An 83,709-nucleotide genomic window follows, 5' to 3' on the forward strand; every position below is an offset into this window, starting at 1 on the left:
TAGCGTTGGGCGAGCGCCGACCGTTCGACCTGTGCCAGAGCGGAGATATCGCGTACGAGGCCACCCATGCGGTCGAGTTCGTCGATCGCGAGGTCGCGGGTGGCCGCGACATCGGCCGCGCTACTGGAATTCATCAGCTCGAGATGCCCGCGCACGATGGTGATCGGCGTCTTCAACTCGTGACCGACATCGTCAAGCAGCTGGCGCTGCCCGGTGAGCGCTCCCTGCAGGCGGTCGAGCATCTCATTCACGGTCGAGGTCAACGCCGATACGTCATCGTGGCCCACGACGGGGATACGTTCGCTCACATCCGACGCGGTGATGCGCGCGGTCGCTTCGCGCAGGCCACGAATCGGGCGCAGCAGGCGCCCGGCCACGACCCAGCCGACCAGCCCGACGACCATCAGGGTCGCGAGGCCCACGAAAAGATAGGTGCGGGACGCCTCGGACACCGGCCGCAGTTCGGCGTTGATATCAAAGGCGGCAATGAACGTGCCCCGCGCCGGATCGCCATCGACGGAGACCGGAACGAAGACGTAACGCAGCAGCCGGCCCGACGCAGTAACGGTGCCGAGCACGACCTCGCCCGTGGCCGTTTCCGCCACGCTGCGCGCAACAAGCACATCATCGGCCAGCCGAAAATCGACGGCACGCGGTTCCAGCGCCGCCACCCCGTCGATGACGGCGAGGGTGCTTTCGTTGGTAGCCGGACGCACTCCGGCGATGACAGCACGCAGCGCGCCGCGCACATCGACGGCTGCCGAATCTGCGGCGACGATACGCGCGTCGTCAACGGTGTCGGTGAGCACCGCGTCGATCTCGATCAATGTGCGCTCGCGCTGCACCAGGTAGGCGGTTGTTCCGGCGATCGCCAGTCCGGCCGCGGTCACGAGCAGAATCGCGGCCAGAATGCGCACGCGCACTGACAACGCGGGGCTTCGTCGCCGCGCGCGCACACCGATCCGGTCCGACATGAACTCAGTATGGCGGGTGCCGCGGTTGGTCGAGCATCCGAACGAAAGATGCACCCCATGTAGGCTGCGCCCATAAAGGGTAGATAACGCGATCACTGCCAAATACTGTATTGATACTGGCGGTAAATCCGTTCGCTGGATGTGATGGATAACTGGAGTGAAGCACATGATGCGTAGCAAAGTTAAGACCGGCGTTCTCTCGGCGCTTTTGATCGGTACGTTGGTCAGTGCTGGCGGGTTCTTGTCGACCGGCGCAGCCTCCGCTGCCAGTGTGCCGGGGGCCGTTATTACGTCTTCCTCGGTAGATGTCGACCGCTGGATCGTCCCGCAAACGCAGCAGGGCGGCGACTACTGGACATCGGAGCGCATGCAGTCCGCCATACCAGGAGAGGTCTTGGTGCAGGACAACGTCGTGGCCGGGGCGATCGGCGCCGTTACTGCCGGGGCGACCTCTCTGGTAGCCCCGCAGAAGGCCGACCCCGAGCAGTCGCCCACGGCCTCTCGAGTCTCCCCCATCTCCCACATCGGTAAAGTCTTCTTCACCCTCGGCGGTACCGACTACGTGTGTTCCGGCAACTCCGTCTCGGCTGTAAATGAGAACACGGTCGTCACCGCCGGGCACTGCATCAACGAAGGCCCCGGCGCTTTCGCGTCACGGCTCACTTTCGTGCCGGCCTATGAAAACGGCTCGGCACCGTTCGGCCAGTGGAATGCCACCGAGCTGTACGCTCCCACCCAGTGGAGCACCAGCGGTGACATCAGCTATGACGCCGGCTTCGCCATCGTGTCCTCACTCACCGGCGTGTCATTGAGCGACACCGTCGGCGCGTCGGGCGTCACGTTCAACCAGAGCCGTGGCCTCACGTACACCGCCTATGGCTACCCGGCAGCCGCGCCGTTCAACGGTGAGACCCTGCAGTCCTGCTATGGCACTGCCACCCCTGACCCCTACGGCCAGAGCCAGTCGCAAGGCATCCCCTGCAAAACATGACCGGCGGATCGTCGGGCGGCCCGTGGATGATCGGCAGCGGTTCTACTGGCCTGCAGAACTCGGTCAACAGCTTCGGCTATAACAACATCGCGGACACCATGTTCGGTCCTTACTGGGGGTCGGTCATCGAGAACACCTATGTCGCTGCATCCGCCTGACCCGAGCGACGCGAACCCGGTTGCCCGGCGGCGCCTCGATTCCGATGCCGCTGTATGGACTGAGGAACAGATGCGAGCGGCCCGGCCGCGCATAATCCGTCTGAACCCCGACGGATCGCGCGAGCTCGACGACGCAACCGCCACCCCGGAGGCCACGCGCACGGACGACGCGGATCTTCCGCCGACGGAATCCTGAATCGCGGAAAGCCCCGTCCGAGACATGGACGGGGCTTTCCGCGATTGATCTGACGACTAGACCAGAGCAGTTTCCCCGACCGTGAACGCGGCCTCGGTGGTGTCTTCGATATCCTGCAGGCTCACGCCGGGGGCGCGTTGGCGCAACACCAGGCCGGTCGGCGTCACGTCGAAGACGGCCGTGTCGCTGATGATGCGATCGACAACACGCACGCCAGTCAGGGGCAGGGTGCACTCGGTGACGATTTTCGGCGTCCCATCTTTCGCGACGTGTTCGGTCAGCACCACTACGCGCGGACTGCCCGCCACGAGATCCATCGCGCCGCCCATGCCCTTGACCATTTTACCGGGAATGGTCCAGTTGGCGAGGTCGCCCAGCTCCGAAACCTGCATGGCGCCGAGGATGGCGACCTTCACGTGACCGCCACGGATCATGCCGAACGAGGTTGCCGAGTCAAAGATCGCCGCCCCCGGCAGCATCGTGACGGTCTGTTTGCCGGCGTTGATGAGGTCGGCGTCTTCCTCGCCCTCCCACGGGAACGGCCCCATGCCGAGCAATCCGTTCTCGCTCTGCAGCGTCACGTGAATGCCTTGAGGCAGATTGTTGGCCACGAGCGTCGGGATGCCGATGCCGAGGTTCACGTAGTCACCGTCACTGAGTTCCTGCGCCGCGATGGCGGCCATTTCATCTCTGGTCCAAGCCATGGTTTTCTCCTCTACTACAAGCTGGCCAGCACGGGGCGGCTGCGCACGGTGCGCTGTTCGATGTCTTTGACCCGGGCTGAGGCCTGGATGAGGCGCTGCACGTAGACACCGGGGGTGATGACGTGGTTCGGATCGATGTCGCCGGGCTCTACGATCACCTCGGCCTCAGCGATGGTCACGATACCGGCGGTGGCGACAACCGGGTTGAAGTTGCGAGCGGTGAACCGGTATTCGAGATTGCCGAGAGTGTCAGCGCGCCAGGCCTTGACCAGCGCCACGTCGGCGACGATGCCGCGTTCCTGAAGGTAGGTTTCACCATCGAAGTCGGCAAGCGGCTTGCCCTCGGCGATCAGCGTGCCGACGCCCGTCTTGGTATAAAACGCAGGGATACCAGCGCCCCCGGCCCGCAGCCGCTCGGCGAGGGTGCCCTGGGGGCTGAATTCAACCTCGAGCACGCCGGCCAGAAACTGTTCGGCGAACAGCTTGTTCTCACCCACGTACGAGGCGATGACCTTGCGCACTTGCCCGGCCTCGAGCAACACGCCCAGGCCTTTGCCGTCGACGCCCATATTGTTCGACACGACCGTGAGATCTTTCACACCGGATGCCCGCACCGCGTCGATGAGATCGGCCGGGATTCCGCTGAGCCCGAATCCGCCGACCGCGAGAACCATCCCATCGCGCAGAACGTCGTGCAGCGCCGTGCTCGCGCTGGCCTGAACCTTGGACATACTGTCTCCTCCTTGAGCGGTGTCGAGAGTGCTGTCCACTCCGTGGACACCACTTCTTTACGTCATGATATTCAGAGCAGACAGACCCTGTCAATCACTATCATCTTGCGACTCCACTCCGTGAACAGTAGGCTGCGAATCATCCACATTATGGACAGAGGCATCGTTATGGTCGCTCAGCAGCCCACACGTGAGACGCAGATGGCACGCGGCGGCCCACCACTACCGCTGGCACAGCCCGTACAGGGCGCTCAGGTCGTCACCCGCATAGCCCTGCTGTTGCGCCTGATCGGGCGCAACTCGGCCGGCACTCCCCTGGCCGAGATCGTGCGCGATTCCGGCCTGACCCGGCCTACCGTGCACCGGCTGCTCACGTCGCTGGCTGCCGAGGGCCTGCTCGACCACGATGCCGTGCGGCACACCTGGCACTACGGCCCCGAGGTCTTCGTCATGGGAACCGTTGCCGCTGCCCGCTACCCGATCGAAGAGCTCGCCCGGCCGAGCCTTGTGCGTCTGGCCGAAGAGACCGGGGAGAGCGCGTTCCTCTCGATCCGGCGCGGCGCCGAAACCGTGTGCCTGCTCCGTGAAGAGGGCAGCTTTCCCATCCGCTCCTTTGTGCTGCATGAGGGGGTGCGTTTTCCGCTGGGGATCGCATCCGCTGGACTGGCCATTCTGGCCTACCTGCCCGCGGCTGAAGTGGATGCCCTCCTCGATGACACCGCGGATTTCACGGCTCGCTGGGGCGATCAGCACTCCCCCGCCAGCATCCGCGTTAATCTCGAACGCACCCGGGAAACCGGCTACGCGGTGAATCCCGGACTCGTTCTGGAGGGCAGCTGGGGCATGGGCGCCGCGATCTTCGACCGCAGCGGCCGCCCCGGCTGGGCGCTCTCACTCACCGGCATCGAGCCACGGTTCAAGCCCGAGCGGCAGAGGATTCTCGGCCAGCTGCTCCTCGACGAAGCCAGCCGCATCACCCAGACCCTGCAACGTCCACCGATCGCCTAGCGGCCTGGGCGGGAAATGAGAAAATTCCCGGCCGAGGCCCGGACTTTTCTCACAGTGTGGTGGAGCTAAGGAGATTCGAACTCCTGACCTTCTCATTGCGAACGAGACGCGCTACCAACTGCGCCATAGCCCCAAACTGCCTTTGAAGAATATCACGGGCTGGCCGACAGTTTTGCCGCCTCGAGCGCGAGTCGGCGATTAGACCGCGCGACGGCGCCGCAGCACGGCGTCGAGGTCGGTCATACCTGGGGCTGTTTCGCCGACGATACCCATCGACGCGAATCGGCTGGGCACCGCAGCAGCAGTCGCCGCGACGACGGGCCGCGCGATCGGCGTGACCACCCGGTTGGCCTCCTCCGCGAGCGCGGCGGCACGACGGGCAACCTCCGCTACAGCGGCTGCCCGGCGCAGTTGGTTGGCCGCTTCAACGGATGCCATCGCCGTCTGCGCGATGGAGCCGCGCGAGAGGTGCAGCGCTCGCGGCACGGGTTGCGGCGTCCAGGTGGCAGCGGCGGCCGGAGACTCTTCCAGTTGCACGGGCTCAAAAGTTTGCCGGATCGGCACGGACAGCTCCACCCGGGCTTCGACGCGAACGATCCGCGCCGAGCGGGCGACCGTGGCCAGTCTTTCGAGAATGCCGAACGCGGCAATCATGACGACTGCGCCGCTAACCAGCGCGGAGAACGAACCGGCCAGAGCGGGAACGATCCCCGACACTGCCAGCACGAAACCGGTCAGCAGAATGAGCGAGACCACGCGACGAAAGCGACGAAGACGCCGAAGTTTCTGCATAGGCGACTCCGGGAGGCGCGGCGCGGCTGCGGCTGCCACAGCGGCGGCGGCGCGGCGAACGTCGCTGGCGGCATCCGCTTTCGCCTGCGCTTCCGCCCGCTCCGATTGCTCGGCCCTCGCCAGAACCCGTTGCTGCTCGGCGACGGTGCGGGCGTTCGCTTCAAGTCGCACTTGCTGCGGAACCTCGGCAGTTTCGGCCAGAATACGCAGTGTCTGCTGCAATCGCACCGCATTTCGTTCGGTTGCCTGAAACTGCTTGCGGCGCGACCAGGTGGGCATCAAGTACGCAACCCAGAGCACAGCAGCCACCGCCACCATGACCCCGCCACCCAATGCCTCACTACTCATGTTGACAACGGTAAGAGGCGCGGGCACATCCGCCGAGGATTACTCTCGGTGTGTCACCCAAGTTAATATACTGATTCCGCCCCCAAACAGGGTGGTTCGTCGCCGTCATCGGGTGATGACACGCACCGGATGCGCGGCCGACTCCAAATCTGCCGCGGTGACGCTCGCGGCAGCCTCTGGTACCAGGCCATCCTGCCAACGCCGCATGACGCCCTGGCTGAGTTCCTCGGCGATCAGGCCGAAGCAGAAATGGTCGCGCCAGTCTCCGTTGATGTGGATATACCGTCGGCGCAGGCCTTCATACCGAAAGCCGAGCTTTTCGACGACGCGCAGGCTGGCTTTGTTCTCGGGACGGATGCAAATTTCTATTCGGTGTAGGCCGAGCTCGTAGAAGCAGTAGTCGGTCGCGAGCGCCACGGCCGTGGGGGTGACCGACTGGCCGGCAAACTTTTCACTCACCCAGTAGCCGATCGTGGCCGACGACAGCGATCCCCAGGTGATCGACGACACGTTGAGTTGACCGGCCAGTTCGCCGTTTTGTTCCACGATGAACGGCAGGCCGTTGCCCGATCGCGAATGCGTCAGGAGGCTGCGGATGCTCGCGCGCGTGTCGAAAGACATCGGTGCGTACGGGTTAGTGGCCTCCCACTTGCGCAACCATGCGCGGTTCGCCAGCAGTTCGCCCTCGAGAGCGCGCGAATCGCGCAATCGTATGGGACGCAGAGTGACTGCCCCCTCGCGGAGGGTCGGGATTGCGATTGGCACGGTTTGCCTGTCTGTCGTGGGTTGGAAGCTGGGTGGAGCGGAGAAGATCGTTAATCGAGCGTGGCGACGAATTCGCGGAGCCAGGGCTTGAGGTCGGCACCGAGATCTTCACGATCGACGGCGAGCTGCACGATGGCCTTGATGTAGTCGAGCCGGTCGCCGGTGTCGTAACGACGCCCACGAAAGATGAGGCCGTACACGCCGCCGGTGGAGTCCGGGTTGACGGCCATCTCCTGCAGGGCGTCGGTGAGCTGGATTTCGTTGCCCTTGCCGGGCGCCGTGTGTTCTAGAATATCGAAAACTTCGGGGCGCAATACGTAACGGCCGATGATGGCGAGGTTGGAGGGGGCGTCTTCGCGGCTGGGTTTCTCGACAAGGCCGGTGATGCGCACGACGTCGGGGTCATCGGTCGCTTCGACCGCAGCTGCTCCATACATATGAATCTGCGCGGGGTCGACCTCGAGCAGGGCAACGATGCTGGCGCCACGCTTGACCTGTTCTGCCAGCATGCGGGTCAGCAGCGGGTCGCGGGAGTCGATGATGTCGTCACCGAGCAGCACCGCAAACGGCTCGTTTCCCACGTGCATGCGCGAGCGCAACACGGCGTGGCCGAGTCCGCGCGGGTCGCCCTGCCGCACATAGTGGATGTCGGCGAGCTCGTTGGATTCACGCACTTTGGCGAGCCGGGTCTGGTCCCCCTTGCGTTCCAGCAGTGCTTCCAGCTCGGTCATGCGATCGAAATGGTTCTCCAGGGCGTTCTTGTTACGCCCGGTAACCATGAGCACGTCGCTGAGCCCAGCCGCAACAGCCTCTTCAACGACGTACTGAATAGCCGGTTTATCAACGACCGGCAGCATCTCTTTCGGCATGGCCTTGGTCGCTGGCAGGAAACGTGTTCCCAGGCCAGCTGCGGGAATGACGGCTTTAGTTATCGGGGTACCCATGGGCACTAGGTTAGTGGCAAGTAGGATGCCTTATATGTACTCCGACATAGCTCATCGAAAGCGTGCGCTCAGAGCGGAATTACGCGAACGCCGTCAGAACCTGACCTCCTCGGAGCGCGACTTCGCCACGGCCGGTTTCACGGAAAATCTGCAAAGCCTCGTTCTCGACCTGTCTGCGCGGTCGATCTCCTGCTACCTGTCAGCCCACAATGAACCCGATACCCGACCTTTTCTCAACTGGGCTACGACAGAGGGCATCCGTATTCTGTTTCCGATTTCACGCGAAGACGGCCTGCTCGATTGGACCGTCGGCGACGGCGACGAAGAATTCACCGGAATTTCCGGCGTACCGGAAGCCGTGGGAACCCTGCTCGGACCAATCGCCATCAATGATGTCGACCTCATCATTGTTCCAGCGGCAGCCGTGGACGAATCGGGACTGCGCATGGGCTGGGGCCGCGGTTACTTCGACAAGACCCTCGGCTCGATGGAGAAATGCCCTCCGGTGTACGCCATGGTCTTCGACAGCGAATACCTCGACGAAGTTCCCCGCGAGGTGCACGACCAGGCTGTGAACGGCCTCATAACGCCGACCCGAATCATCGCTTTCTAATCGTTTTAGCGCCTGTGACCCCGGTTCTGAACCTGCGGGGGCCTGTGCGCGCATAACCTTAGTGTTGGCAGGCGTTTGCCTGCTGGCCCAACCAGCTGGAGATGCAGTGCCTACCTACTCTTACCGTTGCACCGCGTGCGACACCGCTTTCGATATCCAGCAGGCCTTCACCGACCACTCGCTCACGGTGTGCCCGACCTGCCAGGGAAAGCTGCGCAAGGTGTTCTCGTCGATCGGCGTGACCTTCAGTGGCTCCGGTTTCTACAGCAACGACTCGAAGTCGGATTCGAAGCAGTCCAACCCGAATCTCGACCGCAAGCCGAGCGAAAAGTCTGCCGACAAGGCCGACTCGACGTCGAGCAAGCCTGCTGAGAGCAAATCCGAAAAGAAGTCCGACAGCACGCCGGCGAAGAAAGACAGCGCGTCGCCCTCGTCGTCATCCTCAGTTCCGACCGCGAAGGCGTCTTAGGTAGATGGCGCTGGCAAAGACGGTTTCCCAAGTCATCCGTTTGGAGCACCCCGTGATCAATGGTTTCAAAGAATTCATCATGCGTGGCAACGTCATCGATCTCGCCGTGGCCGTCGTCATCGGCACGGCGTTCACCGCGCTCGTCACTGCCATCGTCGTCAATATCTTCAACCCGCTCATCGCCTCGATCTTCGAAGCCGAATCGCTCGCGCAGGCCCTCCCCCTGACCCTTCCCGGTGGCGACAAGATCCTGTTCGGCGCCGTCATCGGCGCGCTCATCAACTTTCTGCTGATCGCCGCGGTCGTCTACTTCGTGATCGTGCTGCCGCTGAACAAGCTCAAGGAGGCCCAAGACCGTCGTCGCGCTGCGGGCGTACCCTCCGCCGTCGTGGCCGATCCCACCACCGAACTCGATCTGCTCACGGAGATCCGCGACCTGCTGGCCAAGAACGCTGCAGCCGAGCAGGGTCCCAAGCACTAGCAGCTACCAGTGTGGTGGGCGATCCTGCCGCAGCTGTGCCTCGTTCGCGCTGGGCGCGCTTCCGGTGTGCGCCACGCCCCCCTCTTCGCGGAGCACCGGCGGGTGCGGGTTCGGGTCGGTATCCGGTGCTGGCAGCAGCTTCGCGCGCCGAGCCGTGCCGCCAGACTTCACGATGGGCTGGCGGGTCGATCCGAGGGGCGGCTTAGCCTCCGAACCGCTCACGCGCCCGGACGTTTCGGGGTGATGGTGGAGGCGTCGCCGGTCGAAAAGGGCCGGGCATCCGCTAGCGGAACACCAGCGATTGCGGCCACGCGTGCCGCAACGGCGTCGGGGTTGCTGAAGAGTTCGAAGCTATGCACGCGCAGGTAGTGCCAGCCGAGCCGGCGCAGCACCTCAGGGCGCAGCCGCAACGACTCGCGCAGGCTGGCCCGATTGACGACGGCATCCGTTTCGACCACGATCGCGCGGGTTCCGTAAGACGCGGCCAGGGCGAGCTTGCCACGGTGGCCGAGGCGCACACTGAGACCGAGCTTTTCGAGACGCTTGCCGAGATCGACCAGCATGGCTTCGCTCGCGTCGGGAACCAGCACCTCGTCACGACGAGCTTCGGTCTCGCTGAGAACCTGAGACAGGGCGAGGATACCGTGACGCTGGCGGTCTTCGTCAATGTCGGCGGGGCGAAAGCAGGAGACGATGTCCAGCGCGCGACGTGCACGGGTCATGCCGATCGCGAGCAGGCGTTCACCACCGGGTTCACCGAGGGAACCGAAGTTCGACAGCAGACGACCGTGCGGGGTGCGGCCGTAGCCGATCGAGAAGATGACGCGGTCGCGGCTCTGTGCCACAGCCTGCTCGAGGGTGAGTACGGTGAACGGTTCGCTGCGGTCTTTGAGAATGAAATCGGAGAGGTCGGTGCGCTTGGCAAACGCCGCGAGCACGGCCTGCTGCACCCGCACGGCATGCCGGGTGCTTGCGGTGATCACCATGAGCGATTCGCGCGGACGCTTTGAGGCGTGGTCGAGCACAAGGTCGACGACCTTAACGACCTCCGCGTCGACGCTCTCGATGGCGCCGCTATCGGCGTCGGGCATGCCGCGGCCGCCGGCCACATAGTTGATGGTGAGGCTTCCGTGGCCGAGATAACTTCCGGCCCAGGGCAGGGAGTCGATGCGTCCGCCGTAGAAGCGGTGGTTGACCAGCTCGGCGAGATCCTCACCGCCAGCCCGGTAGCTGCGGGTGAGGGTGAGAGTCGGCAGCAACTCGCCGAGACGGGCCAGGGCAGAATCGGCGTGCAGGGCGTCCACCGATGCGTCAGGCGCGGCGGTGTCCCCCGAGCCGGCAATGCCGGTTTCGAAGGCGGACGGCGTCTGGGTGACCGGATCGCCGAACGCTACGATCTGTCGGCCACGGCGAATCGCACCGACGTTCTCGGCCAGGGTCGTGGCTCCGGCGTCGACCAGCAGCACGGTGTCGAACGTGATCTGGTCGCTGATTCCGGCGATTTCGTAGGGTGAGGCCAGCCAGACCGGGGCAAGCACTCGACCGAGGTGCGGTGCAACCTCATTGAGCCGGGCTGGGGTGGCACGGTCGGCGCGCAGCAGGCGGCGCAACTGGTCCGCCTCCTCGGGAAAGTCGACGACGCCGATCTTCCACGTTTCGGCGAGCAGCCAGGCCAGCAACTTGCCGGTAGCGGATGCGTGCGCTTCGTCGACGAGTTTGAAATCCGCCTCGAGGCGGTCCAGTACCTGGGTGTTGGCGCCCAGCAGTGCCCGGTCGCTCGCAAGCATGATCTCGAGCACGGACTGCCACCAGGCCAGCTCGAGCTCGACGGCGACGTTCTCTTCCGACACGTGGCGCTGGGACAGGTCGGTCATCAGCGGGTCGAGGTTGTGCTCGCGCAACGTCGCCAGCAGCGCTGTGCGCTCGTGCAGGTTCGCGAGCACCTCGCTCTCAGCGGCGAGGCCGGAGATCATCGAGACGAGCTCATTCAGCTGACGCCCGGCAAGGGCTCGGGGCGTACCGCTGGTGCCGAGCGGAATGTCGAGCAGACCGAGGTCTTCCCACACTCGCTGAAATGCAACGTGCACGTCGTTGATGCCCACCGGCACCTCCGGAGTAACACCGGCGGCCGCATAGCGCTGCCAGAGCGTGCGCTGGCCCTGGATGCGCCGCAGGCTCTCGTTCATGTCGGTCACCCGCACGCCGGGGCGCTGGTATTCCTCGGCGAGCTTGCGCAGCCGACGCCGACTGGCCGAACTCATCTCAGACGATTCGCGCCGCGATGACGTGGCGGCGATCAACTCGGTGAGAGACCGGTCGTAGACGCCGGGCTGAAATTTGTCGAGGGTTTCGCGAATATCCAGCAGCAGACGCAGGTAGATACCGAGTTCATTGATCGTCTCGAACGGGCGCAACCGGGTCTGACCGATCAGGCCGTTGGCGCGTTCAAGCAGCCGCGGCAGTTCGATCTGGTTGATGCGTTTAGCGAGCTGGTGCGAGTTGGAGGCATCCGCCGTGGAGGTGAACGAGGCCCCGTACCAAGGCGAGTCGCCGGGCCCGTACCGAAACTCGCCAAGAACAGCGGCCTTGATCAGGGTGTTCGCGGCGGCCGACCGCGAATGTGCGAGAAGCTCGAGAGCGTGCCGGTCGAGACGAGCAGTGGTCGACGGCGGCTCGGGCAGCTGGGCGAGCCGGGCCAGTTCGCCCAGCGCGTCGAGCACAGAGACACCGAGAGCGGAGTCGCGACGAGTGAGCGCCGAACGGTAGTCGAGCAGCACCTTACGCAAGCGCACCAGGGCGTCATCGACGTCGCCGACCCGCGGCTGGGCCGCTTGCTCGTTTCGGGTGATCGACTGGATCAAGTCGCGGCGCAGGGTGCGCGGGGTCACGGCAATGCCGGGCAGACCCACTTGCACGAGGCGGCCGTGGATACCATCGAGGCTGGAGCGGCGGGCGCTCACCACGAGCACCCGCTTGTGCTGGGCCACGAGCGAGCCGATCGCGTTGACGATGGTTTGGGTGCCGCCGGTGCCGGGCAGCGTTTTCACAACGAGGGAGTTGCCGGCCGCGATCTGCGCGACGACGTTCTCCTGCTCGGAGTCGGCGTCACCGAGCAGCGTGTCTGTGGCGGGCGGACGGGCGTCTTGGCCGATCGGTACGACCGGATTATACGCGGTCTCGATGTTGCGCCGAGCGGTCATGTTACCGGCAACGGCGTCGAGCAAAGGGTGGTCGAGCGATGAGGCATCGGCGGCCAGCGCCCGGCCGACATCGGCGAAGCTCGATACCACCAGGCGCGGTACGACATTGAACCAGGGCAGGTGCGAGGTAAGCCCGCGTAGCCGATCAATGACCGGCTGCGGCTTGAACGCACCATTGGTGACGGCGAGCGCCACGAAAGCGTCGGCGTCGAGCACGATCTGAAACTGGTCCTTCAAGGCTCGGGCAAGCTCAGGGTTGAGAAAGGGCTGACCTTTGAGCTTGAGCTCGTAGTCGCGTCCATACCGGCGAATAGCGAGGGGACGCAGCAGCACCGGGGCACTGTAGTCGACGTCTTGGTAACGCCACTCGGCGAGGCCGATGGCGAGGTTGACCGATTCGAGGCCGCGCATGGAGCGCAGTTCGATGCCCTTCTGGGTGATCTCGTTCGCGGCCAAACGGGCGTTGCGCAGCGCCAGCTCGTCGCGAATGAGGTTGGACAACAGGGTGGTCTTGCCGATGATGAACTGTGGCAGGCCGCCGGGGTGCGTGGCGCTGAGTTCGATGCGGGTGCGAGCCTCGTCGGTGAAGTGCAGCAGCGGCGAACGACCGCCGAGCGCGGCGAGTTCGTCGCGCCAGCGCTGCCAGACCGGCTCAGCAATATTCCCGGCCGTGAAGGCCGGGTCGCCCAGGCTGAGGTTGTGTGGACTGGTCACGTTTTGCGGGTCGACAGGGACGGCGCCCAGGTACTTGGAAAGCACGTCGTCGTCGTCTTGTTTTTTATCGAGGTGCCACACAGGCCTACCCTAATTGCGAAAACACCGGTTTGCCCTGAGGCGGCCGGGGTTTCGCGCGTTTTAGACGCAATCGTGGCACTCACAGCCAGTCCCGACGTTTGAAGACCGTGTAGAGGGTGACGCCCATCGCGAGCATCAAGGCGAGGGCGAAGGGGTAGCCCAGTGCCCAGTGAAGCTCGGGCATGTGGTCGAAGTTCATGCCGTAGATCGTTCCCACCAGTGTCGGTGCGAATAGGATGGCCGCCCAGCTTGAGATTTTCTTGACCTCTTCGCTCTGGGCCAGGCTGGTCTCGGACAGGTGTCGCATTTCGTCGTTCTGGCGTTGCCCGACCAGGGTGCTGTGCACGGTGAGGGCGCTCTGCAGCAGCTGTCGGAACGCGTCACCGCGTTCCACGACGCGCAGGGTGTGGTCAAGCACGTCGCGCAGGTGCCGGTGCAGTTCGAGGTCGACGTTGTACTTATCGAATCCACGCTGCATCGACTCGAACATGCCGACAAGCGGCTGGGTGGCCCGCTGAAACTCGATCACCTCCCGAGACAGGGCGTAGATGCGGCGGGACACCTCGGGGTCGCCGTCGAACAGCTGGTCTTCGATCTCGTCGATATCGTTCTCGAGGCCGGCGACGACCGGCCCGTACTCGTCGACGACCTGGTCGAGGATGGCATAGAGCACGGCCTCCGGGCCGAGGGCGAGCAGGTGCGGGGTGCTTTCCATGCGTTCTCGTACCTGCGCGAGGTCGGGCGATTCGGCGTGGCGAATGGTGACCACGAAATCCGGACCGACGAAAACGTGCAGCTCACCGAATTCGACGCGCTCCTCGTCGTCCATGTAGCGTGCCGGGCGCAGCACCACGAACAAAATGTCGCCGTACCGTTCGATCTTCGATCGCTGATGGCCGGCGAGCGCATCTTCCACGGCCAGATGGTGCAGGCTGAACTCGGTGGCGACTGCCCGCACTTCCAGCTCGCTCGGCCGATACAGGCCGATCCAGGCGAAACCCTTGTTCTGCTTCATAACTTCAAAGGTCTCGTCGAGCGTGTGCGGGGTGGATACCCGGTGCCCGTCCACGTAAACCGCGTTATCAACCAGCGCCATCGGCTCTCCTTGTTCGATCTTCTAGTGTGTCATTCGCCTCCACCGCCCGGTAACGTTTGAAGGTGCCGCAACCGGATGTCTCCCTTTTTCTGGCTCCACGCGCGCCGCTCCCCCAAACGGACCGCGCACGACTCGCCGCCGCCGTTGCCCGGGTCTGCCCGACGTCGGGCCCGGTCATCGTTCAGCAGCGCTGCGAGCGCTGCGGCGGAGCGCATGGTCGCCCACGCGTACTCGCACCCGACGGGGTGCACGTGAGTCTGAGCCGCGCCGGCGACACAATGGTTGTGGCCGTATCGGTGGTCGGGCCGATCGGTGTTGACCTCGAGAGCATCAGCGCCGTCGGGCGCGCCGGGTTCGACGACGTGGCCTTCAACGCGCTCGAGCGCGCGGCGCTGTTCGAAATACCTTTCTCCGACCGCAATCGGGCGCGCGCGGGCCTCTGGACGACGAAGGAGGCGCTGCTCAAGTTATCGGGTGAAGGGCTGACGGTGGACCCGCGGCACGTGACGGTGGGGTGGACTGGCGCGGGAGCATCCGTTTTGCTGGACTGGCCCACGGCCACCCTCGATCTGGCTCGGGTGCACTTGGCGAATTTCGACGCCGGCCCCGGCCTGATCGGCACACTCGCCGTGCTCGGCGGGGCGGCCCCACGAATATCGGTGCGTTAGAGGCTCGGCAGCGCGCTCTGCTGCACCCAGCGCGCGACGAAGCCGCCGATCGCCCGACTGCCGGTGTGTTCGGAGAAGAAATCTACGAAGTCGTCGGTCGAGACCTGCCCGTGTCGCCGAGCCGCCGTGTAGGCGCGCAGTGCCGCGAAGAAGGCCTCGTCACCGAGAGATTTGCGAATGGCGTGCAGGGCGAGTGCGCCTCGTTTGTAGACACGGTCATCGAACATGGCGTGCGGGCCGGGGTCGCCGACGACGATGTCGCGGGGCAGTGCCGCCACCCGGCCGCGGTGCAGCACCGCGAGGGCGTCGGCCGTGCGACCACCGCGCTGCTCCTCCCAGAGCCATTCCGCGTAGCACGCGAAACCCTCCTGCAACCAGATGTCCTGCCAGCGGGCCACGGTCAGGCTGTTGCCGTACCACTGGTGCGCCAGCTCATGGGCGATCAGGCGGTCGCTACCATGGTTGCCGTCAACATGGTTGCTGCCGAATATGGCCAGGCCGTGGGCCTCGAGTGGAATCTCCAACTCGTCCTCGGTCACGACGACGGAGTAGGACGCGAACGGATAGGACCCGAACCGGTCGGCGAAGAACGCGATCATCTCGGTGAGGCGGGCGAAGTCGGTTTCGACACGGGTTGCGAGTCGGGCGGGAAAGTACAGGTTGTACGCGACCGGAGCGTCGGCCTGGTCGCGGCGGCGGTAGCGGCCGATCAGCACTGTGGCGAGATAGGTCGCCATCGGCTCGCGCACATCGAAGGTCCAGCTGGTACGGCCGGAGCGGCTCGACCGACTCGAGAGCACCCCGTTCGACACCACGGTATAGGCCGATTCGCAGGCGATCTCGATGCGATAGGTGGCCTTGTCGCTCGGATGGTCGTTGCACGGAAACCAGGACGCGGCACCACAGGGCTGCCCGGAGACGAGCACGCCGTCATCGAGTTCTTCCCAGCCCACGTCACCCCAGGCGCTGCGCACCGGATGCGGCGCCCCGCGATAACGCACCATCACCTCGAACACGGCCTCGGCCGCGATCGTCGTGGCGGGACTGATGACGAGTTTGCGTGACGAGTGCGTCACCTTGGACGGCCGCACACCGTTCACCAGTACTTTTTCGATGCTCAGCCCCGCGAAGTCGAGGCTGAACCGGTCGAGGGGCATGAGGGCGCGTGCGGTGATGATCGCGGTCGCGTTCAAGCGGTTGGTGGCTACCCGATAGGAGAGGTTCAGGTCGTAATGTTCCGCCCTGTAGCCGCCATTGCCGCCGGTGGGAATATAGGGGTCGCCAGCGCTAATCGAGCCGTAGGTCGTGCGTTCAGTCTGAGCCATCGTCTTACTATTCCTTGCTCAACGATCCCACGGCGGCTGGTGCCACGGCGTGATCGGGTTGCCCGACCAGAGCGAACCGGGCGGTACTCGTTCGCCGCGCATCACGAGAGAGCCGGGCCCGACCGTCGCCCCGGCATCGATGGACGCCGCCGGCAGGATGACTCCGTTCGGGCCGAGCGTGGCTCCTTCGGCGAGCACGACCGCGTCGAGCTGCATGATGCGATCGTGAAACAGGTGGGTCTGCACGACACAGCCGCGGTTCACCGTGCTGCCGGCGCCCAGCCGCACCAAATCAGCTTCGGGCAGCCAGTACGTTTCGCACCAGACGCCCTTTCCCACGGTGGCACCGAGGGTGCTCAGCCATACGGCGAGCGCCGGTGTGCCTGAAGCTTTCTCCGCGAACCAGGGTCGGGCTACCATCTCGACGAAGCTGTCCGAGACCTCGTTGCGCCAGATGAATGAGGACCAGAGCGGATGCTCCGACGCGTCGATGCGCCCGACCAGCGTCCACTTGACCACCGTCGTGACGCCGGCAGCCACCGCGCCGGCCGTGAGCATGACCACACCCGAGAGGCCGATCGCCGCGCCGAGGCCGAGCTGCAGCCATAGCAGGTCCAGCAGTGCGAGCACCAGCAGCGCGATCCACGCGGTGGTGAAGCCGGCGACGATGCGCAGTAGTTCCCACAGCGACCGGGCCACTTTCAGGCGAACGGGAGGGTGGAAGGTTCGCGAGTCGTCGGCATCCGTTTGCCTGCGGCGCAGGCGGGCCGGCGGGTTGCCGAGCCAGCTCGAGCCGCGTTTGGCCTTGCGAGGTGTCGACGAAAGCACCGCGACCAGCCCGTTGCGCGGCACGGTGCGGCCGGGGCCGGCCATGCCGCTGTTGCCGAGAAAAGCCCGGCGGCCTACCTTGGCGGGCCCGATGTGCATCCAGCCGCCGCCGAGTTCGTAGCAGGCGACCATGGTGTCGTCGGCGAGGAATGCGGCTGGCGCGATGGTCGTCAGCGAGGGCAGCAGCAACACGGTCGATGCCTCGACATCGGCACCGACTTTAGCCCCGAGCAGCCGCAGCCAGGTGGGCGTGAGCAGGCTCGCGTAGACCGGAAACAACACGGTGCGGGCGCCGTCGAGGATACGTTCGGTCATCCAGACCTGCCAGCCGATGCGGCTGCGCACCGGATAGTAGCCCTCCCGCAGGCCCACTCCGAGCCCGCGTACGAAGGCAATCACCAAAAGCGCGTAGGCGAGCCCGCCGACAACGACGGCTACCGGCATGATCAGGGCCGCGCGTAGCACGGCAACGCCGAGGTTATCGGCATTGCCGACAGCGACGCCGACGATGAGCGCGCCGAGCACGATTGCGATCGTGGGGATGGCGGTCATCGCCACCGATCCGGCCGCGAAGGCGCCGAGCCAGCGACTAGCACGCGGCGGACGTTCAGCCGGCCACGGGCGGCGGCCCGACCCCACGCGGTGAGCAGGGGAACCGGCCCACCGCTCCCCGGCTGGTACACGCGACGAGACTACGGAACCGGGTTCAACCTCGGCGCCGTTGCCAACGTGGGCGCCCCCGAGTAGGGTGCTGCGGGAACCGATCCGGGCATCGGCACCGACATGCACATGACCGATGCGCAGCACGTCTCCGTCGATCCAGTGCCCGGCCAGGTCGACCTCGGGTTCGATCGAGGCCTGGGCGCCGATGGTGAGCAGCCCGGTAACCGGGGGCAACGAGTGCAGGTCGACGTCGGAGCTGATCTCAGCGCCGAGAGCCCGCGCGTAGTAACTGATCCAGGGCGCCCCGGCGAGGCTCGCCGCGTCGACGAGCAGCGCGATCTGCTCGGCCAGCCACAGTCGCAAGTGCACGGACCCGCCCCGCGGATAGTTTCCAGGCATCACGTCGTGCAGCAACAGTCGGGCCGCCACGACGGCGATGAGCATTTTGCCGGGCGGGGTCACGAACAGCACAAATCCAAGCGCCACCCACCACCACGACAGGGTCGGGCCGAAGGTTGCGCCGGCCAGGCTGAGCAGATTGTTGGCGATGGCGAGGTAAACCAGCCAGCGGGCGCCGCTCAGCACATGCAGCGGAATGCCGAGCACTGTCTGTGCGAATTGGCTGCGAGCAGGCGTCGGCACCACCTGCCGTACTGCCGGCGGTGTCACGGGGGTGCGGGCGTCGAGTTCCTCGGCGAGCGACCCGATCCGCGGGTGGTCGTACAAATCGGCGACGGTGGTTTCGGGGTGGCGGATGCGCACGGCCGACACGAATTGGGCGGCCGAGAGCGAGCCGCCGCCCTGGGCGAAGAAATCATCGTCGGGCCCGGTCACCGGCACCCCTAAAATCGAAGCCCATGCCTCCGCCAGCCAGGCCGCCGTCGGTGACAGCGCCCCAGCATCGTCGTCCGACCCGGGCTGGGAGGCGGGCAATGGCCACGGCAATGCCGCCCGGTCGACCTTGCCCGAGGTGCGGGTGGGTAGCGCATCGACAATGGCGAGCAGCGGCACGAGCGCGGCGGGCAGTTCTTCCCGCAGTCTGGCAATTGCGGCCTGCCGGTCGAAGGGCGTTCCGGCGGTCGCAAGGGCGATGTAGCCGACCAGAACGTGGTTGCCGGCAGGGGTGGTCTGCACCACGGTGGCACCGCCGGCCACTCCGTCGAGGACGCTTAGGGCGGCATCCACTTCGCCGAGCTCGATACGTCGCCCGCCGAGTTTCACCTGGTCGTCGGCGCGGCCGGCGAAGACCAGACCGGCTCGGTCGAAACGCACGAGGTCGCCGCTACGGTAGGCGCGGCGCCAGCCGAGCTCGTCGTGCGGAGCATACTTCTCGGCGTCTTTCTCGGCGTCGAGGTAACGGGCCAGACCCACGCCGCCGATGATGAGCTCGCCGGTCTCTCCCTCGGCGACCCGGTTGCCGTGGGCGTCGACGACGGCGAGGTCCCAGCCGTCAAGCGGCAGGCCAATGCGCATCTCACCGACACCGTCGACGAGTGCGCCGCAGGCCACGACGGTCGCTTCGGTGGGGCCGTAGGTGTTCCACACTTCCCGGCCACGGGCATTGATGCGGGCGACCAGTTCGGGCGGGCAGGCCTCGCCGCCGAAGATCAGCAGCCGCACTGCCTCGAGTGATTCTTCCGGCCAGAGTGCGGCGAGGGTTGGCACGGTCGAGACGACGGTGATGCCGTGGGCGATCAGCCAGGGACCAAGGTCGGCACCGCTGCGCACCAGGGAGCGCGGGGCCGGCACCAGGCAGGCGCCGTTGCGCCAGGCCAGCCACATCTCTTCGCAGCTCGCGTCGAAGGCCACGGACAGGCCGGCCAGAACCCGGTCGCTGGTGCCAATCGGCTCGTCGCGCAGGAACAGTCCGGCCTCGGCGTCTACAAAGGCGGCCGCTGAACGATGCGTGACCGCGACGCCCTTGGGTAAGCCCGTCGAGCCGGAGGTGAAGATGATCCATGCGTCATCGCCGGGCGTGGGAATGCTGCCATCCGGAAAGACCAACGCCGGGTCGTCGTGCGGCGACACGGGGCGTCCCCGGAGCGACTGCAGGTCGAGGCCCGCGCGCGGCGCAAAAAAACTGCTCTCCCCGATGATGCCGACCACATGGGCCTCGGCAAAGACCAGCCGTGCGCGTTCTTCCGGGTCGTCGGCGTCGACTGGAACGTAGGCGGCCCCCACGAACAACGTGGCCAGAATCGACACATACAGGTCGCGCGTACCGGAGGGAATGCGAATGCCCACGGTGTCCCCTCGGCGCACTCCGGCCAGGCTCAGCGCGTTCGCCTGGGCCTGCACGCGCTGCAGCATGCCGCGATAGCTGATGGTGCCAGCCGCGTCTTCCAGGGCCAGGGCATCGGGATGCTGCGCCGCGGTCTGCGAAAGGATGTCGACCAGGGTGCGGGCGGGCTTTGCCCGGTGGCCCGCCACGAGTACAGCCTGGGTATGCCCGCTGTCGCCCGCTGGGCTGTACTGGTGCTCGCTCACACGACTCCTCGTTCAGGTCGTGGCACTTGTACGGCACGCCGCGAAAGTAACAGTCTAGAACTCTCTCGGAACGCGCAGGTGCTGCACACGATCGAGGCGGTCCTTGGCTTGTCGCCACGCGGCGTTGCCGCCGCCCCCAGCACGAGCCGAAACGAATATCCGGCAGCCCGCTTACTCCAGCACCTTTGCCCGCGCCGTTTCCAAGGCACGCTCGCGCATCGCGAGGAACAGCGGAAAGGTGAAGGCGAAGGCGGTGACTCCCGACAGTGCGACATAAAGCCAGCCCCGCTTCATGCCGAGCCGTCGCGCCTCGACGATGATCAGGATGCTCCCGGCCACCGCCGCGATGAGCAAGTCAACGGTGAGCGACGAGACCGCCGGTCCACTGTCCACCCAGTCGACGATGAAGTCGCGCATCTGCACGATCGCGACAACGTTGTACGTCCAGGTCCCAGCGAGCCCGGCGAGACTCAGTCCGAGGTAGACGAGAGCGAGCGGCGTCCAGTGTTTGTTCATGCCGACATTATGCGCGCCGCAGATTTGGGACGGGCCCCTGTTGGATCTTTCTGCCACCGGGGAACGCCTGAAGGACGAGGCGGCCGTTCACCCCTATGGCCAGTTGCAGCGCGATGCGCGGAACGTCGACCCTGCGATTTTCGCTCCGGAGACCACTCCGATCACGGTGCACCGCCCAGTGGATTCACGACCCCCAGCTTCCATCCCGGGTGAGCGGACAAACGGTCGCGTCCCCCTGCGTCGAGTTGATCTCGAGTCAGTTCGTGATTGCCGAGAGGCGGAGGGCTGTCGAATGAAACGCCCTATCGCCCGAAATATACCGACCGATGAACGCGGGGCGCAGCCCGCAGCCCGACCGATTCACCGGACTCGACGCCGAATAATGCATCGATCATGCACCGGTACGACCACCGCCAGATCAATCAACCGACACTGTGCTGTTTCTCTCGGCGAGCTCCTAGGCAGGGGACTGCTGCAGCATAGACACGGGCCCGATAGTTTCTGCATGACCGCATCAGTTCTCGCTCTCGACGTCGTTGTGCCCGTCTACAACGAACAACAGATCCTCGCGCGCAGCATTCGTGTGTTGCACGCGTACTTGGCCGCCCAATTCAGCGAGTCCTGGCGCATCACCATCGCGAACAACGCCAGTACCGACCAAACCGCTTCCATCGCCGACTCCCTCGTGTCGGAACTGTCGGGTGTTCATGCCGTGCACCTCGTCGAAAAAGGACGCGGCCGGGCGCTCAAGGAGGTCTGGCTAGCTTCACCGGCCGCCGTCGTCGTAGATGTCGACGTGGACCTCTCCACCGACCTCCGAGGGCTCCCGCCCCTCGTCGCTGCGCTGCGCTCCGGGCATTCCGACATCGCAATCGGCAGCCGACTGTCGCACGGTTCACGAGTTACCCGCGGCGGCAAACGCGAACTCATCTCACGCAGTTACAACGCCTTGGTGCGCACGACGATGGGTGTCGAATTCAGCGACGCCCAGTGCGGCTTCAAGGCCATGCGCCGCGAAGTTGCCCCGCGTGTTCTCCCGCTCGTAGAAGACAACGGGTGGTTCTTCGACACCGAGCTGCTCATCATCGCCGAACGCGCCGGACTCCGGATCCACGAGGTGCCGGTCGACTGGACCGACGACGCCGACAGTCGTGTCGACGTGGTCAGCACGGCCGTCGACGATCTCAAGGTCTCGTGAGGGTAGCGCACTCCCTCATCACCGGAAGAATTCCCGTCGACGAACTCTACGCCGAACTGGGCCGTCCGCCGTTCGCACCGCCGACGCCGCCGACGTTCCTGGGCCAGGTGCTGCGCTTCGGCGTGATCGGCGGGCTGTCGACGATCGCCTTTGCACTGCTCTACCTTGTACTCCAAGTGGCGATGCCAGCCCAACTAGCGAATTCCCTCGCCCTGCTGATCACTGCAGTGTTGAACACCTGGGCCAACCGTCGACTCACTTTCGGCGTGCACGGGCGGCGAGGCGCGATCAAGCATCAGGCGCAGGGCCTGGTGATTTTCGGCTGGGCCTGGCTCGTGACCAGCGGGTCACTCCTTGGACTGCACGTCATCCGAGCGGATGCCAGTGCGCAGGCCGAACTCATTGTGCTCACCGCAGCCAACTTGATCGCGACCGTCATGCGTTTCGTGCTTTTACGGCTCTGGGTCTTTCGGAGCGAGCGTTCTCCGGCTCCGACCGAATCTACGATCGCGTCCCGTACATCGCGCGAAGAGGTCCTCTTCTGAATCGATGCTCCTTCCCTACAGAAAGCAGCCAATTCATGACGATCCAGGCCAACGAACAGCCTCCCCTGTCCCCAGTCCTGGCCCACTTCGCGGGCCGGACAACGAGCCTGATGCGCGCCATCATCCGGGGCAGGCCCGGCTCCGCGCGATGGGAACGCCCGGCCCTCTTGAGCCTCCTGCTCGCCACCGCCGTCCTGTACACCTGGGATCTGGGCGCCAGCGGCTGGGCGAATTCGTTCTATTCTGCGGCGGTGCAGGCCGGATCGGCCGACTGGACCGCGTTCTTCTTCGGATCTTCCGACGCCGGCAACGTGATCACTGTCGATAAACCTCCCGCGAGTCTCTGGTTGATGGCCCTGTCGGTGCGATTATTCGGACTCAGCTCGTGGAGCATCCTCATACCCGAGGCGCTTCTCGGTGTCGCCTCGGTCGGCGTGCTCTACGCCACCGTCCGCCGACGCTTTTCGGCTGGCACCGCCTTGCTCGCTGGCGTCGTGCTCGCCGTGACTCCGGTCGCTGCGCTGATGTTCCGGTACAACAACCCCGACGCCTTGCTCGTTCTGCTCCTGAGCCTTGCAACCTACTGCACCTTGCGCGGCATCGAGACGGGCCGGCTCAAATGGTTGCTCTGGGCCGGGGCAATGGTGGGTTTGGGTTTTCTCACCAAACAGCTGCAGGCGTTCCTCATCCTGCCAGCTCTGGCCAGCGTGTACGTGTATGCGGCGCCACATAGGCTCTTCACCCGGGGTCTGGCATTCACTCGCGGCGCTCGGCGTCGTGCTTTTCTCGGCCGGCTGATGGGTCGCCATCGTTGAGCTGCTTCCAGCGGACTGGCGCCTCTATGTCGGTGGCTCAAAGACAAACAGTTTTCTCGAGTTGACCTTCGGCTACAACGGGTTCAGCCGCCTCATCGGCAACAAGACTGGCAGCGTTGCCGGCGACGCCGTCACGCCCGCCGTGGGAACGAGAAATTCGACCGGAATCTTGCGGATCTTCCTTGGCGAGGTCGGGGGTCAGGTCACCTGGCTCCTGCCCGCTGCCCTGCTGCTCCTCGGTACAGCACTGATCGTGCTGCGGCATGCGCAGCGCGTTTCGTTGCGTCGGGCCACCCTGCTGCTCTTCGCCGGCCACTTACTCGTGTCCACGCTCGCCTTCAGCTTCATGGCCGGAATCTTCCATGCGTACTACACCTTGGCCCTCGCGCCAGCGCTCGCCGGAACCGCTGCAATCGGTGCAAGCCTCGTCTGGATGAAACGTAAGGCGCTCTGGGCCCGCATCATCGCGGCCGTCGCGATGCTTGTGACGAGCGTCTGGGCCTGGGTGCTCCTCGACCGAACCACCGACTGGCTGCCGTCGCTGAAGTTCATCATCGCTGTGCTCGGCGTGCTCGCAACCGTGCTGTTGTTGGCCCCGCCCCGAGCAGGGACGCTCGGCGCTCCCACCAGGACCTGGATCGGGCGGGTGACCGTAGCGGCAGTCCTCGGCTGTGCCCTCATGGCTCCGGTTGCTTATTCCCTCCAAACCGTGTTGACGCCCCACAGCGGTTCATTCGTCACGGCCGGACCGAATGCCGCTGGCGGCAGGCGCGATAGAGGAACGGCCGATCAGGGAGAATCATTTCTCCCCGGGGCCACCAGCGGTGCTGGCGGCCCACCACCCGAACAAATCGGTGCGAGCGGCCGGACCGGTCCCGTACAGCAGGGCAAATCCGGCATCAGCGCCAGCGGAACCACTGCGGGCAGTACCGGTATCGCTGCACTGCTCACCGTGAATTCCGGGAGCTACACCTGGGTCGCAGCGACCATCGGATCGGATCGGGCTGCCAGTTATCAGCTCTCCACGGAGCTGCCGGTGATGGCGGTTGGCGGTTTCAGAGGCACCGATCCGGCACCGACGCTCGCCCAGTTCCAGGCTGACGTAGCCGCCCGAGAAATCCACTACTTCATTGGAGGAACTTCTCCACAGGCCATCGGCCGTTCGAGCGATTCGAACGCGATCGCTCGCTGGGTTGCGGCGACGTATACCGCGCGAGTCGTCGGTGGTGTCAGGGTGTACAACCTCTCTGTGTCCCGACATGCTGCTGCACAGCCCCGGTCACCGGCGTACTCCTGGTCCTTCAAGAACGTGCTCGGCACGTGAGGCACACGATGAAGGGAGCGGAGAAAGTCAGGACCCCTTACTGCAGGTTTGCTGGGCCGTGCTCTGGCCGATGATGGTCGAGGGGAACAGCGCGTCAGCCGGCGAGTTGGGCGCCGTGGTCGGCGAGGCGCTGGCAGGCGGCACGTTCGGCGTTGACATGGCGCTGGCGGATGCAACAGGGCTGGGGCTGGCCGTCGCGGACCCAACTGCGGCTCGTCCCGGTGCACCGCTCAGGCGAAGAAGGGCGTCAGCGACCAACGCAGCATTCAGGATCCCGGCGCCCGCCTTCTCCGGCACGACGCGGTTCACGTCGCTGGGGTCGACAACGGTCGGGTACTGCAGAAAGATCATGTTCTCCAAGCCGGTGTCCTTCAGAGCCAGCGCTATTTGAACGAGCGTGATGGGATCTGTCAACGTGTCCGAGAGAATCATGTTGTTTGTCGCTGCCTTGGCCAGAGAGAAAAGCGTGATCGGGTTGGCGAGCATGCCGCCGCCCTCGACTTTTCGGGCCAGGGCGCCCAGGAAAACCTGTTGATTACTGATCCGGCCCAAGTCGCTTCCATCGCCGACGCCGTGCCTGCTGCGCAAGAAAGACAACGCTTCCCCACCGACGATGGTGTGCTCGCCCGCCGCAAGGTGCAGCGGAGGGTTGGTGTACAGGTCGTTGATCGGCGACGCGACGCACACTGTGACGCCACCGACGGCGTCGGACATTGCCGTCACGCCCGCAAAACTAATCTGGGCAGCGAACGGAATCTGCAGGCCGGTGAGCTTTTCAATCGAGAGCACCACGCAGGAGAGACCACCGCGCGCGAGTGTGGAGTTGAGGATCACCCGACTAGACGAGGCATACGTGCCGCCGTCCGGATGTGCACACGCGGGAACGGCGATCATCAGGTCCCTGGGAAAACTGATCACACTCACGCTTTGATGATTCTGGGAGATGTGAAGCAGCATTGTGACGTCGTTGTGCCCCGCACCGGAGCTGCTCGTCAAATCAGCGTTTGACGAGAACGCTGCGCCCTGACCTGTGCGCGTATCCGTTCCGGTGATGAGAAGGTTGACGCCGCCGCCGATCGCGCTCACATCGACGGCGGTAGGATCTGCCTGACTGGCGCCGGGTGCGACATGGTTCAGGTGTACGCCGGGTTTCACACTGCTGGCGACATCCCATGCGGCAATCACAGCGAGAGCACCTCCACTGACCACAACGACGCCGAACGCGAGAAGCAGAACAGAAGCCACCGCTGCCAACGATCGACGACGAGCCAGCCGCCCGTGACGCACCGCAACAGCCGCCACGTGCGTTCGCGGTCGCGGTCGCGGGGAATCACCATCTGTCACAGCGTGCACCTCCGCCCTCGACGACAGCGCAGAAACGTGTCAGGTGTGACTCTATGCAGCAACGCTATCGGCACCCTGTAAGACCGCAATCAGTCACCGGCTCCGTGCCACGCATGGGCAGGCGTCGCGCTGTGGGCAGTGAGGCGTTCAGGTTCACCCAAAGTTTTTTCGCATGTTGGCACGCTTGCGGGGAGCACGCGTTCCCAGTGGCTCGAGGAATCAGGAGAGGCGCCCTAGCGCATGCCTTCCCGGCGGAGGGCGGTGGTGATGGCGGCACCCCGGGTGTCGACACCGAGTTTCGCGTAGATGTGGGCCAGATGGGTTTTGACTGTGGCCTCGGAGATGAAGAGGCGTTTGCTCAGCTCACGGTTGCTGAGCCCCTCGGTGAGGAGGCTGAGCAGTTCGGCTTCCCGCGGGGTGAGCACCTCGCCGGGGTTCCTTAGCTGCTGGAACAGTCGCGACGCGACGGGCGCGCTCATGAAACTCCTGCCCTGGATGGCGCCGCGGATGGCGGCGAAGATCTCCTCCGGGTCAGCGTCCTTGAGGAGATAGCCCATGGCTCCGGCGTCGACGGCGCGAACAATGTCGGCATCGGAATCGTAGGTGGTGAAGACGAGGATCGCTGGCTGCGGGGTACGCCGACGGAGTTGCCGGATCGACTCGATGCCGTCCATCCCTGCGCCGAGGGCCAGGTCCATCATCACAACGTCCGGGGAGCAGCGCTCAACGGCGGCGAGTGCTTCTTCTCCGGAGGCGGCTTCGGCGATGACGTCGAGGTCGAATTGGGTCCCCAGGAGTGCCCGCAGCCCGGTGCGGACCACCAAATGGTCATCCACTAGGAGGACGGAGATTGTCATGGTGCTTGCACCCGCACTTTCGCCGGCACTTCCGCCGGCTGCGCATGCCCCGTGGCGGGGACCGGGAGTTGTGCTGCGACGATGGTACCTTCGCCCGGAACGCTTTCCACCGCGAAGACGCCGCCCAGCTGTTCCACGCGTTGGCGCATGGCCCGCAGGCCGTATCCTCCGCTTTCCGAGGGCTCGGCAAGGGCCCCGGGGTCGAAGCCGCGGCCGTCGTCGTAGATGTCGAGCGTCACCGTGCACGGAAGGTACCCGAGGGTCAGGCTGGCATTGCCGGCATCAGCGTGGAGCCTGATGTTCGCTGCGGCACTCTGTGTCACACGAAGCAGGGCATGCCGAACGTCGGCCGGGACCGGACGTGCCTCACCGGTGACCTTCACCTGAACGCTCTCCAGGTAAAGCGACGCTGCTTCACGGAGCGCCTCCGCCAGCGGCGCGTCGGTTCTCGGTACGGAGAGTTCGTGCACCAGACGGCGCGTGTCGGCGAGGTTCTGGCGGAGCAGGGACCCAGCCCTGCTGATATCCGTGCGTGCCGCAGGATCCGGCCAGGTACGCAGCGCGGCTTCGAGCAGGAGCACGCCGGAGGCCAGGCCCTGGGTCACCGTGTCATGAATTTCGCGGGATACCCGCTCACGCTCGGCAGCGATTCCGGCATCGCGTGCGCCGACCGCCAACTGCTGCTGTGCATTGGAGACCTCCGCGGCAAGCTGTCGCTGGAGGGCTGTATCGTGCTCCATCCGGTCGTAGACCAGGGTCAGCAACACTCCGGCGGCCAGCGGACCCAGCAACATGGCGATGTCCGTGGACCCGCTCAGACGGAATAGCCCGATGGCGGTGGAGACCGCCGTCGCACCCCCGGCCAGATAGGCGGCCCAGCCGCTGAAGGCGGCGCGGCAGAGGAAGAAAACGGCAAGCGAACACCAGGCAAAGCTGGGCGCGAGGATCACCAGGGCTGCCCAGCCCACCACGAGGGTGAACACCCAAGGCGTCCAGGGCCGCCGGCGTTGCGCAAGCACGGCGATTCCAGCATATAGGGCGCAGACTGCTGCTACGAGTATCAGCACCGGAACATTGTCGGCGGGGCTGTGCCGAAGCACATACCGAACCCCGGACGTCACCATGAGCAAGGCGAAACTCAGGTGGACGACAGCGTCGATCCGGCCGAGCTCTGGGCGATCGCCCGATACGGGGGGCGGGATGGCTGCGGCAGGCATGAAGGTCCAGTCGATGTGGGGCGCTGCGACCATCCTAGAGGTCCCGCCGTTACGGCCCGCTCAACCATTCGGCTGATATTGCCATCACAACGGTTGAGCCCGAGACCGACCGATGCCTGATGCAGGAGGACCTGCAGCCCGCCAGCATAAGAAAACAGCCGATTGCAAGACCATCTAAAGGAGAATGTCATGAAGAAGTCCCACAAGGTTTTTGCCACCGTCGCCACCGCAGCACTGTTGCTGACCGCGGGAGTCGGCGCCGCTGCTATGGCAACGCCGGCTCCCGCAACTGACATCCAACCGGGTGCTGGCACCGTGGTGGCCCAGAACCGGATCACAGTCGGCGCATCGGCCGATGCAGTGGGGGCAGCCCTGGCGAAGTGCCAGGCGGACAACCTACCGTTCGTCACCGTCGCACTGGTAGACCGCTTCGGCACTGTCCAGGCGCTGCTGCGTGGTGACAATGCCGCCGAACATACCATCGAAGCCGCCAAGCAGAAGGCCTACACCGCAGCGGCCTTCGGGGCGCCCACGAGCGAACTCGCCAAGCGCCTCACCGGGAACGGCTCAGGCATCGACGATCTCCCCGGTACCCTATTCCTGCCCGGCGGCGTGCCCCTGAAGGTTGACGGCGTCTCAGTAGCCGGCATCGGAGTGGGCGGTGCCCCGGACGGCAAGCTCGACGAAGCTTGCGCAGCAGCCGGAGCCGCTGCAGTCACCGGCGCTGAAGGGTAATTTCCTTCCATCGCGACCTCCCGAAGTTTAGGCTGGACTGGCTCCAAGACCCAGGCCTGCACCGCAAAGTCGCCGCCGGTTCCCACAACGAGAATTCCGGCGATGGAAACCAAGATCGAGGCCGTAACGGGGACGACGGCGTTCCGAATCAGCTCGCGCGAGACAGCTGCCATGGCGACGATGATGACAACGGAAAGCAGTGCGCCAAAGACTCCGAACTAGGTCGAAACGGCAGATGCAAACGAGGCGACCGCGGTATCGAAACGATCGAATATGAAAACTTGTCGTGGGTCTTTCAGGTTCAGCACTTCAAAAGTCGAAACACATTTCTCAACGTAACCCAGAACCTTCGCTGGCGACCTCTCGTGGCAACGCCGATCGCCCACACGCCACTCGTGATCGGACAGATTGCGGACTTCAAGATCGTCGGCTGCGCACGGTGCCTGTTGGGGATACGACACTGAAGTCCTTTCGTTGTGAGCGATGCGGACCGGCCACACCTCGACCAATCCCTCAATGTTGCGAGTAGCACTTGTCATCACGGCTCTCTTTCATTTCGAAGGTGGGGGCTGCGCGCGTGCACGCGGCCATCTGCACGGGAGCCCACTGCTTCCAGGCGGCCAGTTTGATGCCATGCAGGCAGCGAATGAGGGTATTACGTTGCGACATGTGCTCCTCAGAATCGTCGGCGTGTGTAACGCAGTCACGAGTAGGACGTTTCCTCGTCCACAAATGTCATGAAAATTCAGAAAAAACACCCCGAAGTCTTTCGCGGCGACGCCGTGGTGTGCACGTGGACCTCGCTGAACGTCGAAGCACTGTCACAGAGCGCGCACTGTAGCCAACGCAGAGGATGTGTCCGGGCAGCACAAGTACGCAGGACGCCGGACGGTTCCCAACGGGTGGTCCCAGAACTTGCCGTCGATCGGCGCCCGATTCGTCTTAACCCAGCCTCGAATCAACTCCGAGTTCTGTGCTACCTTCCGACCAATTTCAGCGTCCAACCCTTCCGATCCTGGCCTTTGGACCAACTGTGAACCTTGGTCATCAAAGCACTGCGACCGCGGCGCTCTAGCCTGAACGTCGAGTGGCCTAACGGGCCTTGTGGATAATCAGCTGGGGGAAGTATCTGCCGCGCTGCGAGGTGACGGTCCAGGCAGTGGACAGCACGATGAATATCGTTGAACCCGCCTGTTCGTTGAGGGCGGCGAGCCGTTTCAGCGACCACAGATCACACCTAAATTTTGTGAAGTTTGGGCAACCGCCATTCTTGAGAATGGCGAAAGCCCTACAGCCCATTCTTTACACGGAATGCAGGGCTCAAAGCGTGGTGCCCCTGGAGGGATTCGAACCCCCGGCCATTTCCTTAGGACGGAATTGCTCTTCCACTGAGCTACAGAGGCGGATCTGGCAAGTTTAGCCGATCAGTCCGCTCAGTCGGGCGCGCCACCCGCATTGACACGGGGCAAGCGCTGCCCCGTCAATACGCTCCTGATCGTGAGTTCGATTTCGACCCTCCTGATGGCCGCGCGTCAGAGCGTGGTCCTAGGCGGCCGGGGCCAGATAGGCGTCCCATTCCTGCTCGGGGCGCTCGACTCCCCGCACAATCCAGGTCGTGCCCTGCGGCATCCGAGGGGTGAAGCGCAGCTTCCAGCCCATTTCGGCCGGGGTGTGGTCGCTCTTGAGGTTATTGCACCGCAGACAACACGCGGCAAGGTTGTCCCAGGTATCACGGCCACCACGCGAGCGCGGCAACACGTGGTCGATCGTGGCAGCCGACTTGCCGCAATAGCAGCAACGATGCTCGTCACGGCGTAAGACTCCGCGGCGACTGACCGGAACCAGGCGCGACATGGGGATGCGCACGTACCGCGTGAGCAGAATGACGCTCGGGCGATCCCACGAGCCCGAAGTCGCGAAAACGGGGTGGCCCTGATCGGACTGCACGATCGTTGCCTTCTGGTTCATCACCAGAATAAGCGCTCGTTTGAACGAGACGACGGCGAGGGGCTCGTAGCCCGCATTGAGTACCAGTGTGCGCATGCGCTTCCTTTCGAAGGAGACTGGACGGCTTCCAGCCATTCGAACTACATCCGATGCGTAAAGAACAGGAGCGCGACGGGGCGAAAAAGAGTACAAAAAAAGGCGCCGTCACAATGACAACGCCTTATGGCTGCTCACACAGCTCTGCTCGCTCTGACAACTATGCCGAAAGCACTCGCGACCGCGCACATCCATGGTGTGGATAGTGCGTCGCTCATGCATTGGCTCTCCTTTTGAACCTACAAATTACATCAGGGCACAAGGTTAACCCACAAATGGCGCAACAGGTGAACCTGTATGCGCCATTTGAGTGAGCTGTTACCCAGCGTTCATTGACAGGGGCGAATTAGATACCGATCCGCACGATGTAGTAGTCGCTGGTCCAGATGGGCTGAATCCGCACGGACTGGCCGGTGTACGGCGCGTGCAGGATGTTTCCGTTGCCCGCGTAGAAACCATCGTGACCGTCCATGATCACCAGATCGCCTGGCACGGCGTCCTCGATCGAGATCTTTGTTCCGGCCGCTGCCTGGCCCACAGAGGAGTGCGGCAGGCTGATCCCGAACTGCGCGTACACGTACATAATGAAGCCTGAGCAGTCGAACCCGGCCGGTGTGGCGCCGCCATAGACGTACGGCGTTCCCTGATACTGCGAGGCAACATTGAAAACGGATGCGAGATCGAAATTCGGATACGTCGGGTTTGCCAGGAAGTCAGCAACACTCGGACCGGAATAGCTCGCTGCATAGGTGGTCATCTGCGCGGCGACCTCAACACGACGGGTTTCTGCGGCGACGGCAGCAGCGGCAGCACTGGCAGCGGCAGCAAGTTCTTCGGGCGTGGTAGCAGTGAACCCTTCGCGAGCGACGCTCACGGTTGCCGCCTGGGCATCGACTTCAACGGCCTGCGCCTGCGTCTTGGACATCTCCGTGGACTCGGTGGCCTTGAAGGAAACGTCTTGCGAGCCGGGAGCAAAGGCATAGGCCGGGAGCGCCATGGTGGCAACGAGTCCAGTGGCGAGGGTCATGACGACGATGTTGGCGATACCGCCACGTCGCTTCTTCGGTGCCGCCCGGGGCCGGGCGCGGTGAGAGCTTGCCGACGATTCCACTTTTTCCACAGACTCCACCGTTCGGCTCAGCCCGCGACGGGACCTTCTCGTTCTTAATGCAGCCAAAGTTGTAACCTCCGGCGCCTCGACACCACCAGGTTGTCGTCCCGTCCACTTCGCTAATCGCGGGTGTGTTCGTAAATCAAGAGACGGGGTAAGCAGGCGTCTTGACTAGAGTCCTTCGACCTTTCATGGTCTGTGGGACCCCCCGAGGCTACAAGAGCGACGCGCATTTGTCACCCTGAAGCGGCACATTTCTAACGGATTGGTAACGAACCTGCGAGCAGGTCGAGACGACTGGCTCGATTCACGGCGCTACGAACCCCGTGCAATTTCAGTGAGCGACCGGGCTGTGGCCGGTCGGTGTCGTAACGAATATGTGCCCGGCTACCTCATTGGGGAGCTCTAAACCGGCACCGAAACCTTCGACCTGAACTAGAACGTACGATCCGGCGGCCGAAAACACCCCGGTCGCGCCGGGCATGACGCCGCTCTGTTTGAGTTGCAAGAGCAGCTCGGGGTCAAACTGCACCGGTTCACCGAGACGGCGGATGACTGCGGTTACCGGCACGGTCGAACTCGCCACCACCGACAGCACGTTGGTCACGCCCGCCATGAAGGCGACTGCCGGCGAATCACCGAGCTCGTCAAGCCCCGGAATCGGATTGCCGTAGGGAGATTCGGTCGGGTGACCGAGCATCTCCAAAATCTTGCGTTCGACCTGTTCGCTCATCACGTGTTCCCAGCGGCAGGCTTCATCGTGCACGAACTCCCACTCGAGTCCGATCACGTCGCTGAGCAGGCGTTCCGCCAAGCGATGCTTACGCATTACGTGCACGGCTTTGCTGCGGCCGGTCGGGGTGAGTTCCAGGTGCCGATCGCCGGACACGATGACGAGGCCGTCACGTTCCATCCGCGCGACGGTCTGCGAGACGGTCGGGCCGGAGTGTCCGAGTCGTTCGGAGATGCGGGCCCGCAGGGGCACGATCTGTTCTTCCTCCAGGTCGAGGATCGTGCGGAGATACATTTCGGTGGTGTCGATCAGATCGCTCATCCGCAGCCCTTCATTCGGCTCGTGCGCGCACCGCTCATCGAGTGATAGAACGGCGCTCCGTTGGCGGCCTCGGCAGTGGCCCGCACAGCGTCCCAAGCCTACCCGCCCGTGGCAGGGCAACTAGAATCGCCGTATGGCCGACCTACTGATACCCACCGATCTACTCCCCCTCGACGGACGATTCGGCTGCGGCCCATCGAAAATCCGGCGTGAACAGCTCGACCATCTTCTCGGATTCGGCACCGGAGTACTCGGCACCTCGCACCGCCAGGCACCCGTGAAAGAACTCGTCGCCCGAGTGCGCGCCGGCTTGGGTGAACTGTTTCGCATTCCCGACGGCTACGAAGTCGTGCTCGGCAACGGCGGCTCGACCGCATTCTGGGACGCCGCAGCCTTTTCCCTGATCGAAAACCGCGCGCAGAACCTCGTCTTTGGCGAGTTCGGCGGCAAGTTCGCCAAGGCGGCGGCTGCCCCCTGGCTTGCAGCTCCCGACGTGATCAAGGCCGACACTGGCTCACGCAGCGATTTCGTGGTGCGTGAGGGCATCGACGTCTACGCCTGGCCCCAGAATGAAACCTCGACGGGCGTCATGGCCCCGGTCTCCCGGGTCAACGGTGACGCGGGCGCGCTCACCGTCATCGATGCCACCAGCGCCGCCGCCGGCATCGACTTCGACGCGAGCCAGGCGGATGTCTATTATTTCGCCCCACAGAAAAACCTCGCTTCGGACGGTGGCCTATGGCTCGCCTTGTTCTCACCGGCGGCCCTCGAACGGGTCGAGCGCGTCGCAGCGAGCGGCCGGTACATTCCCGAGTTTCTCAGCCTCAAGAACGCCGTCGACAACTCGCGCCTGAACCAGACGCTGAACACGCCGGCTCTCAGCACCCTCCTGCTGATGGAGAACCAGATCGACTGGATCAACCAGAGCGGCGGCCTGGAGTGGGCGTCATTGCGAACGAGGGAGTCGTCGTCCGTTCTCTATGACTGGGCGGCGGGCGTCGACTATGCGACCCCATTCGTGGCCGATCCGACGCACCGCTCACAGGTCGTCGTGACGATCGACTTCGATGACGCCATCGACGCCTCATCGATCAGCAAAACCCTGCGTGCCAATGGCATCCTCGACACCGAGCCGTACCGCAAGCTCGGCCGCAACCAACTGCGCATCGCGACTTTCACTGCCATCGACCCGGAAGACGTCAAGAAGCTCGTGACATCCATCGAGCACGTCGTGGCACACCTCTGAAGTCAGCTGCACGAAACGCAACGAAAGGATCGCACGATGCGCCTGTGGTTGAAAGACAGCGAACGCCGGCCCGATCCGCTGCCCGCACGAACGGATGCTCGCACGGCACTGATCGTCGGCACCCTGCTCTGGCTGGTCGCACTCGGCGCCGCCCTCTTCTTTGACGAAGCGGCGCCGGGCGCCTCAAAGTCAGGGGCGGCGAGCGCGCCGGGAACGGGTTGGTGGCTGTGGTGCACTGTGATCGGCGTCGGCGTCGGTCTCGTTGGACTCGCCTGGGTTCAGATCCGCCGCCGCTAGCGCTTCGTTGAAGTCGATGCCGGCCAGAGCATCGAGGGAGTCATCTGCGTCGTCCTCGATCAAATCTGCGTCGTCGACTGGATTCTCGTTAGACCCGTCATCGTCTGCGTCGTCGTCGTCATCGTCGTCGTCGTCATCGTCATCGTCATCGTCATCGTCATCGTCTTCGTCATCATTCGCTGCAATGTCGTCGTCGTCGACGAGACGATCCGACCACGGCACCCACTCGGGCGCGAGCAGGGAGTCATCGCCGGGCGTGAGCTCGGTTTCAAGAACCTTCGGCTCGGAATTCTCGTCGACCCGCGCAAGACTCACGGTCCAGCGCCAGCCCGGATAGCCGGTCAGTAGGCAGTCGAACAGCAGCGACACCACGAGGTCGCCTTCGTCGATGTGGCCGATGACCTCGCCGATCGTGTCGTCCGTCGTGATCTCCAGCAGCGCCGTGCGTGCCAGCTCAACGGCCGCGAGCAGGATGGCATCGGTCGGTTTGTCCGATTCCGTGGGCTGTGCATCGGTGGGCTGTGCATCGGCTGGCTGCGCGTCGATGACCTCAGGCATCCAGTTCCTCGGCGACCTTGCGCAGCATCGCCGCGATCTTCTTACTGTGACTAGATTCGGGGTACCGACCGCGCTTGAGATTTGTGCCGATACCGTCGAGCAGCTTCACCAAATCTTCAACGATGATCGACATATCATCGGCTGGCTTGCGGTTGAATTTAGACAGGCTCGGAGGAGCTTCGATCACGCGCACCGACAGCGCCTGGGCGCCGCGTTTGCCGTCGGCGATACCAAATTCGAGCTTCGCACCGGCCTTGATGGTCACTCCGGATGGCAAAGCGGAAGCGTGGAGAAAGACCTCCTGCCCGTCATCGGACGTGATGAAGCCAAAGCCTTTCTCCTCGTCGTAAAACTTGACCTTGCCGGTGGGCATCTGAACCTCATTTGAGTTTTAGGCGCACAATATAGTGCGGGATGTAAACCCAGCATATTCGGTTGCGGCACCCGTGTGCCCGTATCCTTAGGCTGTGACCAATCAAACTCCACAAGCCGTCAGCCGGCTTGAACGTGTGCTCGCTTACATGGTGGCGAGCGTGGTGGGGCTGTCGATTCTCGCGTTCCTTGCGGTGATCATCGCGACCGCGATGGGCGTCGGCCAAAACGACGGGTTCAGCCGCGGTTTCTGGCCGCCGATCTTCATCCTTCCGCTCTACGGCCTGCCCATCGGTTTTGTGCTCATCATCGTGCTCATCATCTCTGCGGGAGTTCGCCGCAGTCGCGAAGCTCGACGAGACCGCGAGTAATGCTCGGCCTCGCATCGAGACTTCGGGTCCTACCCGATGCTGAGCTGCGGCACGTCATTAAGGTGCGCGGCGTTTCTGCGAACGGCATCAACGACTTCTTCGATCTGGCCGAAGCCCTGCTTGAAGCAGGCAATGTGCAACTGGCCCTCAGCCACCTGGACCGCTCGACCCTTGCCGTTCTGGCCGTGGCCGGGCAACTTACCAGCAACAATTCCGTGCCGACGCTGGTCGCAGTGACTGACCGATTATTTGAACTCGGTTCAACCGAGGTCACGCTGGCCGATGTGGCCCGCCGGGTCGACGCCCTGCACGCCGTACTTTTGGCCGAGCGAAACGACGGATGCTGCATCCCATACGACGCCGTCTCGGCTCATCTGGCGCGCTGGCCGTCTCAGAGTCTGCCGGATACCGCCGACCTCGCCGTCACTTCGCCCCCGATCGCCCTCGCCGCCGTGCCCGACAGCGAGATTGCGTTCATCGACCAGCTGGCCGCTGAACGCGCCTTCGGGATGGTGTCGTCGATCGCCGAGCTGGTCAACGAGCTGTGCCGCGAGCCCGCCCGGCAACTCAGTCGAGGGGGGATTGGCCTGCCCGACACCAAGCGCCTCGCCGCCGTAATGACGGTCGACGTCGATCTGGTTGCCCCGATCCTGGCCTTGGCTTCCCGGGCCGACCTGCTCGCCCACTCCGACGGTTACTGGATGGAAACCGAAGCCGGCGAGGCCTGGCTGCTCGAACACACGACCACCCGTTGGGCGGCCTTGGCCGTGGCCTGGTTGGCGGCGCTCCCGCCGACCGTGGCCGACATTCTTCCGCGCCAGGCCGGGCTGCCCTGGGGTGGTGGACTGACCGCGTTTATCGCCTGGCTCTATCCGGCCGGCGGCGAGTGGATGCTCTCCCAGCTAACCGAGTTCGCCCGCGACGCTGAGTTGCTCGGTATCACTGCAAACGACACCACCAGCACCGCCGGCGCCAACGTGCTGCGCGGTGACCTCGAAATAGCCGTCGACATCATGGCGGGTGCGCTGCCGACTGAAGTCGGCGCGGTATATCTGCAGCACGACCTCTCGATCGTCGCGCCCGGCCCACTTGCACCGTCGATCGACTCCCGGCTGCGCGGAATGGCCGACGTGGAAAGTCGAGAACTCGCCTCGAGTTATCGCATCACCGCGGCATCCGTCAATCGCGCCCTGGCCGCGGGAGAAAATGCAGACTCACTGCTCGCTTTTCTGACGTCGATCTCACTCACCGGCATTCCACAGCCGGTCGATTACCTCATCAACGAATCGGCTTCGCGGTACGGTCGGGTGCGAGTGGGACGTCTCACCGACGGACCGAACGCCCCGATCGCCCCACCCGGCAATGACACCGTTTTTCTCAGCTACGTCTGCTCAGCTGATGCCGCACTGCTCGGCACTATAGCCGTCGACCAGACCCTGGCGCCGCTCGCGCTCGTGCGCGCCGGCGACAGTGAACACCTGCTCAGCCGCTTCGCCGGTGACGCCGTGTTTTGGGCGCTCAGTGACGCCCGTTATCCCGCCGCTGCCGAAGACGACCTCGGTGAGATCGTGCACTTGCGCCGACACCAGATCGCCCGTGTCACGCTGACACCAACGGTTGACACCACCCGCAACCTGGTCGACAAGCTGCGGCTTCGCGCTGAAAGTGGCGTTTCAGTAGCGGATGCCTGGCTGGCCCGCCAGCTCGACACCGCCATCAAGGCCAAGCAGACCATCCTGGTCAGCATCGCAATGCCCGGGGGCGCGGTAGTGGACTACCTGCTCGAACCGGCCAGCGTCAGCAACGGACGCTTCCGAGCCCGCGACCGGCGGGCCGACATCGAGCGCACCCTGCCACTTAAGAGCATCCTCAGCATCACCCCGGCCCCGTGACCACTTAGGGGCGGCAGCGACCGGTACCGTAAAAACTGCCGAACGGGCGTAGAATTTGGGGTTATGTCTGATGGCCCCCTGATTGTGCAAAGTGACCGCACGGTGTTGCTCGAAGTTGCCCATCCTCTTGCCGAGGATGCTCGTCACGACCTCGCCGTTTTCGCAGAGCTCGAACGCGCCCCCGAGCACATTCACACCTACCGCATCACCCGGCTGGGCCTGTGGAATGCCCGGGCGGCGGGGCACGACGCGTCCGACATGCTCGCGACGCTCGAGAAGTATTCTAAATTCGCGATACCTCAGACGGTCAGTGTGGATATCACCGAGACGGTCGGTCGCTATGGGCGACTCGTCATTGAACGTGACCCCGAGGGTTCCCTCGTACTGCACAGCAGTGACCAAGCCGTTCTCACCGAGATCGCCGGGGCGAAGCGCATTGCGCCACTATTGATCGGGCATCCTTCCCCGGAAACGTATCTCGTCGGGGCCTGGGCGCGCGGGCAGCTCAAGCAGGAACTGGTGAAGCTCGGGTGGCCCGCCGAGGACCTTGCCGGGTACACGCCGGGCACCCCGCACGATATTGCGCTGAAGGAAGACGGCTGGGCGCTGCGTGACTATCAGAACAAGGCCGTAGCGAGCTTCTTTGACGGCGGCAGCGGCGTCGTTGTGTTGCCCTGTGGCGCTGGCAAGACCCTCGTCGGCGCCGGGGCCATGGCCACCGCAAAGACCAACACGCTCATTCTGGTGACCAACACCGTCTCGGCCCGCCAATGGCGCGACGAACTGCTCAAGCGCACGACGCTGACACCGGAGGAGATCGGCGAATACTCCGGACAGGTGAAAGAGGTCAAGCCGGTGACCATCGCGACCTATCAAATCCTCACGGCGAAGCGCAAGGGCGAGTACGCCCACCTGGAGCTGCTCGACGCCATGGACTGGGGCCTGGTGATCTACGACGAGGTACACCTGTTGCCGGCACCCGTGTTCAAGCTCACCGCCGAATTGCAGGCGCGCCGCCGCCTCGGTCTCACCGCCACTCTGGTGCGCGAGGACGGCCGCGAGGGCGACGTGTTCAGCCTGATCGGCCCGAAGCGGTTCGACGCCCCATGGAAGGAGATCGAGGCCCAGGGCTTCATCTCCCCGGCCAACTGCTACGAGGTGCGCATCGACCTGCCGCAGTCCGAGCGACTCAGCTATGCCGCCGCAGCGGACGATGAGCGCTACCGCATGGCTGCGACCGCGCCGGCCAAGCTCAGCGTGGTGCAGGCGCTGATCAAGAAGCACGATGGCGAACGCATCCTCGTGATCGGCCAATACCTCGACCAGATCGATGAGCTCGCCGAGGTCTTGCATGCCCCCCAGCTCACCGGTGCCACCCCGATCGACGAACGCGAACGTTTGTACCAGGCGTTCCGCGTGGGCGAGGTGAAGGTACTCGTGGTGTCGAAGGTCGCGAACTTCTCGGTCGACCTGCCCGAGGCGACCGTAGCCATCCAGGTGTCTGGCTCGTTCGGCTCCCGCCAGGAGGAGGCCCAGCGCCTCGGACGACTGCTGCGCCCGAAGGAATCTGGCCTGTCGGCGAACTTCTACACGCTCGTCGCCCGCGACACCGTCGACCAGGACTTCGCGCAGAACCGCCAGCGTTTTCTTGCTGAACAGGGCTACAGCTACACGATCCTCGACGCCCAGAGCCTTACCGCCCAGACCCTGGTCGCCTGACCCATGTCACCTGACCCCTGTCAGTACGGACGGGGCCCGGGCCCCGTCCCCCGGCCCAGCTTATAAACTGGGCCCAGGACCATAAGGTGGGCCCAGCGCATGCCGCCTGCCCGGCTCAGCTCAGCTCAGCTCAGCTCAAGATTGTCGACGGGCATACCGCAGGAACAGCATGTCTGCCGCGCGCAACACGTGCACCAATTCCATAGCGCGGATCGCCGCGCTCGTCCCGACGGCGATGCGCCCGGCGGAACCCCCCTCGAGTACCGGGGCGAGGCTCAAGCAGAGCTCGTCGACGCGGTCCGCCGCCACGAGGTCTCCGAATAGGTGTGGACCGCCCTCGCAGAGAATCTGGGGCAGGCCGCGCTCAGCGAGCTCCGCCACCATGCGTCGCGGGTCAACCCGGTCTTCGCCGCAGTCGACCACATCAGCGCGCGAGGCGAGAGCGGCCCGCCGGTCGGTCGGCGCTGCGGCATGGGTCAGCACAATTGGTCGGGTCGCCGCATTCGTGAAAACCGGATGCCCGGGGTCAAGATCCAGCCGTCCCGACACGATTGCGATCCGGGGCTGGGCGGCCAAGCCGGCCTGCACGCGCCAGGTCACGTCATCCGCTGGCAGGAGAATGCCGCCGTAGCCCTCGGCGCGCACCGTTCCGGCACCGACCAGAATGACGTCGGTAAGCAGCCGTAAGGTGTCGAAGACGATTTTGTCGTCGGCGTTGTTCAGGCCGCCGCTGAGCCCCTCGTGCGTTGCAGCACCATCAAGGCTGGTGATGAAGTTGACGCGCACCCACGGCACCGATCGGACGGCCACTCGGTAGTGCTCGATCAGTTCGGCCCGAGGCGGCAGTTCGGCCCGCATCAGGCGAGGTTGTGGCGCTCGTAGGCGGGCTCACGAAAGCCGAGGATGGCCTCGGTCATGCGCACGGCGTCGACGGCTGCCCGCACGTTGTGCATGCGCACGATGCGGGCACCCTGCAAAATACACACCGTCATGGCTGCCAGAGAACCCTCCACGCGTTCACCGCGTGGTCGGTCCAGGCTCTCCCCCACAAAATCTTTGTTGGACACGGCAACCAAAGTCGGCAGGCCGAGTGCGGTGATCTCGCCGAGCCGCCGGGTCAGCTCGAGCGAGTGTCTGGTGGTCTTGTTGAGATCGTGGCCCGGGTCGATGATGATTCGCTCTCGCAAAACGCCGCGTCCCATAGCCCGGTCGACCCGGGCCAGCAAAAACTCGCTGACATCGGCGACGACGTCGTCATAGTGCGGCGCCGGGTAGGGCCTACGCGGCGCTGCCAGGCTATGGGTTATCACGAGGGTGGCGTCGCTGTCCGCGACGATGTCAGCCATGGCCGGATCGTGTACTCCGGTAGTGTCGTTGATCACGTGCGCGCCGGCGGCGATGCTCGCGGCGGCCACTGCCGGGTGAAAAGTATCGACCGAGATGACCACGCCTGAGCCGCGCAGTGCCTCGACCACCGGCACCACACGGTCGATTTCCTGCTCGATAGGCACTGCCGGACCGGGCGCGAACTTGGCACCGCCGATGTCGATCCAGTCGGCCCCATCGGCAATTGCCTGATGCGCCGCCACAACGGATGCGTCGAGCGCGAACGTTGCGCCCTGGTCGTAGAACGAGTCCGGCGTGCGATTGACGATGGCCATCACGGCCACTTCTCGATCGAAGTTGAAGGTACGGCCGCCGATCACCCGGCGCGGGGCATCTATTCGAGGCAACGTCTGTGCTGTTTCGGGGGTCGTGCGGTTCATAGCGGTCCTCACCTGTGAAGCGAATCGATCGTCCATGACCATCATGTCGGTAATCCGGGTCGCGCAACGGATATCTGCCACCCATCTCCGTACACACCGTGCACTATCAGCAAAGCTCCAGCTAACGCGCAGATACTGGGGTCATGACTGACGGCCCCCGAATCCTTATCGTCGATGACGAACCCAATATCCGCGATCTCCTCACCACCAGCCTCCGTTTCGCCGGTTTCGCCGTGCGCGCTGTTGGCAATGGCGCGCAAGCCATCTCCGCTGTACTCGAGGAGGAACCGGACCTCATCATTCTCGACGTCATGCTGCCGGACATGAACGGCTTCGGGGTAACCAAACGCCTGCGTTCGGCCGGCTATACCGCCCCGATCCTGTTCCTGACCGCCAAGGACGACACCGAAGACAAGATCACCGGACTCACCGTCGGCGGTGACGACTACGTGACCAAGCCATTCAGCCTCGACGAGATCGTCGCCCGCATCAAGGCGATCCTGCGTCGCACCATGCACGCTGACGAAGACGCCGTGATCCGTGCTGGCGAGCTCACCATGGATCAGGACACCCACGAGGTTCTCGTCGGCACGGAAGCCATCGAACTGAGCCCTACCGAGTTCAAGCTGCTGCGCTACCTCATGCTCAACCCCAACCGCGTGCTGTCCAAAGCGCAGATTCTGGACCATGTCTGGGAATACGACTTCAACGGTGACGCCGGAATTGTGGAGAGCTACATTTCCTACCTGCGTCGCAAGGTCGATGTGCACTCGAGCGAACCACTCATTCAGACCAAGCGTGGCTTCGGCTACATGCTCAAGGCTGCCAAGGCTTAGTCCCAGAGAACTTTCGTAGGCTGAAGCCATCATGCACGAAACCCTGTCGAGACGGTGGAGCAGCATCTCCCTCCGTTCCAAAATCACCGGCGTCACGGTCCTGATGCTCACTCTCGGCCTGCTCGTTTCGGGCATCGGCACCATGGCAATGCTGAAGCAGTACGTGGTGACGCAGGTCGACACGCAGCTGCAGGTCGACACGCAAACCGCGCTTAGCGGCTACTCGTCGAGCGTATTCTCGCAGGGAGACACCGAGGGCGTCGCGTCGGACTACTTCGTAGCACTCTACGACCAGAACGGCACCCTGATCACGCGTACCTGGCAGGAACGCACACACGCCGAACTGCCGGTCGTGGGCATGCCGCTCGACCTGAAACGGGTCTCTCAACTTGACGGGCAGATCCAAACCTTGTGGGACGCTGCCCACGACACCGAGTTCCACGCAATCATGGTTCCCGTCGTGATCAGCCCCACCGGCACCTATGGCACCCTCGTCATGGCGGTGTCGCTGCGGCCGACCGAGAACACCATGGCTACCTACCTCACGATTTTTCTCGGCTTCGGCGCTGGCGTTGTCTTGATCGGGGCCATGCTCACCCGGGTGCTCGTCACGACCACCTTCGTGCCGCTGCGTGAGGCAGAGCAGACCGCAGCTGCCATCGCCGACGGTGACTTCAGTCAGCGTCTCGGTGGTGCCACGCCGAACACCGAGGTCGGCCGCCTCAACCGTTCGCTCAACATCATGCTCAGCCGCATCGACCGTGCCTTCAAGGACCGCGCCCGCACCATCGACCAGATGCGCCGTTTCGTCGGCGATGCGAGCCACGAATTGCGCACCCCCCTCGTCTCCGTTCGTGGCTACGCCGAGCTGTACCGCATGGGCGCGCTGCAGACGCCCGAAGATGTTGCCCAAGCCATGGAACGCATCGAAAAAGAGGCTATTCGCATGGGCGGCCTGGTCGAGGATTTGCTCGAACTGGCCCGTCTCGATGAGACCAAGCCGCTGGCTTTGACCCCGGTCGATCTCGTTCCGCTGGCCCGCGACGCCGCCCTCGACACGATGGCCAGTTCCCCCGGCCGCCAAGTCACCGTACTCACTCCCCCCCCGCCGGTGGGGCCACGCGGCGACGACAACGACGTGACTCTTGACGGGCACTCGGGTGAAATTCTTCCCGTCGGGCATGACGCATCGGAGAGCGTCACCACCGGCACCATAACCCGGCCGTCGGGAACCGGCACACCAACCGGAGCGATCGCCTTTGCCGGAGCCACCCTGGCCCGGCTGCGCACGCGCAAGCCCCGTCGGGGAAGCCCCGTCATGCCCGACGCCGACCTGACCGCGGTGCCGGTGAATACGCAACTACCACCGATCGTCATGGCTGAAGAGAATAAGATTCGCCAGGTCATCACCAACCTCATGGGCAACGCGATGCGCTTCACCGCCACTGACAGCCCGATCGAACTCGAAGTCATGGTGGATTCGCACACCCAGCGCGCATCGATCGCCGTGATCGACCACGGCGAAGGTATTCCACCGCAGATTCGAGAGAAAATCTTTCAGCGCTTCTGGCGCGCCGACTCCTCGCGCGCCCGTGAAACCGGCGGCAGCGGGCTCGGCCTGGCGATCGTCGCGGCGATTGTCGCGAGCCACAACGGCACGGTCGATGTCGTTGAAACCCCGGGTGGAGGCGCGACTTTTCGCGTGTCACTCCCACTGGCCGGCTCACCCAGCGCCCCGCAGCGCGCGCAGCCCGTCATTCCGTAGCTATTTCGCCGTATCCTCCACAGGCCACCAGCGGCGGCATGCGCGCACAGATCCGTTTCGACGAGCGGATGCCGCCCGCCCGCCTTCTACTCTCACAGTCACCAACCACTGTTATGTAGGAGAAGGGCACACCATGACAAGCTTTCAGGTCGACAGCGATGCGGTACAAAGCACGGCGAGTACCGCCCGTGGCACCATTGCGCGCGTGCAGGCAGATGTCGGCGACCTCAACGCCCAGCTGACCAGCCTCGAAGGCTTCTGGACCGGCCAGGCTTCCGCGGCCTTCCAAGGGGCATTCGCCGAGTGGCGCGGGATGCACCAGCAGCTGGAAGAGAGCCTGACTCTGCTCAATCAGGCCTTGAGTGTTGCCGGGCAGCAGTACGCCGAGACCGAGCAGGCGAACACCCGTCTGTTTGTGCGATAGGTATCCGCTGTAATCCTGGGGTTGCCGGTCATCCCTTCAGCAATGAGTTGCGTGCGCCCTGAGACCACAAACTCACGGGCGGCCGTCTGAAAAACACACAGTGGGCGCCTCCCGAGGGAGACGCCCACTGTGTGGTGTTTGTTGGTGCTGGCTCGGACTTAGAAGTCCATGCCACCCGAGGGGTCGCCGGCCGGAGCCGAGTTCTTCTCGGGCTTGTCGGCGACGACAGCCTCGGTGGTGAGGAACAGTCCGGCGATCGACGACGCGTTCAGCAGCGCGGAACGGGTGACCTTCACCGGGTCATTGATTCCGGCAGCGATCATGTCGACGTACTCGCCGGTGGCGGCGTTGAGGCCCCATCCAACGGGCAGGTTGCGCACCTTGTCGGCGACGACGCCCGGCTCCATGCCGGCGTTGAGCGCGATCTGCTTGAGCGGGGCATCGATGGCGACGCGCACGATGTTGGCGCCCGTTGCCTCGTCGCCGACGAGGTCAAGGACAGCCTTGCTCTCGAATGCGGTCTTGCCAGCCTGGATGAGTGCAACGCCACCACCGGCGACGATGCCCTCTTCAACGGCAGCCTTGGCGTTACGCACTGCATCTTCGATGCGGTGCTTGCGCTCCTTGAGCTCAACCTCCGTAGCAGCTCCGGCCTTGATAACAGCAACGCCGCCAGCAAGCTTGGCGAGGCGCTCCTGGAGCTTCTCGCGGTCGTAGTCGCTGTCCGTGTTCTCGATCTCGGCACGGATCTGCGAAACGCGACCGGCGATGGCTTCGACGTCACCGGCACCCTCGACGATCGTGGTCTCGTCCTTGGTGATGACGACCTTACGGGCGTTACCAAGCAGGTCGAGGGTGACGTTCTCGAGCTTGAGGCCGACCTCTTCCGAGATGACCTGTCCACCGGTGAGGATGGCGATGTCCTGCAGCTGAGCCTTGCGACGGTCTCCGAAGCCCGGAGCCTTGACGGCGACAGACTTGAAGATGCCACGGATCTTGTTCACAACGAGCGTGGCCAGGGCCTCACCGTCGACGTCTTCCGCAATGATGAGGAGCTGCTTGCCGGTCTGGATGACCTTGTCCACGATGGGAAGCAGGTCCTTGATGTTGGAGACCTTGGAGTTGACGATCAGGATGTAGGGGTCTTCGAAGACCGCTTCCTGACGATCAGGGTCGGTGACGAAGTACGCCGACAGGAAACCCTTGTCGAAGCGCATGCCCTCGGTGAGCTCGAGCTCGGTGCCGAAAGTGTTCGACTCCTCGACGGTGACAACGCCTTCCTTGCCGACCTTGTCGATGGCCTCGGCGATGATCGCGCCGATTTCGGTGTCTCCGGCGGAGATAGACGCGGTCGCGGCGATCTCTTCCTTGGTCTCGATCTCCTTGGCGCTGGCGATGAGCTCGGCGATGACAGCAGCCGTGGCCTTCTCGATACCGCGCTTCAGGCTGATCGGGTCAGCGCCGGCTGCGACGTTGCGCAGGCCTTCGCGAACCAGGGCCTGGGCCAGGACGGTTGCGGTGGTCGTGCCGTCGCCGGCAACGTCATCCGTCTTCTTGGCGACCTCTTTGACGAGTTCCGCACCGATCTTCTCGTACGGGTCGTCGAGTTCGATCTCCTTGGCGATGGACACACCGTCGTTGGTGATCGTGGGGGCGCCCCACTTCTTCTCCAGAACGACGTTGCGGCCGCGCGGGCCGAGGGTGACCTTGACGGTGTCGGCCAGAATGTTCAGGCCGCGCTCAAGCCCACGACGGGCCTCTTCATTGAATGCAATGATTTTTGCCATATGTGTAACTCGTCCCTCCCGGACGTTCCAAACGATGATGGGGTTGGCACTCAGGTGACGAGAGTGCTAAATCGATTCTGGCACTCTGGGGTCGAGAGTGCAAGCGAGCATCTGGGGTTACGCCGGGCCAGTTACAGACCGTCAGGGAACGAGATCGGTCGAGCCGGTGCCGTTGGGCACCAATTGAAACCAGGTATTGCCCGGAGCTAGCCGAATTGTTACTCCATGAGCGTCGACAAGGCGGATCGGTGCGGTCTGAGAGCTCTTACTCCAGGTGGCCGCGAGCGTCTTTCCACCGGTCGAAATCGACGCCTCGCCCGAAGCGATGAGCTCGGTCTTGGGGATGCTGTGGTCGACGGTGACGTCTACCCGAAGCACCACAACATTGGTGGCCGCCAGCTGCACACCGTCGCCGGTGAGGTCGGGCGCGCCGTCCTGCGCGCGCAGGTAAGCGGTGGCTTCAGCATTCCAGGTCCAGCTGCGGGCACTCGAGCTGGAGAACCGCGTGTTGATCACTGAAATCGGAGCGCCGTCCACGACAGCGGATGCCCCGGCGAGCGTGGGCGCATAGGAGTACTGCTGCGCAGGCGAGGCAACTGTAACGTTGCGGTTGGCGAATTCCGAGGCGGCGAGGATTACGTTATGCGGGGCCGCGGTAGCTTTCGAACGGGAAAACAAACCGGTCGTGTCGTAGTCGAAGATGGCGCTGATCTGACCGGTTGCGGTCATGGCATCGACAAACTGCTGCTGCCCGCCCGAATACGAAACGAGGCCGCCGAACGGGGCGATAATATCGGGGTCCATCGGGCGGATCGACCGTACCGGCCCGACCTGGTCGGGAATGCTCGACTGCCACACGGCGACGTACCGGGTGATGCCACCCTCGACCAGTTCTTCGAACACGAGGTCGGTGCGGTCGATCGCGACCTGCGGGCGGGCGGCCACGTGGTTGTCGATCTTGACTGCGAGGGAGGGATGCGCCGACGACCCGACTGCTACAGCAATACCGGTAAGCGGTGCGATCTCCGTGGCGGCGGGGGCAACATAGCCCGAAGCCCAAGCGGGAGTTGGAGTCTGGGTCGGCGTCGCACTACCGCCGGAGCATCCGCTCAGCAGCAGTGCCGGCACGATCAGAGTGAGCAGGATCGCGGACTTCAACGGTCGTGTCTTGCGGGTTATCTTTTTCTTGGTCACCGGTAAACACTAATGCCGCCCGTTGCAGCGGGCGGCATTAGGTGGGGGACAGACCCCGATTACGGGGTGTGTCAGGCCGGTCGAACCGATTCAGCCTGGGGGCCCTTCGCTCCGGCACCGACCTCAAAGACGACCTGCTGGCCTTCTTCAAGAACTTTGTACCCGCTCATGTCGATGGCGGAGTAGTGGACGAAAACGTCTTGCCCTCCTCCATCGACAGTGATGAAGCCGAAACCCTTTTCAGCGTTGAACCACTTCACGGTTCCGTTCGCCATGTGTTACTCCTTGCTCAATTTCGACGGCACCGCCCATTGGCTGTTCCGGGCCCTGTCGCAAAAACTGCGTTCATTCTGTGAGAGCAGCAAATCCCCGAGAGCAAGTCTTCTGTTTCAAGTTACCTACTGGTGCAAGTTACCTTGGGCGAGCGTTCTTGATCCGGGCGGGTATTGCCCGAACAAAATGTTTGACCAAGTCCAGATAGTACTGAAGCCACGGCGAAAGAACAGGGGCTTGACGAATCGGGCAATGCCCACTAAGTCCGAAGTTTTTACTACCTATCAGCCTGCTGGCAGCACGTAGTCGTTGCCGACCACGACGGTGAGCGCCGCTCCCGAATCGACAAAGCTGGTCGAGACAACGATCTGCGATCCCGGCAGCAAAGCAGCGACGCCGCGGGCGGCGCCTGCCTGGCTGGCATCGGCGTAGTAAACGACGGTAATCGATTCGGTGTCGGTGCTCGCGTTGCCGGTGGCGCTGACCACCCAGCCAGCGGCGGTCAGCGTGTCGCTGACGGATGCTGCGACGCCGTTGCTCGAGGAGCCGTTCAACACATTCACGGTCAGCGCCGGGTCGACGGTTGCTTCGGCGGTCGGAATAGCGGTCTCGGTGGGGACCGGAGTCGAGCCGGGCGACGTCAAGCCGGGGATACTGGGAAAGTCGAGGCGGTTGTTGATCGCGAAGATTCCGACCACGCCGACCGCGATCAAGAGCACGGTGGCGCCGAGCGCCCACCAGAACCCGATCCAGCCGCGGCCCCTTCTACGGGGAGCACGGTGGGCACCGACTCGGTCGAGGGCATGCATGTGGGTATCGAAACGGTCTTTCGCAAATTTTCGCGCCATAGTGATTGGATCCTTGTTTGGCCGGTTGCCCCATGCCGGCGAAATGCGGTCAGGTACTAGTCGTGAGTGGGCAGCGAACGACTGGCGCGCGCCTCGGATCGGGCGGAACGCATCCGCTGCAGTCGGTTCACGAGCATCGGGTCGAAGGCCAGTGCCAACGGTGAATCGACCAGCGCCGCCAATAGCTGATAGTAGCGTGCGGCCGAGAGACTGAAGGTGGAGCGGATAGCTTCTTCTTTGGCGCCGACATGCCGCCACCACTGCCGTTCAAAGGTAAGCACCGCTGCGTCGCGTTCGCTGAGTTGCGTCAAATCGGCTGCGCTTCTGGCGGGCGGAGCGGGAGGTTGTATGTGGGTCGGTGTTCTTTCACTCATTGATGTTTCTTTCCCCCAAAGCAGTTTTGACGGAACATCCGACGCCCTCATCCTATTTGCGAGCGACTGGATGTTGCCTCCGGCACGCCCGGAACGACGGAGTCGCGGGGTCTATCGCCGTGCAAATACTGCGAAACGGCCGGGCCTGGAATGCGGGTACCGCCACACGAGTTTAGGCTGAGTAGACGTTGTCCGTTTGTGGACGGCCGGATCGAAGGGACATCCACCATGGACTACGCAATCAAGAAGTCAAACAGCGAGTGGCGCTCCGAACTGGGCGACGAAAAATTCGCCGTGCTGCGCGAGGCCGGTACCGAGCGCCCCGGAACCGGCAAGCTGCTCGACGAGAGTCGGGCTGGCACGTACACCTGCGGTGCCTGTGACGCCGAGCTGTTCAAGAGCGGTACCAAGTTCGATTCCGACTGCGGCTGGCCAAGTTTCTACGAGTCGGTGCGACCCGAAGCGGTCGAGCTGCTCGAAGACCGGTCGCTCGGCACCGTGCGCACGGAGGTCCGCTGCGCACACTGCGGCTCGCACCTGGGTCACGTTTTTCCCGACGGATTTGGCACTCCGACTGGCGACCGCTATTGCATGAACTCGATCTCGCTCACCTTCACGCCCGCCGAGTAGAGCGGTGAGCCTGCCTCCTTCAACAACGAATGTTGTCCCGTCTGCGGTTTTCCAAGCCGTCAATTGCCGGCGCAGCTACTCCAAAGTGACGGCGTCCGCGCCTACCCGGGCCGAGTTGTTGCCCTTGGTGAGCGCAGCGGCGCGGGTAGCTGATCACGGGGCGCTGCGGCCGTGGCGCCTACTCGAACTACGCGGCGAAGCGTTGGAGCGGCTGGGAGCGGCATTTGTGGCGGCATCCGCTTGCCAAGGCACTGAGGCCGTCAAACTAGCCGGCAAGCCGTTGCGGGCGCCACTGCTGATTGCCGTCGTCGCCGTGCGGCGGACCAGTGACAAGGTGGCCGACTGGGAGCAGGATGCGTCGGCGGCGGGCGTCGCGCACCTGCTCACGCTGCTACTCGACGATGCCGGCTGGGGTGTGATGTGGCGCACCGGACCGTTCGTGCGCACGGCAGCGGTGCGTGCGGTGCACGGCCTCGCCGACAACGAGGAACTGCTCGGATGGCTGTATGTCGGAGGGATTCCGGCGGACTGCAAGCCTGGTGTGCGGCTGTCGATAGACCCCGTCGAGTTTCTCGACGTTCTGTGATCGAACGCTGGTTCTAGGCGCTGGATCTGGGCGCTGGATCTGGGCGCTGGTTCTAGGCGCTGGATCTGGGCGCTGGTTCTAGGCGCGAACATGGCCGGGGCGACGCCAGCGCACCGCGGCAATGATCACGGCCACGAGCGCCAGCGCGGTTCCGACGATGGTCGTCACGCCGAGCGGATGCCCCGCCGTCGGCGCAAGCAGATCCAGCACGAGAGCGCAGACCAACTGGCCGGCCACGATGCACAGGCCGAGCATGAGCACCCCGGTGGTGCGCACGACGAGCGCGGCACCGGCGATGAAGACGCAGCCGATGAGTCCGCCGGTGTACAGCCACGGATTTCCCGGCAAGTCGAACGCGAAACCGACCAGCAGGCCGTGCACGAGGGCGGCGAGTACCAGCGCGATGGTGCCGGTGAGAAAATTTAGAAAGGTCGCCGTGAGCGCGCTTTGGGCAGTGACCCGCACCTGACCGTTGACGGCCTGCTGCCAGCCCTGGCCGATACCGGCGATCAGTGGCAGCGCTAGCAGCCAGAGCGCGCCGCTGCCGCGCAGCTCGCCGCTCACCGTGAAGGCGACGGCGATCAGGGCGAGCACGGCACCAACGATTTTGGACGCGTGCAGAGGACGTCGCCCGCCCGGCCCGATGCCGAAGCGGTCCATGAGCACGCCGCTCACGGTTTGGCCGGCCACTACGGCGACCGTGAACAGGGCGATGCCGAGCGGTACGGCGACGAGGCCCTGCGACAGCACGAACAAAGCGCCGGCCAGTCCACCGAACAGGTGCCACCAAGACAGGTGATTAGCGGCAACGCCGCGCGCGACGAGTTGCAGGCCGCGGCGTCCGCTGCGGAACACGATGAGTCCGAGGCTGAGAACAATCAGGCCGGAACCGAAAGAGATGACGGCGGCGGTGAATCCGTCGCCGATTCGATGCCCGAGTTCGCCGTTCACCCGTGATTGCACGGCATATAACGCGCCGATCAGCACGGAGAAGACGAGGGCGAGCCAGACCGGCACAGCGGATGCCGAAAGCGCGGCCGACGCATCCGTTCGTTTTCGTGCGCGGGCCTGGGTCACCCGGTAATTCTACGAGAGAGAATATGTTGCCGCGCCGCTCGGCCTCCCCGGACCTTCCGACCAACAATGGGCTGCTGGGCTGCTGGGCTGCTGGGCCCACCTTGTGACCATGGGCCCAGTTTATAAACTGGGCCCATGGTCCGGGCCCGGGCCCCGTCCGTGAAAGACAGAGCGGGGTGACTCAAGCGGCGCGCATTTGGATCTGGCCGGGGGCCGCTCCGTCGCTGCCGAAGACCAGACGGCGGTTGGCGATCTTGTCGGTGAAGAAGCGGTCGTGGCTGACCACCACGACGGCACCAGGAAAGTGCACGAGGGCGCGTTCCATCACCTGGGTGCTCGACATGTCGAGATGGTTGGTCGGTTCGTCGAGCAGCAGCACCGATGCTCCGGAAAGCAAACACTGGGCCATCGCCACGCGGGCGCGCTGACCACCCGAGAGCGCACCGATCTTCTGCTTGAGATCGGCCTCGCTGAACTGGAACATGGTCAAAAAACGGTTGACCGATTTTTTCGTCGCGGTGAGGGCGAGGCTGCCGGGCAGGGCGTTGACGGCATGGCTGACGGTGTCGGTCTCGTCGAGTTCGGCCAGAATGTGATTGTACGAGACGACGCCGGCGCCGCTGGCCCAGGCGACCGAGCCGTGGTCGGCCGTCTCCTCACCGGTGAGCACCCGCAACAGGGTGGTTTTGCCGCTGCCGTTGCTGCCGAGTACGACGATGCGGTTGCCGCGGTGCACCTCGAAGCTGAGGTTTTCGAACAAGAGTTTGTCGCCGTAGCTCTTGGCGAGGCCGTCGACCCGACACAGCACGTCCTTGACGTGCAAATTACCGTAGATCTCGGTGATGATCTGGTCCACGGGACGCGGCGTGCGCAACTTTTTGATGTGGGCCAGCTGGTTGCCGAGCTGGCGGCTCTCCGCCTTGGCGGCTTCCCGACGGTCGGCGATGCCCTCGGCCTCGAAAGCAAGCAGCTCAGATTCGTGCACGAACTGAGCCTGAAGAGTCTTGAGCCGAAACTGCTTCTGCACGATGTACTCACCGAAGTTGCCGGGATACTCGTGCAGGTGAAAGTTTTCCACCTCGATAATGCGGGTGACGACGGCGTCAAGAAACTTGCGGTCGTGGGAGACGACGATGGCGGCACCCTTGAAGCCCGTAAACCAGGCTTCCAGCCACTCAACGCCGGCCACGTCGAGATAGTTGGTGGGTTCGTCGAGCAGCAGCACGTCGGGGGCTTCGAGCACGATCTTGGCCAGGGCCGCACGGTTGCGCCAGCCGCCGGACAACTCGTCAATCGTGCAGACGCGGTGCGCCTCGTTGAACCCGAGGGTGGTCAGCGCAGTGTCAATGTGGCGTTTGTAGTCCCAACCGTCCAGGCGGTCCATCTCCTCGAATAGCTCGCCCTGCCGGGTGATCAGCCGGTCGAGTTCTGCGCTGGCCGAAGCGTCGAGGGTGATTGCCGCGTCGATCGCCGCGAGTTCAGCCTCGATCGCTTTCACGTCCACGAACAATGCGTCGAGCACTTCGGTGATGGTTTGGGCGCCGTTGAGTTCTGAGAACTGGGAGAAGTAGCCGACCCGGATATTGTCTTCAAGCGTGACTTCGCCGGTGTCGGGCGAGACCTGGTCGAGGATGAGCTTGAGAATGGTGGATTTGCCGGAGCCGTTCTTGCCGATCAGGCCGACCCGGTCACCGGGTTCAAGGCGAAAGAACGCTTCGCGCAGAATTTGCGTGTTCTCCAAGCGAATACTGACGTCGTTCAGCCGGATCAGACTCATGCGTGTTTCCTCTCAGGGCGCGCGGGCATCCGCACCTAAAAACCCCGCCATCAGTGTACGTGTCGACCCTGTTTTGCCCGGCGGCGTGGGCCATCGGGTAGACCCATGACGCATCGCCGTCACCCTCACGGTGTCTTACGCTGCGCCAGGCCCATCGCGGGCGAGCGCCAATTTGGCTGAAACTCACTCACGCTTCTAGCGCAGGAGTCGTGGGGCCGGCCACGGGACTTGAACCCGTAACCCCCACTTTACAAGAGTGGTGCGCTACCAATTGCGCCAGGCCGGCATGAGACGCGAGGCCTCAGTCAACTATCCTAAATGATTTCAGCGCTGCCACGGGCAACAGCCAAGCGGATGCGCGTGGCGCGAGTTGAAGCATCCGCTTCGGTCACGAGGCGTTCTACCCGGCGGGGGTGGGATCTGGCGTCGGCGTCGAGGTGGAATACGTCTCGCCGAGGGCCACCTGCACGAAGGACGCGAACTCTTTCGGGTCTTCGAGCGATCCGGTGTACGGCTTGCCGTTGACCAGAATGGTCGGCGTTCCGATGATGGACTCCATCGAGGAATTGGGGATAGGACCGTCGAGCGCACGGTTGGTTGCCGCTGTGACCCACGACTCGTAGGTGCCGTCCTCGATACAGGCATTGATGTCGGAGAGGGCTGTGCTCACACCGGATTTCCGAACGACGTCTTTGATCTCGTCGTCGCTGCGGCCGGGCGATGTTTCTTTCGGCTGGTCGACGAACAGGGCTGAGCTGAAGGCGAAGAAATCATTCGGTGAGTAATTGGCAACGCACGCTGTCGCGTTCGCTGCGCGCAAGGAGTACTTGGTGCCGGCGGATTTGCTCGTGAGAATGGCCACCGGGTGGATTTCTACTGTTGCCGCGCCGGAGTCGACCCACTGGGCGATTTGTTCGTTGTTGGCGTCCTCGAAGTCGCCGCAGAGCGGGCAGAGGTAGTCGACGTAGACCCGGATGTTGGCCACGGCGCCGGTGGTATCCCGCTTGGACGGCTTCGGCTCCGCATCGGGCTGCAATGCGGGTGTCAGAGTGGTGACCATTCCCTCGCCGATGAGAGCGCCGTCACTGGCCATGTTCTTCGGGCCCGGACCGGCCGGTTTGATCGAATTCACGATGATGACAGAAACCAATGCGACGATCGCGACGGCTGCGATCGCGATGCCGCCTTGCAAAAATACCTTGTTCCGGCGGTCCTTCTTTTTTTGACTGACTCGAAGCTGCTTGGCTTTTACCCGCGCGGCGTCACGCCGCCGGTTTTTTGCAGGACTGCCGTCGCCTGATCCGCCAATAGTCATAAAAAATCGCTTTCCAGAAAGAGTGAGCGCGCGTGAAGGCGCCTTTGAAATAGTAGGACCCGTGACTGGGAATCGACCAAACGGGCTGCGGGCCCGCGCCGGGGCATCCGTCGTGTAATATTGATGGAAACGCGTGCTGTGGCACACGAAGCATGAATCCTACTCACAACGGATCGTCCGGCACGTTCCTGCCGGTGAAGGAGAAATAATTATGGCTTCAGTGACCTTTGACAAGGCAACCCGGCTGTACCCGGGGTCCACCAGGCCGGCTGTTGACCAACTCGACCTCCAAGTCGCCGATGGCGAATTTCTGGTCTTGGTCGGCCCGTCCGGCTGCGGCAAATCCACGTCACTGCGCATGCTCGCCGGTCTCGAAGAGGTCAACGACGGCAATATCTTCATCGGCGAGCGTAATGTGACGGATGTTCCCCCGAAAGACCGCGATATCGCCATGGTCTTTCAGAACTACGCGCTGTATCCGCACATGACCGTCGCCGAGAACATGGGTTTCGCGCTCAAGATCGCCGGCATCAACAAGGACGAGCGCGCTGCCCGCGTGCTCGAAGCGGCCAAACTGCTCGATCTGGAACCGTACCTCAGCCGCAAGCCGAAGGCACTCTCCGGCGGCCAACGTCAGCGCGTTGCCATGGGCCGTGCGATCGTTCGTCAGCCGCAGGTGTTCCTGATGGATGAGCCGCTCTCCAACCTCGACGCCAAACTGCGCGTGCAGACGCGCACCCAGATCGCTTCGTTGCAGCGTCGGCTCGGCGTCACCACCGTCTACGTAACCCACGACCAGACCGAGGCTCTCACCATGGGCGACCGGATTGCGGTCCTGAAGGATGGTGTCCTGCAGCAGGTCGGTTCGCCCCGCGACCTGTACGCGAAGCCGCAGAACGTGTTCGTGGCCGGTTTTATCGGCAGCCCCGCGATGAACCTGTTCCTCGCGGACACCGTCGATGGCGGCATCAAGTTCGGCACGGCCACCGTTCCCGTGCAGCGCGAGACGCTCGCCAACTCGACCGGCAAGAAGGTCACCGTTGGCATTCGCCCGGAAGACATTCAGATGTCGTCCGCCGCCGGCGAAGGGCTGCAGATCGAGGTCGACCTGGTTGAGGAACTCGGCGCAGACGGCTACCTCTACGGCCACTCCACGATCGAGGGCAAGCGCACCGACATCGTCGCGCGCGTCGACGGCCGTTCGCACCCGAACGCCGGTGAAACGGTGTACCTCACGGCCACACCGAACCACCTGCACGTGTTCGACGCTGAAAGCGGCCTGCGCCTCGGCGGCGCCGTCACCGACTAGTCAGTATCGTAAAACGGCTGGCGGGAGTGCGCTCCCGCCAGCCGTTTGTTGTTTGTTAGGGTCAAATAATGAGCGGTTCACTCAACATCATCTCGGCTACGGTCGATCCTGCCCTGCTCGACCTGCCGTGGCAGCTGCCCCTCGACGCCTGGCCGAATGAGAACATCGCCTCACTGCCCAAGGGCATCTCGCGCCACCTCGTGCGGTTCGCTCACTTGAGCGGGCGGGTGGTGGCCATCAAGGAGACCACGAGCGAGATGGCCAAGCGCGAATACGACATGTTGCGCACCCTGGCCAACCTGGAAATTCCCTGCGTCGAGCCGGTAGCCGTCATCACCGACAGAACGGATGCCGCGCTCGACCCGCTTAATTCGGTTCTGGTTACCCGTCATCTCAAGTTCTCACTCCCGTACCGCGCGCTGTACTCGCACGAACTGCGCCCGGATACCGCCACCCGACTGGTCGATGCCCTCGCGGTACTACTGGTGCGCCTGCACATGATCGGTTTTTTCTGGGGCGACGTTTCACTTTCGAATACCTTATTTCGTCGCGACGCAGGTGCCTTCGCCGCCTACCTCGTCGATGCTGAAACGGGACAGCTGTACTCGGGCGGGCTCTCGAACGGTCAGCGCGAGAACGACCTCGAAATTGCCCGGGTGAACATCGCCGGCGAGCTGATGGATCTGGAAGCCGGCGGTCGCGTCGCCGACGAGTTGGACCCGGTGCGCATCAGCAACGGCATCGTCGCGGCCTATCGGCTGCTCTGGCAGGAACTCACCGGCTCCGAATCCTTCTCCAACTCCGAACGCTGGCGAATTGCACAGCGGGTGGAACGTCTCAACGACCTCGGTTTCGACATCGAGGAACTCGCTATCAAGACCGACAGCACGGGTTCGAGCGTGCGCATCCAACCGAAAGTCGTCGACGCCGGCCACCACCAGCGCCGGCTCCTGCGCTTGACCGGCCTCGACGCGGAAGAAAATCAGGCCCGCCGTCTGCTGAACGACCTCGACTCTTATCGAGCTGCTTACGGCGACCCTGGAGCCGACGAAGAAATGGTCGCACACGAGTGGCTGGTGCGGGTGTTCGAACCGGTCGTGCGCGCCATCCCCGAGGAGTTGCGAGGCAAGCTCGAGCGGGCAGAGGTGTTTCACCAGTTGCTCGATCACCGCTGGTTCATGGCGCAAAACCAGTCGCGGGATATTCCGCTCGCCGAGGCCGTCACTTCGTACGTGCAGGACGTGCTGCGCCACCGCCGCGACGAGGCGACCGTGATCGACCCGCTCACCGGAGCCATCACCCTGCCAATTCGCGTGCAGCTGGGCGACGACGCGTCCGCCGACCCGGACGATGCCGATGCCGATGACTGGATGCTCAAGGTCTAGCCTGCTGTGTCGCTTCCCGAGCCCGTTCAGCACGTCTCCCGTGGACGGGGCCCAGGCCCCGTCCACGGGCCCAGTTTACAAACTGGGCCCCAGGTCACAGGGTGGGCCCAGGCGCAGTGACGACGGGAATTCGCGCCGCTCAGGGTACGCGCGGGGCGCATCCGCTGCAGGTTTAGGCGCGCGGAATGTCGTGCTGAATCATGAATTCGTAGAATAAGCGGGGAGAGTAGGCCGTGTCCCAGTCCCAGCGGTCGAAGCTGGTGACTTCAGGACGCAGGAGATTCTCTCGATTCTTCTCGGCGACGACCACGTCGCCCGGGTGACGGTCGCCCAATAGCGCACCCCGGGTGTACTTGATTTTGCCGTCGAATTCGCCGATCTTGCGCACACCGCGCCAGAAGAAGTCGACCCAGTATTCTCGGCCCTGCACGACGAAGCGCACCTGAAGTTCGGGTATCGAGAAGCCCAGCTCGGCTATGCGTACCCGGCTCAACGACTCGCCCGGATTGGCAGACAACGAATTCGCGAATTCTATGACCCGACGCACCTGCGGGCCTCCGCGTCTGGGATGCACCATCGCTAGTTCGGCGTAGAGGTCGTCTTTGCAGAGTACCGGAGCGCTGATGCTGCCCTGCCGGCGTTCCCGCTGCCCGCGCTCCTGCTCCACGCGCAGGGCATGGTGCATCATCGTGACGCCGACGAGAAAGCTTGACGTTGCCGCCACATCGATGAGGGTGCGCGCGAGGGTGGTAGCGGCGCATCCGTTTATCGTGACCGGCTCCGGCTCAACCACGCTGCGGTGGCTCGTGGTGAATCGGGCGCTGCTGCCCCCGGCCGTGTCGTTGTTGATCGCGTGCACGACGTTGGGCCAAGGTCCGATGATGGGCAGATTATAAAGTGCCGCCGCCGACAGATGGGAAAGGAGAAGCGGTTCCTTGGCCGTGACCACGGTGGCACGAACGAAGAGTCGATAATGATCGTCGCTCTCGGCCCTGCGCCAGGTGTCCCCCACGGCATAGACTCCACGACGGATGCGTACCAGATCACCATTCGCAAGCAGTGCGCGCACGGCCCGCGTGTTTAGCCCCGCCGCCCACAGGGACTCGGCGAGAATTAGGCCGTCGTTGTGGGCGCTTGGAACATCCAGAAGGTCAAGCATGACCAATTGTCATCATGCTCAGGACCTGGAAGGAGTGACGTCGAGTGATCTGTGGAAAGCGGACAGAAGCATCCGCTGTGGAGGGCGGGCACTGGTCGGGAACGTTCAGTCAATCGCGATGGCCACCGGGCCCACCTTATGACCGTGGGCCCAGTTTATAAACTGGGCCCACGGACGGGGCCCGGGCCCCATCCGAGAAGGAGCGGGGCTAGAGCTTCGCGGCGGCCTTGGCCTGCTTGATCTGGGCACGCAGGCGCGCCACCTCGTACAGGGTGACTCCGGCAGCGATTCCGGCGTTGAGCGACTCGGTCGCGGCGCTGATGGGAATCGAGACGATCGCGTCGCAGGTCTCGGTGACGAGGCGCGACAGCCCCTTGCCCTCGCTGCCGACGACGATCACGACGGGGCGCTCGGCGAAGCCCGTGCCGAGGTCGGGCAGCGACACGTCACCGTCGCCGTCGAGACCGAGCACGAACACGCCCTGCGCTTTGAGCGCTTTCAGGGTCTGGGTGAGGTTGCTCGCCATGGCAACGGGGGTGCGGGCGGCCGCTCCGGCGCTGGTCTTCCAGGCCGAGGCGGTCACGCCGACCGAGCGACGCTGCGGCACGATGATTCCGTGGCCGCCGAACGCAGCGGTCGAGCGGATGATCGCACCCAGGTTGCGCGGGTCCGTGATGCCGTCAAGGGCCACGAACAACGGCTTGTGGCCGCGGCTGATGGTCAGTTCGAGCAACTCCATCGGGTGCGCGTACTCGTAGGCGGGAACCTTGAGCGCGAGCCCCTGGTGCACGGCGTCACGACCGGCGAGCCGGTCGAGTTCGGGGCGCATGACCTCGAGGATGGGGATGTTGCGGCTCGTCGCCATGAGCAGCACCTCTTTGACCCGTTCATCCATTTCGATGCGCGCGGCGATGTACAGCGTCAGCGCGGGGATCTTCGCCCGCAGTGCTTCGAGCACCGAGTTGCGGCCGGTGACAATCTCGTGCTCGTCGATCTGCTTGGCTCGACGAGTCGAAGACCCGCCGCCGCCGGTGTTGCCCGTGCCGCGGTGGGGTGCACCCTGCGAGGCGCCGCGGGCGCCGCCACGAGGGGTACCGCCACGCGCTCCGCCACGGTTGGCGGAAGCATCCGTAGCGGGGCGCGAGTTGAAGCCGCCGGCCGCGGTGAACCGCTCGGCCGCAGCCTTGCGCTTACCGGCGGGGTGGTACGGACGGTCTTCGGCCTTGGGAGTGGGCTTTTTACCCTCGAGCGCCTGACGCCCTTGGCCGCCGGAGCCGACCTGGGCTCCGCGGCTACCCTTACGCACCGATCCGGTGCGCGATTTGCGGTCTAAGTTCTTCATCAGTCAAAGCTCCAATGGGCACCCGACGGGGTGTCTTCGATGGTGATTCCGGCGGCGACGAGTTCGTCCCGGATTCGGTCTGCGGCCGCGTAGTCGCGGTTTTCCCTGGCGAGGTTGCGGTCGCTGAGCAGTCGCTCGACCAACGCGCTCAGGGCCACCATGGCCGGTTCGTCCGTCGCCACGGCCCAGCCGGGCGACAAAGGGTTGATTCCCAGTACTTCGCTCATCGCGAGTACTTCACTGCGAGCGGATGCCGCAGCGTGCAGGTCTTCGGCATCCAGCGCAGCGTTGCCGGCGCGCACGGTGTCGTGGAGTACGCCGAGCGCCTGCGGAACGGCGAGGTCGTCGTCCATGGCCGCGGCGAAGTCATCCGGCACGATCTCGACGCCGGTTCCGGCGAATCGGGTTCCGGCGAGCCTTCGGTCGGCACGATCGAGAAAACTTTCGACGCGCTCGAGCGCAGCTTCAGCCTCGAGCAGCGAGCCGTCGTTGTAGTCGATGGTGGAGCGGTAGTGGGCAGCGCCGAGGAAATAGCGCACGACGATGGCGCGGGCCTGGCTGAGCAGTTCGGCCGCGAACACCGAGTTGCCGAGCGACTTCGACATCTTCTGACCGTTCACGTTCACCAGGCCGTTGTGCACCCAGTAGTTCGCGAAGTCGCTGCCGGCCGCGTTGGACTGAGCGAGCTCGTTCTCGTGGTGCGGAAACCGCAGGTCGAGGCCGCCGCCGTGAATGTCGAAGTGCTCGCCGAGGTAGCGGGCGGCCATAGCGGAGCACTCGATGTGCCAGCCCGGACGGCCCTGCCCCCAGGGCGAGATCCAGGCGGCGGAGGCGGGCTCGCCGGCCTTGGAACCCTTCCACAGGGCGAAGTCGCGCGGGTCTTTCTTGCCGCGGGGGGAGGCGTCCGCTGCCGCTTCCATATTGCCGGGCGACTGGTGGGTGAGGGCGCCGTAGGCCGCCCAGCTCGCACTGTCGAAGTAGACGTCGCCGGACGAATCGGGGGCGGCATAGGCGTGACCACGCTCGATCAGGGTAGTGATGAGGGTCTGCATCTCGGTGATGCTCGCCGTCGCCCGCGGCTCGTAGGTGGGAGCGAGAATGCCGAGCCGCTGGTAGCCGGCGGTGAACTCGAGCTCGTAACGATAGGCCAGGGCCCACCACTGCTCGCTCGATCCTTTCGCGTTGATCAAAATCTTGTCATCGATGTCGGTGACGTTGCGCACAAACGTGACGTTCAGTCCGCGGTAACTGAGCCAGCGACGAAGCTGGTCGTAGACCAGGGCACTGCGCAGATGACCGATGTGCGGGCTGGACTGCACGGTGGGTCCACACACGTACATCGAGATTTGGCCCGCTTCGAGGGGGACGAAGTCACGCAAGGCCTGCGCCTTCGAATCGTAGAGTTGCATGGTCACGTCTCCCAGTTTAGGTCAGGGCTCTGACCCGGCTCGGGCCGGGGCGCGGGCGCGGCCGGCTGCCCGATGAATCGACCTGCGCGAGGCGCGGGATAGAGCAACGCGGCAGCCGTCGCCGCCACACCTTCACCGCGGCCGGTGAAGCCGAGCGCGTCGGTCGTCGTCGCGGCAATATTGACCGGTGCCAGGAGGATGCCGGCGAGTAGCGTTTCTGCTTCGCCCCGACGCGGCGAAAACCTGGGGCGATTGCCGATGACCTGCACCGACACATTGCCGATGCGGTAACCGGCGGCGGCGGCCAGGCGCACGGTTTCGGTGAGGAAAATCTCGCCGTGTGCATCGGTGAACCGGGGGTCGGCCGTGCCGAAAACGCTGCCGATATCCCCCAGTCCGGCGGCGCCGAGTATGGCATCACAGATAGCGTGCGCGACGACATCGCCGTCGCTGTGGCCGCTCAGGCCGCATTCCCCTGGCCAAAACAACCCGGCCAGCCAGAGCTCCGTGGTGGCGTCGGTAGCGAACGAGTGCACGTCGAGGCCGCTACCGATGCGCGGAAGGAGCCCGGCGGGCGTCGGGGACGCACTCGCCGCGTGCAGGATGGCCTCGGCACGTTCGAGGTCTTCGGGGGTCGTGATCTTGAAGGCGAGCGGATGGCCGGCAATGACGCTCACCGGGAGTCCGGCGTCGGCGACGAGGGCCGCATCGTCGGTGTGGGCTTCGAACCGGCCGTTCTGCGCGGCCTGGGCGTGGGCATCCGCAAGCATCGAGCGCGGAAAACCCTGCGGGGTCTGCACCGCGGAGAGCTCGGAACGATCGACGGTTCCGAGGATGGCGCCGGAATGAGCAATGCGCTTAATGGTGTCGACCAGGGGCAGCCCCGGAATAATGCCGTGTCCGGTGGAACGCACCGCGGCGACAACCTCGTCGCAGAGGGCGGCAGGGGTGAGTGCGCGCGCGGCGTCGTGCACGAGCACGATGTCGATGCTCGGCATCAGCGCACTCATGCCGCGGTCGACCGAGTCCTGCCGGGTGCGCCCGCCTTCGATGATGGTGACCGTGCGCGAAGGAGGCGCGGTGATACTGCTGGTCGTGGCGGTGGGACTGGGCACGGGCGGAGCGGTGGTGTCGGGCGCCTCGTGACGAGCGGAGACCGAAGCGGCGATGCGTCGGGCATCCGTCAGCTTGTCGATGGGGGCAACCACGATGATCTGCACCGCTTCACGCATTGTGAAGATCGCCTCCAAAGCACGATCCAGGAGGGGGCGCATCTGCAGCAGGACGAATGCTTTGGGTTCGACGTGACCGAGGCGGGAACCACTTCCGGCGGCTACGACGATGACGGCGACCGTGGGCGCAGCGGCTAATGCAGGTGAATCAGTCATATCTGGAGGGTATCTATCCGAAGGGTAGGGCTGGAGAGCATGGTCGGGACAAGCAAGCAAAAAGGCGACGCCGGTCGGCGCCGCCTCTTACGAAGCACATTGATGAAGCTGGGCTCGAAAAATTCAGGAAGCGAGGACCTCGTCGAGAACGGTGGAAGCTTTCTCTTCGTCGGTTTTTTCTGCCAAGGCCAACTCGCTGATCAGAATCTGGCGAGCCTTGGCCAACATCCGCTTTTCACCCGCGGACAGGCCGCGGTCTTGGTCGCGACGCCACAAATCGCGCACCACCTCGGATACCTTGATCACATCGCCGCTGGCCAGCTTTTCGAGATTAGCCTTGTACCGGCGGGACCAGTTGGTGGGTTCCTCGGTGAACGGTGCCCGCAGCACTTCAAAAACCCTGTCGAGGCCGTCTTGGCCGATAACATCGCGTACACCGACGAGATCAACGTTTTCTGCGGGAACTTCGATCGTCAGATCCCCTTGGGTGACGTTCAGCTTGAGGTACAGCTTTTCTTCACCCTTGATGATGCGGGTTTTCACCTCGGTGATCATCGCCGCGCCATGGTGGGGATATACGACGGTCTCGCCAACCTCAAACAACATGGATGTGGTCCCTTCAGCGGACTTGAGTTTACCACAGCCAAGAGGTGCTAGAGTTCGCGCGCCCCCGCGAGGCACGTCGACGACAGTCGCGCCCCTGAACTCGCCGCTAAGCTAATAGCACAGGGAATTCTGCAGCGTCGGCCCACCGTCGAACGCTGCTTCAGTAGTGGAGGTTTTGTGAGAGCGCGCATCGCTGCATCCGTTGTATTGGCGGCTGGCATTCTGTTGGGCACGAGCGCGTGCGGGTTTTTCGCACCCCCGGCCACCTCGATCGCCTACAACGCGAGTGACGGCGTCAGTGGCGATGTGGGCGAGATTCACATTCGCAACGCTCTGCTGATCTCTACCGACGGAGAACTGGCGAATCTGGTCGTCTCCGTCGTGAACCCCACAGACGCCCTGCAGACCCTGCTCGTGCAGTACGAGTCGAGCACCGGAAAGGTGTCGCAGCAGGTGCCGGTCGAGGCCAACACGACCGTGACGTTCGGCACAGCGGGCGCCCCCTCGGTGGTGCTGGAAAACATGGCCAGCCAGCCTGGTTCGCTGTTTCCGGTGTTCTTCCAGTACGGAGAAGAGACCGGTATTGAGCTTTTGCTGCCCGTTCTTTCCGGCGCCCAGAGTGAGTACTCGACTCTTCTGCCTACGCCAGCGCCGACCGTGACACCGACCCCCACAGCAGCACCGACCCCCACGACCACGCCTTCCGCCTAACCCGCGCAACAGACGAGACAGGCCGCCATCCCTCAGGGACGGCGGCCTGTCTCGTTTCTCCCTAGGCTTCGAACCGGTAGCCGAGACCGCGCACGGTAACGAGCATGACCGGCTCGGATGGCGCTGCCTCGATGCGTGAGCGGATGCGTTTGATATGCACGTCGAGCGTTTTCGTGTCACCAAAGTAGTCGGTACCCCAGACTCGGTCGATGAGCTGGCCGCGGGTCAGCACGCGACCGGCGTTTCGCAGCAGGAACTCGAGCAATTCGAACTCTTTCAACGGCATGTTCACGAGCTCGCCGGAAACCGCCACGGCGTGCCGTTCCACGTCCATGCTCACGGTGCCAGCCGTGAGCATGGTGTCCACGTCAGCCGCACTCTGATCCTCGTGCCGACGCAGCACCGCACGAATGCGGGCGACCAGTTCGCGGGTGGAATACGGCTTGGTGACGTAGTCGTCAGCTCCGAGCTCGAGACCAACCACGATGTCAATCTCGGAATCTTTTGCGGTGAGCATGATGATGGGTACGGTCGACCGGGTTCGAATCTCTCGGCACACCTCGGTGCCCGGGATGCCGGGCAGCATCAGATCGAGCAGAATGAGGTCGGTGCCGTTCTGGTCGAACTCATTGATCGCGCTCGGTCCATCTTCGGCGACGACGACCTCATAGCCCTCGCGCTCAAGCAGAAAGCTCAACGGTTCGCTCAGGGCGCTCTCGTCTTCAACTAAGAGGATGCGTGTCATAGTGTGTCTCCTGCGGCCGCACGAGCGACCGTTCGCGGTTTATTCGGGCGTGGTTCGATGATTGGTGCAGCCGCCTCCGGGAGGCGGATGGTGAAAGTGGATCCGCTGCCGGGCTGCGACCAGACGCGAATGTCGCCGCCGTGGTTTTGCACGACGTGCTTGACAATGGACAGGCCGAGGCCTGTCCCACCGGTATGCCGCGATCGAGCCTGGTCGACGCGGAAGAAGCGTTCGAACACCCGGTCTATGTCGCTCTCGGCGATGCCGACTCCCTGGTCGGTCACGGTGATCTCGACGATGCCCTTCTGCAGGCGCACGCCGACGCCGACTCGCGACCCCTCAAGGGAATAGTTCACCGCGTTTGTGACGAGGTTATGCACGGCGACGGTGAGTAAAGCTTCGTCACCGAACACCCGGGCCCCGGACTTCTTGCCGATGACGATCGTGATGCGCTCGGCCTCGGCGACGACCCGACTTTGATCGACCGCTGCGGCGACGATGTCATCGACACTGAGAATCTCCGGTTCCGCGAGGGCATCCTGCGCCTGCAGTCGGGACAGCTCGATGATCTCCTGGGTGAGGCGGCCGAGCCTCGCCGACTCTGTCGTCAACCGGTTGGCAAAGCGGCGAACCTGCTCCGGTTCATCCGCTGCCTGGTTGAGAGCCTCGGCGAGCAGACCGACGGAGGCGATGGGGGTCTTCAGTTCGTGGCTGATATTGGCCACGAAGTCGCGGCGCACCTCGTCGAGGCGAAAGGCTTCGGTGCGGTCCTCCGCCAACAACAGTACATATCGCGTGCCGAGTCGGGCCAGGCGCACCCGAAAGCGCATGCTCGCGTCGCCGAACGGGCCGCGGGAGAGCACCAGGTCTTCGGAGATCGGCTCGCCGGTCTGCCGCACCCGACGGGCGAGTTCGAGCAGTTCGGGGTGCACCAGCTGCTGGTTCCAGACCAAGCCCAGACTGAGAGCACCCGGGCTGGTCTTGATGACGTTGTTCGACGGGTCGAGCACGACACCGGCGGTCTCGAGGGCGTCGAGCACCTGATCGATACCGTCGGGCACAGCGGGGTTGACGACATCCGCTGCGCGGCGGCCGTGATGCTCGGCGACGTGTATGAGCGACACGAAACCGGCGCCGACACCGAGCCCGAGTGCCAGCGACAGCAATAGCAGCCACGTCGATTCCATCTCTACAGATTACTGACAGTATTCGTCCCTCGTTCGCAACGCATCTGCGCCGGGCCCTGTACTTTAGTTAGTGTTCAAGTGGGCGGCACCTGCCGTTAACCTAAATTCGACACCATATACCGGTGGCCAAGGCTGGTCACACAGATCGTGCGTGTTCGCGCGGCCGGAAGGATCACCCCATGCGCGATGTATTCCAACAGGAACTCGCCGAAGTTCAACAGCGACTCGTCGATATCGCCCGGCTCGTCGCGATTTCTATGGACAAAGCAACACGCGCCTTCAATGAGAGCGACGTGAGTCTGGCCGAAGAGGCCATCACCGAAGACGAGAAGATCGACGAACTCACCGTTGAACTCGATGAGCTCGCCATCACCATTCTTGCGCGCCAGCAGCCGGTCGCCCGCGACCTGCGCATCGTGGTCAGCGCCTTGCGCATCAGCGCCTCTCTCGAGCGGATGGGCGACCTCGCCACCCACATCGCCCAGCTGGCCCGGTACCGGTTTCCCGACAAGGTCATCCCCAAGGGTCTGCGCAGCACCTTCGCCGAGATGGGCGCCCTTGACGTGGTCATCGCGAACATGCTCACCGAGTTGCTCACCAACCAAAACATGCAGCTCGCCGACAGGATTCGCAACGAAGACGACAAGGTCGACGCCCTGCACCTGAGCGTGTTCGACGCCGTGCTCGGCGAAACCTGGAAGGGACTAGCCGCCGACACGGTCGACGCGACCCTGGCCAGCCGGTACCACGAACGATTTGCTGACCACGCAGTCTCCATCGCCAAAAAGGTGCAATACCTCGGCACGGGCGCCTGGCACCAGGACGACAGCGCCTGAGTTCGTGATCAAGAAAAGCCCCGGAGCATCCGCTTCCGGGGCCTTTTTTGTAGGTTCGCTGCGGCCAGGTTCGCATAACTCCTGCAATTTCATCGCCGACAGCGTGCCGACCGCGTAATCACGCGGGACGTGCTGCGGCGTCGAAGGATTTGCAGGAGTTATGGGAATAAGCCGGTGCGCACCGGGCCTGTCGCGTGGGTGCGGAGGCTACTTAGTGTTGCCCTGGGCGGCCACAGCGGCCGCGCCGGCCGCAGCAGCTTCGGGGTCGAGGTACTCCCCCGGTGCGAGCGGCATGAGGTCTTCGCCGAGCTGGTAGACGAGCGGAATTCCGGTGGGGATGTTCAGCTCGGCGATGTCGGCGTCGCTGATTCCGTCGAGGTGCTTGACCAGGGCGCGCAGGGAGTTGCCGTGTGCGGTGACCAGTACGGTTTTGCCCGCGCGCAGATCGGGCGCGATGTCGGACTGCCAATAGGGCAGCATCCGCTCGACAACATCTTTGAGGCACTCGGTGCGGGGCAGGTCGGCGCCGAGGCCCGCGTAGCGGATGTCGTGCGCCTGCGAGAACTCGCTCGAGTCGTCGAGCACGGGCGGTGGGGTGTCGTAGGAGCGGCGCCAGAGCATGAACTGTTCCTGGCCGAATTTCGCCTGAGTCGCGGCCTTGTCCAGGCCCTGCAGCCCGCCATAGTGGCGTTCATTGAGGCGCCAGGAACGCCTCACCGGGATCCACGAGCGGCCGGCCTCGTCGAGCGCGAGATTCGCGGTCTGGATGGCGCGGGAGAGCAGACTGGTGTGCAGCAGGTCGGGCAGCAGGCCGGCATCCCGCAGCAGCGTGCCGGCGCGCGCGGCTTCGCCAGCACCCTGCTCACTCAGGGGCACATCGACCCAGCCGGTGAACAGGTTCTGCTGGTTCCAGGTGCTTTGGCCGTGGCGGAGAAGGACGAGTGTGTAGGGGGCAGGCATGTGCCCACTCTATCGAGCGGCGGGGTGGACTCAGTGACCGGGGGTACGGATGCCCAGGCGAGGCAGACGGGGGATGTCAGCGACGGACCCGGCCGACTGCGGCACGATAATCTCCTGGCTGGCCGAGATGGAGATCCCCTCGGAGGCGACGTACAGCGTCGACGCAGCCGGAATGGTGCGCTTGATCACCGCGAGCGCGATCGGCCCGAGCTCGTAGTGGATTCCGCTCGAGGTGATGACGCCGACGGTGACCCGCTCGGCTTCCTGCTCGGGCCTGACGCGATCGGCCTGGACCGGGTCGCCGGGGGAAGGTAGCACACCCTCTGATCCGTCGAGGTGCAGCATGACCAGCCGGCGCGGCGGGTGGCCGAGGTTGTGCACCTTCGCGACGGTTTCCTGCCCGCGGTAGCAGCCTTTGCTCAGGTGCACGGCGGTGCGCAGCCAGTCCAGTTCGTGCGGGATGCTCTTCTCATCGACCTCGCGGGCCCGGCGCGGCCGCCAGGCGGCGATGCGCAGCGCTTCGAGGGCGAGGAGTCCTGCGGGTTTCACGGACGAGGTAGCTGCGGCGCCGGTGGGCGTGACGGTCACGGTTCCAGCGGCCAGGGCATCGCGCAGGGCCGGCAGGCTGGTCCGGGGCACGAGGGTTTCCGTGTAGGTCCAGTGGGTTCCGGGGTGCTCAGGGGTTTCGGCGTACTGGTAGCCGCCGCGGGCGACTTCGGCCCATGGGTCCAGCCAGGTCAGGGGCACGTCGTTCGGGGCTGCGGGAGCGATGCCGAGGGTGGCGGGAGCATCCGTCATGGCGCCGATCGTGGCGTAAGCGAGGGTGTGGTCGACGACCTGTACGCGCAGCATGAACTTCATGCGGTCGAGGAATTTCTGGAGGCCGGGCAGCTCGGCTGCCTCGATCAGAAGCCAGGTCTCGACGCCGTCGTCGAGCACGCGGATGGCGTATTCGAGACGTCCAGTGGGGTCGAGCAGCAACATCTCGGTGGATTCGCCCGGTGCAAGGCTTTTCAGTTCCTGGCTGGCGATGGAATTGAGCCAGGTGAGGCGGTCGGGGCCGGCGACGGAGAGCACGCCGCGGTGGGACAGGTCGACGATGGAGCTGCCGGCAGCGAGCGTGCGCTGCTCGATCATGGGGTTGCCGTAGTGTGCGGCGACGCCGGTGTCGATGCCTTGGGCTTGCACCGCGCCGGGCAGGCCGAGCAGCGGGGAGGAAGTTGGGGCCGGGTCAGTCATGTCGCTCAATTCTGCCGGCCCGGGTTGTGGGCGGCGATCGTGCTTCGATGCGTGGGCCAGCACTATCAACAGTACGACTACGCGATTTATTCGGTGAAGGGGCGGGCACACGGACTTCACCGCGCGACTGGGCCCACCTTATGAACGTGGGCCCAGTTTATAAACTGGGCCTGGGACGGGGCCCGGGCCCCGTCCCAGAAAGAGCGGTGGGGGCTATTGCACTCGGGCCAGGCGGCCGGAGGCGTGGGTGCGCAGCTCCTGGCCGAGGGCGGCGATGTCCCAGGCCCAGAGCAGGTGGTTGTCGACCAGGCCGTAGAGGCGCGTGGCAGCAGCGTAGGGCTTGGCGCCCGCTGTGCGGAGCACGGCATCCGTCGCGAGATCGATGCGCGGGCCCGTGACCTGACCCAGGTAGAGCTCGGCGACACCACCGGGGTGCACGAGGGTGACCTCAATATCGAAGCCGCCATCACTGTTGCGCAGCGTTTCAACGGCGGCAGCCGAGGTGAACGGACGCTCGCCCGTGCCGGGCAGCATGCCGGGGCCGGGGTCGCCGTCACCCTGATGACGGCTGAGCCGCCAGTATCCGGTTTCGGTGACCAACGGTGTTTTCTCGTCGGACATCATCTCGGGAGGCAGCGCTTGGGGCAGCGCGGGGACCACGCCGGCGGCATCGGTTTCGGCGGCAGCGGCTTCGGCGGCAGCGGCTTCGGCGGCAGCGGTTTCGGCGGCAGCGGTTTCGATAGCAGCGGACGAATCGGCGGATGCAGCGGCATCCGCTTCGCGAGAAGTGACCTCGGGCTCGAGCCAGGTGTAGGAGCTGTAGTTCAGGTGTGGCAGGCCGTCGTGGCTGAAGCTGATGCGGTGGCCGAAAGTAGCACTGACCGACTCTTCGCCGATTTTGTATTCGAGTACGCCGGAGCCCTCCCAGACTCCGATCAACCAAGAGAGTGGAACGAGTTCGGACGGCAAACCGACCGGCAGGTCACGCATGCGTGGTTACCGCTGCCCCCGGAACAGCTTGAACACGACCATGCCCGATACCCAGGCGATCGACAAGCTGGCCAATCCGAGCAGGCCCAGGAAGAAAAGTTCAAGCGCTAACAGATCCATGCTAGCGAGTCTAGTGCGAGCGGTCAGATCGAGACGACGATCGTGGCCGCCACCAGAATAACGATGGCCCCGGTGACGCTCATGGTGACCCGTTTGACGTAGCCCTCTTTGGTTCGGGTGGCGATCTGCAGGCCCAGCGTCACAAGGGTGCAGACAGCCAGAGTGAGACCGATCCAGCTGATCTCCGACCCGTCGGTGGCGAGAATCGCGGTAAGAATTGCGCCCCCAATTGCCAGTAACCACACGGTCGCGATCGTTTTCCAGTGCCAGCTCACGTGTCTATTCTGCCTGACCGCCTGCGTTTCATGGCACGCTAGTATAAATTTCGAGATACTTGGAGGGCGCGAGTGGCGCAGTTGTTGATCCTGACCTCGGTGGCCAACAATGATGTGCTCCCCGCCCTGGCGTTGCTGTCACACAGCGCGAAACTGATTCCCGCCCAGGCGGACCAACTCATCAATGCGCCCGATTCAGATGTCATTCTGGTCGACGCCCGCAGCAATCTCGCCGCGGCCAAGTCCCTGTGCCAGATTCTGCGGACCATGGGCAGCTCCACTCCCCTGCTGTTGGTGGTCACCGAAGGCGGCCTCGCCGCTGTCAGCCCTGATTGGGGCGTCGACGACGTCATTCTCGACACGGCCGGTCCCGCCGAAGTGGATGCCCGCATTCGCCTGACCGCGGGGCGCCTCGCCCGCACGGAGTCGTCGAACACGATTCGTGCCGCCGGAGTCGTCATCGACGAGGCGAGCTATTCGGCGAAGGTGCACGGCAAGCCGCTCGACCTCACCTACAAGGAGTTCGAGTTGCTGCGGTTTCTGGCAGCGCATCCGTCGCGCGTTTTCACCCGCGAACAGCTGCTGAGCGAGGTGTGGGGCTACGACTATTTCGGCGGAACCCGCACGGTTGACGTGCACGTGCGGCGCCTGCGCGCCAAGCTCGGCGACCAGGAGTCGCTCATTGGCACGGTGCGCAATGTCGGCTACCGTTTCACTGTGCACGAAGAAAACGATGAGCGGGTTCCCAATTCTGTCCGCGCTTAGTACAGCGGATGCCGCTGGGCTGGCTACCTTTCACCGGGTCGCCGATTCCGCGCTGGCCTTCGACGGCTACGCGCCGTTTAACGAGCAGGCACTGTACGACCTGCAGGCGGGCCGGCGAACCGCCTATCTGGTGCGAATAAACGAACTCGTCGTCGGGGCGTCGCTGGGAGGGGCGGGCGAGATTGACCTTGTGATTAGCCCGACCTATCGGCGGCGCGGGTATGGGCGCACGGCGGCGCACGATCTCGCCGAGGCCGCGCCGGATGGCGTGACCGCCTGGTCGCACGGCGATCATCCAGCAGCCCGGGCGCTCGCGAGTGAGCTTCACTTCGTCGCTGCGCGCACGTTGCTGGAAATGCGCAAGCCCCTGCTTGACGAGGCGACGGCATCCGCTCCTGCCACTGATGAAGATATTTCGGTATTTCGGGTCGGGACTGATGAGGCAGAGTGGGTGGCGCTGAACGCGCTCATTTTTGCAGCACACCCGGAACAGGGCGCTATCACCGAGGCTGACCTGGCGGCGCGGCAGGCGGAGTCATGGTTCAAAGCCGACGACTTTCTGATTTTACGTAACGCCGCCGGCCGCATGATCGGCTACAACTGGCTCAAGGTCGATGGAACGATCGGCGAGATCTATGTGATCGGGGTGCATCCGGATGCCGCTGGCCGCGGCCTGGGACGAGTGCTCATGCAGGCTGGTCTGCACCGCCTGGCCGACGCGGGTTGCACGACCGCCTCGCTCTATGTCGAGGCCGACAGCTTCGGACCGGTGCACCTGTATCGGGCGGTGGGTTTTATCGACCACACGGTCGACGTGCAGTACCGCCGCATCACCGACTGAAGGCACCTCACGGGTCGTTGTGCAGGTCGCGGCCGGAAGAAAACCGAAGTTGGGAAGCAGTGCTCCGCGCGCCTCACACGCGACACGCCGAAAAGTCAACGGCCGCCGGATTATTTCGCCAGACGTTCACCCCGTTCGTCACGGCGGCGCGACCAAGGGTGTCAGGATGGTCAGATGGACGGCGAAATCACCCAAGCAGACTCGGGACTCACAGACTTCGATGACGACTTTGACCCACTCATCGAAAAACTTGACCCGGCGCTGCCCGACGATCGCTACCTCGACCGAGAACTGAGCTGGCTCGCCTTTAACCAGCGCGTGCTCGAACTGGCCGAAGACGAGAGTCTGCCCGTGCTGGAGCGCACCAACTTTCTGGCCATCTTCGCCAGCAACCTCGACGAATTCTTCATGGTGCGTGTCGCCGGTCTGAAACGTCGTATTCTCACCGGGCTCGCGGTACCAACCAACGTGGGTCGAGCCGCCCAGGATGTGCTCAGCGACATTTCGGCGGCCGCCCACGCTCTGCAGGATCGCCACGCCCTCGCCTTCCAGAAGCTCGTGCGCCCCGCCCTCGCCAACGCGGGGGTCGACGTCGTGGCCTGGGAAAGCCTGGATGACGCCGATCGCCGATCGCTGCGCACCTACTTCTCGAACCAGATCTTTCCGGTGCTGATGCCCCTCGCGGTCGACCCGGCGCATCCGTTTCCCTATATCTCCGGGCTGTCGCTGAATCTGGCTGTGCGGGTGCGCAACTCGAAGACCGGCAAGCAGGAGTTCGCCCGGCTCAAGGTACCGCCGATGTTGCCGCGGTTCGTGCGGGTGGATTGCACCGAGTCGGTTGACCGCATCCGCTATATCGCGCTGGAGGACCTGATCGCCAACCAGCTCGGCGACCTGTTTCCGGGCATGGAAATTCTGGAACACCACGTCTTTCGGGTCACCCGCAACGAAGACGTCGAAATCGACGAAGACGAAACCGAGAACCTGATCAAAGCGCTCGAGAAAGAGCTGCTGCGACGCCGGTTTGGCCCGCCCATTCGGCTGGAGGTCACCGAGGACATGGACGACGTCACCCTCGGGCTGCTCGTGCGTGAACTCGACGTGACCGAGCAGGAGGTCTATCACCTGCCAGCGCCTCTCGACCTCGGCGGCCTGTTCGACCTGCGCATCGACCGCCCGGATCTGCACTTCGTCAAGCACGTGCCCACAACGGCCGCTCAGCTGCTGCCGAGCGAGCCGAACGCCGAGCAGGACATCTTTGCAGCGGTCGCCAACCGCGACGTGCTGCTGCACCACCCCTACGAGTCGTTCGCGACGAGCGTGCAGGCTTTTTTGGAACAAGCCGCGGCCGACCCGAACGTGCTCGCCATCAAACAGACGCTGTACCGTACCTCCGGCGACAGCCCCATCGTCGAGGCACTCATCGCCGCCGCCGACAGCGGCAAGCAGGTACTCGCCCTGGTCGAGATCAAGGCCCGCTTTGACGAACAGGCGAACATCACCTGGGCCCGCAAACTCGAGAAGGCCGGCGTGCACGTGGTCTACGGCCTGGTGGGCTTGAAAACACACTGCAAGCTCGCCCTCGTGGTGCGCTATGAGAAAGGGGTGCTGCGGCACTACAGCCACGTCGGCACGGGAAACTACAACCCCAAGACCAGCCGCATCTACGAAGACCTCGGCCTGCTCACAGCCGATGCCCAGGTCGGCAAAGACTTGACCCGCCTGTTCAACGAGTTGTCGGGTTATGCCATCGAGAAGAAGTTCAAGCGACTGCTGGTAGCTCCCTTGCACCTGCGCAAGGCCTTACTCAAACACATCGCGATCGAGACCCAGAATGCGCTCGACGGTAAGACGAGTGGCATCCGGATCAAGGTCAACTCCATGGTTGACGAGGCCATCATCGACGCGCTGTATCGGGCCAGCCAGGCCGGCGTACAGGTCGACGTCTGGGTGCGCGGCATCTGCAGCCTGCGACCCGGCGTCGCGGGCATGAGCGAGAACATTCGGGTGCGGTCGATTCTGGGCCGGTACTTGGAACATTCGCGTATCTTCTCTTTTCACAGCCTCGGTGGCACCCAGGTGTACATCGGCAGCGCCGACATGATGCACCGCAACCTCGATCGCCGGGTCGAGGCGCTCGTGCGGCTGGTCGATCCTGAGCACCTGGTCGAGATCGACGAACTGTTCGAACGAGCGATGGATCCGCGGACGTCAAGCTGGTGGCTCGACGAAACCGGCCAGTGGACCCGCCACGACGTCGACGAAAAGGGCGTGCATCTGAGCGATATGCAAAACCAGCTGATGCGGCAAATCGGTGCGCGCAAGCGGCCGACCGGGCGTCGCTAGTGGCCGTCAAAGCTAACGACCCCGCTGTTTACGCCGCCGGCGCCGTCTGCTGGCGGCTGGTCGAGGGTCGTGTGCAGGTGCTGCTGATTCACCGCACGGTACACGGCGACGTGACCATTCCCAAGGGCAAGGTGGACCCGGGCGAAACGCTGCCCCACACCGCGGTGCGCGAAGTAGAAGAAGAGACCGGGCTGGCCGTGGCCCTCGGCGTGCCGCTCGGCGTGTCGCACTACGACATGCCAGACGGCCGCACCAAGATCGTGCACTATTGGGCTGCCGAGATTACGCCCGATGCGATCGCGCACTCCACCTTCGTACCCAACGGCGAGGTCGCCGCCATTGAATGGGTCACCATCAAGAAGGCGCGTACCTATCTGAGCTACCCGGCCGACGTCACCATTCTCGAGGCGTTCTCCGCTCTGGTCGACGCCGGGGTGACCCGTACGTTCGCGCTGATCGCGCTGCGGCACGGCAAGTCGGCGCCGCGCACCGATGCCCTGCCTGACGCGCGTCGTCCGCTGACCGCTCGCGGCGTGAAGCAGGCGGCGAGCCTGGTCGACACGATCACGGCGTGGCGCCCGCTGCGCATAATCTCGAGCACGGCAACGCGATGTGTCACGACAGTGGCGCCGCTGGCTGCCGCCACGGGCATCCCGATCAAGCAGACCGACCTCATCAGCCAGGACGCGCTCGAAAACAGCGAAGCGGATGTTCGCGGCGTCGTCGGCAAGCGCGTACGGGCCCGCAAGACGGCCGTGCTCTGCAGCCACGGGCCCGTACTGCCGGAGATTTTGCGCGAGATCGCGCTCGCGACGGGAAGCCAGACGTCGTCGGCACTGTCGGAGGCGGCGAACCTGGACACCGGTGGATTCTCGATCGTGCACCTGTCGTCGGAGAACCCAGCCGCCGGCATCCTCGCGATCGAGACATACTCCGCGACGACTTAGGCCGATCAGCTGGCGCGTGACGCGAGCCGGTGCGGAACTGCCAGCATCCTCTGATCATGCTCGGCGAGACCCCCTGATTAGGGCCGTCGATGCTTCAAGCGTTATCTCTCGTTTACCTTCTGTTTACCAATAGGTCGGGCGATGGTTACTTCAAATCTCTAACGTCGTTTACGGGCCAGCACCGGCTTGTATAAGCACACACAGTTTTGTCAAAACCCTGAAAGGGAATACACGTGAACTTCAAGCGTTTCGGCCGTCCCGCGGTCATCGCCATTGCCGCAGGTCTTGCTCTCTCGTCCTGTGCAGCAAACGAAGGAGCCACCCCGGCGTCCGACGAAGCATCCGCCAGCACCCTCACCGGCACCCTCAACGGCGCCGGCGCCAGCTCGATGGATGCCGCCCAGCAGGCCTGGATCGCCGGCTTCCAGACCGCCAACACCGGCGTCACGATCAACTATGAGCCCTCCGGCTCCGGCGGCGGTCGCGAAGCCTTCATCGCCGGCGGCACCGACTTCGCCGGCAGCGACTCCTACATGAGTACCGACGAGCTCGCCGGCGCCTTCGCCTCCTGCGCCCCCGACAGCAAGGCTGTCGACCTGCCGGTCTACATCTCCCCGATCGCAGTGATCTTCAACGTCGATGGCGTTGACGAACTCAATATGGACGCTGACACGCTCGCCAAGATTTTCTCCGGTGCGATCACCACCTGGGACGACGCGGCCATCGTTGCGCTGAACCCCGACGCAACGCTCCCCTCCGATATCATTCACGCCGTGCACCGCTCAGATGACTCGGGTACCACCAAGAACTTCACCGACTACCTCGGCCAGGCCGCTTCGTCCGGCCTCTGGGCCGAAAAGGCCTCTGACACCTTCCCGTTCCCCGGCGAAGGCGCGAAGGGCACCTCGGGCGTCGTTGACGCTGTCACCAACGGCACGAACATGATCGGCTACGCCGACGCCTCGCAGGCCGGCACGCTCAGCACCGCCAAGCTCAAGGTCGGCAGCGAGTTCGTGGCTTACACCCCCGAGGCCGCGGCCGAGGTTGTCGCCGGATCGCCCCTCGTGGCCGACCGCGCAGCCGATGACCTGGCGCTCGACCTGAACCGCAAGACCACCAACCCGGCGGAATACCCGCTGGTGCTGGTGAGCTATGCGATCGTCTGCAACGAATATGCGGATGCAGCACAGGGCGAGCTCGTCAAGGCATACATCGAATACATCGCCAGCGCTGCCGGCCAGGCTGTTGCTGAAGAATCCGCCGGTGTCGCACCGCTGACGGACAAGCTCGAAGCTGACGTCGCCGCGGTTCTCGCGACCGTCAAGTAACAACTCCACACACCTGCCCGGTCTGTTCTCGCACACCTGCGAGGGCAGATCGGGCAGACTGGGGTGTGCGGCCCGTTGCGTCCAGCCGCACGGCACCCCCGTTTCACATACTTTCACCAGCTCGACGCTTTTTAGGAGATCGGCATGACCACCGCTGCCGCCACGACCATCAAGGCCAGGCAACGCCCCGGCGACCGCATCTTCTCGTCGGCCACCGTGATTTCTGGAAGCCTGATCCTCGCCATGCTCGCCGCCGTGGCCATCTTTCTGCTCGTCGAGAGCCTGCCAGCGTTCGTCGCGGGGCCAGACGATTTCAGCGGAGACGTCACCAATTTCTGGTCTTACGTGGGCCCGCTCGTCTTCGGCACAATCTACTCAGCCGTTCTGGCGCTGCTCATGGCCGTTCCGGTCGCCATCGGCATCGCCCTGTTCATTTCACACTTCGCACCACGCAAGCTCGCGCAGGGCCTCGGCTACCTGGTCGACCTACTCGCCGCCGTTCCCTCGGTGGTCTTCGGCCTCTGGGGCATCGGCGTGCTGGCGCCACTCGTGCAGCCGTTCTACACCACCATCGTGGACTGGTTCGGTTGGTTCACCCCCCTCGCCGGCCCGGCCTCGGGCACCGGCCGCACCATCTTCACCGTGTCTATCGTGCTCGCCGTGATGATTCTGCCGATCATCACCGCCATCTGTCGCGAGATCTTTCTGCAGACCCCGCTGCTGCACGAGGAAGCAGCCCTGGCACTCGGCGCTACCCGCTGGGAAATGATTCGAATGGCCGTGCTGCCGTTCGGCCTGCCCGGCATCATCTCGGCGTCGATGCTCGGTCTCGGCCGTGCCCTCGGCGAGACCATGGCCGTGGCCATGGTGCTCTCCCCCAGCCCAGAAGTGATCTTCCAGTTGCTCACCGCGCAGAACTCCAATACCATCGCCGCGAATATCGCACTGAACTTTCCGGAGGCGCACGGCGTCGGCGTGAACATTCTGCTCGCGACCGGCCTCGTTCTGTTCATCGTGACACTGCTCGTGAACATGCTGGCCCGGGTCATCATCAACAGCCGTAAGGCATTTTCGGGAGCCAACTGATGTCATCCGTTCTGGAAGCTTCACCGCTCACGAACTCGCTCACCGCGGGCAAGCTGCCCCGGCGCGCGTCGCTGTGGGTTTTGCTCGCCAGCTGGGCCGTGTCGGCCGCCTTCTTTGTGATGCTCCACCTGTCGGCAGCGGTGGACGGCTTCAACATTGTGGGCACGTTCGTGTTCGGTACCGTGCTGTACTGCGTCGCGATCTATGTGCTCTCCCGCCTGGTCGAGGGCTCACGCAAGGCCAAGGACCGGTTGATGACCGCGCTGGTGACCGCGGCGTTCGTCATTGCCCTGTTACCGCTTATCTCGATCATCTACACGACTACCGTGAACGGGCTGCCCGCGATTCTCACGCCGACGTTCTTCACCTCCTCGCAGCGCAACGTCGTGGGCGCGGGCGGCGGCGTGCTGCACGCCGTCATCGGCACGCTCATGGTGACCGGCATGGCGACGCTCATCTCGGTGCCGATCGGACTCCTGGCCTCGATCTATCTCGTGGAATACGGTCGCGGACGCCTGGCCAGGGCCATTACCTTCTTCGTGGATGTGATGACCGGTGTCCCCTCGATCGTTGCGGGGCTGTTCGCCTTCGCCCTGTTCGCGCTACTGTTCGACGATCCAGGTATCCGCTTTGGTTTCGGTGGAGCCATCGCGCTGTCGGTGCTGATGATTCCCGTGGTGGTGCGTTCGAGCGAAGAGATGCTCAAGCTCGTGCCGAACGAACTGCGCGAGGCCGCTTTTGCTCTCGGGGTGCCGAAGTGGCTGACCATTCTCAAGGTCGTATTGCCGACATCCATTGCCGGAATTGTGACCGGTGTGATGCTGTCGATTGCCCGTGTGATCGGTGAGACGGCGCCGCTGTTGATCATTGCCGGGTTCACGTCGAGCATGAATTACGACCTGTTCAGCGAACGCATGATGACCCTGCCGGTGTTCGTGTACACGCAGTACGCCAACCAGGGCGCGGACTCGCAGGCCTTCATCGACCGGGCCTGGGCCGCGGCGCTCACCTTGATTCTGATCGTGATGCTGCTCAACGGCCTCGCCCGCCTGATCGCCTACTGGTTCTCGCCCAAACTGGGCCGCTAATTTTTCCTTCAGTATAGAAAGGGACTTATGTCCAAGCGCATCGAAGTCAACGACCTCAACGTGTATTACACCAATTTTCTGGCCGTCGAGGGTGTCTCGATCGTCATCGAGCCGCGCACGGTGACCGCGTTCATCGGGCCGAGCGGTTGCGGTAAGAGCACATTCATTCGCACGCTCAACCGCATGCACGAAGTCATCCCCGGCGCCCGCGTCGAGGGTGAGGTGCTCATCGACGGCAACAACCTGTACGGACCGGGCGTTGACCCCGTGCTCGTGCGTCGCCAAGTGGGCATGGTCTTTCAGCGACCCAACCCGTTTCCGACCATGTCGATCCAGGACAACGTGCTGGCCGGCGTGAAACTCAACAACCGTCGCATGTCGAAAACGGATGCCGACGACCTCACCGAAAAGGCCCTCCGCGGCGCCAACCTGTGGAACGAGGTGAAGGATCGCCTGGGGCGCCCCGGATCGGGGCTGTCGGGTGGGCAGCAGCAGCGACTGTGCATCGCCCGCGCCATTGCCGTCGAGCCCGACGTGATTCTGATGGACGAGCCGTGTTCGGCGCTCGACCCGATCTCGACGCTGGCCATCGAGGACCTCATCGAAGAGATGAAGCAGGAGTATACGATCGTGATCGTGACGCACAATATGCAGCAGGCTTCACGGGTATCAGACCGTACGGCGTTCTTCAACATTGCGGGCACCGGCAAGCCGGGCAAGCTCATCGAGTACGACGACACCACGACGATCTTCTCGAACCCAACCGTGCAGGCGACCGAGGACTACGTGTCTGGACGGTTCGGGTAACCCTCCCTCAGCCGCCGAACAGGGCGGCGCCGTGGGTAGCGCGGCCGGCGAGCAGCGTGGCAGCTACGGGCATCCGTTCAAAGACGGTATCGGACACCTGGAGCGGGTCACCGTCGAGGATGGCAAGGTCGGCGATATCGCCAACGCGCAGGCGGGTGCGGCCGCGAGCCGACGCGGCCAGTGCCTGACTGCGGGTGATGACCTGGTCGGGGCGCCAGGGTTCGCGGCCGTCGCTCCGGGCCCGGGCCGACGCTGCGCTCATGGCGGTGAAGGGGTCGAGGGGGGCGACGGGGGCGTCGGATCCGAAGGCGAGGGTGGCGCCGGCGTCGAGTAGCGAGCGCAGGGCGAAGACGCGGTCGGCTCCGGCGGCCCAATTGGATTCGATGGCGTCGCGGTCGTCGAGGGCTTGCTCCGGCTGCACGCTCGCCGTGACGCCCAGGCGGGCGAAACGGGCGAAATCCTGGGCCTGCAAAAACTGGGCGTGTTCGATGCGGCCGACCGTGCCGCCGGGGTTGTTACGGCCGATGGTGCCGGCGCGCTCGAAGGCGTTGAGGGCGACGGTGTTGGCCGCGTCGCCGATGGCGTGCACCGCGGGTAGCAGCCCGACGTCTCGCGCCTTCAGCAGAATCTCGGTGAGCTCGTCTTCGCTCACGACGAGCACCCCGTGCCCGCCGACCGGGTATTCGTTGACGCAGAAGGCCGTGCGGGTGTTCAGCGACCCGTCGATGAGCAGCTTGAGCGGCCCTACGCTGAGCAGGCCGCGGGTGTCTGCGATGCGGTCGCCGGTGTGCATCCGCTCGGCGACGGCGCGGTCAAGGTCGGCGACGTAGACGCCGGCATCGACTCTTAATGCGTCGAACCCGCCGGCGATGCGGCGCTGCCACGGGTCGCGGTTCCAGGTCATTTCAAAGTCGACGACGCCGACGATGCCGCGAGCGGCTGCCCGGCTCCCGGCCTGGGCGGCCAGAACGTCGACTTCGGCGTCGGGCAGCTGGCCCAGTGCCAGGGTGAGGTCGAACGCGGCCTGCTCCCTCAGCAAGCCGGACTCGTCGACGTTCACGTCAAAGCGCGCAGCGGCCGCGCTGTTGAGCCAGACGCAGTGCAGGTCATGGCTGATCAAAGCGGTCGGATGCCCCTGCGCCACCTCATCGAGGCCGCGCAGGGTCGGCCAGTCAGCCCAGGTCGCGTCGCGAAATCTGACTCCGATCAACGGGGTCGGCCGCGCGGCCGTGATGATCTGCGCGCGCACGAGCCCGAGCGCCTCATCGGCCGAAGAGGCCACGGAGAGGTCGAACCGGGCTCCGGTGAGCGCCCACTGGGTCATGTGCACGTGTTCATCCCACAGGCCGGGGATGACGGTGCGGCCCTCGAGGTCGATGGTGAGGGCATCCGTTTTGCTATGTGTGGGCGGGATCTGCGTGATGACTCCGTCGGAGATATGCACGTCGTAAAGCGTGGTGGTGCCGGGCTGCGTGACGGAGCGCAGAACGAGATCGGGCATGGATCGTCTTTCCCTCAAGGGGCAATGTGCTTTGTTGCCAGACTACAGGCGGGTGCGGAATGGATCCGTTGACCAGTTTCGACTCCTTCGGCGAAACTTTCTCCGTGCGCGCGTGCGCGCGTGCGCGCGTGCGCGCGTGCGCCAGACCAGCGAGGTAACGGCTTGAGAGCGTACCGCACAATACTTTCAGTGAGAATTCGTCAGCAACCCGTAGATATCTACGGTAGAAATCGCTACGGTATGAGGCGTTCACGGCATACATTCACCTCGATTCGTGCCGAACCGACCGTTCTGACAGGAAATCTCTCATGCTCAAGAAATTTTTTGCAATTACCGCCCTCGCCACCCTGGCCGTCTTCGCTGTGCCAGCCGCAGCATCCGCTGCAACGTACGTTCCGAACGGTAGTTCGAGCCCGGAGGTGACCGGCGCCGTTGTTCCTCCGGACGCGGGGTATGTCGGCTCCACGGAGACATCCGTGCGCTACGTCGGGCTTGCCTCCACGGGCTATGACGCCTCCGTGCTGGCAATTTCGGGCGGAACCGCCGCGCTGTTGCTCGGACTGTCCTTCATCACCACGACGGCGGTGCGACGGAAGCGCGCCGAAGGCGCGGCGCGCGCATAACTCGGATGCCCGCCGCCCTCGTGGCACCGTCTAGGGACGAGCGCACTCCAAGGAACCGGTGCCCTCTTCCCTCAACGGTGCCGCGAACGCTCAACACCGGCCCAACGGGACAACGGCGGGTGTCGACCCGGAACAGTACTGCCAGCAGCCCCGACAACCACCCGCCGCTGGACCCGATACTAGGCGCTCGGCGGAGCGATCTCGAGGGACTGCAGTTTCTCCCGGAGCACTGCACCGATACTTTCGCTGTAGGTCGCGGTGAGATGACTGGAGTCGGCGTACACGGCTGATTTGTCTACAAAGGCCGGGCAGAGGGCCTCAATGCAGAACCAGGACTGGGTGTTGATGAACGTCGTGCCAGCCACGGTCACGGCGCTCGCTTCGGCACGAAGAAGAACCTTCCAGTCGTCTTGAATCGAACGGATGCAATTACCCGGCTGAGACAAGGGGGTATAACAGGACTGCAGATTTTCTGCACCGGGAGGGGTCATCAGACTGACTTTCGACGCGCGTGCAGGCAGCTCCTCAAGCGCGGCCGCGTAGGCAGCGGTCCATTCAGATTCCGCTGCCGGCCCTTCAGCCTGAGACGCCAGTCGTTTGATAGAGAGAAAGGAATCGGAGAGGATGATCAGGTCAGGATCCAGTTGCCGCACCTTCTGCTGCGCCCAGTCGGTGAATGATCCACACTCGTCAAACACTGTGTCTCGGGCACGCGGGTCGAGGACATCCGTTCGCGCGATGGGGCAACTCTCCTTGGTGAGTGCCTGTATCGAATAGCCGAGGGGTTCCAGCGCCGAAATCACACCCGGAAGCCAGCTGGTCGCGATGGAATCGCCCAGTACAACGGCGGTGCGTGTGGGAACAGCTGCACCGTAGGAACATAGATCGAAATTGCGATCGGTGACGTTCAGACAGCCATTCTCGGTCCATTGCGGAACACGCTGATCGGCTAAATTGACGATGGGCGGGTTGAACTCCGGCCACGTTGAAGCCAATAGCGCCGATGAAAGCTGCGCCTGTACGGCGTCGGCCTGCGGAGTTAGGGAGGGAACCGTCGAATCTCTGGGAGCCGCCGGCACGTAGCCAGCTGCCGGGTTGGGTGACAGCGACGGGAGGATCGCGAGGAAGACGACGCCGAAGGCCACGAGCGCGGCGCCGGCAAGCCCGTTGCGTTTTATGGCGGGGCCGTGCTGTTGCCGCCAGAGCGACCACTCACAACAGCGGCGCTGGCGGGACATCTTGCCGCCGAGCCACGGTGATTTATGCAGGGGCCGCTCGACCAGATTGTAGGCGAGCACCGAAAGCACTGCGATGCCCACGAGAACGAGGACATAGTACCGAGGCGAAGATGGCGACATCAGCGTGCCGGCAAGAATGATGACCGGGAAGTGCCAGAGGTACAGGGAATAGGAAATGTTGCCGAGGTAGACGCTGACCCGGTTAGTCAGCGGATAGAGGAAACGCTGTTCACCCCCGATGCCGGCTGCGATAACGAGGGCTGCGGCGACGACCGGGAGCACAGCCCACGGCGCGGGAAAAAGCAGAGTCTCGTTGATGACGAAGATCGAGTAGACGATACCGAGCAATCCCGCCCAGGCGAGAATCGGACGCGCTCGCGCTGGAATCCGTGACCACCACGGCGACGTTATGGCGATGAGCGCGCCCACACCGAGTTCCCAAGCCCGTGTGAAGGTGGAGAAATAGGCCAGGGTCGGGTGGGCTTGCGTGTCAAACATGGCCCACCCGAACGACACGACGATGATGAGTGCTATGACGACGCCGGTGACAAGGCGTCGACGATTGACCCCCGCCCTGGCGGCGAGAATCAACACGGCAAGCATCAGAGCCGGCCAGACGAAGTAGAACTGTTCCTCGACGGAGAGGGACCAGTAGTGCTGCAGGGGCGAAATCGGGCCGTCCGCCAGAAAATAGTCCGTGCCGACGGCCGCGAAATGCCAGTTCGCGGTGAAGAAGAAAGCCCAGATCGCATCCCAGAACGTCTGGTCAAACCGGCCCCTGTTGAACAAGAGCAATGCCGTGCCAAGGGTGACCAGCAAAACCAGCGTCGCTGCCGGGATGATGCGCTTGACGCGGCGTTGATAGAAGACGGTGAAAGAGATGTGATTGGTTCGCTCATGCTCGCGCAGCAGTAGTCCGGTGATGAGAAAGCCGCTGATGACGAAAAAGACATCGACACCCACGAAACCGCCGGACGGCCACGCCCAGATATGGTCGAAAATGACGGCCACGACGGCCAGCGCACGGAGTCCTTGAATATCGGAACGGACGCCGCCCGGCTTCTTCTCCTGCACCCGTGGGAGCTGAGCAGTGGGCGACATTGTTCTCCCTGCGATTGGGGGTCAGTGTGCATCCAGCGCCGGATGCTGAGACACTGCGCGATAGCGGTCGAAGCCTCAAAAAGACCACGATGAGTCGAGGGTAGTAGATCATGAGGATTGCGCGCTATTCGTTCCGGCTTGTCGATGGCGTGCCCCCCTCGGAAGACAACGTGCTGGGCTGGTGGGGGTGTGCGAAGAGGCGGGCCTCGCGTGCTGTGTGCACGTGGGCCCGCCGGGTTTCTGCGAGGGAGTTGTGGGGTGGTTAGTGGGGGTGG

The 83,709-nt window shown here is 64.1% G+C and carries 79 protein-coding genes, 3 tRNA genes and 2 pseudogenes (1 of these 84 cut by a window edge); 36 read left to right on the plus strand and 48 right to left on the minus strand.

All coding sequences use genetic code 11. The annotated features are described in order from the left end of the window. On the minus strand, window positions 1-974 hold the 5' portion of the coding sequence (locus CXY72_RS10160) for a cell wall metabolism sensor histidine kinase WalK (RefSeq protein ID WP_158252539.1). Its footprint begins 490 nt before the window's first position; only the first 974 of its 1,464 coding nucleotides appear in the window; the start codon lies at window positions 972-974; its stop codon lies beyond the left edge, outside the window. 166 nt (window positions 975-1,140) lie between these two features. Between CXY72_RS10160 and CXY72_RS10165 the strand changes: the two genes are divergently transcribed. From CXY72_RS10165 to CXY72_RS10170, 3 genes are read left to right on the plus strand one after another with little or no spacing between them, the layout of a single operon-like run. Beyond that, window positions 1,141-1,965 (plus strand): serine protease, encoded by an 825-nt coding sequence (locus CXY72_RS10165; RefSeq protein ID WP_370446249.1) that lies wholly within the window; start codon window positions 1,141-1,143, stop codon window positions 1,963-1,965. Continuing rightward, entirely contained in the window at window positions 1,962-2,123 is a 162-nt protein-coding gene (locus tag CXY72_RS20655) for a hypothetical protein (RefSeq protein WP_370446250.1), read from the plus strand. The genes CXY72_RS10165 and CXY72_RS20655 overlap by 4 nt, the downstream gene beginning before the upstream one ends. Beyond that, the gene (locus CXY72_RS10170) at window positions 2,104-2,319 is read left to right on the plus strand and encodes a hypothetical protein (protein ID WP_104127571.1); all 216 of its coding nucleotides are present in this window, start codon (window positions 2,104-2,106) and stop codon (window positions 2,317-2,319) included. The genes CXY72_RS20655 and CXY72_RS10170 overlap by 20 nt, the downstream gene beginning before the upstream one ends. Window positions 2,320-2,375: 56 nt before the next feature. On the opposite strand, the gene CXY72_RS10175 is transcribed toward CXY72_RS10170, so the two are convergent. Together CXY72_RS10175 and CXY72_RS10180 are read right to left on the minus strand one after the other, a co-directional pair. Then, complete coding sequence (locus tag CXY72_RS10175) at window positions 2,376-3,023, minus strand: CoA transferase subunit B (RefSeq protein ID WP_104127572.1); 648 nt, start codon at window positions 3,021-3,023, stop codon at window positions 2,376-2,378. Between the two features lie 14 nt (window positions 3,024-3,037). Continuing rightward, the gene (locus tag CXY72_RS10180) at window positions 3,038-3,754 is read right to left on the minus strand and encodes a CoA transferase subunit A (protein ID WP_104127573.1); all 717 of its coding nucleotides are present in this window, start codon (window positions 3,752-3,754) and stop codon (window positions 3,038-3,040) included. A 201-nt stretch (window positions 3,755-3,955) separates the two neighbouring features. On the opposite strand from CXY72_RS10180, the gene CXY72_RS10185 reads away from it, so the two are divergent. After that, window positions 3,956-4,762, plus strand: a complete 807-nt coding sequence (locus CXY72_RS10185) for an IclR family transcriptional regulator (protein WP_233197762.1) — start codon at window positions 3,956-3,958, stop codon at window positions 4,760-4,762. Between the two features lie 57 nt (window positions 4,763-4,819). Here CXY72_RS10185 and CXY72_RS10190 read toward each other — a convergent pair. From CXY72_RS10190 to galU, 4 genes are all read right to left on the minus strand, one after another. Then, window positions 4,820-4,895 (minus strand) — tRNA-Ala (locus CXY72_RS10190). Between the two features lie 65 nt (window positions 4,896-4,960). Further along, complete coding sequence (locus CXY72_RS10195; RefSeq protein WP_104127575.1) at window positions 4,961-5,902, minus strand: hypothetical protein; 942 nt, start codon at window positions 5,900-5,902, stop codon at window positions 4,961-4,963. A gap of 105 nt (window positions 5,903-6,007) precedes the next feature. After that, on the minus strand, window positions 6,008-6,667 hold the full coding sequence (locus CXY72_RS10200; protein ID WP_104127576.1) for a GNAT family N-acetyltransferase: 660 nt from the start codon (window positions 6,665-6,667) through the stop codon (window positions 6,008-6,010). A 50-nt stretch (window positions 6,668-6,717) separates the two neighbouring features. Further along, entirely contained in the window at window positions 6,718-7,611 is an 894-nt protein-coding gene (gene galU / locus CXY72_RS10205) for a UTP--glucose-1-phosphate uridylyltransferase GalU (RefSeq protein ID WP_104127577.1), read from the minus strand. Between the two features lie 34 nt (window positions 7,612-7,645). Here galU and CXY72_RS10210 point away from each other — a divergent pair, with 34 nt between their 5' ends. The 3 genes from CXY72_RS10210 (at window position 7,646) to mscL (ending at window position 9,174) form a co-directional block, all read left to right on the plus strand. Then, entirely contained in the window at window positions 7,646-8,224 is a 579-nt protein-coding gene (locus CXY72_RS10210; RefSeq protein ID WP_104127578.1) for a 5-formyltetrahydrofolate cyclo-ligase, read from the plus strand. A gap of 106 nt (window positions 8,225-8,330) precedes the next feature. After that, the gene (locus tag CXY72_RS10215) at window positions 8,331-8,693 is read left to right on the plus strand and encodes an FmdB family zinc ribbon protein (RefSeq protein WP_104127579.1); all 363 of its coding nucleotides are present in this window, start codon (window positions 8,331-8,333) and stop codon (window positions 8,691-8,693) included. 4 nt (window positions 8,694-8,697) lie between these two features. Beyond that, window positions 8,698-9,174, plus strand: a complete 477-nt coding sequence (gene mscL, locus CXY72_RS10220) for a large conductance mechanosensitive channel protein MscL (RefSeq protein WP_233197754.1) — start codon at window positions 8,698-8,700, stop codon at window positions 9,172-9,174. A gap of 3 nt (window positions 9,175-9,177) precedes the next feature. Here the strand turns inward: mscL and CXY72_RS10225 are convergent, their stop codons facing one another. The 3 genes from CXY72_RS10225 to CXY72_RS10235 form a co-directional block, all read right to left on the minus strand. Beyond that, window positions 9,178-9,396, minus strand: a complete 219-nt coding sequence (locus CXY72_RS10225; RefSeq protein WP_104127580.1) for a hypothetical protein — start codon at window positions 9,394-9,396, stop codon at window positions 9,178-9,180. Next, the gene (locus CXY72_RS10230) at window positions 9,393-13,169 is read right to left on the minus strand and encodes an AAA family ATPase (RefSeq protein ID WP_233197755.1); all 3,777 of its coding nucleotides are present in this window, start codon (window positions 13,167-13,169) and stop codon (window positions 9,393-9,395) included. The genes CXY72_RS10225 and CXY72_RS10230 overlap by 4 nt, the downstream gene beginning before the upstream one ends. A gap of 79 nt (window positions 13,170-13,248) precedes the next feature. After that, window positions 13,249-14,265, minus strand: coding sequence for a magnesium and cobalt transport protein CorA (locus tag CXY72_RS10235; RefSeq protein WP_104127581.1), 1,017 nt, complete (start codon window positions 14,263-14,265; stop codon window positions 13,249-13,251). A 62-nt stretch (window positions 14,266-14,327) separates the two neighbouring features. Here CXY72_RS10235 and CXY72_RS10240 point away from each other — a divergent pair, with 62 nt between their 5' ends. Beyond that, window positions 14,328-14,933, plus strand: coding sequence for a 4'-phosphopantetheinyl transferase superfamily protein (locus tag CXY72_RS10240; protein WP_104127582.1), 606 nt, complete (start codon window positions 14,328-14,330; stop codon window positions 14,931-14,933). On the opposite strand, the gene CXY72_RS10245 is transcribed toward CXY72_RS10240, so the two are convergent. The 3 genes from CXY72_RS10245 to CXY72_RS10255 all read right to left on the minus strand — a co-directional run bounded on the left by CXY72_RS10245 (window position 14,930) and on the right by CXY72_RS10255 (window position 20,752). After that, window positions 14,930-16,258: a M1 family metallopeptidase gene (locus CXY72_RS10245; protein ID WP_104127583.1), complete on the minus strand. Its 1,329-nt coding sequence runs from the start codon at window positions 16,256-16,258 to the stop codon at window positions 14,930-14,932. The genes CXY72_RS10240 and CXY72_RS10245 overlap by 4 nt on opposite strands. Window positions 16,259-16,276: 18 nt before the next feature. Next, window positions 16,277-20,236 carry a Pls/PosA family non-ribosomal peptide synthetase gene (locus tag CXY72_RS10250; protein WP_104127584.1) on the minus strand — a complete coding sequence of 1,320 codons (3,960 nt, stop codon included), beginning with the start codon at window positions 20,234-20,236 and terminating at the stop codon, window positions 16,277-16,279. A 171-nt stretch (window positions 20,237-20,407) separates the two neighbouring features. After that, window positions 20,408-20,752, minus strand: coding sequence for a DUF2834 domain-containing protein (locus CXY72_RS10255; protein ID WP_104127585.1), 345 nt, complete (start codon window positions 20,750-20,752; stop codon window positions 20,408-20,410). Between the two features lie 505 nt (window positions 20,753-21,257). On the opposite strand from CXY72_RS10255, the gene CXY72_RS20660 reads away from it, so the two are divergent. The 4 genes from CXY72_RS20660 to CXY72_RS20120 all read left to right on the plus strand — a co-directional run bounded on the left by CXY72_RS20660 (window position 21,258) and on the right by CXY72_RS20120 (window position 24,634). Further along, window positions 21,258-21,950, plus strand: coding sequence for a glycosyltransferase (locus tag CXY72_RS20660; protein ID WP_370446251.1), 693 nt, complete (start codon window positions 21,258-21,260; stop codon window positions 21,948-21,950). Next, entirely contained in the window at window positions 21,947-22,495 is a 549-nt protein-coding gene (locus CXY72_RS20665) for a GtrA family protein (RefSeq protein ID WP_370446253.1), read from the plus strand. Before CXY72_RS20660 ends, CXY72_RS20665 begins: the two co-directional genes overlap by 4 nt. 35 nt (window positions 22,496-22,530) lie before the next feature. Further along, a complete protein-coding gene (locus CXY72_RS20115; protein ID WP_233197756.1) occupies window positions 22,531-23,310 on the plus strand; it encodes a glycosyltransferase family 39 protein in 780 nt (259 codons plus the stop codon). 61 nt (window positions 23,311-23,371) lie between these two features. Further along, a complete protein-coding gene (locus tag CXY72_RS20120) occupies window positions 23,372-24,634 on the plus strand; it encodes a hypothetical protein (protein WP_233197757.1) in 1,263 nt (420 codons plus the stop codon). A gap of 27 nt (window positions 24,635-24,661) precedes the next feature. Here CXY72_RS20120 and CXY72_RS10270 read toward each other — a convergent pair whose 3' ends face one another. The 3 genes from CXY72_RS10270 to CXY72_RS10280 all read right to left on the minus strand — a co-directional run bounded on the left by CXY72_RS10270 (window position 24,662) and on the right by CXY72_RS10280 (window position 28,052). After that, window positions 24,662-25,879: an LCP family protein gene (locus CXY72_RS10270; protein ID WP_233197758.1), complete on the minus strand. Its 1,218-nt coding sequence runs from the start codon at window positions 25,877-25,879 to the stop codon at window positions 24,662-24,664. Window positions 25,880-26,211: 332 nt separating this feature from the next. After that, window positions 26,212-26,835: a response regulator transcription factor gene (locus CXY72_RS10275; RefSeq protein WP_104127587.1), complete on the minus strand. Its 624-nt coding sequence runs from the start codon at window positions 26,833-26,835 to the stop codon at window positions 26,212-26,214. Beyond that, window positions 26,832-28,052 (minus strand): sensor histidine kinase, encoded by a 1,221-nt coding sequence (locus tag CXY72_RS10280; protein WP_104127651.1) that lies wholly within the window; start codon window positions 28,050-28,052, stop codon window positions 26,832-26,834. The genes CXY72_RS10275 and CXY72_RS10280 overlap by 4 nt, the downstream gene beginning before the upstream one ends. A 189-nt stretch (window positions 28,053-28,241) precedes the next feature. Here CXY72_RS10280 and CXY72_RS10285 point away from each other — a divergent pair, with 189 nt between their 5' ends. Beyond that, on the plus strand, window positions 28,242-28,787 hold the full coding sequence (locus CXY72_RS10285) for a heme-binding protein (RefSeq protein WP_104127588.1): 546 nt from the start codon (window positions 28,242-28,244) through the stop codon (window positions 28,785-28,787). A 513-nt stretch (window positions 28,788-29,300) separates the two neighbouring features. Here CXY72_RS10285 and CXY72_RS19540 read toward each other — a convergent pair. The 5 genes from CXY72_RS19540 to CXY72_RS10305 form a co-directional block, all read right to left on the minus strand. Further along, complete coding sequence (locus CXY72_RS19540) at window positions 29,301-29,456, minus strand: hypothetical protein (RefSeq protein WP_158252540.1); 156 nt, start codon at window positions 29,454-29,456, stop codon at window positions 29,301-29,303. Window positions 29,457-30,115: 659 nt separating this feature from the next. After that, a tRNA-Arg gene (locus CXY72_RS10290) sits at window positions 30,116-30,190 on the minus strand. 142 nt (window positions 30,191-30,332) lie between these two features. Then, entirely contained in the window at window positions 30,333-30,830 is a 498-nt protein-coding gene (locus CXY72_RS10295) for an HNH endonuclease (RefSeq protein ID WP_104127589.1), read from the minus strand. 346 nt (window positions 30,831-31,176) lie between these two features. Further along, window positions 31,177-31,950 (minus strand): C40 family peptidase, encoded by a 774-nt coding sequence (locus CXY72_RS10300; RefSeq protein WP_233197759.1) that lies wholly within the window; start codon window positions 31,948-31,950, stop codon window positions 31,177-31,179. Window positions 31,951-32,275: 325 nt separating this feature from the next. Next, window positions 32,276-32,995 carry a metal-dependent transcriptional regulator gene (locus CXY72_RS10305; RefSeq protein WP_104127590.1) on the minus strand — a complete coding sequence of 240 codons (720 nt, stop codon included), beginning with the start codon at window positions 32,993-32,995 and terminating at the stop codon, window positions 32,276-32,278. A 133-nt stretch (window positions 32,996-33,128) separates the two neighbouring features. Between CXY72_RS10305 and serC the strand changes: the two genes are divergently transcribed. After that, complete coding sequence (serC, locus tag CXY72_RS10310; RefSeq protein WP_104127591.1) at window positions 33,129-34,241, plus strand: phosphoserine transaminase; 1,113 nt, start codon at window positions 33,129-33,131, stop codon at window positions 34,239-34,241. A 36-nt stretch (window positions 34,242-34,277) separates the two neighbouring features. Beyond that, window positions 34,278-34,538: a DUF2530 domain-containing protein gene (locus CXY72_RS10315; protein ID WP_104127592.1), complete on the plus strand. Its 261-nt coding sequence runs from the start codon at window positions 34,278-34,280 to the stop codon at window positions 34,536-34,538. On the opposite strand, the gene CXY72_RS10320 is transcribed toward CXY72_RS10315, so the two are convergent. Together CXY72_RS10320 and CXY72_RS10325 are read right to left on the minus strand one after the other, a co-directional pair. Next, window positions 34,431-35,096, minus strand: a complete 666-nt coding sequence (locus CXY72_RS10320) for a DUF3027 domain-containing protein (protein ID WP_104127593.1) — start codon at window positions 35,094-35,096, stop codon at window positions 34,431-34,433. The genes CXY72_RS10315 and CXY72_RS10320 overlap by 108 nt on opposite strands. Continuing rightward, complete coding sequence (locus CXY72_RS10325; RefSeq protein ID WP_104127594.1) at window positions 35,089-35,469, minus strand: cold-shock protein; 381 nt, start codon at window positions 35,467-35,469, stop codon at window positions 35,089-35,091. The genes CXY72_RS10320 and CXY72_RS10325 overlap by 8 nt, the downstream gene beginning before the upstream one ends. Window positions 35,470-35,563: 94 nt before the next feature. Here CXY72_RS10325 and CXY72_RS10330 point away from each other — a divergent pair, with 94 nt between their 5' ends. The 3 genes from CXY72_RS10330 (at window position 35,564) to CXY72_RS10340 (ending at window position 39,450) form a co-directional block, all read left to right on the plus strand. After that, on the plus strand, window positions 35,564-35,839 hold the full coding sequence (locus tag CXY72_RS10330; protein WP_233193282.1) for a hypothetical protein: 276 nt from the start codon (window positions 35,564-35,566) through the stop codon (window positions 35,837-35,839). Beyond that, window positions 35,839-37,731: a helicase-associated domain-containing protein gene (locus CXY72_RS10335; protein ID WP_104127595.1), complete on the plus strand. Its 1,893-nt coding sequence runs from the start codon at window positions 35,839-35,841 to the stop codon at window positions 37,729-37,731. The genes CXY72_RS10330 and CXY72_RS10335 overlap by 1 nt, the downstream gene beginning before the upstream one ends. Window positions 37,732-37,794: 63 nt before the next feature. Then, window positions 37,795-39,450 (plus strand): DNA repair helicase XPB, encoded by a 1,656-nt coding sequence (locus CXY72_RS10340; RefSeq protein ID WP_104127596.1) that lies wholly within the window; start codon window positions 37,795-37,797, stop codon window positions 39,448-39,450. A gap of 135 nt (window positions 39,451-39,585) precedes the next feature. Here CXY72_RS10340 and CXY72_RS10345 read toward each other — a convergent pair whose 3' ends face one another. After that, a complete protein-coding gene (locus CXY72_RS10345; RefSeq protein ID WP_104127597.1) occupies window positions 39,586-40,308 on the minus strand; it encodes a pyrimidine reductase family protein in 723 nt (240 codons plus the stop codon). Next, window positions 40,308-41,216 carry a dihydropteroate synthase gene (gene folP, locus CXY72_RS10350; RefSeq protein WP_104127654.1) on the minus strand — a complete coding sequence of 303 codons (909 nt, stop codon included), beginning with the start codon at window positions 41,214-41,216 and terminating at the stop codon, window positions 40,308-40,310. Before folP ends, CXY72_RS10345 begins: the two co-directional genes overlap by 1 nt. A gap of 143 nt (window positions 41,217-41,359) precedes the next feature. Here folP and CXY72_RS10355 point away from each other — a divergent pair, with 143 nt between their 5' ends. From CXY72_RS10355 to CXY72_RS10365, 3 genes are all read left to right on the plus strand, one after another. Then, entirely contained in the window at window positions 41,360-42,052 is a 693-nt protein-coding gene (locus tag CXY72_RS10355) for a response regulator transcription factor (RefSeq protein WP_092112483.1), read from the plus strand. Window positions 42,053-42,083: 31 nt separating this feature from the next. Further along, window positions 42,084-43,817, plus strand: coding sequence for a HAMP domain-containing sensor histidine kinase (locus CXY72_RS10360; protein ID WP_104127598.1), 1,734 nt, complete (start codon window positions 42,084-42,086; stop codon window positions 43,815-43,817). 133 nt (window positions 43,818-43,950) lie between these two features. Next, window positions 43,951-44,241: a WXG100 family type VII secretion target gene (locus CXY72_RS10365; protein WP_104127599.1), complete on the plus strand. Its 291-nt coding sequence runs from the start codon at window positions 43,951-43,953 to the stop codon at window positions 44,239-44,241. Window positions 44,242-44,399: 158 nt separating this feature from the next. Here the strand turns inward: CXY72_RS10365 and groL are convergent, their stop codons facing one another. The 5 genes from groL to CXY72_RS10390 form a co-directional block, all read right to left on the minus strand. Next, window positions 44,400-46,028: a chaperonin GroEL gene (gene groL, locus CXY72_RS10370; protein ID WP_104127600.1), complete on the minus strand. Its 1,629-nt coding sequence runs from the start codon at window positions 46,026-46,028 to the stop codon at window positions 44,400-44,402. Window positions 46,029-46,169: 141 nt separating this feature from the next. Further along, window positions 46,170-47,222: a DUF3048 domain-containing protein gene (locus CXY72_RS10375; protein ID WP_104127601.1), complete on the minus strand. Its 1,053-nt coding sequence runs from the start codon at window positions 47,220-47,222 to the stop codon at window positions 46,170-46,172. 71 nt (window positions 47,223-47,293) lie between these two features. Then, window positions 47,294-47,497, minus strand: coding sequence for a cold-shock protein (locus tag CXY72_RS10380; RefSeq protein ID WP_035834941.1), 204 nt, complete (start codon window positions 47,495-47,497; stop codon window positions 47,294-47,296). Between the two features lie 282 nt (window positions 47,498-47,779). Then, window positions 47,780-48,343 carry a LytR C-terminal domain-containing protein gene (locus CXY72_RS10385; protein ID WP_104127602.1) on the minus strand — a complete coding sequence of 188 codons (564 nt, stop codon included), beginning with the start codon at window positions 48,341-48,343 and terminating at the stop codon, window positions 47,780-47,782. 56 nt (window positions 48,344-48,399) lie between these two features. Further along, window positions 48,400-48,717 carry a DUF3263 domain-containing protein gene (locus CXY72_RS10390; RefSeq protein ID WP_104127603.1) on the minus strand — a complete coding sequence of 106 codons (318 nt, stop codon included), beginning with the start codon at window positions 48,715-48,717 and terminating at the stop codon, window positions 48,400-48,402. 228 nt (window positions 48,718-48,945) lie between these two features. Between CXY72_RS10390 and msrB the strand changes: the two genes are divergently transcribed. Together msrB and CXY72_RS10400 are read left to right on the plus strand one after the other, a co-directional pair. Then, the gene (gene msrB, locus CXY72_RS10395) at window positions 48,946-49,347 is read left to right on the plus strand and encodes a peptide-methionine (R)-S-oxide reductase MsrB (protein WP_104127604.1); all 402 of its coding nucleotides are present in this window, start codon (window positions 48,946-48,948) and stop codon (window positions 49,345-49,347) included. A 10-nt stretch (window positions 49,348-49,357) separates the two neighbouring features. Next, complete coding sequence (locus CXY72_RS10400; RefSeq protein ID WP_104127655.1) at window positions 49,358-49,933, plus strand: nitroreductase; 576 nt, start codon at window positions 49,358-49,360, stop codon at window positions 49,931-49,933. 78 nt (window positions 49,934-50,011) lie between these two features. On the opposite strand, the gene CXY72_RS10405 is transcribed toward CXY72_RS10400, so the two are convergent. From CXY72_RS10405 to CXY72_RS10420, 4 genes are all read right to left on the minus strand, one after another. Continuing rightward, window positions 50,012-51,010 (minus strand): DMT family transporter, encoded by a 999-nt coding sequence (locus CXY72_RS10405; RefSeq protein WP_104127605.1) that lies wholly within the window; start codon window positions 51,008-51,010, stop codon window positions 50,012-50,014. A gap of 181 nt (window positions 51,011-51,191) precedes the next feature. After that, entirely contained in the window at window positions 51,192-52,787 is a 1,596-nt protein-coding gene (locus CXY72_RS10410; protein ID WP_104127606.1) for an ABC-F family ATP-binding cassette domain-containing protein, read from the minus strand. Between the two features lie 210 nt (window positions 52,788-52,997). Further along, window positions 52,998-53,073 (minus strand) — tRNA-Thr (locus CXY72_RS10415). A 114-nt stretch (window positions 53,074-53,187) separates the two neighbouring features. Continuing rightward, a complete protein-coding gene (locus tag CXY72_RS10420) occupies window positions 53,188-54,102 on the minus strand; it encodes a thioredoxin domain-containing protein (protein WP_104127607.1) in 915 nt (304 codons plus the stop codon). 211 nt (window positions 54,103-54,313) lie between these two features. Here CXY72_RS10420 and CXY72_RS10425 point away from each other — a divergent pair, with 211 nt between their 5' ends. Next, window positions 54,314-55,411 carry an ABC transporter ATP-binding protein gene (locus CXY72_RS10425; protein WP_104127608.1) on the plus strand — a complete coding sequence of 366 codons (1,098 nt, stop codon included), beginning with the start codon at window positions 54,314-54,316 and terminating at the stop codon, window positions 55,409-55,411. Window positions 55,412-55,479: 68 nt separating this feature from the next. Next, on the plus strand, window positions 55,480-56,796 hold the full coding sequence (locus CXY72_RS10430; protein WP_104127609.1) for a DUF4032 domain-containing protein: 1,317 nt from the start codon (window positions 55,480-55,482) through the stop codon (window positions 56,794-56,796). Window positions 56,797-56,968: 172 nt separating this feature from the next. On the opposite strand, the gene CXY72_RS10435 is transcribed toward CXY72_RS10430, so the two are convergent. The 5 genes from CXY72_RS10435 to CXY72_RS10455 form a co-directional block, all read right to left on the minus strand. Then, window positions 56,969-57,955 (minus strand): type IV toxin-antitoxin system AbiEi family antitoxin domain-containing protein, encoded by a 987-nt coding sequence (locus CXY72_RS10435; RefSeq protein ID WP_104127610.1) that lies wholly within the window; start codon window positions 57,953-57,955, stop codon window positions 56,969-56,971. 208 nt (window positions 57,956-58,163) lie between these two features. Beyond that, entirely contained in the window at window positions 58,164-59,297 is a 1,134-nt protein-coding gene (gene rlmB, locus CXY72_RS10440; RefSeq protein ID WP_104127611.1) for a 23S rRNA (guanosine(2251)-2'-O)-methyltransferase RlmB, read from the minus strand. Then, on the minus strand, window positions 59,297-60,712 hold the full coding sequence (cysS, locus tag CXY72_RS10445) for a cysteine--tRNA ligase (protein ID WP_104127612.1): 1,416 nt from the start codon (window positions 60,710-60,712) through the stop codon (window positions 59,297-59,299). Before cysS ends, rlmB begins: the two co-directional genes overlap by 1 nt. Next, window positions 60,709-62,094, minus strand: a complete 1,386-nt coding sequence (ispD, locus tag CXY72_RS10450) for a 2-C-methyl-D-erythritol 4-phosphate cytidylyltransferase (protein ID WP_104127613.1) — start codon at window positions 62,092-62,094, stop codon at window positions 60,709-60,711. The genes cysS and ispD overlap by 4 nt, the downstream gene beginning before the upstream one ends. Before the next feature lie 123 nt (window positions 62,095-62,217). Next, complete coding sequence (locus tag CXY72_RS10455; protein ID WP_104127614.1) at window positions 62,218-62,700, minus strand: CarD family transcriptional regulator; 483 nt, start codon at window positions 62,698-62,700, stop codon at window positions 62,218-62,220. Between the two features lie 177 nt (window positions 62,701-62,877). Here CXY72_RS10455 and CXY72_RS10460 point away from each other — a divergent pair, with 177 nt between their 5' ends. After that, window positions 62,878-63,411 carry a hypothetical protein gene (locus CXY72_RS10460; protein WP_104127615.1) on the plus strand — a complete coding sequence of 178 codons (534 nt, stop codon included), beginning with the start codon at window positions 62,878-62,880 and terminating at the stop codon, window positions 63,409-63,411. Window positions 63,412-63,472: 61 nt separating this feature from the next. Here CXY72_RS10460 and CXY72_RS10465 read toward each other — a convergent pair whose 3' ends face one another. Both CXY72_RS10465 and CXY72_RS10470 read right to left on the minus strand, forming a co-directional pair. Continuing rightward, window positions 63,473-64,156: a response regulator transcription factor gene (locus tag CXY72_RS10465; RefSeq protein ID WP_104127616.1), complete on the minus strand. Its 684-nt coding sequence runs from the start codon at window positions 64,154-64,156 to the stop codon at window positions 63,473-63,475. Then, a complete protein-coding gene (locus CXY72_RS10470) occupies window positions 64,153-65,343 on the minus strand; it encodes a cell wall metabolism sensor histidine kinase WalK (protein WP_104127617.1) in 1,191 nt (396 codons plus the stop codon). Before CXY72_RS10470 ends, CXY72_RS10465 begins: the two co-directional genes overlap by 4 nt. Before the next feature lie 179 nt (window positions 65,344-65,522). Between CXY72_RS10470 and phoU the strand changes: the two genes are divergently transcribed. Further along, entirely contained in the window at window positions 65,523-66,179 is a 657-nt protein-coding gene (gene phoU / locus CXY72_RS10475; RefSeq protein WP_104127618.1) for a phosphate signaling complex protein PhoU, read from the plus strand. Window positions 66,180-66,386: 207 nt separating this feature from the next. Here the strand turns inward: phoU and CXY72_RS10480 are convergent, their stop codons facing one another. From CXY72_RS10480 to CXY72_RS10495, 5 genes and pseudogenes are all read right to left on the minus strand, one after another. Further along, window positions 66,387-67,139 (minus strand): phosphoglyceromutase, encoded by a 753-nt coding sequence (locus CXY72_RS10480; protein ID WP_104127619.1) that lies wholly within the window; start codon window positions 67,137-67,139, stop codon window positions 66,387-66,389. A gap of 30 nt (window positions 67,140-67,169) precedes the next feature. Next, complete coding sequence (locus CXY72_RS10485; protein ID WP_104127620.1) at window positions 67,170-68,378, minus strand: folate-binding protein YgfZ; 1,209 nt, start codon at window positions 68,376-68,378, stop codon at window positions 67,170-67,172. Window positions 68,379-68,591: 213 nt separating this feature from the next. Further along, a pseudogene (locus CXY72_RS20670) lies at window positions 68,592-68,993 on the minus strand (FABP family protein); the annotation flags it as partial. Window positions 68,994-69,170: 177 nt separating this feature from the next. Continuing rightward, window positions 69,171-69,368: pseudogene (locus CXY72_RS20675) on the minus strand (FABP family protein); the annotation flags it as partial. A 143-nt stretch (window positions 69,369-69,511) separates the two neighbouring features. Next, a complete protein-coding gene (locus tag CXY72_RS10495; protein WP_104127622.1) occupies window positions 69,512-69,763 on the minus strand; it encodes a hypothetical protein in 252 nt (83 codons plus the stop codon). Between the two features lie 72 nt (window positions 69,764-69,835). On the opposite strand from CXY72_RS10495, the gene CXY72_RS10500 reads away from it, so the two are divergent. The 8 genes from CXY72_RS10500 to pstB all read left to right on the plus strand — a co-directional run bounded on the left by CXY72_RS10500 (window position 69,836) and on the right by pstB (window position 78,971). Further along, complete coding sequence (locus CXY72_RS10500; protein WP_104127623.1) at window positions 69,836-70,528, plus strand: response regulator transcription factor; 693 nt, start codon at window positions 69,836-69,838, stop codon at window positions 70,526-70,528. Then, a complete protein-coding gene (gene mshD, locus CXY72_RS10505; protein ID WP_158252541.1) occupies window positions 70,497-71,369 on the plus strand; it encodes a mycothiol synthase in 873 nt (290 codons plus the stop codon). The genes CXY72_RS10500 and mshD overlap by 32 nt, the downstream gene beginning before the upstream one ends. Window positions 71,370-71,543: 174 nt before the next feature. Beyond that, on the plus strand, window positions 71,544-73,715 hold the full coding sequence (locus CXY72_RS10510; protein ID WP_104127625.1) for an RNA degradosome polyphosphate kinase: 2,172 nt from the start codon (window positions 71,544-71,546) through the stop codon (window positions 73,713-73,715). Beyond that, complete coding sequence (locus CXY72_RS10515) at window positions 73,715-74,662, plus strand: NUDIX hydrolase (protein WP_104127626.1); 948 nt, start codon at window positions 73,715-73,717, stop codon at window positions 74,660-74,662. Before CXY72_RS10510 ends, CXY72_RS10515 begins: the two co-directional genes overlap by 1 nt. 233 nt (window positions 74,663-74,895) lie before the next feature. Continuing rightward, the gene (gene pstS, locus CXY72_RS10520) at window positions 74,896-75,990 is read left to right on the plus strand and encodes a phosphate ABC transporter substrate-binding protein PstS (RefSeq protein WP_104127627.1); all 1,095 of its coding nucleotides are present in this window, start codon (window positions 74,896-74,898) and stop codon (window positions 75,988-75,990) included. A 144-nt stretch (window positions 75,991-76,134) separates the two neighbouring features. Continuing rightward, window positions 76,135-77,076, plus strand: a complete 942-nt coding sequence (pstC, locus tag CXY72_RS10525; protein WP_104127628.1) for a phosphate ABC transporter permease subunit PstC — start codon at window positions 76,135-76,137, stop codon at window positions 77,074-77,076. Continuing rightward, a complete protein-coding gene (pstA, locus tag CXY72_RS10530; protein ID WP_104127629.1) occupies window positions 77,076-78,164 on the plus strand; it encodes a phosphate ABC transporter permease PstA in 1,089 nt (362 codons plus the stop codon). Before pstC ends, pstA begins: the two co-directional genes overlap by 1 nt. A 27-nt stretch (window positions 78,165-78,191) precedes the next feature. After that, window positions 78,192-78,971, plus strand: a complete 780-nt coding sequence (gene pstB / locus CXY72_RS10535) for a phosphate ABC transporter ATP-binding protein PstB (protein ID WP_104127630.1) — start codon at window positions 78,192-78,194, stop codon at window positions 78,969-78,971. A gap of 7 nt (window positions 78,972-78,978) precedes the next feature. Here pstB and CXY72_RS10540 read toward each other — a convergent pair whose 3' ends face one another. Beyond that, window positions 78,979-80,472 carry an amidohydrolase gene (locus CXY72_RS10540; protein ID WP_104127631.1) on the minus strand — a complete coding sequence of 498 codons (1,494 nt, stop codon included), beginning with the start codon at window positions 80,470-80,472 and terminating at the stop codon, window positions 78,979-78,981. Between the two features lie 308 nt (window positions 80,473-80,780). On the opposite strand from CXY72_RS10540, the gene CXY72_RS10545 reads away from it, so the two are divergent. Then, window positions 80,781-81,095, plus strand: coding sequence for a hypothetical protein (locus tag CXY72_RS10545; protein WP_104127632.1), 315 nt, complete (start codon window positions 80,781-80,783; stop codon window positions 81,093-81,095). A gap of 179 nt (window positions 81,096-81,274) precedes the next feature. Here the strand turns inward: CXY72_RS10545 and CXY72_RS10550 are convergent, their stop codons facing one another. After that, complete coding sequence (locus CXY72_RS10550) at window positions 81,275-83,434, minus strand: acyltransferase family protein (RefSeq protein WP_104127633.1); 2,160 nt, start codon at window positions 83,432-83,434, stop codon at window positions 81,275-81,277. Window positions 83,435-83,709 lie beyond the last annotated feature (275 nt).

Origin of the sequence: Cryobacterium sp. Y57 (assembly GCF_002929505.1) — a bacterium.
GTDB lineage: Bacteria > Actinomycetota > Actinomycetes > Actinomycetales > Microbacteriaceae > Cryobacterium.

Bases quoted from the DNA above. Each gene is read 5' to 3' on its own strand.
- CXY72_RS10485 (WP_104127620.1), bottom strand. From the start codon at position 68,378: ATGACTGACCCGGCCCCAACTTCCTCCCCGCTGCTCGGCCTGCCCGGC.
- serC (WP_104127591.1), top strand. From the start codon at position 33,129: ATGGCCGACCTACTGATACCCACCGATCTACTCCCCCTCGACGGACGA.
- groL (WP_104127600.1), bottom strand. From the start codon at position 46,028: ATGGCAAAAATCATTGCATTCAATGAAGAGGCCCGTCGTGGGCTTGAG.
- CXY72_RS10280 (WP_104127651.1), bottom strand. From the start codon at position 28,052: ATGCCTGCCGCAGCCATCCCGCCCCCCGTATCGGGCGATCGCCCAGAG.
- CXY72_RS10410 (WP_104127606.1), bottom strand. From the start codon at position 52,787: ATGAGTCTGATCCGGCTGAACGACGTCAGTATTCGCTTGGAGAACACG.
- CXY72_RS10295 (WP_104127589.1), bottom strand. From the start codon at position 30,830: ATGCGCACACTGGTACTCAATGCGGGCTACGAGCCCCTCGCCGTCGTC.
- CXY72_RS10360 (WP_104127598.1), top strand. From the start codon at position 42,084: ATGCACGAAACCCTGTCGAGACGGTGGAGCAGCATCTCCCTCCGTTCC.
- CXY72_RS10390 (WP_104127603.1), bottom strand. From the start codon at position 48,717: ATGAGTGAAAGAACACCGACCCACATACAACCTCCCGCTCCGCCCGCC.
- CXY72_RS10480 (WP_104127619.1), bottom strand. From the start codon at position 67,139: ATGCCTGCCCCCTACACACTCGTCCTTCTCCGCCACGGCCAAAGCACC.
- CXY72_RS10315 (WP_104127592.1), top strand. From the start codon at position 34,278: ATGCGCCTGTGGTTGAAAGACAGCGAACGCCGGCCCGATCCGCTGCCC.
- galU (WP_104127577.1), bottom strand. From the start codon at position 7,611: ATGGGTACCCCGATAACTAAAGCCGTCATTCCCGCAGCTGGCCTGGGA.
- CXY72_RS10385 (WP_104127602.1), bottom strand. From the start codon at position 48,343: ATGGCGCGAAAATTTGCGAAAGACCGTTTCGATACCCACATGCATGCC.
- CXY72_RS10245 (WP_104127583.1), bottom strand. From the start codon at position 16,258: ATGGCTCAGACTGAACGCACGACCTACGGCTCGATTAGCGCTGGCGAC.
- CXY72_RS10275 (WP_104127587.1), bottom strand. From the start codon at position 26,835: ATGACAATCTCCGTCCTCCTAGTGGATGACCATTTGGTGGTCCGCACC.
- pstB (WP_104127630.1), top strand. From the start codon at position 78,192: ATGTCCAAGCGCATCGAAGTCAACGACCTCAACGTGTATTACACCAAT.
- CXY72_RS10365 (WP_104127599.1), top strand. From the start codon at position 43,951: ATGACAAGCTTTCAGGTCGACAGCGATGCGGTACAAAGCACGGCGAGT.
- CXY72_RS10435 (WP_104127610.1), bottom strand. From the start codon at position 57,955: ATGCTTGACCTTCTGGATGTTCCAAGCGCCCACAACGACGGCCTAATT.
- ispD (WP_104127613.1), bottom strand. From the start codon at position 62,094: ATGACTGATTCACCTGCATTAGCCGCTGCGCCCACGGTCGCCGTCATC.
- CXY72_RS10345 (WP_104127597.1), bottom strand. From the start codon at position 40,308: ATGCGGGCCGAACTGCCGCCTCGGGCCGAACTGATCGAGCACTACCGA.
- CXY72_RS10420 (WP_104127607.1), bottom strand. From the start codon at position 54,102: ATGACTATTGGCGGATCAGGCGACGGCAGTCCTGCAAAAAACCGGCGG.
- CXY72_RS10455 (WP_104127614.1), bottom strand. From the start codon at position 62,700: ATGTTGTTTGAGGTTGGCGAGACCGTCGTATATCCCCACCATGGCGCG.
- CXY72_RS10210 (WP_104127578.1), top strand. From the start codon at position 7,646: ATGTACTCCGACATAGCTCATCGAAAGCGTGCGCTCAGAGCGGAATTA.
- CXY72_RS10235 (WP_104127581.1), bottom strand. From the start codon at position 14,265: ATGGCGCTGGTTGATAACGCGGTTTACGTGGACGGGCACCGGGTATCC.
- CXY72_RS19540 (WP_158252540.1), bottom strand. From the start codon at position 29,456: ATGTCGCAACGTAATACCCTCATTCGCTGCCTGCATGGCATCAAACTG.
- CXY72_RS10185 (WP_233197762.1), top strand. From the start codon at position 3,956: ATGGCACGCGGCGGCCCACCACTACCGCTGGCACAGCCCGTACAGGGC.
- CXY72_RS10425 (WP_104127608.1), top strand. From the start codon at position 54,314: ATGGCTTCAGTGACCTTTGACAAGGCAACCCGGCTGTACCCGGGGTCC.
- CXY72_RS10305 (WP_104127590.1), bottom strand. From the start codon at position 32,995: ATGAGCGATCTGATCGACACCACCGAAATGTATCTCCGCACGATCCTC.
- CXY72_RS10510 (WP_104127625.1), top strand. From the start codon at position 71,544: ATGGACGGCGAAATCACCCAAGCAGACTCGGGACTCACAGACTTCGAT.
- CXY72_RS10430 (WP_104127609.1), top strand. From the start codon at position 55,480: ATGAGCGGTTCACTCAACATCATCTCGGCTACGGTCGATCCTGCCCTG.
- mshD (WP_158252541.1), top strand. From the start codon at position 70,497: ATGAGCGGGTTCCCAATTCTGTCCGCGCTTAGTACAGCGGATGCCGCT.
- mscL (WP_233197754.1), top strand. From the start codon at position 8,698: ATGGCGCTGGCAAAGACGGTTTCCCAAGTCATCCGTTTGGAGCACCCC.
- CXY72_RS10540 (WP_104127631.1), bottom strand. From the start codon at position 80,472: ATGCCCGATCTCGTTCTGCGCTCCGTCACGCAGCCCGGCACCACCACG.
- CXY72_RS20660 (WP_370446251.1), top strand. From the start codon at position 21,258: ATGACCGCATCAGTTCTCGCTCTCGACGTCGTTGTGCCCGTCTACAAC.
- phoU (WP_104127618.1), top strand. From the start codon at position 65,523: ATGCGCGATGTATTCCAACAGGAACTCGCCGAAGTTCAACAGCGACTC.
- CXY72_RS10285 (WP_104127588.1), top strand. From the start codon at position 28,242: ATGAAGAAGTCCCACAAGGTTTTTGCCACCGTCGCCACCGCAGCACTG.
- CXY72_RS10180 (WP_104127573.1), bottom strand. From the start codon at position 3,754: ATGTCCAAGGTTCAGGCCAGCGCGAGCACGGCGCTGCACGACGTTCTG.
- CXY72_RS10255 (WP_104127585.1), bottom strand. From the start codon at position 20,752: ATGAACAAACACTGGACGCCGCTCGCTCTCGTCTACCTCGGACTGAGT.
- CXY72_RS10170 (WP_104127571.1), top strand. From the start codon at position 2,104: ATGTCGCTGCATCCGCCTGACCCGAGCGACGCGAACCCGGTTGCCCGG.
- pstC (WP_104127628.1), top strand. From the start codon at position 76,135: ATGACCACCGCTGCCGCCACGACCATCAAGGCCAGGCAACGCCCCGGC.
- rlmB (WP_104127611.1), bottom strand. From the start codon at position 59,297: ATGAAGAACTTAGACCGCAAATCGCGCACCGGATCGGTGCGTAAGGGT.
- CXY72_RS10465 (WP_104127616.1), bottom strand. From the start codon at position 64,156: ATGACACGCATCCTCTTAGTTGAAGACGAGAGCGCCCTGAGCGAACCG.
- CXY72_RS10325 (WP_104127594.1), bottom strand. From the start codon at position 35,469: ATGCCCACCGGCAAGGTCAAGTTTTACGACGAGGAGAAAGGCTTTGGC.
- CXY72_RS10165 (WP_370446249.1), top strand. From the start codon at position 1,141: ATGATGCGTAGCAAAGTTAAGACCGGCGTTCTCTCGGCGCTTTTGATC.
- CXY72_RS10335 (WP_104127595.1), top strand. From the start codon at position 35,839: ATGCTCGGCCTCGCATCGAGACTTCGGGTCCTACCCGATGCTGAGCTG.
- pstA (WP_104127629.1), top strand. From the start codon at position 77,076: ATGTCATCCGTTCTGGAAGCTTCACCGCTCACGAACTCGCTCACCGCG.
- folP (WP_104127654.1), bottom strand. From the start codon at position 41,216: ATGAACCGCACGACCCCCGAAACAGCACAGACGTTGCCTCGAATAGAT.
- CXY72_RS10550 (WP_104127633.1), bottom strand. From the start codon at position 83,434: ATGTCGCCCACTGCTCAGCTCCCACGGGTGCAGGAGAAGAAGCCGGGC.
- CXY72_RS10320 (WP_104127593.1), bottom strand. From the start codon at position 35,096: ATGCCTGAGGTCATCGACGCGCAGCCAGCCGATGCACAGCCCACCGAT.
- CXY72_RS10355 (WP_092112483.1), top strand. From the start codon at position 41,360: ATGACTGACGGCCCCCGAATCCTTATCGTCGATGACGAACCCAATATC.
- CXY72_RS10470 (WP_104127617.1), bottom strand. From the start codon at position 65,343: ATGGAATCGACGTGGCTGCTATTGCTGTCGCTGGCACTCGGGCTCGGT.
- CXY72_RS10175 (WP_104127572.1), bottom strand. From the start codon at position 3,023: ATGGCTTGGACCAGAGATGAAATGGCCGCCATCGCGGCGCAGGAACTC.
- CXY72_RS20655 (WP_370446250.1), top strand. From the start codon at position 1,962: ATGACCGGCGGATCGTCGGGCGGCCCGTGGATGATCGGCAGCGGTTCT.
- msrB (WP_104127604.1), top strand. From the start codon at position 48,946: ATGGACTACGCAATCAAGAAGTCAAACAGCGAGTGGCGCTCCGAACTG.
- CXY72_RS10380 (WP_035834941.1), bottom strand. From the start codon at position 47,497: ATGGCGAACGGAACCGTGAAGTGGTTCAACGCTGAAAAGGGTTTCGGC.
- CXY72_RS20115 (WP_233197756.1), top strand. From the start codon at position 22,531: ATGACGATCCAGGCCAACGAACAGCCTCCCCTGTCCCCAGTCCTGGCC.
- CXY72_RS10545 (WP_104127632.1), top strand. From the start codon at position 80,781: ATGCTCAAGAAATTTTTTGCAATTACCGCCCTCGCCACCCTGGCCGTC.
- CXY72_RS10195 (WP_104127575.1), bottom strand. From the start codon at position 5,902: ATGAGTAGTGAGGCATTGGGTGGCGGGGTCATGGTGGCGGTGGCTGCT.
- CXY72_RS10340 (WP_104127596.1), top strand. From the start codon at position 37,795: ATGTCTGATGGCCCCCTGATTGTGCAAAGTGACCGCACGGTGTTGCTC.